This window comes from Vandammella animalimorsus, assembly GCF_002285285.1.
GTDB classification, from domain to species: domain Bacteria; phylum Pseudomonadota; class Gammaproteobacteria; order Burkholderiales; family Burkholderiaceae_C; genus Lampropedia; species Lampropedia animalimorsus.
This window is the reverse complement of the sequence record NZ_NSJF01000004.1, coordinates 170,737-286,079: the sequence shown is the minus strand read 5'-3', so window position 1 is coordinate 286,079 and position 115,343 is coordinate 170,737. Positions and strand designations below refer to the sequence as shown.

The window sequence follows — 115,343 nt, the reverse complement described above, 5'->3', positions numbered from 1 at the left end:
ACAACGAGCGCGCCCTGCCCAGCCTGGGCAATCTGTGGCGTCGGCGCGTGCTGGGGCGTCAGGAGCAGGTGGTGGATTGGGTCAGCGGCGCCTGCATGGTGCTGCGACTGCGCGATTGGCAGCGCCTGGGCGGCTTCGACGAAGGCTTTCACATGTACTGCGAGGATGTGGACCTGAGCCTGCGTGTGCGGCGCGACATTGGCGCCTTGGTGCGCGCCCAGACCCGCATGCAGCATCTGGCGCAGCGCGCCAGCCGCCGCCAGCTGCGGCCGCTGCTGTGGCATGTGCACAGCCTGCTGCGGCTGTGGCGCCTGCCCAGCTTCCGCTGGGCCCGCCACCACCCCAGCGCCCAGCGCCGTGCATTGCAGTGATTTTTTGTACAAGGTCTAAGCGATGCTGTTGCTGTGCGTCTGTGCGTTCTTTGTCACCGCCATCACTGCCGGACTGTTGGTGCGCAGTGCGCGTCGCCATGCCAGGCGCTATCCGGGCGATATGCCGCAGCGCTTCCATATGGGCGATGTGCCGCGCCTGGGCGGCGTGGCGCTGGCCGCAGGCATGGGCGTGGCCATTTGCGTGGGTGTGTTGCAAACCCTGCGGGGTGACGCCGCTGGCCTGCAGCTGGGTTGGTGGGTGCTGTGCTGGGGCCTGTGCATGGTGCCGGCGGTGCTGGGCGGCGTGCTCGAAGATCTGAGCCAGCGCATGGCCGTGCGCTGGCGCTTTGCGCTGACTTTGGCCAGCGCTTTGCTGGCCGTGGCCTGGCTGGGGGTGAGCGTGCCGCGACTGGACATTGCCTGGCTGGATGCCGCCCCCGGGCTGTGGCCCTGGCTGGGCGTGGCCATTGCGCTGCTGGCCATTGCGGGCTTGCCGCACGCCTTCAACATCATCGACGGCTACAACGGCTTGGCCGGCATGGTGGCCATCATCGTGGCGCTGGCGCTGGCGCACGTGAGCATCCAGGTGCAGGACCGCACGCTGGCCGTGGTGTTTCTGGTCACGGCAGCGGCCAGCGGCGGCTTTTTGATCTGGAACTACCCGCGCGGGCTGCTGTTTGCGGGCGACGGCGGCGCCTACCTGTGGGGCAGCGTGCTGTCCATCGGCAGCATTTTGCTGGTGCAGCGCCACCCGATGGTCTCGCCCTGGTTCCCGTTGCTGCTGCTGATCTACCCAGTGTGGGAGACGCTGTTTTCCATGTACCGCAAATGGGTGCGGGGTAGCTCGCCGGGCGTGGCCGATGCACTGCACATCCACCAGCTGATTTACCGCCGCATCGTGCACCGCGTCTTCGATGACGACAACGAGGCGCGCGACATGCTGATGCGCAACAACCGCACCTCGCCCTATTTGTGGGGCTTTACCGTGCTGACGGTGCTGCCGGCCATTCTGTTCTGGCACACCACCTGGGTGCTGTTGGCCTGTTGCGTGCTGTTTGCCGGCCTCTACACCTTTGCCTACATCACCATCGTGCGCTTCAAGGTGCCAGCCTACATGCGCTGGCGCAGCTCGCGCCCGCCGGGCGACGACGACGCTGCGCCGTAATCGCGGCAGAGGCTTAGAACCTGCTCAAAGCCCCTGCAGGGCAGGCAATGGAAGTGGATTGGGGCGGCTTTGGTCTGGCAAAGCCTCGCCATGGCTGGGGGGCCATATGGCGGTGTTTTGCGTTTTGCAGCCCAGTCCAAACCGCTTCTTGCCCACGCGTACCGAGACCGTGAACAGAGGCTCTCAACGATCAAAGCGCGGATCGAAGCGCTCGGCCTGCTCCTGTTCGGTGGGGGGCTTCTGAGCCTGCAGGTACTGGTAGATGTCGCGCACCAGGCGCTCGCAGCCCTCGCGCGCCAGTGCCGAGATCTCGTAGATCGGCCCCTGCCATTGCAGGCCCTGGCGCATTTTGTCGAGCATGGCGCTGCGCGCAGCGTTGTCGAGCATGTCCACCTTGTTGAGCACCAGCCAGCGCGGCTTGTCGTACAGCTGCGGGTCGTATTTGCGCAGCTCCTCGGCAATGGCCTGCACCTGGGCCACGGGATCGACGCTGTCGTCAAACGGCGCCACGTCCACGATGTGCAGCAGCAAGCCGGTGCGCTGCAGGTGGCGCAGGAACTGGTGGCCCAGGCCTGCGCCTTCGGAAGCGCCCTCGATCAGACCGGGGATGTCGGCCACGACGAAGCTTTGCTCCGGCCCTACGCGCACCACGCCCAGGTTGGGGTGCAGCGTCGTGAACGGGTAGTCGGCCACCTTGGGCCGGGCGTTCGAAACCGCCGTGATGAAGGTGGACTTGCCCGCATTGGGCAGGCCCAGCAGCCCGACGTCGGCCAGCACCTTCAGCTCCAGCTTGATGCTTTTGCGCTCGCCTGGCCGGCCCAGGGTCTTCTGGCGCGGGGCGCGATTGGTCGAGCTCTTGTAGTGCAGGTTGCCAAAGCCGCCATCGCCGCCCTTGGCCAGGATGCGCTTTTCGCCTGGCACCAGCAGCTCCATCAGCACGTCGCCGCTGTCGGCATTGCTGACGATGGTGCCCACCGGCACGCGCAGCGTCAGGTCGGCGCCGGCGGCACCGAACATGTCCGAGCCCATGCCGTGCTGGCCGCGCTTGGCCTCATGGCGGCGCGCGTAGCGGAAATCCACCAGCGTGTTGAGGTTGGTGTCGGCCACGATGTAGACATGGCCGCCGCGCCCGCCATCGCCGCCATCGGGCCCGCCAAACTCCTTGAACTTTTCATGGCGGAATGAGGCGCAGCCATTGCCGCCATCGCCTGCCGCCACATCGATATAGGCTTCGTCAACAAATTTCATGATGCGCCCTCTTGAACTGAAGTCATTCACCAACGACAAAAGCCCCGCAGGGCGGGGCTTTTGTCAAAACCACTGCTGCCGCCCGCAGCGTTTGCTACGGGCGCAGACCGATCAGGCCGCAGGGGCGATTTCCACGGTGTGCTTGTTCAGCGCACCCTTGTTGCGGAATACCACGTGCCCATCGACCAGTGCATACAGCGTGTGGTCCTTGCCCATGCCGACATTGGTGCCAGCGTGCATGCGAGTGCCACGCTGACGAACGATGATCGAGCCGGCGCTGACCAGCTCGCCACCATAGGCCTTGACACCCAGCATCTTGGGCTTGGAGTCGCGACCGTTGCGCGTAGAGCCGCCGCCTTTTTTCTGTGCCATGTCTTAATCCTTTCCTGCTGCGTGAGGTGCTGTGTTATGCAGCGATATCGCCAATCTGCAGCTCGGTGTAGCGCTGGCGATGGCCTTGATGCTTCTGGTAGTGCTTGCGACGGCGCAGCTTGAAGATGCGCACTTTGTCGTGCTTGCCCTGCGAGAGCACAGTCGCCTTGACGCTGGCACCGGAAACCAATGGCGTGCCGATTTTCAGATCAGCGCCGTTGCCGATGGCAAGCACTTGATCGAGCACGATTTCCTGGCCCACGTCCGCAGCGATCTGTTCTACCTTGATTTTGTCGCCGGCTGCAACGCGATACTGCTTGCCGCCGGTTTTTATGACTGCGTACATGTGATTCATCCAAAAAACGAGGTTCTTGCCCTGCCTGGCCGCTGCCGGCCAAGAAAGGAAAAAACGCAATGACGGGATTTGCACCTGCCCTACGCGCTGCTGCGTTTGGCCAGCAGCACAATGGCAAAAAGCACCAGGCAGCGCCAAGCCGGGCAAATGAACCGCGCATTGTAGCGGCCTTGGGCCTTTCGTGCAAACCTTTGAAGCATCAATCGCGCGTGACGCGCAGCACTTCCTCGAAGCTGGTGATGCCCGCTTGCACCAGGCGCTGGCCGTCCTCGCGCATCAGTTGCATGCCGTGGGCCAGGGCGTGCTCGCGGATGGCGGCTTCGGCCTGCTCGCCGTGGATGAGGGCGCGGATGGCCTCGTCCACCACCAGCAGTTCGAACAGACCGGTGCGGCCGTGGTAGCCGTTTTGGTTGCAGTGCCCGCAGCCTTTGCCGTGGCAGTGCGTGCAGTATTTGCGCACCAGGCGCTGGGCCAGCACGCCCAGCAGCGAGGAGGAAAGCAAGAACGGCTCCACGCCCATGTCGATCAGGCGCGTGACGGCGCTGGCGGCGTCGTTGGTGTGCAGCGTGGCCAGCACCAGGTGGCCGGTCAGCGAGGCCTGGATGGCGATTTGCGCGGTTTCGAAGTCGCGGATCTCGCCGATCATGATGACGTCCGGGTCCTGGCGCAGGATGGCGCGCAGCGCGGTGGCGAAGGTGAGGTCGATCTTGCTGTTGACCTGGGTCTGGCCCACGCCGGGCAGCTCGTATTCGATGGGGTCTTCCACCGTCATGATGTTTTGCGCGCGCGCGTCCAGCCGGTGCAGCGCGGCGTAAAGCGTGGTGGTCTTGCCCGAGCCGGTGGGGCCGGTGACGAGCAGGATGCCGTGCGGCTGGTGGATGAGGCGCTCGAACTGCGCCAGGGTCTGGCCCTGCATGCCCACGGCTTCCAGGCTCAGGCGGCCTTCGCTTTTGTCCAGCAGGCGCAGCACGGCGCGCTCGCCATGCGCGCTGGGCAGGGTGGAGACGCGCACGTCAATGGCGCGCGTGCCCAGGCGCAGGGCGATGCGGCCGTCCTGCGGCAGGCGTTTTTCGGCGATGTCCAGATCGGCCATGATCTTCAGGCGCGAGATCAGCGCGCCGTGCAGCGCACGGTTGGGCTGCACGATCTCGCGCAGGCTGCCATCGACGCGCAGCCGCACGCTGGAGTGGCGCTCATAAGGCTCGATGTGGATGTCGCTGGCGCCATCGCGCGCGGCCTGGGTCAGCAGGGCGTTGAGCATGCGGATGATGGGCGCGTCGTCGGCGGCTTCGAGCAGGTCTTCCACGGCGGGCAGCTCCTGCATCATGCGGGTCAGGTCGGCCACGCCTTCGACTTCGCTGACCACCAGCGCGGCGTCGGAGTCACCGCCGGAATAGGCGGCGCTGATGCGCTGCGCCAGGGCGGCGGCGTCCAGCGGCTGGGGCTCGAATTGCGGGTAGTTGCGCAGCACTTCGCCCAGCGCGCTGGCATTGGGGCTGGGCCCGTGCCACAGCGTCAGGCGGGTGCCATCGTCCTCCAGCAGCAGCTGGGCGCTGCGGGCAAAGGCATAGGGCAGGGGGTAGTGCAAGGCGGCCATGGGCGACTGAATGGGCGGCGCAGCAGCAATAAGATTGGGCGTTGGCCGCGTCAATCGGCCCAGCCGTCGGATTCGCCGCTGCGCAGCTGGCGCGCATCGACCTGGCGGCCGCCAGCGGGCGGCGCATGCAGGGAGTCGCGCGTCAGGCTGGAGAGCGGCGGCGTGCGCCGCGCCTGACGGGCTTGACGCTCCTTGTCCGACTCCTGCGCCGGGGGCGAGGGCAGTTGCGGCAACTGCGGCAGTTGCGGCGCGGCGTTGATGCTGTCCAGAATCAGATGGCGGCCTGGCTGCACGATGCTTTGGTCGCCTCGGATCATGTCGTAGCGTTCCATGGCCATGGCGTCGCTGCCGGCGCTGTCGTAGATCACGGTGGGGCGCAGGAACACCATCAGGTTGACCTTGTCGCGGGTGCGGCGCTCGCTGCGAAAGGCATTGCCCAGCACGGGGATGTCGCCCAGCAGCGGCACTTTTTCCTGGCGCTGGCCGTAGCGGTCTTCCAGCAGGCCGCCGAGCACGATGATGCCGCCGTCCTCGACCAGGATGTTGGTTTCGATCAGGCGCTTGCTGGTGCTGGGGCCGCTGGCGTTGTTGATGGTGCTGGCCAGCACGTCGGAGATTTCCTGCACCACGGCCAGCTTGACGGTGCCGTTCTCGTTGATCTGCGGCTTGACGCGCAGCGACAGGCCCACGTCCTGGCGCTCGATGGTCTGGAAGGGGTTGACCGAGCCGCTGCCAATGCTGTTGTTGTTGGTGTAGCGGCCGGTGACGAAGGGCACGTTCGAGCCGATCATGATGCGCGCCTCCTCGTTGTCCAGCGTCAGGATGTTGGGCGTGGACAGCACGTTGGCATCGCCCGTGTCTTCCAGAAAGCGCGCCAGCAGGCCCAGCACGTAGGTGCCGCCGTAGTTGTGCGCCAAGCCCAGGTTGATGCCGTTGCCCAGCATGTCCGATGACAAGCTGCCCAGGCCGCCGCGGCCGCGCCGCGCCGCCTCTGCGGCCACGGCCAGGTCGATGATGTTGCCCGTTCCTCGGAAGTTGGTGCCGATGGCGCCCACGTTGGAGTCGCCCTGGCGGCCGATGCCGCCTTGCCACTGGATGCCGAACTCGGCCGCCTTGTCGGCGCGCACCTCCACCACCATGCTCTCGATCAGCACCTGGGCGCGGCGGCTGTCGAGCTTGTCGATCACGGCGCGCAGTTGGCGGTACAGCGGATCGGGCGCGGTGATGATGAGCGAATTGGTGGCCGGGTCGGCCTGGATGATGCCGCCGGTGGAGACGGCCTGGCTCTGACCGAAGTGGGCGCTGCCGCCCTCGCCCAGGGCCGCGCTGCTGCTCAGGCCTGCGCCCGTGGCGCCGGCGGCGGCAGTGCCCTCGCTGCGGCCTGTGCCGGCGCTGCTGCTGCGGCCCTCGTCGGCGCTGCCCTGGCTGCCGCCCAGCCGCCCGGCAGCCAGCGCGGCGCGCAGGGTTTGCGCCAGCTGCTTGGCCTCGGCGTTTTTCAGGAACACCACGTGGATGTTGCCGTGCTCGGCCGAGCTGCCGGGCGCGGGCGGCTGGTCCAGGTGCTGCACCAGCTTGCGGATTTGCGCCAGCCGCGCCGGGTTGGCCGCGCGCACGATGATGCTGTTGCTGCGCATGTCCGAGAGGATGGTGGCGCGAAAGCCCTGCCCGCCGCCCGGCACGGCCGCTGCCGCCTGGCCGCCGCCGTTGGCCACCACGGCCGCGCCCCCGTCGCTGCCCAGCAGGCGCGTGAGCAGTGGCACCATCTCGCTGGCCACCGCGTGCTTGAGGGGGATGACCTCCAGATCCGTGCCCTCGGCCACGTCCAGTGCGGCAATGATCTTGGCGATGCGCGCCAGGTTGTCGGCGTAATCGGTGATCACCAGCGCATTCGTGCCGGGGTTGACGTTGATGGTGTTGTTGGGGCTGATCAGCGGGCGCAGCGTCGGCACCAGATTGGCCGCGCTTTCATAGTTGAGGCGGAAGATCTGTGTGACGATCTGCCCGCCGCGCGGCCCGCGCGCCGGGAAGGCCCCTTGCGAGACGTGCACGCCGCCGCTTTGCAGCTTGGCATCGGCTTCGGGCACCACCTTGTACAGGCCGGCGGCCTCCACCACCGTAAAACCCTGCAGGCGCAGCGCCACCAGGAACTGGTCAAAGGCCGCCTGCGCCGACACCGGGTGCTCGGTGACCAAATTCAGCGTGCCGCGCACGCGCGGATCGACCACCACGTTGCGGCCGGTGATGGTGGCCATGGTGCGCGCCACGGCCTCGATCTCGGCGTTCTCGAAATTCAGCGTCACCGGCTCGCCGCGGCGCACGCTGGGCTGGCCGGCCTGGGCCCAGGCCATGCCCTGGCCAGCCAGCGCCAGGGCCAATGCCAGCGCGCCGCTGGCCAGTGCGGTCTTGGCCTTGGGGAAGGGTGCGGCGCCAGTGCGGTCAGCCGCCTGGGCGGTGTGTAGGAAATCCATGCGGACCATCTAGAAATTCAAAATGGCGCGATCGCCATCGCGGCGACCGAGCAAACTCAGCAGATTGGACAAGGCGGGCAGATGCTCCGGCGTGGCGCTGGCCTGGCCGGCAAAGCGCAGCCGCTGGGCTTGCCAGTGCCCCTGGCCGCTGAGCTGCAGCGGCCCGGCATCGGTCAACAGCTGCAGGCCCAGGGCCTCGCCGCCGTGCATGATAAGGCGATAGCTGCCCAGGGGCCGGATGGTGCTCAGCCGCGACGTGGCGTTTTTCAGCGAGGCCTCCAGCGTGCCTTGCACCAGGCTGCGGCCAGCTGCCCATTGCAGGCGCAAATTCTCTATGTGCAGGCTCAGCTGGCCGTCAAGTTGCAAGGTGTTCCACGGCGCGCCCAGGCCCTGCAGCAGGCTCGACGGCCATTGGCTTTGGTGCGTGGCTATGTGCAGCTCGGCGCGCTGCCAGCCCAGGCGCAGCCGCAGCTGGGCAGGTTCGGCGGCGCAGCAATCGGGCAGCAGCTGCAGCCGGGCGCCCAGCCAGGCCGGGCGCAGCGCCCAGCTCAGGCGGCCGGGCAGGCGCATGCGGTCTTGGCTGCCCGCGCCGCCGGTGAGCACCAGCACGGCCGAGCCATTCCAGAGCGTGCCGCGCGCCTGTTGCAGCTGCACCTGCCCCTGGCTGGCATGCTCCAGCGCCTGGGCCATCCAGCGCGCCGGTGCATACAGGGCCAGCGCCCACAGCATGCCCAGCAGCGCGCCCAGCAGCGCCCAGCGCCCCATGCGGGCCGGTGCGGGCGCTGTACGTGGGTTGCGTTGGCGCTGGCTCATCGCGGTCTGCTCCCGGCCGTGGCGCGGCGCAGCCAGGGCCAGGCCGCAGCAGGTGGCCTGGTGGCGATCATCGGCTGGCTGTGGCAATGCATGACCATGGCCGTGCTGCTCAAGGCTGGGCGCCGCTGGGCAGCGCCAGGACGATGTGCCCGCTCCAGCGTGGCGTGCCATTGCCCGCGTCGCGGCTGAGCTGCACTTGCACGGGCTGGCTGCGCGTGGTCTCGCGCACTTCGCGCAGCCATTGCAGCAGCTGGGCTGCGGGCACGGCGCGCAGGCGCACGGTGGCGCGGTCGCCGGCCACGGTCAGCTGCGGCGCGGCATCGGCGCTCTGGCCGGGCGCGGCCAGCAGGCGTTTGGCGCTGGCCTCCACGGCGGCGGCCAGCGCCGCTGGCGTGCTGCTGGCCGTGGCGCTGCTGGCCAGCTGCTGCTGCAATTGCTGCGCTTGCTGGCGCATGGCCTGCATGTGTTGCAGCTGTTGCTCCAACGCCAGGCGCCGGGGCTCGTAGCCTTGCCAGGTGCGCCAAGCCGGTTGCAGCGCCAGTGCCCACAGCAGCCCGCCAGCCACCACGGCCGCGGCCAGCGCCAGCATGCTGCGCTCGCGCGCCTGCAGGTTGTGCCAGCGTTGGCGCAGCGGCGCCAGCGTCGCGCCGACGCGGCTCGGCCCATGACCGGAGGCTTTGGCGGGGGGCTGTGCAGGGCGGTTCATGGCTGGCCCCTTGTTGGGGTGGTCGGCGCCGGCTCGATCTGCAGGCGGCCTTCGTGCCACTGCGCCAGCAGGCCTTGTGCGGCCAGGCCGTCCTCCCATTGCTGCAGTAATTCGCTGCCATGCGGCAGGCCGCCCAGACGCAACTGGGCGTTTTCATAGTGCAGCTCCTGCGGGCGCATGTCCTCGGGCAGGCCCAGGCCGGCCGCGCCGGCCAACACCTCGAAGGAGCCGGGCGTCAGCGCGCCGCTTTGCTGTTGCAGGCGCTGCAGCTCCTGGCGCATTTGCCGTGGCGCATCGACCACCACCGCCACTTTTGGGAAGGTGCTGCGAAACACCGTATCGACCTGGGCGTGCAGCTGCTGTAAATCGCGGCGCGCCTGCCAGGCCCAGAGTTGGACGCCGGCCAGCTGCACCAGCACCAGCAGGGCTGCGCCCCAGCGTGCCCAGCGCCAGGCCGGGGCGCGCAGAAAATTCTGCAGCCCTTTGTTCAGGTTTTGCCCCAGGCGGTCGCGCCCGCTGTTGGCAAACTGGAACTGCGCCAGGTTCCACGGCGACTGGGCCGCCTGCAGCAGGCGCTGGGGTGGCTCCAGCAACTGCACCGGGCGGCCCAGGCGCTGCTGGGCCAGCTGGTACAGGGCCGGCTCGGCCTGCACGGCTGCGCCGGGTTGGGCCACGCAGTCCAGCGCGGCGGCGCTGGCCGTCAGCGGCAGGGCCAGTACGCCGGCCTGTGGCGTTGGCGCGCTACCGCCCTGGCCGGCGCCTACGGCCACCAGCCAGGGATCGTCCTCGGTGCCGATGGCATACAGGCTGGCGGTCGCCGGCGCGGCGTCGCTGGCATCGGCTGCAGCGGTGGGCTCGTGCGGCGGCGGGGCAAAGGCCGGCACGATGCGTTGTACCTGCAGGCCCTGCTGGGCCAGGGCGGTCACATGGGCTTGCAGGCGCCCGGTCTGGCACACCGCCACCCAGCAAGGTGCGCCAGCGCGCGCCTGTGGCGCCAGCGCAAAGTGCAGTTGCTCGGGCTCGTCGAGCAGCTGGTCTTCCAGCAGGCCCTGCAGCACGGCGCGCAGCCGGGCGCGATCCTTGAGGGCGATCTGCGGCAGCCGCACCCAGTGCCAGGACACATCCTGCACCGGCAGCACCAGCACCACCTCCGTGCCTTTGCCCGGCACAGGCAGCAGGCCCACGGGGCTGTGCCCGCTGTCGCTGATGGTCTGGCCATCGGCGCTGCGCACGAAGGCCCACGGGCTTTGCGCGGGCAGCAGGTGCGAGGGGGCTTCGAGAATCAGGGCGGGCATGTCACTTCCAATCGGCGGGCTATTGTAGTGAGCCCACAGACCATCCCAAGAGCGCATCCGTGGCGGCGGCGCAACCGTTGCGGATCGCGCTGCGTGGGCAGGAGCGGGCTTGAAAAGGCCGCCGACAGCCCCAGATGCCTGCATGGCCAGCGGGCATGGCGCTGGCTGGTCGCGCGGTAGGTAGAATGCGCGGCGGTTTTCACCGCGAGTTCGGCATTGGCTGGCTTGGCTTTTTGGGCTCAGGCGCGTGGCGGACTTTTGATTTGCAATTGATATTTGAAGGCCCCTCGGCCTGGGCTGCGCCCCGGGTGTTGCGAGGTGGTGATTTTTCATGGCCACCAATTTCCTCACCAAGCTGTTTGGCAGCCGCAATGACCGCCTGCTCAAGCAATACCGCAAGACGGTCAACCGCATCAACGCGATGGAGCCCGAGCTGGAAAAGCTCAGCGATGAGGAGTTGGCAGGCAAGACTGCGCAGTTCAAGCAGCGCCTGGCTGCGGGCGAGGGCCTGGATGCACTGCTGCCCGAGGCCTTTGCCGTGGTGCGCGAGGCCTCCAAGCGCGTGATGAAGATGCGCCACTTTGATGTGCAGCTCATCGGCGGCATGGCCTTGCACTACGGCAAGATCGCCGAGATGCGCACTGGCGAGGGCAAGACGCTGACCTCGACGCTGCCGGTGTACCTCAATGCACTGCAGGGCAAGGGCGTGCACGTGGTCACGGTCAACGACTACCTGGCGCGCCGCGATGCGGAGTGGATGGGGCGGCTGTACCGCTTCCTGGGCCTGACGGTGGGCATCAACCTGGCCATGCTGCCCAAGGAGGCCAAGCAGGCCGCCTACAACGCCGACATTACCTACGGCACGAACAACGAATACGGCTTCGACTACCTGCGCGACAACATGGTCTACGAGGCCGGCGAGCGCGTGCAGCGCAGCCTGCACTTTGCCATCGTCGATGAGGTGGACTCCATCCTGATCGACGAGGCGCGCACGCCGCTGATCATCAGCGGCCCGGCCGAGGACAACACCAAGGTCTACCAGGTGATGAACACCATCGCGCCGCAGCTGGTGCGCCAGGAGGGCGAGGCCGACCCGCGCACCGGCGAGGGCGTGATCACCCCGGGCGATTACACGGTGGACGAGAAATCGCGCCAGGTGCACCTGACCGACCAGGGCTATGAGAGCGCCGAGCGCATCCTGGCCGAGCAGGGCCTGCTGGCCGAGGGCGGCTCGCTCTACGACCCCAGCAACATCATGCTGGTGCATCACCTGTACGCTGCGCTGCGCGCGCACACGCTCTTCAACCGCGACGAGCATTACGTGGTGCAGAACGACGAGGTCATCATCGTCGATGAGTTCACCGGCCGCCTGATGGCTGGGCGCCGCTGGAGCGATGGCCTGCACCAGGCCGTCGAGGCCAAGGAAGGCGTGCGCGTGCAGGCCGAGAACACCACCATGGCCTCGATCACCTTCCAGAACTACTTCCGCATGTACGAGAAGCTGGCGGGCATGACGGGCACGGCCGACACCGAGGCCTATGAGTTCCAGGAAATCTACGGGCTGGAGACGGTCATCATCCCGCCCAACCGCAAGAGCCAGCGCGAGGATCAGCTCGACCGCGTCTACAAGACCACCAAGGAAAAATACCAAGCGGCCATTGCCGACATCCGCGAGTGCCACGAGCGCGGCCAGCCGGTGCTGGTGGGCACCAGCTCGATCGAGAACTCCGAAATCATCTCCGGCCTGCTGGAGCAGGCCGGCCTGCCGCACCAGGTGCTCAACGCCAAGCAGCACGAGCGCGAGGCCGACATCATTGCCCAGGCCGGGCGCGAGGGCATGATCACCATCGCCACCAACATGGCCGGGCGCGGCACCGACATCGTGCTGGGCGGCAACATCGAAAAGCAACTGGCCGTGCTGGAGGCTGACGAGGCATTGGACGAGGCCGCGCGTCAGCAGCAAATCGAGGCCCTGCGCGAGCAATGGAAGGCCGACAACGCCAAGATCAAGGGCTTGGGCGGGCTGCGCATCATCGCCACCGAGCGCCATGAATCGCGCCGCATCGACAACCAGCTGCGCGGCCGCTCGGGCCGCCAGGGCGATCCGGGCTCCTCGCGCTTCTACCTGGGGCTGGACGACCCGTTGATGCGCATCTTCGCCGGTGACCGCGTGCGCGCCATCATGGAGCGCCTGAAGATGCCCGAGGGCGAAGCCATCGAGGCGGGCATGGTCACGCGCAGCATCGAATCGGCCCAGCGCAAGGTCGAGGCGCGCAACTTCGACATCCGCAAGCAACTGCTGGACTACGACGACGTCTCCAACGAGCAGCGCAAGGTCATCTACGCGCAGCGCAACGAAATCCTCGACGCCGAGCATGTGAGCGAGTTCATCGCCAACATGCGCCAGGACACCTTCACCGAGCTGGTGCAACGCCATGTGCCGCCCGATTCGATGGAGGAGCAGTGGGATCTGCCCGCGTTGGAGGCCGAGCTGGCCCAGGAATGGGATCTGCACCTGAACCTGGTTGAAAAGGCCCAGGCGGCCGACACCATCGCCGCCGAGGACATCCTGGAGCAGGTGCTGCAGGCGGCCGATGCGGCCTATGCCGAGAAGGTCGAGCGCGTGGGCGCGGCCCAGTTCGGGCACTTCGAGCGTGTGGTGTTGCTGCAAACTTTCGACACCGCCTGGCGCGACCACCTCAGCGCGCTGGACTACCTGCGCCAGGGCATTCACCTGCGCGGCTTTGCGCAAAAGCAGCCCAAGCAGGAATACAAGCGCGAGGCCTTCGAGCTGTTCCGCCTGATGCTGAGCAACTCCAGCGCCGAAGTCACGCGCATCATCATGCGCGTGCGCATCCAGGATCCGGAGCAGGTCGAGCAGGCCGCCGAGAACATGGAGCAAGCCGCAGAGGACATTGCCCAGCGCGCCATCGACCAGACCAACGCCCAGGCCGCTTTTGCCGAGGATGGTCAGCCGTTGCCGCGCGTGGGCCGCAACGACCCCTGCCCCTGCGGCAGCGGCAAGAAGTACAAGCACTGCCACGGCCAGCTGACTTGAGTTGCGCGGTGCGGCGCTGAGGTTCACAGCGCTTGGCGCCGTCGCACTGCCCGGGCCGCTGGCTCTGCATTGGGCCGGCAGGCGCTGTGCCACAATCTCGCGCCATGCGTTTTACCGATCAACTGACGGCTGCATCGCGCAGCCAGCACACCATGCTGTGCGTCGGGCTGGATCCCGAGCCGGCCCGCTTCCCCTCCCACCTGCCCCAGGGCGCGGCAGGCATTTACGATTTTTGCGCGGCCATCGTCGATGCCACGGCCGATCTGGCCTGTGCCTTCAAGCCGCAGATTGCCTACTTTGCCGCGCAAGGCGCGGAGGCGCAGCTCGAGCGCCTGATCGCCCACATCCGCAAAGCCGCGCCCGGCGTGCCGGTCATCCTCGACGCCAAGCGCGGCGACATTGGCGCCACTGCCGTGCAGTACGCGCGCGAAGCCTTTGAGCGCTATGGGGCCGATGCCGTCACGGTCTCGCCCTTCATGGGGCAAGACACGGTGCAGCCCTATCTGCAATATCCGGACAAGGGCGTATTCCTGCTGTGCCGCACATCCAACCCTGGCGGCAATGACTTTCAGGCACAGCGCCTGGCTGACGTGCCGGGTCAGCCGCGTCTGTTCGAGCACCTGGCCGCCCAGGCCCAGGGGGGCTGGAACAGCAATGGCCAGCTGGGCCTGGTGGTGGGCGCGACCTACCCCGAGGACGTGGCGGCCGTGCGCCGCTGCGCCCCCAGCCTGCCGCTGCTGATCCCGGGCGTGGGCGCGCAGGGCGGCGATGCCGTGGCCACGGTGCGCGCCGCTTATACCGGCCCAGGCAGCGTGGCCATCAACTCCTCGCGCGCCATCCTCTACGCCAGCCAGGGGGCCGATTTTGCCCAGGCCGCGCGCGCCCAGGCATTGCGCACGCGCGACGAGCTCAACGCGGCAGTGCCGGCGTAAGAGCCTGTTCCAAATCTTTGCACGGCGGTCAAGAGAGCGGATTTGGGCGCTCTGCTGCGTTGCAAAGCCTCGCCATAGCCCCAGCTATGGCTGCGTTTTGCGCCTTGCCGCCCACCCCAAACTGCTTCTTGCCCACTCGCGCCGAGATTTTGAACAGGCTCTAAGAGCGTTCAAAGTCTTGGTGAGATTGGCTCGGTAGTTGCCGCCCGTGTGGGGGCAGGGGCCGGGATGCTTGGGCCCCTTTGCTGCGCATCGGGGCAACCTGTGCCACTGCTGGCCCAGGGGGGCAGAAAGAGGCATTGCCTGGGCCATTTTGCTTTGCTCAGCCCTTGGTTGAGGACTGTTCTCAGAACGGAATGTCGTCGTCCTCGAACTGGTCGAAGCTCTGTGCCGGCGGCGGCGGGGCAGCGGGGCGCTGGGCTGCGGGGGCGGCTTGGGGCGGGCGCTCGGGCTGCTGGCGGGCCGGGGCGCCGCCGCCATAACCGCCGCTGCTGTAGCCGCCACCGTCGTAGCCGCCGTCCCCACCGCCGCTGCCCCGGCCGCCGAGCATTTGCATGACGTCGGCGCGGATTTCGGTGGTGTAGCGATCCTGGCCGGATTGGTCTTGCCATTTGCGCGTGCGGATGCGCCCTTCGATGTAGACGGACGAGCCTTTGCGCAGGTACTGCGCAGCGATTTCGGCCAGGCGGTCATTGAAGACCACGTTGTGCCATTCGGTCAGCTCGCGCCGCTCGCCGGTTTGCTTGTCGCGCCATTGTTCGGTCGTGGCCACGCTGACGTTGGCCACCTGGCCGCCGCTGGGGAACATGCGCAACTCGGGGTCGCGTCCGAGGTTGCCGACGAGGATGACTTTATTGACTGAGGCCATGGTGCGTTTTCTTTCAAGACGGGACAAATGACTGGCAGCGGTTGTCGGCGCTGGCCCTGTCCGCGTCGTTCGTGGCGGCCCGCGCAAAGCGCGCCTGGGGGTGTGCGGATAAGGCCCGGGCAGCCGTTGGTGCCAGCAAGGGCAGGCTATTGTGCCGCAGCTTGCGCGCTGCCAGTGGCGTTGCCCATGCCGTGATCGGGCGCGCTGGCTGTGGCGGCGCCGCTGGTGGTGAACCCAGCATCTGGCAGGGGGCGTTGCAGGGCCTGCTGGCGCAGCAGCTGCAACGCGGCGCGCCGGGGATCGTTTGAAGCAAGGCGCGCCAACATGCGGTCGAAATGCCCCAGGGCTTCCTGCTGGCGGCCCAGGCGCAGCAGGATGTGCGCGGCGCGGATGTCGGCTTTTTCATGGTGGCGGCGATCGGCCACGTATTGCAGATCGGCCAGCGCGGCCTCCAGCTTGCTGCGGTCCAGGCCTACGCCCAGGGCGTCGGTGTGCAGCTGAGCGTCTTGCGGCAGCTGCTCGGGGTCTTCGCTTTGCTCGATCAGCAAATCAGCGCGGCGCAACCGTGCCTTGAGCAGATCCGGGGACAGAGCGATGCTTTGGTCGAGCAGCTGCAGGGCTTCGCGCTGGTGCTCGGGGCCGCGCTGCAGCAGCGTATCGGCCAGCCAGTACATGGCGCGGGCGCGCTCGGGCTCGAGCAGCAAAATGCGCCGCAGCAGCGGCTCGACGTCGAAGTCCTCCGCATCGTCGCGTGCGAGCTTGACGCGGATCATCAGCGCTGGCACGAAGTTGGGCCGCGCGCGCAGCACAGCCGTCAGCGCAATGCGGGCCTTGTCGCGCTGCCCCAGCCGCACCAGGCAGCGGCTGCGGTACCAATGCAAGGCCACGACGTTGGGGTGCCTGGGCAGCAGGAACTCCAGGATGGCCAACGCCGCCTGGTAATCGCCTGCGCGCATCAGTTGCTCCGCCCGCGCCAGCACTTGCCGGTACTCTTGCATGCTGTGGTTGTTGCATTTGTTGAGACAGCCCTGCCGAGGCTGCTAAGCCTGCCGGGGGATGATCTTCAACCGCCGGCCGTTTGAGCAGGCGGTAAGCGTGTCATTCTGCAACACATTGCAGGCCAATGTGTCGGCTTTTGCGCAGGAGCTGGGCTACTCGGCCAGGATCTTGAGCACGTCGGAGTGGAATTCGCGCGAGTACAGGATGAACACCACCAGTGCCGTGGCGGCCATCAGCGCCAGGGGCGAGAAGAACCAGGCCAGGGCGGCAAAGGAGAAGTAGTAGGCGCGCAGCCCGTCGTTGAATGCCTCGGCGGCGCGGCCCACCAGCTTGCCGGCGCGCTCGGCGTAGTAATTGGGGTCAAAGCGCCCAGCCTTGAACTCATCGACGGGGGGCATGCCGCCAATGGCCAGCGCCACGAAGGTGTACTGCCGCATGGACCACGAGAAGCGGAAGAACGCGTACACGAAGATGGAGATCAGCAGCAGGATCTTCAGCTCGAACACCTCTGGCGGCGCGGGCTGGGCGAAGGGGAAGGCGCGCATCAGCTCGGCGGCCTTGTCCGTGGTGCCCAGCAGCGCAAACAGACCGCCGATGACGATGATGGTGGTCGAGCTGAAGAAGGTGGGCGTGCTGGAGAGGTTTTGCGTGATCAGACCATCGAGCATGCGCGGGTCGCGCATCGTGGCCTGCTTCATCCAGTAGCGGCGGTAGCGGTTGGTGGTGGCCAGCAGCGAGCGGTGGCGCATCCGGCTGTATTTGGTCATGCCCATGTAGCCCCACCATACGCCCAGAAAGCAGGCCAGGGCCAACCAGTCGTAGCCTGACAGCATCGAAAGAGTCTTCATGGCGTGCAATGGTAGCGGCACGCCGCCAGCCTGGCGGGCGCCTGTGCATCTGTTGGGGTTTTGGGCGGCAAGGTGTGCAATGCCTTGGCAATGCCAGGGGCCGCCTGGGGTTGCGCCAGTGTGGCCTGCAACTACGGCAACAGCATGCGACGGAAGCTGGCGTAGTGGTCGGCCGTGTAATAGCAATGCTCGGGCGCAGTGGCTTGCCGGCCGCCACAAACGATGCGCCGCGCGCCGCGGTGGCGCACGCCGGGCGTGGGCACGGTGTATTCGCGGTAGTAGCCGCGCGCCTGCACGGGCAGCAGGCGCTCGCGGTTGCCGAAGACGCTGCCGTCCTTGTCGTAGGGGAAGGGGCCGCCCTGCAAGATCAGCGCATAGGTGTCGCGCGCTTTCTGCGGCAGTTGACGCCAGCCGATGGTGGCCATGCGTGGCGCATCGGCGTCGGCTTTGGCCTGGCGATCGGCGCGGGACGGTGGCTGGGCCGCTTGCGTTTGCTCGGTGGGCGCGGCGTGCGTCGGGGCCGGGTCGGCGGGCGAGAGCATCACGCCCATGGCCATGGCGCAGCCTGCCCAGGCCGTCAGCAAAGCAGCGCTGGTGGCGCGCACCACTGGCCGGGCGCGGTGGCGCAGCCGCTGCATTGTGGCTGCGCCCGATGCCATGGTTGTTGCTGGGGCCGCCGCCAGGGCGCTTGGGGCCTGGCGTGTCTGCTGGCGGCCCAGGCCAGGCGCGGGCCTCATGGCTGCGCGGCCTCGCCGTGCCGGGAGTTGGCATCGACCACGGCCAGCGCCGTCATGTTGACGATGCGGCGCACCGTGGTGCTGGGCGTGAGCACGTGCACCGCCTTGGCCGCGCCCAGCAGCATGGGGCCGATGGCGATGTTGTGGCCGGCAGCGGTCTTGAGCAGGTTGTAGGCGATGTTGGCCGCGTCGATATTGGGCAGCACCAGCAGGTTGGCGTCGCCCTGCAGCGTGGTGCTGGGCATCAGCGCGCGGCGGGCCTGTTCGTCGAGCGCCACGTCGCCGTGCATTTCGCCGTCCACGTCCAGCCAGGGCGCTTGCTCGCGCAGCAGCGCCAGGGTCTGGCGCATCTTCACGGCGCTGGGCGTGTCGCTGCTGCCAAAGCTCGAATGCGACAGCAGCGCCACCTTGGGCTGGATGCCAAAGCGCTGCATCTCGGCGGCGGCGGCGATGGTGATTTCGGCCAGCTGCTCGGCGCTGGGGTCGTAGTTCACGTGCGTGTCCACCAGAAAGACCTGCCGCCCAGGCAGGATCAGCGCGTTCATGGCCGCATAGGTGCGCGCCTGGGGCTGTTTGCCGATGACCTGGTCGATGTAGTGCAGGTGGTTGTGGTAGCCGCCCCAGGTGCCGCAGATCAGCCCCTCGACGTGGCCCTTGTGCAGCAGCATGCTGCCGATCAGCGACAGGCGCCGGCGCATCTCGATCTTGGCCACGGGGGCTGTGACGCCCTTGCGCTCGGTCATGCGGTGGTAGCTGGTCCAGAAGTCCTGGTAGCGCTCGTCCTGCTCGACGTTGACCACATCGTAGTCGCGCCCCTGCTGCAGGCGCAGGCCGAACTTCTCGATGCGCTGGGCGATCACGGCCGGGCGGCCGATCAGCGTCGGGCGGGCGATGCGCTCGTCCACCACGATCTGCGCTGCGCGCAGCACGCGCTCTTCCTCGCCCTCGCTGTAGGCGATGCGCTTTTTCTGCGCCGCCTTGGCCGCCAGGATGATGGGCTTCATCATCGTGCCCGAGGTGTAGACGAAGTTCTGCAGCCGCTGCACGTAGGCGTCCATGTCCTCGATCGGGCGCGAGGCCACGCCGCTGGCCTGGGCCGCGCGCGCCACGGCCGGCGCGATCTTGATCATCAGGCGGGGGTCGAACGGCTTGGGGATGACGTACTCTGGCCCGAACATCAGCTTTTCGCCCACATAGGCGCGCGCCACCTCCTCGCTTTGCTCGGCCTGGGCCAGCTCGGCAATGGCATGTACGGCCGCCACCTCCATCTCATCGGTGATGGCCGTGGCGCCGCAGTCCAGCGCGCCACGGAACAGGTACGGGAAGCACAGCACGTTGTTGACCTGGTTGGGGTAATCGCTGCGCCCCGTGGCAATCACTGCATCGCTGCGCACGGCCTTGACCTCATCGGGCAGGATTTCCGGCGTCGGGTTGGCCAGCGCCAGCACCAGCGGCTTGTCGGCCATGCGCGCCACCATCTCGGGCTTGAGCACGCCGCCGGCCGACAGCCCCAGGAACACGTCCGCGCCCTCGATCGCTTCGGCCAGCGTGCGCTTGTCTGTCTGCTGCGCGTACTGGGCCTTGATCTCGTCCATCAGCGCCGTTCTGCCTTCATAGACCAGGCCTTCAATATCGGTGACCCAGACGTTTTCTTTCTTCAAACCCAGCTTGAGCAGCAGCCCCAGGCAGGCCAGCGCCGCCGCGCCTGCGCCCGAAGTCACCAGCTTGACCTCCTCAATGCGCTTGCCCAGCACCTTCAGCCCGCCGATCACGGCCGCGCCCACCACGATGGCCGTGCCGTGCTGGTCGTCGTGAAACACCGGGATCTTCATGCGCTTGCGCAGCTCGCGCTCGACGAAAAAGCACTCGGGGGCCTTGATGTCCTCCAAATTGATGCCGCCAAAGGTCGGCTCCAGCGCGGCGATGATGTCCACCAGCTTCTGCGGGTCCTTCTCGTCGATCTCGATGTCGAACACGTCGATGCCCGAGAACTTCTTGAACAGCACCCCCTTGCCTTCCATCACCGGCTTGGAGGCCAGCGCGCCAATATCGCCCAGGCCCAGCACCGCCGTGCCATTGCTGATGACGCCCACCAAATTGGCGCGGCTGGTGTAGCGCGCAGCGGCGGCCGGGTCTTTCTGGATCTCCTCACAGGGCGCGGCCACGCCGGGCGAATAGGCCAGCGACAGCTCGTACTGGTTCATCAGCTGCTTGGTCGGCGTGACGGAAATCTTGCCCGGCACGGGCTTCTCGTGGTATTCGAGCGCCGCCTCGCGCAGCAGCGCGCGCTTGTCGGCAGGGGCCCCAGCGGGCGGGGCAACAGGGTGGTCAGGCATCAAAGCTCCAGAAATCCAGCAATCCAACAATTGCGCCGCAGGCAAGCCGCATGGCAGCCATGCGCCTGCGGCGCAGAAACAACGGCCAAGCATTGTAGGTGCAGCCCTGATGCCTTGCTGCTGGCCCCAGGCGCAGCAGGCCGCAGTCTTTTCAATAAACAAATATCATCTAGAATGATTCTCGTCTCGGTTTTGGGCGCGGCATGCAGCCAACCTTTGCCGCTGCCCCGAGCCGCTTTTTCACACCATCAGGAAACACCATGCAAGTACTGTCATCGCTCAAGGAAGCCAAAAAGCGCAGCCGCGACTGTCAGGTCGTGCGCCGCCGTGGCCGCATCTACGTCATCTGCAAGAGCAACCCGCGCTTCAAGGCCCGCCAAGGCGGCGCGAAGAACCGCCGCAAGGGTTGAGCCCAAGCCCCGCGCGGGCGGCTTGAAAACCAACACAGCCCATGGTCTGCAAGGGATGCAGGCCATGGGCTGTTTTTGTGAAGGGGCCGTGGCGCGCACGGCCCTGGGGCTTTACCAGCGGTAATCCACCGTCAGCATCACGCTGCGCGGCGCGCCATAGGTCATGCGGTCGAAAAAGCCCACGTTGGCCCAGTACTTCTTGTCCAACACGTTGTTCACGGCCAGGCGCGCGGCCAGTTGCGGGGTGAACTGGTAGCGCGCGCTCAGGTTCAGCAGTGCGTAGGCGTTCTGGCGCAATTGCTCGGGCGCGCCGGTGACGGGGTTTGGCACGTCCTTGTAGATGCGGCCCTGCCAGTACAGGCCGCCGCCGAGCGTGAGCTTGTTCCACGCGCCGCCCAGGCGGTATTGCGTGTGCAGCTTGAGCATGCGGCCGGGGCGGGTGGTGCCCACGCGCTCGCCGCTCGCGTCCTTGCTGCTGAACTGCGTCCAGCCCAGGCCCACGTCCCAGCCGGGGGCCAGGCGGCCGGCCAGCTCCAGCTCGTAGCCGCGCGTTTTCACGCCTTTGGCGGCGCGCCAGGCTTGCTCGTCGGCGCTGCCGGGCACGCGCAGGTTGCCGTCTTCCACGCCGAAGTTGTCTTGCGTGGTCTGGAACACGGCCAGGCTGCCGTTGAGCTGGCCGTCCAGCCATTCGGCCTTCAGGCCCGCTTCCAGGTTCTGGCCTTTGAGCGGGTCGAGGTAGCCGCCGTGGCGGTCGCGTTTTTTCTGCGGGTTGAAGATGCGCGTGGCGCTGGCGTAGGCCGAGTAGCTGTCATTGATGTCGTACACCGCGCCGATGTAGGGCGTCATCACCGCGCTGTGGCGCTGGCGGAAGGCGGGCTCGAAGGTGGTGTCCTCGCCCTGGCGCTCCCAGCTCGTCAGGCGCGCGCCGACGATGAGCTTGAGCGGCTCGGCCAGGTGCAGGCGCGTGGCGGCGTGGATGGCCCGCTGGCGCGTGGTTGTATGGTGCAGCGGCTCAATGCCCACGGTGGTGTCAGGCTCGGGGTATTGGCCATCGAAATCCCAAATGCTGCCCAGAACGCCGTAACCGGGCTTGAAACGGAATCCCACCAGCTTGTGGCGCGCGCTGGACAGGCCCGCCGTGAGCTCGTGCTGCCGCCCCCAGGCGTCGAAGCCGCCTTGGATGCGCAAGTTGATGTTGCTGTAAGTGTTCGTGGCATCGTACTGGTCACGTTCGGTTTCCAAGCCCAGGCCCGTGGCGCGATCGGGCCAGCCCTCGGGCCATAAAACTTTGACGTCGGCAGTGCTGCGGCTTTTTTGAGCATCTACCTCCAGCTTCCAGCGGCTGTTGAAGTTGTGGCTGAGCTTGGCAAACACCGTGTTTTGCGAGGAATGCCATTGCGACCAGTGGGGTGCCAGACTGTAGCCGCGCTGCCAGTCGATGCGGCTGCCATCGCTGTACCACGGGATCAGCCCGCCCCAAGGAATGCCACGCGGCCGGTTGCGTTTCCAGTCGGCGCCAACGGTCAGGCGGGTGGCGTCGGAGAGATCGGCCTCCACCGTGCCATAGAGCAGGCTGTTGCTGAAATGCTCGCGGTCCCGGAAGGTGTCGCGGCTGCCCGCCTGCGCCACCACGCGGGCGCGCACGCTGCGGCTGGCGTTGAGCGGGGCGGACAGATCCACCATGCCGCTGCGGTTTTTCCAAGAGCCCAGCTCACCTTGCACTTGGCCGGTGAACACGTCCGAATCGGCACGCTTGCGAATCATGTTGACGGAGGCGGACGGTTCACCCGTACCGGTCATCAGGCCACCCGCGCCGCGCACCACTTCCACCCGGTCGTACATGGCCAGGTTGTTGCGGGTTTCACCCGCAGACCAACCACTTTCCCACTCCATGGATACACCGTCCACTTGGATGCTGTGAATGAAAAAGCCGCGCGCGCTGAACTCCTCGCCGCGTCCGTCATACGGCGCGGTATAGACGCCTGGCGTGGCCGCCACGGCATCGCTCAGGCTGCTCATGCCCTGCGCCTCGATGCGCTCGCGCGTGATGACGCTGACCGACTGCGGCGTCTGGCGCGGCGAGAGGGCCAGGCCGGTGGCGCTGGCCATGGCGCGGGTGGTGAAGGAGCGCGTGCCTTCGGTTGTGCCGCTCAAATCGGGCGCGGCGGTGACGGTGACGGCCGGCAGGGTTTGGGCGCTGGCGGGGGCGGCTGGCCGAGCCGGTGCTGCCGGCGCTTGGGCCTGCGCCGATGCGGGCGCGGGCGCAATGGCGTAGCTGCCATCGGCGCGGCGCACGGCATGCAGGCCAGTGCCACGCAACAGCTCGGCCAGGCCGCTGGCGGCATCAAAGCGGCCGTTCAGGCCAGGGCTTTGCCTGCCTTGCACGAGTTGGCCGTCAGCGGCCAGGATCAGCCCGGCCTCGGCCCCGAAGCGCGCCAGCGCCGCGCCCAGCGGCCCGGCCGGTATTTGGTAGTTGCGCGCTGCACTTTGGGCCGTGCCAGGATGGGCTTGCGCCCAGCCCGTTTGCGGCCCGGCGGCCAGCAGCAGGCCGCTGGCCAGTGCGGCGGCCCAGGCCAGTGCATGCACGCGCGCAGCGGGCACAGCGCCCGCGGATAGGTAGGAAAGCGCCCGGCCAGCAGCCTGAGCGCTGTGAGCTGCGAAGGGGCGAGGGTGTCGGTTCATAGGAAAAAGCCTCTTGTTTCGACCAATCAGAACACCGGGCATGCGCATTCGGCATCTGCCCGGACGAAGGGACGAGAGACCGGGTCCTGCCCTTGCGCCACGAGGGCGGCGGACTGGCTGGCTTGGCGGCTGGCTGGGGGAGGCGCGGAACGTGAGCGGCGCGTGTGCATCGCACCGCTGTCGTTGATCTGTCTCTCATTCGGTCAACCACGCCAGAGGGGGAAAACCGGAAGCCTGGGTCGTACTTTGTTTGTAATTTTTTGCAACAAGGCGCCCCTGCATTGCCCAAGAGCGGTGGCGGTTGCTCAGCGGGGCTGGATGCGAATCCACCACGGCAGCGGCTGGCTGACGCGCACGGGCAGGGCTGCCTGCAGCGCGTGCAGCGAGCGTGGCACGTCACGCACATCGAAGCTGCCGAAAACGGTGCGCTGGGCCACGGCCTCATGCACGCTGATGTGGCCGCTCCAGTAGCGGCCCAGCTCATCGGCCAGGGCTTGCAAGGCCATGCCTTGCGCTTGCAGCGTGCCGCTGGCCCAGCTTTGCGCCAGCGGGTCGGCTGTGGCGATGTGCTGCACGCCCTGTGGCCCCAGGCGGGCCTGCTGCCCGGCGCGCAGGATGGGGGCGGGCGCAACGGCGGTGGCATCCGCTGGCGTTGCGCCAGGGGCCAGCAGCTGCACCGCGCCTTCGCTGACGCTGGCCAAAGTCTGAGCGTCGTCATCCAGCAAGCGGGCGGCAAAGCGCGTGCCCAGCGCGTGCAGGCGGCCGTGGGGGGTATCGAGCACAAATGGCCGCGCGCGGGCTGGAGCCTGTGCCGGGGCGGCATCGGGCGCGGTGGCGATCAGCACTTCGCCGCGCAGCAGTTCGACGCGGCGCTCGGCCGGGCCGTAGCGCAGGTTGACGGCGCTGGCGGTGTTGAGCCACAGGCGGGTGCCATCGGGCAAGGTCAGGGCGCGGATTTGGCCGGTGGCCGTGCGTTCGTCGGCCTGCCAGGCCAGTACGGTTTGCGGCAGGCTGGTGTGGCGCCACAGCGCCCAGCCCAGGCTGCCGCTGCCAGCCATCAGGGCCAGGCCCAGCAGAGTGCGGCGGCGCGCCAGGCGGCGTTGGGCGCTCAGCAGGTGCTCGGCCAGCGTGGGCGGGTGGGCGCTGGCGCGCAGCTGGGCCAAGTCTTGCCCCACGGCCTCGGCATAGGCCCAGGCGCGGCGGTGCTCGGCGTTGGCGGCCAGCCAGTCCTGCCAGCGTTGGCGATCCGCTGCGCTGGCCTGGCCCGATTGCAACAGGGCAAACCATTGGGCGGCCTGCTCCATCGCCGCAGGGCAGGGCGGCGCGGCGGCATCGGCAGGGGGCAGGTCGCGAGCGTTCATGGGCTGTGCCAGCGGCGGCGGTGTGGGCGCTCAAACGCCCGGCCACAGCCCCTGGGCGTGGTAGCGGGCCTTGAGTTGCATGCAGGCGAGCACGCCGCGCGCGACGTGCTTGCGCACGGTGCGGGTGGACAGGCCCAGCGCCTGGGCGGCCTCCTGCTCGCTCATGCCGTGCACGCAGGCCAGGATGAAGGCGGGCGCGCCCCGGCCCGGCAGGCTGAGGATGGCGCTGCCGATTTCACGCAAGGTTTCGAGCACGATGGCCTGTTGCTCGGGTGAGGGCGCCAGCGCGGGCGGCTGGGCGGCCAGGGCGTCGAGCCAGGCCTGCTCCAGCGCGCGGCGGCGCCAGAGATTGGCGCACAGGTCGCTGGCAATCTTGCCCAGGTAGGCGCGGGCCTGGGCCGGGCCTTCGAGGGCGGGCGGCTCGCTCTTGCGCAGCAGGCGCACGAACACGTCTTGCGCCAGGTCGGCGGCGTCGCCGTCGTGGCCCAGCCGCAGGCGCAGCCAGTTTTGCAGCCAGCGCTGGTGCTGCTGGTAGAGCAGGGCCACGGCCTGGCCGCCGCAGCCGGGCGGCAGGGGGTAGGCGGTGGCGGGCACAGCAGTCATGCGTGGGCGGGGCTGGAAGTGGGCAGTGCGAACAGCGCGGCCAAGCCATGGGGTGCACGGCTTGGCCGCTTCAAGCTGTGCAGGCTCAGGCCAGCTTCTCCGCCACCCAGCCCTGCACGCTGTGTAGCGCGGCGGGCAGGGCGGCGGCGTCGGTGCCGCCGGCCATGGCCATGTCGGGCTTGCCGCCGCCTTTGCCGCCCACTTGTTGGGCGACGAAGTTGACCAGCTCGCCGGCCTTGAGCTGGCCCACGGCGTCTTTGGTGACGCCTGCGGCCAGTTGCACCTTGTCGCCATCCACCGCGGCGAGCACGATGGCGGCGCTCTTGAGTTTGTCCTTGAGCTTGTCCAGCGTGTCGCGCAGGGTCTTGGCATCGGCGCCGTCGAGCTGGGCGGCCAGCACTTTCAGGCCGCCCACGTCGATGGCCTGGGCGGCCAGCTCGTCGCCTTGGGATGAGGCGAGCTTGCCCTTGAGGGCGGCGATTTCCTTTTCCAGCGCCTTGGCATGCTCGAGCTGCTGCTCCAGCTTGGCTTGCAGCTCATGCACGGGGGCCTTGAGGGTGCGCGCGGCCTGGGCCACGGTGCTTTCGAGCTGCTGCACATAGGCCAGGGCCTTGGCGCCGGTGATGGCCTCCACGCGGCGCACGCCAGCGGCCACGCCGCCTTCCATGACGAGCTTGAACAGGCCGATTTCCCCGGCACGCTGCACGTGCGTGCCGCCGCAGAGTTCGCGGCTCTCGCCAATGTCCACCACGCGCACCACGTCGCCGTATTTCTCGCCAAACAGCATCATGGCGCCGCTGGCTTTGGCGTCCTCGATGCCCATTTCGCGGATGACGGTGGGCGCGTCCTGCACGATTTCGGCGTTGACCAATTGCTCGATGCGGTGCAATTGCTCTTGCGTGACGGGGGCGTTTTGCACGAAGTCGAAGCGGGTCTTGTCCTCATCGACCAGCGAGCCTTTTTGCTGCACGTGCTCGCCCAGGGTTTCGCGCAAGGCCTTGTGCATCAGGTGCGTCACGCTGTGGTTGCGCGTGGTGGCGGCGCGCAGCTCGGCATTGACCGCGGCCTGCACCGCATCGCCCACTTTGAGGCTGCCGCTTTGCAGCACGCCGTGCTGGCCGAACACGTCGGCCTTGATTTTCTGCGTGTCCTGCACCTCAAACACCGCGCCGCTGGCGGTGGTGATTTGGCCGCGATCGCCCACCTGGCCACCGCTTTCGGCGTAGAAGGGCGTGGTGTCGAGCACGACCACACCGTGCTGCCCGGCTTGCAGTTGCTGCACGGGCGCACCGTCGGCATACAGGGCGAGCACGGTAGCCTGCTCTTGCAGGCTGGTGTAGCCGGTGAAGCGGCTGGGCACGCCGTCGTAGGCGAGCTGCTTGTCCATCTTGAACTTGCCGGCGGCGCGGGCCGTGTCTTTCTGGTGCTGCATGGCGGCGTCGAAGCCCGCCACGTCCACCGTCACGCCGAGCTCGCGGCACACGTCTTGCGTGAGGTCAAGCGGGAAGCCATAGGTGTCGTGCAGTTTGAAGGCAATCTCCCCTGGCAACTGTCGCCATGACTCTGTCAGAACATGAACATCACACCCGGGTGCTTTACAAAGATCCAAGAGGTCTCGCGATTTGTATATCTCATCAGGCAATATAACGACCGTTTTCAACGCGCTTGAACATCCCAAAGATGGGCCATCCTTATGGCTAGAAGGAAGATAAGGAACTAGTTGGATTTTTTCGTTATCCAGCGAATCCTTCCCCCACCAAAAAGGTCTGGTGGTTTCCGATGGTATTGTGAATAACAGGCTACGATCTTTCCCAGTTTCCCGGCACCATGCATCCAGCATCAGCTTTCGCAGGTCAAAGACCCAATCCAAAAGAATTTCCATGCCATTGGCCAGCGTTTCGAAGAAGCGTTCTTCCTCGGTCTTGAGCGCTTCGGTGATGCGCGCTTCCTGCTCGGCCAGGCGCGGGTAGGCCGCACCCATTTGCTGCACCAGATCGCGCACCAGCTTGTGGAAGAAGGGCTTTTTCTGCCCCAGCTTGTAGCCGTGGCGAATGGCGCGGCGGATGATGCGGCGCTGCACGTAGCCACGGCCTTCGTTGCTCGGAATCACGCCGTCGCTGACCAAAAATGCGGTGGCGCGGATGTGGTCAGCAATCACCTTGAGTGAGGGATGGTTCAAATCGGTGCAGCCCGTTTCGCGCGCGGCCGCTTGGATGAGCGCCTGAAACAGGTCGATTTCGTAATTGCTGTGCACGCCTTGCAGGATGGCTGCCAGGCGCTCAAGGCCCATGCCGGTATCCACGCAGGGCGCGGGCAGTTTAGTCACGCTGCCGTCTTCATGCATTTCGAACTGCATGAACACGTGGTTCCAGATTTCGATGAAGCGGTCGCCGTCTTCATCGGGGCTGCCCGGGGGGCCGCCGGGGATATGCGGGCCGTGGTCGTAAAAGATTTCCGAGCAGGGGCCGCAGGGGCCGGTGTCGGCCATCATCCAGAAGTTGTCGCTCTTGTACTTGCCGCCCTTGTTGTCGCCAATGCGGATCACGCGCTCGGGCGGCAGGCCGATGACTTGCGTCCAGATGTCGTAGGCCTCGTCGTCCTCGTGATAGACAGTGGCCAGCAGCTTTTCGGGCGGCAGGCCGTAGACCTTGGTCAACAGCTCCCAGCCCCAGAGGATGGATTCCTTCTTGAAATAGTCGCCAAAGCTCCAGTTGCCCAGCATTTCGAAAAAGGTGTGGTGGCGCGCGGTGTAGCCCACGTTTTCCAGATCGTTGTGCTTGCCGCCGGCACGCAGGCTGGCCTGCACGCTGGTGGCGCGCACGTAGGGGCGCTTGTCAGTGCCCAGGAACACGTCCTTGAACTGCACCATGCCGCTGTTGGTGAACATCAGCGTGGGGTCATTGGCAGGCACGAGCGAGGACGAGGGCACGATGGTGTGGCCCTTGGCGGCGAAGAAGTCCAGAAAGCTCTGGCGGATTTCGGCGACGGAGGTGGGGGTGGTGGGTTTGTCGGTGGTCATGGTGTGAAAAGCAAGCGCGGCCCCAGGGCCGGCGCGGTCGGTGTCATGCAAGCCGTTTCATGCAAGCAGTTGATAGCGCAGCCCGCTGAAGCGGGCGAAATCCTTGTCAAAAGTGAGCACCTCGGCCTGGTGCTCGATGGCCAGTGCGGCGATGTGGGCGTCGTTGGTGAGGTTGCCCGCCGTGCCAGCCGAGAGCAGCAGGCGGCCGAAGATGCCCGCGTGCAGCGGCCCAGGCTCCAGCACGCGGGTGCGCGGGTGGGCCAGCCATTCATCGACCACGCCCAGCGCATCGGCCACGTCCAGCGGCGCAGGCAGGATGCCGCGCTTGGTGGACAGGCGCACAAAGCCGATCAGCACCACCCAGGCCAGCGCCATGCCGCGCGTGTCCAGCATCGCGGCCTCCAGCGCCTGCTTGGCCTGTGCGTGCTGGGGGCTGTCGGCATGAACGGCGTTGAGCAGCACATTGGTGTCAGGAAGCAGCATGGCGCTCCTGGTATGCCTGCTCGATGCGGCGCATTTTTTCGATCAGCTCCTCGTCCTCCAGCTCGCCAGCGAGCTGGTTGGCCTTGGTCAGATCCACCAGCGGCACGCCGGTGTGGAAGGTGCGCTGCACGAAGGGTGGCGCCTCGGGCGCGGCAGCCTGCGCCGGGGCGTGCAGCGGCACCAGCTTGGCCACGGGCTTGTTGTGGCGGGTGATGATGACTTCCTCGCCCCGCTCGGCGCGGGCGACGTATTCGCTCAGGTGGGTCTTGGCCTCGAACAGGCCAACGGCGGCGGTCATGGCAAAGCTCCTGAAGACTGGTTGAATCGACCAGATTTTAGCCTGTGGCGCCCAGGGCATGCCTGTACGAGTCCGGTTACCCCAGGCCCACAGTGTGCGTTGCGCGGCCCCATGCAGCCAGCCCCAGCTTGTGCGCAGCGCCTGTGGGCAGGTGCAAGATTGGCCTGCTTTGCCGCGCACTCTATCTATAATGCGCGCCGTGCTGGCCGCTGCCACGGCGGCCAGATCGCTTTGGGCCCAAGGCGGGCCGTAAACCACAAAGCGCAAGTCTTTGCCGCTCGCGCAGGGCGGCCCATGCGGGCGTCGTTCAATGGTAGGACCTGAGCTTCCCAAGCTCAAGACGTGGGTTCGATTCCCATCGCCCGCTCCATTTCCCCATATTTCCCATCGTCCCCCAGGACATTTCGGCTTGGCGGCGCTGTGCCAATGCGCCAGGCTTGGAGGTGGGCGCTGTTCTCTACAAAGCTTTTGCGCGAGAGGGCATTTCGTAACCATGCATGCATGGTCGCCCTCGATAGTGCCATCCTGAGCGAGATGTTGTTTCACGGCCTTTCATCCGTTGCCTGCTCGGGACTCAAACTCAAAGCATTGGCTGCCATGCAGTTGAGCTGAATGATTGAGAGGCAGAGTCCTTATGCCTCTGGACGTTGTTTGCCCTGCCAGGCTTCTTTCTCTGACAGCAGTACCAGCGCTGCTGGCACTGCTGAACTGCATAGTGTTTTCCCCAGCACATCAATCAAGTTCGATCTTTAAAATTAAGTTCGAACTTATTGAGAGCGATGTCTGCTACCAGTTCCGAGCCCCTATATCGTCAAGTCAGCCAAGGTTTGCTGCAACGCATCCAGGCTGGGGAGTGGGCTGTGGGCACTGTGTTGCCCAAAGAGGTGGACTTGGCCAAAGCCTTGGGCATTAGCCGCATGACCTTGCGACAAGCGCTGCACATCCTGGAAAAAAACGGTGTGGTGCAGCGTCAGAAAAAAGTGGGTACCCGGGTCATTTCTGAACGCCCAGTGGTCAGCTTCGTGCAGCACATGGACGGGTTGAGTAGCAGCTTGCGCTTGGCAGGGCAAACAGCCATGCGCATTGACGATGTGCGCACCCTGCAAGACCTTCCTGACCAAGGTTTGCATGGCTTTGTCAGTGTGACGGGGCATTGGCTGGCAGTGGCGGGTGTGCGACGTTTGCAAGGCAGTAGCGAGCCGTGTACCTGCAGCACGGTTTACCTCGATCACAAGTACGCTGGCATTGTCCCGTTGCTGCAGGGCGAAGTCGATTCGGTGTGCGGCCTGGTCGAGCGTGTGTACGCCATGCCTGTGCATAGCATCCGCCATCGCATCAGCGCTTGTGTGTTGCAGCCCGATCAAGCCCGCACACTGTCTTTGCCACTCGGCGCGGCAGGCCTGCAGGTGCAAGCTTGGCTGCATGCCCAGGACGGTAGCCTGATTGAGTACGTACGCTCAGTGCATAACCCAGCTTTGATTTGCATTGAGTTGAGCAGCGATCGCAATACCTGAGCACTTTGTTTTTCAGCCCTTCAGAAAGGAAAAGCGTCATGAATTTCATTACCTTGCAAACCGACGACGGCTTCTCGTTGCCCGCGTTGCATATGCCCAGCGCCCAGGGGCAAGGTACCCCGATGGTCTTGATTCAAGAGATCTTTGGCATCAACGATGCCATGCGCGCTGCCGCCCAGGCCTGGGCGCAGGATGGCTTTGAAGTTCTGTGTCCCGATCTGTTTGCCCGGCAGGAAGCAGGCGTGGTGCTGGAGCCGCGCGTGCCCGAGCAATTTCAGCGTGGCGTGGCCCTCATGCAAGGCATGGACCCTGAGCGTGCCGTGAAAGACCTGAATGTGGCCCGCCAGTGGTTTGTGGACCAGGGCCGGGGCGATAAAGTCACAGCCCTGGGCTATTGTCTGGGTGGGCGGCTGGCCGTGATGATGGCCTTGTCAACTCCCATCAGCGCCACTGTCAGTTATTACGGTGTGGGACTGGAGGATTTGTTGCCCGCCGAACGCATCAACATGGCCCCCTGCCTGTTGCACATTGCCGAGCGTGACACTTTTGTTCCTCCGCCGGCGCGCCAAACCATTCTGGAGCGTGCCGCCTTGCAAGCAAATATGCCGGCTTATGTGTATGAAGGCTGCGACCATGCCTTTGCACGCCCAGACGGTGAGCATTTCGATGCCCAGGCCGCAGATCTGGCGCGTCAGCGCACGTTGGATTTTTTGCGCGGTTGAGCACGTAGCAGCGCAAACGCAGGACGGCACGTGAACATGTTCAAAAACAAAGCCGTCGTCATCACTGGTGCAGCACAAGGAATTGGGCTGGCCGTAGCCCGGCGGTTCGCGCAAGAAGGCGCGCACCTTGCGCTTCTGGATGTGGACGCTACGCGCTTGCGTGCCGCCTGCGAGGCCCTACGCCAGCAAGGTGCGCGCGTCCATGCGTACGAGGCAGATGTCAGCAATGCACAGGCACTGCGGGACGTCGCTTCCCAGGCTGAACAAGAGTTGGGGCCGTGCGATGTGCTGGTCAGCAACGCTGGCGTCTTGTTGCGTGGCCCACTCGATGGGCCTGATGCGCTGACGCAATGGCGTCGCACCCTGGCTGTGAATTTGGATGGCTGCTTTTATGCCGCCCATGCCTGGGCGCCCCAGTTACGCCGTACTCAGGGCTGCATCGTCAACATGGCATCTATCCATGCTTTCGTGGCAGTGCGCAATTCGGCCGCTTACACCGCATCCAAAGGTGGTCTGAAACAACTGACCCAAGCCTTGGCACTGGAGCTGGGGCCGAGCAAGGTGCGCGTCAACGCCGTAGCCCCTGGCTTGACCGCCACCGACATGACCCAGGGCACACGTCAAGCGCCCACTGCGCTGGCGACTTATTTGAGCCGCGTTCCTCTGGGCTGTGCCATACCACCTGAAGCCGTAGCCCACGCTGTGCGCTTCTTGGCATCGCCTGAGGCCGCATGCATCACGGGCATCACCTTGCCAGTCGACGGCGGCTATTGCGCCACGTGAAGCGACCAAAGCGAAAGACACACGCCCGTCACCATCTAAGCTTTCATCACGCACCAAAACCAACAAGGAGACAGCCATGCACACACGTCGCCGCCTGCTGGCCGCCAGCGCCGCTGCCGCTTTTTTGCCGCTCACGCCTTTAGCCTGGGCGCAAAAGCTCAAGACCGTCAAAGTGGTAGTGGGTTTTGCACCAGGCGGCACCACTGATTTGGTTGGCCGCCGTATTGCCGAGCGCATGGGCGGTGACTTTGCCGAAACGGCCATTGTGGATAACCGCTCCGGTGCCAGCGGGCAAATTGCCTGTGTCAACGTCAAAAATGCGCCTCCGGATGGGCAGACCCTGTTATGCACACCCTATTCGTGCATGGTCATCTTCCCCTTTGTCTATAAGAAACTGGGATATGACCCCGTGGCCGATTTCAGCCCTGTAGGAATTGCCGCTACCACTACGCAAGCTATGGCAGTGGGGCCATTGGTGCCCCAGAGTGTTAAAACCGTTGCGGATTATTTGGCTTGGGTACGCGCCAATCCGCAACACAACAGCTACGGCTCGCCTGCAGCCGGTTCCACATCACACTTTCTGGGCGCCTTGCTGGGGCTGGAAAACAATCTGCCCCTGGTGCAGTTGCCCTATCGTGGTGCAGTGCCTGGCATTGCGGATGTCGTGGCAGGGCAAATCCCCGTCATGTTCACCACCACTGGTGATTTGCTGCCCAACTACAAGGCAGGCAAGCTGCGTTTGCTGGCCACCTCTGGCACACAGCGCAGCGTATTCGCGCCTGAGGTCCCCACGTTTGCCGAGCAAGGGTTTCCCACATTGGTCAGCGAAGAGTGGTTTGGCTTTTACGCCCCGGCCAATACCCCCGCGCGTTTGATCCAGTCCGCAAATCAGGCATTGCGTCAAGCGTTGCAAAGTGCCAGCGTTGTGGAGTCACTGGCTGGCATGGGCTTGTTGCCTACGCCCTCATCCCCAGAGGAAATGGCGCAGTCCCAACGCTCTCAAAGTGAACGTTGGGGGCCGCTGGTCAAAAAAATCGGTTTTACCGCCGACTCCTGATGGCATGTTGAGATTTCTGGGCGTGCTTCGCATCGGGCTGTCTATGGCCCGAACCAATCAAGGCTCGCAAATAGGCGTCATGGCAGAACCTCTGTGCGAAGCCGCCTCACCCACTATGGCAGTACAGCACGGGCAGCGGCGTTGCATGGCGGATTGATGGCGGTGGCGTCAGCGCGCCTCAGCCCAGATGCGGCCCCAGCTTGCCGGTGAGCTCGAACATGCCGATGCGGTCCTGGCCGAGCACGGCGCGCAGTTTGTCGTCGGCGACGATGGTGCGCTTGTCCTGCGGGTCTTGCAGGTTGTGGGCCTTGATGTAGTCCCAGAGTTTTTTCAGCGCCTCGGGGCGGGAGACGGGCTCGGGGCCGATGAGGGCGGCCAGGGCGGGGCTGGGGGGCTTGCCTGCGGCGGTTTTGCGCGGGGTTTTGGTGGCCGCTTTTTTCGCCGTGGTTTTTGCTGCAGCGGCCTTGGTCGCGGTTTTCGCGGCGGCTCTTAAGCCCGTTTTGGCCGCTGCGCCGCCGCCTTTGCCGCCTTCGCGCGGCTCGAAGGCGAAGCCGACTTTGCCGGCGGCCCCGTCCCACACCAGGCGGGCTTTGAAGGGGCGGCGCGTGCGGTTGGAGATGAATTTGTCCAGCACGTCGGTTTGGCCTTCATGCAGCAGCTTGCGCATTTGCTCGGGCTCGATGGGCTGTTGCAGGATGATCTTGCCGACTTTGAAGCGGCTGCTGGGCTTTGGGTTTTGCGCCGTGGGCACGGCCAGTTCGCTGACGTATTGGTTGCCCCATTCATAGACTTGGCCTGCGTCGGCGGGGGAGGGGCCCAGGGGCTGCTGGCCGCTGAAGTCGGCCAGTTCGCCGTCGGCTTCGTCCTGGGCGTCGTTGCCGAAGTCGAATTCCAGCTTGAGGGTGTTGCGCTCGGTGTCGGGCACCAGGGCCAGTTCGGCGGTGAAGGGCCAGCCCGCCTTGGAGCGAAAGCCCTCCAGCGGGCCGATGCGGCGCTCGCGCAGCAGTTGCTCGGCTTCGGCCAGCTCGAAGGTGCGCCCGCCGGGCGATTTGCCAAAGGAGAAGCCGCAGCCTTCGCCCTGCCCACCTGCGCCGGTGCAGGCGAAGCGGCGGTAGTTTTCCTTGACCACGCCGCCGCAGTGTGGGCAGGGCGCGCTGAGGGTGGCGTAGTCGCCGGGGATGGTGTCGCGGTCGTATTCCTTGGCTTTTTTGACGATGCGCTCGGTCATGGCGGCGATGTCGGCCATGAATTGGGCGCGCGAGAGTTCGCCTTTTTCGATCTGGCTGAGCTTGTATTCCCAATCGCCGGTGAGTTCGGCGCGCGAGAGCTCCTGCACTTGCAGGCCGCGCAGCAGGGTCATGAGCTGGAAGGCTTTGGCGGTGGGGATGAGCTCGCGCCCTTCGCGCAGCATGTATTTCTCGGTCAGCAGCCCTTCGATGATGGCCGCGCGCGTGGCGGGCGTGCCCAGGCCTTTTTCCTGCATGGCGGCGCGCAGTTCTTCGTCCTCGACTTGCTTGCCCGCGCTTTCCATGGCCGAGAGCAGCGTGGCTTCGCTGTAGCGCGCGGGGGGCTTGGTTTTGAGGGCTTTGATGTCGGCTTCGTCGGCGCGCACGGTCTCGCCCGGTTGCACGGGCACGAGGGATTTGCTCTCGCCGCCTTTGCCTTCGTCCTTGCCGTCTTTTTTGCCTTCTGCGCCCAGCTCGCTGTCGGCCTCTTTACCGTAGATGGCCAGCCAGCCGGGGTTGACCAGCACGCGGCCTTCGGATTTGAAGTGCTGCGCCGGCTCGGGCAGCGCGGGGGTAGCGACAGTGCTGATGCGGGTGGTCACCAGGTATTCGGCGCTGGGGTAGAACACGGCCATGAAGCGGCGCGCCACCAGATCGTAGATTTTCTGCTCGGCTTCGGACAGGCCCGAGGGCGGCTGCGTGGTGGGGATGATGGCGAAGTGGTCGCTGACCTTGCTGTCGTCAAAAATGCGGCGGCTGGGCTTGACGTAGCCCTGCTCCAGCGCGTGCGCGGCGTGCGGCGCCAGGTGCGAGAGGCGACTGCCCGCCAGCGCCTGGAAGGTGTCGCGCGCCACGTTCAGGTAGTCCTGCGGCAGGTAGCGCGAGTCGGTACGCGGGTAGGTCAGCGCCTTGTGGCGCTCGTACAGGGCCTGGGCCAGCGCCAGCGTGGTCTTGGCCGAGAAGCCGAACTTGCCGTTGGCCTCGCGTTGCAGGCTGGTGAGGTCAAACAGCAGCGGGCTGGCCTGGGTGGTGGGCTTGCTTTGCTCCTGCACCGTGGCGTTTTGGCCGCGCACGGCATCGGCGATGGCGCGTGCGCGGGCTTCGTCCCACAGGCGGTCGGCGCGGGCGTGCTCGTCGGCGCTTTTCTTGAATTGCGGGTCGAACCATTTGCCCAGGTAGTGCCCGGCCTGGGCGGCGAAGTCGCCGTGGATTTCCCAATAGTCGCGGCTGATGAATTTGCGGATTTGCTCCTCGCGCTCGACCACCAGCGACAGCGTGGGCGTTTGCACCCGGCCCACGGTGGTGAGGAAGAAGCCGCCATCGCGCGAGTTGAAGGCCGTCATGGCGCGCGTGCCGTTGATGCCCACCAGCCAGTCGGCCTCGGAGCGGCTGCGCGCCGCATCGGCCAGGCCGCGCATTTGCGCGTCGCTGCGCAGGTTCTGAAAGCCCTCGCGGATGGCCTGCGGTGTCATCGATTGCAGCCACAGGCGCTGCACCGGCTTGCCCAGGCTTTGGCGCTGCCCGCCCTTGACGGGGCCGGCGTATTGCTCGATGAGGCGAAAGATCAGCTCGCCCTCGCGGCCCGCGTCGCAGGCGTTGATCAGCTCGCTCACGTCGGCGCGCTTGGCCAGGCGGGTGACGGCGTTCAGGCGCGCCTTGGTCTTTTCCACCGGCTTGAGGTCAAAGTGCGGCGGAATCACCGGCAGGTGGGCAAAGCTCCATTTGCCGCGCTTGACGTCGTACTCCTCGGGCGCCTGGATTTCCACCAGATGGCCCACGGCGCTGGTGACGATGTAGCGATCGTTCTCGAAATAGTCCTCGTGCTTGGCAAAAGCGCCCGCCACCGGGGTGAGGGCGCGCACGATGTCTTGGGCGACGGAAGGTTTCTCGGCAATGACCAGGGATTTGGACATTTGGTCTCTTGTGATCGGTGGGCAGGCGGCAAGGGGCTGGCGGGCGACGGCGCACACGGCGCTCAGGTGCGGCGCCAATGGCGGCATAGAGCTAGGGCTTGGCGGGGCAGGGCCTGTGCCTTGGCTGGCACCAGCCCAGCCCCTCTACAATCGCGCGTCGGAGTCGGCGGGCAATGGCTGCGGCGCAGCGCCCATGGCGGGCAGCCAAGCCGGCAATGCTGCTGCATCGCCCGATCTTTTTTATACGGTAACAGAGTTTTTACGCACCATGGCCCAATCCGCGCCAGGCCCAGCGCCCCATGCACCACAGGCCCGCGCGCCGCGCCGCGCCCGTGCTGGCGCCGCAGCCGCTGCCAGTGCCGAGGCGGCCGCTGACGCGCCCCGCCACAGCGGGCGCAAAACTCAGGTGCGCCGCTCGGGCATTCATGGCAAGGGCGTGTACGCGCTGCGCGATCTGGAGCCGGGCGAGCGCATCCTTGAATACAAAGGCGAGCGCATCAGCTGGCGCGAAGCCCAGCGCCGCCATGCGCGCAAGGATGGCGACCCTTGCCACACTTTTTACTTCCAGACCGAGCAAGGCCCGGTCATCGACGGCGGCGTGCAGGGCAACTCGGCGCGCTGGATCAACCACTCCTGCGAGCCCAACTGCGAGACCGAGGAGGACGAGCAGGGCCGGGTGTTCATCGTCGCCATCGTGCCCATCGAGGCCGGGCAGGAACTGTTCTACGACTACGCGCTGGAGATCGACGAGCCGCTCACGGCCGAGCTGAAGAAAGACTACGCCTGCCTGTGCGGCAGCGCCCAGTGCCGGGGCACGCTGCTCAAGACGCGCCGCGCGCGCGCCAAGGCCAAACCGCAGCCGAAGCGCCAGCGCCGCAGCACGGAGGGGCGCGCATGAGCCAGAGCAGTACCGCCGCATTGCGCGACTGGGACGCCCGCAGCTTGGCCCATGCCCGCAACGTGGCCCAGGCCGCTTGGCCGGGTCTGCAGCTGCAGTGGTTGCCCAGCATCGATTCCACCAACTCCGAATTGATGCGCCGCGCTGCGCAAGGCCAACACACGCCTTGCGTGCTGGTGGCCGGGCAGCAAACTGCTGGGCGCGGTCGCATGGGCAAGCGCTGGCACACCCCGCAGGATGGGGCGCAGGCCGGCGCTGCGCTGACCTTCAGCCTGGGCCTGCCGTTGGCGCCGCGCGATTGGTCGGGCCTGTCGCTGGCCGTGGGCATTGCCGTGGTCTCGGCCTTGAGCGATTGGGCGCGCCAAAACGGCGCGCTGCCAGCGCCACAACTGCGCCTGGGCTTGAAGTGGCCCAACGACGTCTGGCTGCTCGATGCCGCTGGCCAGGGTAGCAAGATGGCAGGCATTCTGATTGAAACCGCCGCCCAGGCTGGCGGCGCTGCGCCTGGCGCGACGACTGTTCCTGGCGCGCGCTACGCCGTGATCGGCATCGGCCTGAATCTGCAGGCGCCGCCTGTGCCTGAGGCCGCCGTGCCCCCCGTGGGCGTGGCGCAATGGCTGCCTGGGCTGGGCCCGATTGCGCATGGCCCGGCGCTGCTGTGCCAGCTGCTGCCGGCGCTGCTGGCGGCGGTGCAGCAATTCCACCAGCAGGGCTTTGGCGCTTTCTGGCAGGCCTTTGCCGCCTGGGACTTGCTGGCCGGGCGGCAGGTGGCGCTCAGCGATGGCCGCAGCGGCACTTGCTTGGGTGTGAGCGCCACCGGCGAACTGCTGCTCGATTGCCAGGGCCAGGTGCTCGAAGTGGGCAGCGGCGAAGTCAGCGTGCGCCCCGTGCCGGCACAGGCTCAAGGCCTGTCTGTGCCCCCCGTTTCCAATCCCACTGACACCCCGGCCCGGCCCTGTGCTGGCCGCTGAGACCATGTTGCGCGCATTGATCGTTTTTTTGCTTGTGGCCAACCTGACCTACTTTGGCTGGGCGCAACTCCATCGGTCCAAGCCTGTGGCAGAGGATGGCGTCGCCGGGCCCGCCGCCACAGTCCGGGCCGATGCGGTGGCGTTGCTGCAGGCGCCGCCGCCGAAGAAGCCTGCCGTTGCACCTCAACCAGCGCCGGCCCTGACCGTGGCCCAGGCTGAGCCGCAGCCCGCCGCTGCCGAGCCTGCAGCGCAGGCAGATGCTCCTGTGCAAACCCCTGAGCCGCCCGCCGAGCCCGCCCAGGAAAAGCCGCCAGAAAAACCACCAGAGCGGCCTCAGGACAAACCAGCCGAGCCCCCGCCGCCCAAGCAATGCATGGCGCTGGGGCCGTTCAGCAGTGAGCAGCTTGAACCCGTGCGCGGCGTGCTGGCGCGCTGGCCGCAAAGTTATTGGCGGCTGACGCAAAGCACGCAAAGCGGGCGCTGGATGGTGTTCTGGGGCGGCGTCAATGATGAGCTGGTGCTCAGCGCGCGCCGCAGTGAGCTGCAGAACAAGGGCGTCTCTTATGAGCGACTGCGCAGCACCTCTGCTGGGCCTGGCTTCTCGCTGGGGCGTTTTTCCACCGAGGGCGCCGCCGAGCAGCAAAAGCGCAATCTGGAGCAGCGCGGCATCGGCGGCACGCAGGTGCTGGTCGAGCGCCAGCCGGCCACGGTCTACACCATCGAGTTCCCGGACTACAACGCCATCCGCGAAGTTGTGCGCCGCGACATGGGGCGTCACATGGGCGGTCGCAGCCTGCAGCCCTGCTGATGGCCGGCGCAGCGGCCGCAGCTGATGACGCAGACGAAAAAAACGGCTGGTGGAGTCACATCCACCAGCCGTTGGCATATGGGCAATTGTGGGCCGATTGCGCTGCCGGGCGACGGGCCGCCGCGAGCGCTGGGCCTTATTTGTGGCCTTGGCCAGCGGCAGGGCTGAGGCCATAGACCGTGATGGCATGGTCGTGGATGGTCCAGCCGCGTTCGGCGGCGATTTTCTTCAGACGCTTTTCGATCTCGGCATCGTAGAACTCTTCCACCTTGCCGGTGGCGGTGCAGACCATGTGGTCGTGCGGCTGGCCTTCATTGAGCTCATAGACGGCCTTGCCACTCTCGAAATTGCGGCGATCGAGAATGCCGGCCTGCTCGAACTGGGTCAGCACGCGGTACACCGTGGCCAGGCCAATGTCCGAGCGTTCGTCCAGCAAGACCCGATATACATCCTCAGCGGTCATGTGACGCTCTTTGGCCTTTTGAAAGATCTCCAAAATCTTCAGGCGTGGCAGGGTGGCCTTGAGGCCTGTGCTTTTGAGTTCTTCGATGTTGTTGGTCATGGTTTGTCCATCCTCAAGAGGGCAGCGGTTGTTGAGCCCGGGTTTGCGAAGCGGTTTTTTCGAGGCAAAAGCCGCAGATGCAAGGCGAAAATGTGCGCAAGGTCGTATGCCTTGCAAGGCATTTTCAACGCAGCGGTTGCTGCAGTTTTGACCGAAAACACCGCCGCAACACTAATCTCAACAACCCCTGGGCAAGGTCTTTATGAATCCACAGACACATACGGCGCTGCGATTCGTGCAGAGCCTTTCCAGGCGGCCCAATCTGGCTGCATGCACTGCCGCTATACAATGCGCCGATCATAACTTTTTATCGCGGCGATGACCCGAGCAATGTACCAAAGTCCCCCCCTCCCGCTGCCGCTGCGCGCCCTGCTGCTGGGTGTGCTGATGGCCGTGGCATTGGGCGGCTGCGGCAGCATCAACCGCACCAGCCACCGCATGGTGGAGGCGATCACACCCTACCGCATCGAGGTGGTTCAGGGCAACTTCGTCTCACGCGAGCAGGTGCAGGCGCTGCGCCCGGGCATGTCGCGCGAGCAGGTGCGCGACATTCTGGGCTCGCCATTGCTGGCCAGTGTGTTCCACGCCGACCGCTGGGATTACGTGTTCAGCATCAAGCGCCGTGGCCTGGCGTTTGAGGAAAAAAAGCTGACGGTGTTCTTCAGCGGTTTTGTGCTCGAGCGCGTCGAGGGCGATGAGATGCCCAGCGAGAACGAGTTTGTTGCCATGCTGGCCCAGGGCAACCGCAAGCCGCGCGTGCCCAAGCTGGAGGCAACGCCCGAGCAACTCGAACGCTATGCCCCCAAGCGCCCGGCAGCCGCTGGGCAGGCCGATGCGGCGCAAAGCGCCGACGATGGAGCACAAGGCGCTGGCGATGCGAAGCCGCAACCCCGGCCGCGCGGCAGCTACCCAGCCTTGGAGCAATAAATACAGAGCAGGGGCCACAGGCGCCGCTGACCCTGGCCTGCCTTTGGCAGGCCGCTTTCATTCCTCTTTGCTGTCCCGACTTTTCAATGTCTGCTGAACAAGCTCTTCACATTGCCGTTGCCGGCGCCGGTGGGCGCATGGGCCAGATGCTGATTGATGCCATCGTGCGCGATGGGCGGCACCGCCTCAGCGGCGCATTCGATCGCCCGGGCAGCGCTGGCATCGGCCAAGATGCAGGCGCGTTTGCAGGCCATGCCACCGGCGTGCGCATCACCGACAGCGTGGCCGAGGGCCTGCAGGGCGCTGATGTGCTGATCGATTTCACCCGTCCAGAGGGCACGCTGGCGCACCTGGCCGAATGCGATGCCCGTGGCGTCAAAACGGTGATCGGCACCACGGGCTTCGATGCGGCGCAGAAGGCCCAGCTGGCGCAGTACGCCAGCCGCCATGCGATGGTGTTCTCGCCCAACATGAGCGTGGGCGTGAACGTGACCTTCAAGCTGCTGGAGATGGCCGCCAGGGCGCTGGCCACGGGCTACGACATCGAGATCATTGAGGCGCACCACCGCCACAAGGTCGATGCTCCCAGCGGCACGGCGCTGAAGATGGGCGAGGTCGTGGCCCAGGCGCTGGGGCGTGAGCTGGCCGATTGCGCCGTCTATGCGCGCGAGGGCCACACCGGCGAGCGCGATCCGTCCAGCATCGGCTTTGCCACGGTGCGCGGCGGCGACATCGTGGGCGAGCACACGGTGCTGTTTGCCGGCACGGGCGAGCGCATCGAGATCAGCCACCGCGCCACCAGCCGCGCCGGCTATGCACAGGGTAGCCTGCGGGCGGCCGAGTTCCTGGCCACCCGACAGACGGGCCTGTTCGACATGTTCGACGTGCTGGGCTTGCGCTGAGCGCAGGCGATCAGCGCAGATCATCAGACGCGCTGCGGCGCTGCATCCAGCAGGGCCTGCGCCATTTCCGCAAAGCCGGCGCCGCGCTCGCGCTCGGCCACGTACTGCGGCAAATGCTTGAGCAGCGGGGCAAAGCGGGCGATGTTGGCCACGCCCACGGAGTGCTTGAAGTGCTCGAACATGCGCTCATCATTGGTGGAGTCGCCCACGTAGACCCATTGATCGAGTTCGTCTTGCAGGCTGCGCTGCAGCAGCGTGTGCACGATCCAGTTGGCCCCTTGCCACTTGTTGTGCTCGCCATACCAGCCATTGATGTGGATGGAGCTGACCGTGGCCTGCATGCCAGCCTGGCGCATGCAGGCCACGACTTGGGCGATTTCGGCCGCATCAAGCTGGTGATGCTCGCTGTGGTCGATGGCAATGTCGCACTCGCGCCCGGCTGAGTCGCTGGCCAGCCGCGCGCGCGGCACCTGCTGCAGGATGTGCTGGGCCACGGCCTGCATCTTCTGGTAGTTGGCCTCGCGCTGTGCCTGCGGCTGCTGGTACAGGCGCGCGGGCGGGGCATCGCCGGCCTGACGCACGAAGGCCATGGCGCCGTTCTCGGCCACGATGGCATCCACTGGCCAGTGCGCCGCGTAAGGCTCGCACCAGCCGGCGGGCCGGCCGGTGATCGCGATGAGGCGGTAGCCGTGGGCGTGCAGCGCATGCAGGGCCTGCAGCGCGGCGGGCACGATGTGGCCATCGGCGGTGAGCGTGTCGTCGATGTCGGTCATGACGCCGCGAATGCCGTGGCGCGCCGGTTGCGGCCAATCGGCCAGCGGGCGCATGGCGGCTGCGCCAGCCGTTGTTGGGTCGCCTTGCATCACGCTTGCCATGGGAAGATCTTGCCGGGGTTGAGGATGTTCTTCGGATCCAGCGCCTGCTTGATGCTGCGCATCACGGCCACGGCGCCGGCGCCAGTCTCCTCGCTCAGAAAGTCCATCTTGTGGATGCCAATGCCGTGCTCGCCGGTGCAGGTGCCGTCCATGGACAGGGCGCGCGCCACCAGCTTGTGGTTCAGGGCTTCGCCACGGGCGCGCTCCTCGGGGTCGTTGGGGTCGATCAGGTAGCCGAAGTGGAAGTTGCCATCGCCCACGTGGCCGACCAGGAAGTAGCGCATGCCCGACTCCTGGGCCTCTTGCACGGAGGCCAGCAGGCAATCGGCCAGGCGGCTGATGGGCACGCAGGCATCGGTGGTGATGACGCGACAGCCAGGGCGCGACTGCACGCCTGCGAAATAGGCGTTGTGCCGCGCAGTCCACAGCCGGGTGCGTTCTTCGGGCGTGTTGGCCCATTCGAAGGCCTGGCCGCCATATTCCTGAGCGATCTCCTGCACCGTCTGCGCCTGCTCCTGCACGCTGCCGGGCGAGCCGTGGAACTCCATCAACAGCATGGGCTCTTCGCGCAATGTCAGCTTGCTGTGCTGGTTGACCAGGGCCACGGTGGGGCCGTCGAGCAGCTCCACGCGCGCGATCGGCACGCCCAGCTGGATGGTGCTGATGACGGTGCGCACGGCCTGCTCGATGCCCGGGAAGGAGCAGATGGCGGCGGAAACCGCCTCGGGCAGTGGGTAGAGCTTGAGCGTGACCTCGGTGAAGATGCCCAGCGTGCCTTCGCTGCCGACGAACAGCCGCGTGAGGTCGTATCCGGCGCTGGACTTCTTGGCGCGCGTGCCGGTGCGGATGATCTCGCCGTTGGCCAGCACCACCTCCAGCGCCAGCACGTTTTCGCGCAGCGTGCCGTAGCGCACCGCATTCGTGCCCGAGGCGCGCGTGGCGGCCATGCCGCCGATGCTGGCATCGGCGCCTGGGTCGATCGGGAAGAACAGCCCGGTGTGCTTGATGGCCTCGTTGAGCTGCTTGCGTGTGATGCCCGGCTGCACGGTGACGGTCAGGTCCTCGGCATCGATCGAGACGATCTGGTTCATGCGGCTGACGTCGATGCTGATGCCGCCTTGTATGGCCAGCAAATGGCCTTCCAGCGAAGAGCCTGCGCCATAGGCGATCACGGGCGTGTCGTGCGCATGGGCCAGACGCACGGCATCGGCCACGTCCTGGCGGCTTTGTGCGAACACCACCGCATCGGGCGGCGGCGCCTGGATCGAGCCTTCGTCACGGCCGTGCTGTTCGCGCACGGCGCTGGCCGTGCTCAATTGCTCGCCAAAGCGCTGGCGCAGGGCATCGAGCAAAGCGGCGCTGGCATTGCGCGCGGCCGGGGTGTCGTGATGGGGTGTCAGGTTGCTGTTCATGGGCGTAGGGGCATGCGCTGGCGGGGGAACGTCGTCTTGTGGACAGTGCGGCCGCTCTGGGTCGCGAGGGCGCGATGGTAAATCAGCCTTCGCCCGTTGCCAGGGCGATGATGGCATTTGGTGGGACAATGGCGCGCCGCTTGGGACGCCTGTGGGAACTTTCGCTGCGCGGTCTGATTCACAGGCATCGCTGATTGATGCATCCCCATGCCGCCCTACCAAGGGCGGTCGATCCCACCCCCGTTTTGATTTGTCCATTGAATGAGGAGCCACAAGGTGTCCATGAATCGCCGTGATTTTTCCCTGACCACCGCACTGCTGGGCACAGCCGGCGCGCTGGGCAGCCTGCCTGCCTGGGCGCAGCAGGCCAAGACGCCGCCCCAGGAGGGCAAGGACTACGTGAAGCTGGGCACGCCGGTGAATCTGGACACCCCCCCGGGCAAGGTGGAAGTGCTGGAGTTCTTCTGGTATTCCTGCCCGCACTGCTTCACCTTCGAGCCCATGTTCGCCAACTGGGTCAAGGCCCAGCCCGAGCACGTATTGGTGCGCCGCGTACCCATTGCCTTCCAGCAAAACGGCAACTTCGTGCCGCAGCAAAAGCTGTTCTACGCCCTGGAGGGCATGAAGCTGCTGGACAAGCTGCATGTGGCGGTGTTTGGCGCCATCCAGAACGAACGCCGCCGCCTGACTTCCGATGAGGCCGTGTTTGAATGGGTCAAAGCGCAATCGGGCGTCGATCTGGAGGAGTTCAAGAAGCTCTACGGCTCCTTCTCGGTGGCCAGCGCCGTGCGCCGCGCCACGCAGCTGCAAAACGACTTTGGCGTGCAAGGTGTGCCCTCGCTGGGCGTGGCTGGCAAGTACTACACCGATGGCACCATGTCCAGCAGCCTGCCGCGCGCGCTGGAAGTGGTCGACTATCTGGTTGAGCAGGAGCGCAAGCAGATGGGCTGATGCCCGACAAAAAAGCGGCTGCCGAATCTGGCCGCCGCCAATGCCAAGAGCCTGTGCGCAATCGCCTTCATGGAGATCGCGCACAGGCTCTTGGTGCTTCGTGGCCCTGAGGGTTTGTCTTTTGATGGAAGTCCTCGCGCCGCGCTGATCTGACTGAGCATCGGATGGGCGGCGGCGATTGCTATTCACGAGAACTTTGCGGGCTGGCTCTGAGCAGCGCGGCGACCTTGGCCTTGGGCTTGATGTTGGCTGAGCGGCGATGGCCGCCAGCGGGCTTGGCGCTGGGCTCCCAGGCTGGGCGCGCATCGCCTTCGGGCGGCAGATAGGGCGTGTCGAACAGCGGATCCTGCGGCGCGGCGGGCCTGCGGGGCGGGCGATCCTCGCGGGCTTCGCGCGCGCTGCGGCGCTCCAGCGCTTCGTCGCGGCGGTTGCGCCGTTCGCTGCGCTCCATGCCGCGCGGCAGCGGCAGCGGCTCGGCGCTGATTTTCTTGCCGATGAGCTTGCCGATCTCGGCCAGCTGGCGATCCTGCTCGGGCGTGACCAGCGTCATGGCCAGGCCCGAGGCGCCGCCGCGGCCCGTGCGGCCGATGCGGTGCACGTAGTCCTCGGCGTGGAAGGGCACGTCGAAGTTGAACACCGCCGGCACGTTCTTGATGTCCAGCCCGCGTGCGGCCACGTCGGTGCAGACCAGCAGATCGACCTCGCCAGCCTTGAAGGCGTCCAGCGCCTTGAGGCGCTCGTCCTGGCTTTTGTCGCCGTGCAGGGCGGCGGTGCGCACGCCGTCTCGCTCCAGTGCGCGCGCCAGGCGGGCGCAGCCCAGGCGGCTGTTGACGAACACGAAGGCCTGCTGCTTGCCGTTCTCACGGAACAGGTGCAGCAGTGCGCGGCGTTTGTCGGCTTCGGCCAGGTGGAAGAATTGCTGTTCGATGCTCGAAGCCGTGGCATTGGGGCGCGCGACCTCAATCAGCACCGGGTTGTGCAGGTAGCTCTCGGCCAGGCGTTTGATTTCTGGTGAGAAAGTGGCCGAGAAGAGCAAGGTGGTGCGCTTGGCCGGCAGGTGCGAGAGGATGCGCTGCAGATCGGGCAGAAAGCCGATGTCCAGCATGCGGTCGGCCTCGTCGAGCACCACGTACTCGACCTGGCCCAGCGAGACCGAGCGCGCCTCCAGATGGTCCAGCAAGCGCCCGGGGGTGGCCACGAGGATTTCCACGCCTTTTTTCAGCTCGGCCACCTGGGGCTTCATGTCCATGCCGCCAAAGACCACGGCGCTGCGCAGCTGGGTGTGCTGGGCAAACTGGGCGATCTGGCTGGCCACCTGATCGGCCAGCTCGCGCGTGGGCAGCAGCACCAGCGCGCGGGTCGGGTGGCGCGCGGGCGAGGCCGAGCTGTTCTCATGCCGCAGCATGCGCTGCAGCAGCGGCAGCGAGAAGGCGGCGGTTTTGCCGGTGCCGGTCTGCGCCGCGCCCATGACATCCTGGCCAGCCAGCACCACGGGGATGGCCTGCTCCTGGATCGGCGTCATGTCCTGGTAGCCCATTTGCGCGATGGCGCGCTGAATCGGCTCGGCCAGCATCAGGGTGGAAAAAGGTTTGCTCATGGGTGCAGTGTCAGAGCGCGGTGGCAGGCCGCGCCGGAATCGAAACGGCCAATTATCGGCCAACTGCCTGCCAGGGCAGGTCTGCGCGAATCCAGAGGCCTTTGCAGCAGCCTTTCAGAGATCCATCCGTGGGCTTATCCCATGGCCCAGCGTGCGCTGGTGGCGTGTGCGTGCCTGCCCCAGCCAGGGGGATCTCACTGCCAGCGCCCGTGCAGGTCCAGCAACTCGTGCCTGGCCAGCACATGCCCCGCTTGTGCGGCCTGCTTGAGCAACTCCATGGCCTGCGGTATGTTCACGCGCACGCCACTGTGGCCATTGATCAGGCGCTGTGCCTGCAGATAGTGCATTTCCACACGGGCATCGGCATCGGTGGCTGCGGCCTGCTCCAGCTCGGCCAGCAGGGCGTCGGCCTCCTCATTGCGGCCCAGCCGGTACAGCGCACGGGCATATAGGCTGCGGGCCATGCCAATGTCCAGCTGCGCGGCCTTGGCCAATGTCTGCAGGTATTTTTCGCCATCCTGGCCCTTGTTGGGCTGCTGGTAGCTGCTGGCCAGGGCCAGCAAAGCCTGGGGCAGGCCCAGGTCGATGGCCTGCTGGTAATGCTGGCGGGACTGGGTCAGGTGCTCCTGGGCTTGCGGCTTGTCCTGCACCTCAAGGAATTGGTGGCTGTGCCAGCGGCCCTGCAGCACATGGGCCAGCGCCGGGGCCTTGGCCTGCAGGGCCTGGTGGTGCTCCTGCAGGGCAGGCCATGGCACTGGCTGCAGCTCGTGGAGCTGCATGAGCGCCAGTCCGTAGTGCCCGGCCAGATAGCCCGCATCGGCGGCGCGGCGGTATTGCTGGCGCGCGCCGCTGGCCAGGGCCTTGAGCTGCCATGCCTTGGCCATGTCACGGCGCGATGCGCCCTGGCCTTTGTGGTTGAACAGGTTTTGCAGCTCGTACTCCTGCAATTGCAGGAAGTAGGCGTTGCCCAGCTGGTAGGCATAGCGCGCCTGCTTCGGGTGCTTTTCGATGGCCTTGAGGCAGGCGGCGATCGTGTCCTGCAGTGCCCGGCCGGCTGTGAACGTCCGGGGCTTGACCTCGGGCGGGCGCTGCGGGTCCAGTGGCGAGGCCACGGTGTCGCACAGCTGCTCCGGGCTGGCCGGGCTGGTCGGGCTCTGGGCCAGGGCCCAGCTGGCAGCGCCCAGCAATGCCCCTGTGGCCAATGCTCGGGTCAATACCTGGGGCCATGCCCTGGTCAGCGTGTGTTGCAGACCAGGCGCTGGGTGAAGAGGGGAATGCGGCATGTGGAAGCTCCTTTGTGCTGGCCCAAGCCAGGTCGGCAGCGGCCCAAGGCCGCAGATGCCGGGGCATTATCGCCATGGCGTGTGCGATGCGCTGCGCGCGGGCAAGGTCTTGGCAAGGGCTGCGCGCATCAAAGCGTTCGCTTTTCGTTGAAGACAACGCCCCTATTGCGGCAGGAAACCGAAAACCGGAAAGGGTATTCGCAATTTGGAAGAATCGCGCCCAGGTAAATCCCAACGGCGGCCATGCGACTGCCATTCAATGATTCAGGAGAAACAATGACCTTGACGATGAAAAAGCTCGGCTCCGTGCTGGCAGCCTTTTTTCTCGCCCTGCTGATGCTGGTGCATGCCGATGCCGAAGCGCGCCGCATGGGCGGCGGCAGCTCCATCGGGCGCCAATCCAGCAATGTGACGCAGCGCCAGGCCACCACGCCGCCAGCGGCGCAGCGTGGCGCTGCAGCCAATGCCCAGGCGCGTCCGCGCAGCCCCATGATGGGCTTGCTTGGCGGTCTGGCCGCTGGCCTGGGTCTGGCCTGGCTGGCCAGCGCCCTGGGCCTGGGTGAGGAATTCGGCACGGTGCTGATGTTGCTGCTGCTGGGCCTGCTGGCCATGGCTGTGATCGGCGCCATCATGCGCTCGCGCAACCGCCCAGCCATGCAGGGCGCGGCCGCCGGCGGCAACCCGTTTGCCGGCATGGCTGGCAATGCCAGCCAGCGCAGCGCCCAGCCTTACAACCCGCGCAACGTCGGCAACGACGCCTCGGCCCGCCCGTTTGAGCAAGGCGGCTCGATGATCGGCTCGGCGCTGGCCGGCTCGCAGACCTGGGGCATTCCGCAAGGTTTTGACACCGAGGGCTTTCTGAGCGCGGCCAAGCGCAATTTCGTCAGCCTGCAAAAGGCCTGGGACGACAGCGACCTGCTGGCGCTGCGCGCCATGATGACCGACGAGATGCTGGCCGAGATCCGCCAGCAACTGGCCGAGCGCGATGCCAACAGCGGTGGCAAGCCCAACCACACCGAGGTCATCACCCTCGACGCCCAGCTGCTGGGCATTGAAGAGCTGGACGATGTCTACATGGCCAGCGTCGAGTTCTCCGGCATGATCCGCGAGGATGCGGCCGCAGGCCCGAATCCGTTCCGTGAGGTCTGGAACATGACCAAGCCCAAGAACGGCGGCTCAGGCTGGCTGGTCGCTGGCCTGCAGGCTCTGCAATAAGGCACCGACTGGCAGCTGCCAGCTCAAATAAGAACGAAGAACGCGGCCATGGGCAAAACCCATGGCCGCGTTTTTTTTGCCCACCGGGCGCAAAGTGCATAACACGCTCTAGTGCAGGCGCGTGGCCTGCGCCTGTGCTTGCTCGTCCGCGCCGAACAGATGCTGCCACAGCGCCAGGCTGGCCTGCTGCATGGCCTGGGCCTGCGGCAGCGGCATGTGGCCGTGTTCTTCGTTGAGACGGGCTATGTGCTGGCTGCGCCGCATGGTGCGGTAGGCATCGGCTGCGGCCTGGCCCATGGGGGCGGGCAGCAGGCCTTGCTCCTGGGCAATTTGCAGCAGGGCGATGTTGCCGGCATTGCGCACCAGCTCGGGGTGCTGGCCGGAATGCGCCAGCACCAGGTACTGGGTGGCGAATTCGATGTCGATCATGCCGCCGGGGCTGTGCTTGAGGTCGAAGCAGTCGTTGGCGATGGGGTGGGCCTGGCGCATTTTCTCGCGCATGGCCAGGATTTGCGCGCGCAGCGCGGCGTGCTCGCGCGGGGCCTGGATGACGGCGCGGCGCACTTCGTCAAAGCGCGCGCGCAGCGCGGGCGAGCCGAGCACGAAGCGCGCGCGCGTCATGGCCTGGTGCTCCCAGGTCCAGGCGGTGTTGCTGCCGCGCTGTTGCTGGTAGTCGGCATAGGCCTGGAAGCTGGTGACCAGCAGGCCGGAGTTGCCGTTGGGGCGCAGCGCGGTGTCGATGGCGTAGAGGTCGCCTTCGGCGGTCTTGCTGCTGAGCCAGGCGATGAGCTTGCGCACCAGGTTGGCGTAGACCAGCGGGGCGTCCTCGTGCTCGTCGTCGTAGACGAAGACGATGTCCAGGTCGCTGCCGTAGCCCAGCTCTTTGCCGCCGAGCTTGCCGTAGCCGATGATGGCAAATTGCGGCGTGTCGCGGTGCTTTTTGCGCAGCCGCTGCCAGCACCAGTCGGTGGTGACTTGCAAGATGGTGTCGGCCAGCGCGCTGAGATCGTCGGCCACGGCCTCGACCGAGATGCGCTGCTCCACGTCGCGCGCCAGCGTTCGGAAGGTTTCGGCGTGCATGCCACGGCGCAGCACGTCCATCAGGGCCTCGTCGTCGTCCTCGCCGGTGCTGCGCAGCGCATCGTGGCGCCATTGCAGCTCCTTGGCGAAGTAGTCTGCGTCGAAGCGTTCGCTGAGCATGGTGCCGCTGGCCAGCTCATCGACCACGCCAGGGTGGCGCAGCATGTAGCGCAATGGCCATTTGGTCGAGCCCAGCAGCTGCAGCAGGCGGTTGTGGATGCCGGGGCATTCCATCAGCAGCGCAAAGTAGCTGTCGCGCCCGAGCAGCGACTCCATCCAGTCGCAAAAGCGCAGCGCCGCATCCTGCGTGATGGCGCCGCTGGCCAATTGTTCGCCGGTGGTGTGCAGCAGTGCCAGCACCCGGGTCATGGAGCCATGGCGCAGTGCCTCAAAGCGCGGCAGCTCTGGCCAGGATGCGAGGTGCTCTGCCATGGCTGGGGGCAGCTGGCGCAGCAGCTGGGGCCAGGAGCTGGGCGCGGCGCTGGCCTGGCTGCCGTGCGGTGGCGGCTGGTCGTTGGCGGCATCGGGGGCGGGCTTGGCCTGCGCGTTGCCCGCAGGGCCGAGCCGCCGGCGCGACTTTTTGTTCGTGCCCAGAAGCGCCTCGAACTCCTGCGCCACGCACTCGCGGTGCGCGGCCAGCGCTTGCAGGTAGCTGTCGCTGCCCTCAAAGCCCATGCTGTGGGCAATCCATTGCAGATCCACCGCATCGGTGGGCAGCACATGGGTCTGCTGATCGTCCAGGTACTGGATGCGGTGCTCGCTCTGGCGCAGGAAGACGTAGGCATCGTGCAGCCGCTGGGCTGTCTGTGGCGCCATCAGCTCGGCGCGGCTGAGGCGATGCAATGCCTCCAGCGTAGGGCGGCAGCGCAGCTCGGGGAAGCTGCCGCCGCGCACCACTTGCAGCAGCTGTACGGTGAATTCGATCTCGCGGATGCCGCCGCGCGCGATCTTGACATCATTGGCGCGCTCGGGGCGGCCTGCGCAGCGCGCATTGGCATGTTCGCGGATCTGGCAATGCAGCTCGCGCAAGGCATCGAACACCGGGTAGTCCAGGTAGCGGCGGAACACGAACGGCAGCACCGCCTCGCGCAGCTTGCGCACGTTGGGCGAGCGCACAGCCGCCGCAGGCGCGACGACGCGGCTTTTGAGCCAGGCAAAGCGCTCCCATTCGCGGCCGTGGGTCAGGAAGTACTGGTGCAGCGCAGGCAGCGAGCTCACCGGCGGGCCGGACTTGCCGTGCGGGCGCAGCGCCAGATCCATGCGAAAAACCAGGCCGTGCTCGGTGGTCTCGCCCACCAGGGTTTGCAGCTGGCGCGCCAGCCGGCTGAAGTACTCGTGGTTGCTGATGACGCCGCGCCCGGCTGCGTCGCCGCTGGTCTCGCCATCGCGCTCGTACACGTAGATCAGGTCGATGTCGCTGGAGACGTTGAGCTCGCGCGCGCCCAGCTTGCCCATGCCCACGATCCAGAACTGCACTGCCTGGCCCTGCGCGTCCAGCGGCTGGCCGTGGCGCTGCTGCAGCTGCGCTTGGGCGTGGCCGAAGGCTTGGTCCAGCGCCAGCTCGGCCAGCTCCGTCATGGCCTGGGTGATCTCCTGCATCGGCGCGGCCTGCTCCACATCGCGCTCGACCAGCCGCAGCAGCACCAACTGGCGCAGGATGCGCAGCGCCGCGCCCAGCGGCTGAGTGTGCAGCAGCGCCTGCAGGGCCTGCTGCATGCCCGCACGCGTGACCTGGCCCGGCGGCAGGCAGGGCAGCTCCTGCGCGTAGCGGCGCCGGATGCGTTGCACGAAGCGCGAATGGCCTGCCCCGCCGGGCAGGCCTTGCCAGGCGGGGCTGCTGGGGTGGGGCGGCGGCGTGGTGCAGAGATTCATGGCGATCGTGCAGATGGGTGCGGAAGATGGCCCGTATTGTCGGCCAGCGCACCGACGCACTGGTGCACTGGCGCGCCCAGGACCTGGGCTGATAATCGCCCCCCATGAATCGTCCCCCCTTGGATGCGACCAGCCCCGGCGCGCCCGGCCCGGCCCAACGGGGCGGGCGTAGGCTCTGGCGCCAGGGCTTGCGCTGGCTGCGGTGGGCCTTGCTGGGGCTGTTATTGAGCCTGACGTTGACATTGGCCTTGCTGCACTGGTGGCTGCTGCCGCGCATCGACCAATGGCGCCCGGCGCTGGAGCGCTACGCCAGCCAGGCCACCGGCCTGCAGCTGCAACTGGGCCGCTTGCAGGCCCAGACCGCCGGGCTGCTGCCCAGCCTGGTGGCGTGGGATGTGCAGGCCCGCGCGCGCGACGGCCGCATGGCGTTGCATGTGCCCCAGGCCAGGGTGGAGCTGTCCTGGCAGATGCTGTGGCGTCAGAGTGTGGCGGCGCTGGTGCTGCACCGCCCGACGCTGTACCTGAGCGCGGCCGCCAGCCCGGCCAGCGCGGCGGCCCCGGCGCTGGCCCCCGATGACGCCGCCCCGGCGGCGCAGCCGGTGTCTGGCTCCACCACCGAAGCAGCCGGGGCGGCCGTATGGCGTTGGCTGCAGCGCCAGCCCGAATTGCGCGTGGAGCAGGGCAGCCTGATCTGGCAGCAGCAACCCGCAGGCCAGGTTGGCCCGGCCCAGGCACTCTGGGCGCTGCACCACATCGACTGGCAGCTGCGTCACACGGCGCTGGGCAGGCACCAGCTGCAACTGTCGCTGGCCCCGCAGCCCGCAGAGCATGACGCTGCCGAAGATGCGCCCGCGGCGGCCGTGCGCATTGAGGGCCAGTGGCGTGGCAGCTGGGGCGGCGCACAGCCCGGCCTGCCCGATGGGCGCTGGCAGCTGCAATTGCAGGCCGTGCCGGTGCAGCAGTTGCAACCCATCTTGCAGACTGCCTTGCAGTGGGCCGAACAATGGGCCCAGCAAACGGGCCGGCCATGGCCGCAGGCCTGGGCGGCCCTGGCGCAGCCGCAGGCCGCCAGCGGTCAGGTCGATGCACAGCTGCAGTTGCGCTTGCGCCAGGGCCAGCTGGCGCGCGCCGATGCCAGCGTACAGCTTGGCCAGTGGCAGTTGCGCGATGCCGACGCGCCGGCCGCGCCGCCGTGGCTGCATTGGGAGCAGGCCCAGGCCAGCTTGACGCTGCTGCGCCAGGAAGGCGGACCGGGCATGCAATGGCATGTGACGCTGGAGCCCATGCAACTGGCGCGCGGCCGCTGGCAGTGGCGCAGCGGCCCCATGCAGCTGTCGCTGCAACTGGCGCCCGGGCAGCACTGGTCGGACTGGCGCAGCGCCCAGGGCCAGCTGCAATGGTCTGAAGTGGATCTGGCGCCGCTGGCGGCCCTGCTGCAGCCGCCGCAGCCCACAGCTGCGCGTACCGCGCCGGCCTGGCGGCAGCGCTGGCAGGCCATGCAGCATGCGCTGGCGCGCTGGCAGCCCGCAGGCCGGCTGCAAGAGCTGGAGCTGAGCTGGCAAGGCAACGCAGCGCAATCCACACCCCAACAGCAGTCCCAACAGCTATCCCCGCCAGCAGCGCCAGCCTGGCTGGCAAATGCGCCCCAGCACTGGCCCCGGCACTGGCAACTGCGCGCGCAATGGCAGCAGCTGCAGCTGGGCATGCAGGACGAGCGCCTGCCGGCCGCAGTGGCCGGCCTGAGCGGCACGCTGCAGGCCGATGCCCGGCAAGGCCAGGCCACCTTGAGCATGGCCTCGGGCGCTGTGCGCCTGCCCAGGCTGTTTGAGCCGCCCCACATCCCCATTGAGCAACTGCAGGCGCAGCTGCACTGGCAGCGCGACGCACAGGGCCTGTGGCAGCTGCAGCTGCAAGCGCCGCAGCTGGCCAATGCCCATGCCCGCGGCCAACTGCACCTGCACTGGCGCAACTCCACGGCGCAGGAGGTGGCACGGATGAAACCGCGCAAAGGCCGCCAGCCGGGGCCCTGGCCTGGGCATCTGGACCTGCGCGCCAGCCTCAGCCAGGCCGATGCCTCCGCCGTGTGGCGCTACCTGCCGCGCAGCATCCCGCAGCCCGTGCGCCACTACGTGCGCGAGGCCGTGCGTCAGGGCCGATCGCGCCAGGTGCAGTTCGAGGTGCGCGGCCCGCTGCACGAATTCCCCTTTGCGGCTGCCGCATCAAGGTCGGTCACCGCCGCCAGGGCCGACAGTGCGCTGTTTCGCATCCAGGCCGAGCTGGAAGACGTGGGTCTGCGCTACCTGCCCCACGCGCTGTTGCCGCCGGGCACGCTGCCGCTGGCCTGGCCGGATTTGCAGGCCCTGGCCGGCACGCTGGTGTTCGAAGGGCAGCAAATGCGACTGCAGGTGCGGCAAGGCCAGCTGCAGGCTGCGCCACAGGTGCGCCTGCTCGAAGGCCAGGCGCGCATCGACGACTTGACGCATGCCCATCTGCAGGTGCAGGCGCGGGCCCAAGGGCCGCTGCAGGCCCAGCTCAACGTGCTGGCCAGCACCCCGGCGGCGCGCATGACCGGCCATGTGCTGGACACGCTGCAAGGCGATGGCGCGGCGCGCCTGGAGCTGCAGCTGGACATCCCGCTGGAGGCCGCGGCCACGCGGGCCGGGGCGCAGCCCAGCGTGCAAGGCCGTGTGCACCTGCAGGGCAACCAGCTGCGCTGGTGGCCCCAGGTGCCGCAGCTGCAACAGGTGCAAGGCAGCGTGCAGTTTTCCCACCAGGGCTTTGCGGCACAGGATTTGCAGGCCCAGGCCTTGGGCGGGCCGCTGCGACTGACGCTGGCCTCACAGCCGCTGCAGCCCGGTCAGCCCTTTCGCACACGCATTGAGGCGCAAGGGCAGCTCAGCGCCGACGGCCTGCGCCAGTACGCCGCCCAGGCGCTGGGCCAGGGCGCCGCCCAGGCCTGGCTGGCGCCGCTGCACGGCCAGAGCAGCTACCAGTTGCAGGTGCAGACCGTGGGCGAGCGCGCCTACATTGACCTGTCCAGCGATCTGCAAGGCCTGGGCAGCCATTTGCCTGCGCCGCTGGACAAGCCCGCCGCCAGCGCCGAGCCGCTGCGCCTGTGGCATGCGCCAGCGGCCCAGGCGCAGGGCGAAGAAAGCCTGCAACTGCAATGGGGCCAGCGCCTGTACGCCCGCTACCGCCTGGCCGCCCCAGCCCATGTGGCCAGCGCAGCCAATGCCGCCAGCGCGCCAGCAGGCAGCAGCGCGTCCCAGCAGGCCAGCGGCCCAGCGGCCAAGGTCGCCAGCCCAGCCAGCGCCTGGCGCGTGCTGGGCGGCGAGGTGCTGATCGGCGCCTTCAGCGCCGATGAACGCCGTCTGGCGGCCTTCATCCCCAACAGCTTTGCGCCCGCACCCATCAGCCCGCGGGTGCGCGCCACCATTGCCTGGCCGCAGTGGAATGCCTCGGCCTGGCTGCCCTGGCTGCATGCGCTGGCGCAGCCGCAGGCCGCGCCTGCCAATGCGCCGCCGCCTGGCCTTGACGCCGTAGCCATGGCGCCATCCGCGCCATCTACGCCATCTACGCCATCTACGCCATCTACGCCATCTACGCCACCAGCCTGGCAGGCATTCGTGCCCGACGTTTGGTATGCCAAGCTGCCACGCCTGCAATTGGGGGCGGTGGGCTTTGACGCCGTGCAGGCGCAGATCTACCGCAGCGATGGCGAGCGCCGCCACTGGGTGGCCAGACTCAAGGCGCGCCAGGCCCAGGGCACGCTGGAATACCACCCGGACTACCTTGAAGGCACCGGCCTGTTGCGCGGCAAAGTGGCCTATCTGGAGCTGCCCGCCACGCTGGCCGAGCAACAGGGCGATGGCAAGCCCGCCACGCTGCAGGCCCCTCAGCCCACGCAGCCCAGCGGCGCAACGCCCAACTGGGCCGATGTGACGCACCTGCCGACCGTGGATTTGGAAATCGAACGCCTGTTGTTTGCCCGGCGCGATTGGGGCCGCGTAGCCCTGCAGGCTGTCAACCAAGTACAGGCCGGAGCGCCCAGTGAATGGCGCATCAACTACCTGACCATGACCACCCCCCAGGCGCGGCTGACCGCCAAGGGCAGCTGGCGCGATGCAACGCGCCAGGGCCAGCCCAGCGCCTTGCTCAGCGGCCGCAAGCAAATGGACATGCGCTTCACGCTGGAGATGTTCGACGCCGGCGGCCTGCTGGCGCGCCTGGGCATGCCTGGCGTGCTGCAGGGCGGACAGGGCCAGCTCGACGGCCGGCTCTCCTGGAGCGGCTCGCCGCTGAAACTGGATCTGCCCAGCCTGGGCGGCGCGCTGCACCTGCAGGTGCGTCGTGGGCAGTTCCTGCAGGCCAGCGCCGGCGCGGCGCGGCTGCTGGGCGTGCTCAGCCTGCAGGCCTTGCCGCGGCGCTTGAGTCTGGACTTCCGAGACGTGTTCAGCAGCGGCTTCGCTTTCGACTTCATACAGGGCGACGTGCGGCTGGAGGGCGGCCAGGCGCGCACCAACAACCTGCAGATGAAGGGCGTCAATGCCGGCGTGCTGCTCGAGGGCGTGGCCGACCTCGTGGCCGAAACGCAGGACATCCAGGTCGTGGTCGTGCCCGAGCTCGACGCCATGACCGCCTCGCTCGTGGCCACGGCCATCAACCCAGCCGTGGGCGCAGGCACCTTCCTGGCGCAGTTCTTCCTGAGCAAGCCGCTGGCCGAATCGGCTGCGCGGCAGTTTCACATCCACGGCACTTGGAGCGAGCCCCAGGTCCAACGCCTGGCCCGCCCGGCTGCTGCGGCGCAACCACAGCCGGAGTCGGGCGATGCGCCTTGAAAGCCTGCGCACAATCTCTACACGGCGGTCAAGAGGGCGGATTTGGGTGGTCTGCGGCGCGTTGCAAAGCCTCGCCATAGCAGGGGGCTGTGGCTGTGTTTTGCGCCTTGCAGCCCTCCCAAAGCGCTTCTTGCCCACTCGCGCCGAGATTGTGCACAGGCTCTGAGGCACAGGTGCTTGTTGTGCGGCTGGCGCGCCGTGCCGCGACCATGAAAAAACCCGCCAGACGGCTCTGGCGGGCTTTGGGGTGGCTGCAGGCCGATCAGCGGCGGTACTGCGGGTACGGCTGTGGTTGGTACTGCGGGTACTGCTGGGGCGGCTGCTGGTATTGCGGCTGTTGCGGGTAGGGCTGCGGCTGGTATTGCGGCTGCTGGTACTGCGGCGGCTGTGGCTGCTGGGGCTGGGCCTGGGCTGGCTCGCCGACGTAGATTTCCACGCGGCGGTTGCGCGAGCGGCCTTCGGCCGTGGCGTTGGTGGCCACTGGCTCGTGCGAGCCGCGGCCATCGATCTGGATGCGCTGGGCCGCCACGCCGCGCGCGATCAGGTATTGCCGGGTGCTTTCGGCGCGGTTGAACGACAGCGGGTTGTTGATGGCGTCGTTGCCGGTGCTGTCGGTGTGGCCGACGATGACGATGTCCGTGCCCGGGTTGTTCTGCAGGCTGAAGGCGAATTGGTCCAGCAGCGGGGCAAACTGCGGTTTGATCTCGGCGCGATTGGTGTCAAACGAGATGTCGCTGGGAATGTTGAGCTTGAGCCGGTTGTCCTGCGTCTGGGTGACGACCACGCCAGAGTCGGCCATGGCACGATCCATTTCGGCGCGCTGGCGCTCCATGCGTTGCGACCAGACATAGCCGCCCAGCCCCCCCAGCGTGGCGCCGATGGCTGCGCCGCGCCCATCGCCCGCAATGCCGCCGACGACGGCGCCCGCAGCGGTGCCGATGCCGACGCTGGTGGCGGTGTAGCGTTGGTTGTCGCTCATGTTGGCGCAGCCAGCCAGCAGCAGGCTAGCGGCTGCGGCGGCAGCCAGCAGGGGGCGGGTGGCGCGCAGTGCGGTGGTGGTTGGGGTCATGTTTTCCCTCCAGAGAAAGTGATGCGGATTGGCGTGTGGTTGGAACAGGTTCTTAGGTGCAGGGGCAACGGCCCGGGGATGGGCTTTGCCCATAAAGCCTTGTTGCCCAGCGCGGCACAAATTTTGGTTTGTGCCGAAATGGCCAGCAGGCTCTTATGGATAATCCGCCTGCTATTTGGTGGCGATCCCAGGCCATGGGCGCTGGGTATGCGCAGCATGCCGTGAACGCGCCAGTGTCGTCAACGGTTGTCAGAGTCTGTGCAAAATCTTTGCCCGGCGGGCAAAAAACTTGCTTTGGGCTGGTGCGCGTTGCGCTGTGGCGCTGCTGGTGCACAGTTCATGCGTTATTTGAGGGCCTTGATGGCCCAGGTTGTTGTTCATGTCCGTACGTTTTTTTTCCGGCATTTTGGCAATGGGCCTGGCTGCCTGGCTGGCTGGCTGCGCCGCCCCCAAGCCGGCGCCGGCGCCGGTGGTGCCGGCCCAATCTGGCGCGCAGGCCCAGCCCAGTGCGCTGCCAGTGCTGATGCCCCACCCCATAGGCCCCAGCGTGCATCGCCCTGGCGCATTGTGGACGCCGGTGCCATGGGGCGATTTGCCCGGTTTTGAGCAGGATGCGCTGGAGCAGGCCTGGGCGGCTTGGCTGCACAGCTGCAGCGTGCCCGCGCCCAGTTGGCGCCAGGCTTGCAGCGAGGTGCAGGCCTTGCGCACGGCCGACGATGCGCTGCGCCGCGCCTGGATGCGGCGCAGCCTGCAGCCCTACTTGGTGCGCACGCCCGATGGCCGCGATCGGGGCATGCTCACGGCTTATTACGAGCCTGTGATGCGCGCGCGGCGCATGGCCGGCGGTGGCTTTGGCGTGCCGCTGTATGCCTTGCCCTCGGGCTATGCCAACCAAGGGCCGTGGTTCAGTCGCCAGCAGATCGAGACGGGCCATCCGGGCGCGGCCACGGCCCTGGCCGGTCGCGAAATCGCCTGGTTGGAAGACCCGGTGGATGCGCTGGTGCTGCACATCCAGGGCTCGGGCCGTTTGATCCTGCAGGAGCCCGATGGCGCCATCCGCCATGTGCGGCTGGCCTATGCGGGCACGAACAACCATCCGTACAAGAGCGTGGGCCGCTGGCTGCTCGAGCGTCGCCTGATCAGCGATGCCAGCTGGCCGGGCATCAAGGCCTGGGTGCAGGCCAACCCGCATCGGGTGCAGGAGATGCTCTGGAGCAACCCGCGCTACGTGTTTTTCAAGGAAGAGCCGCTGCCGCCCGAGGCGCAGGAGCTGGGCCCGCGTGGCGCCCAGGGCGTGCCGTTGACGCCGGGGCGCTCCATCGCTGTGGACAAGCGCAGCATTCCTTATGGCACGCCGGTTTGGCTGATGACGGCCGGGCCGGTGCTCAACGAAAAGCGCCTGGTGCTGGCGCAGGATACGGGCAGCGCCATCGTCGGTGCGGTGCGCGCCGATTATTTCGCTGGCCGGGGCCCCGAGGCCGGTGAGCTGGCCGGGCGCGTCAAGCAGGATCTTTACCTGTGGGCGCTGTGGCCCAAGGGCGTGCCTTTGCCGTGAAGGCCGCTGCGCGCGCCTGTACAGAATCCGCGTGTGGCCGTGCGCTTTCGGTTGGCGCCGGAGCGCGTGAACAGGCGCTCATGTGGGCTGTGGGCAGCAGGCGGCTGCCTCGGACTGCAGCCATTGCCGCAATTGCAGGCAGGCCGTGCTGGCCTCTGCCCAGGGCACGCGGCTGAGCAGGTGGTAGCTGGAGCCATCGCGAACAAACCCTTGCGGTGCATGCAATTGCCCGCTGGCCAGCGCGTCGTGCACCATCAGCACCGAGGCCATGGCCACCCCCAGGCCTGCTGCAGCGGCCTGGATGCTCAGATAAAAGTGTTCATAGTGCTGCGCCTGGCCCGCTTGGTCTGCTGGATTTGAGGCCTGGCGCAGCGCGCGGCGCGTGCTGGGTGTCGTCCCTGATGCTGTTGGTGCTGCCTTTGCCGCGTGGCTGCCGCTGGTGTGCAGACGCTGCCAGGCGGCCCAGGCATCGGGGCGCGTGGCCGTGTGCAGGCGCCGCGCCTGGGCCAGGCCGCCGCGGCAGACCGGGCCAATCCATTCATCGCAGATCTTGCTGGCATGCACGCTGGCGCTGTCCCACGCGAAGTCGTTGCGACGCAGCGCCAGATCGACTCCGCTGCGCTGCAGGTCAATGGGCCCGCCTGCGGCCAGCAAATGCAGCGAGATGTGCGGGTATCGGCGCTGAAACGAGGGCAGCCTGGGGATGAGCCAGTTCATGGCCAGCGTGGGCTCGCAGGAGAGCGCCAGGCGCTGGCTGTCCGGGCGCTGCCGCAGCTGCTGCAAGGCGCCATCCAGTTGCGCGAATGCCGCTGAGGTCGTGGCATGCAACAAGCGCCCCTGGGCGGTGAGAAACACGGCCCGGTTGCGCCGCTCGAACAGTGCCACGCCCAGGGCCTGCTCCAGCTGGCGGATCTGCCGGCTGACGGCGCTGTGGGTGACGTGCAGCCGCTGGGCGGCCTGGGCAAAGCTGCCGGTCTGCGCGGCAGCATCGAAATAGCGCAGCGCCGCCAGAGGGATGCGCGAGAGCGGGGAGTCTGCAGGGCCAAGCACGATGAAAATGCACGGATCAAGGGGCGTAAAAATCGCTTTTCCTCCGCGCTCGGGCTGCAGATACTGCGCGCCTTCGTATCACTGGAGGAATCGCAATGCAGGCAAGCATGAGAGCCTGTTCACAGTCTCGGCCCAATGGGCAAAAAGAGCGGATTGGGGCGCTGCCCGGGCGGCGATTGTGCCAGCCGCCGCACGCCGCGCCGCGCTGCGGCGGGCAGGGGGCGAGCCATGCATGAATGGTTGGCCGTGATTGGCATCACGGTGCTGGCGGTGATCAGCCCGGGGCCGGACTTCGCCATGATTGCGCGCACCAGCTACCTCTTCGGCCCGCGCACTGGCGTGATCGGGGCGCTGGGCATTGGCGCTGGCGTGCAGGTGCACGTGTGTTACACGGTGTTGGGCGTGGCGCTGCTGGTGCTGCGCTCGCCCTGGCTGTTTGCATTGCTGAAGCTGCTGGGCGCGGCCTATCTGGTGTTCATGGGGCTGCAGGCGCTGCGCAGCAGTTGGCGCGCTGCGGCACCAGCACAGGCGGCCGAGGAGCAGCGCCAGGCCCCAGCCGATCAGGCGCTGAGCGCTGTCGCAGCGTGGCGCATGGGCTTTTTCACCAACGCCCTCAACCCCAAGACCATGCTGTTCGTCGTGGCGGTCTATACCCAGGTGGTGCATGCCGATACGCCGCTGGCGCGCAGCCTGGGCTATGGGCTGTTCATGTCGCTGGCGCACATCGTCTGGTTCAGCGTGGTGGCGCTGTTTTTCTCCGCCCCAGCCATGCGCCGCGCGCTGCTGGCGCGCCAGCGCTGGGTCGATGGCGTGATCGGCGCGCTGCTGTTGCTGCTGGGCGTTTCGCTGCTGTTCGTGGCGCGTGGCCAGCCGGGTTAGCGCAGCCAGCCGATCGCTACAGCCGCCCGTAGCTGTGCAGCCCGCCCATGAGCAGGTTTTCACTGGGTCAATACAAGCAGCTGGGCATTGAGTACCGCCTGAGCAGGCCCAGAACGCCTCAGACCAACGGGATGGTGGACGCATCTCGGATGTATTCAGGAGCACCGCTTCACCGATGGACAGGACATGCTCCAGTCGGTTGAGCGCTATGTGCATCGAACAACCACCAGCTGCCGCGTCGGCGTTGCATTCAAGAGCCACCCATGTAGGCCATAAAGGCTTGGTACAGTGAAGAGCCTGAGCTGTTTCACAGGCAACCCAGAGCATCCAAGAGTCCGGGATACGACAACTATCGAGTTTGGGTTAACCCGAGCCTGATTGTGCTGTTTGCAGGCAACACTTTTACCAGTCACGTATGGGATGCATACCACAATCTTTCTCTTGTGGCGCGACGCCAGGCTGACTACATCGAGTCACCGTAACCCTTTCCCATTGGAGCTTGACAAGTTCAAAGAGATGTGCGGATCGACGGATGCGAGAGCTTCAAGCTGGTGGCAGACCGTTAAAAAGCATGCGCTGAGGTGCAAGCAGCGCAGATTGTCAAGGTTGCGTTTCTGTCAAAAGATGACCAAATCAAATTTGCGAATAATTATTTTAGGCCAGGAGAGCTAGGGCTACAGTGGAGAGAAAAAGAATCCCCACAACGAAAAATTTTTGTTTTACATTTTTTTCTCCAATTAGAATTGCGGAAAGCAGAAATCCAATAACTAGGCTGATTCTGCGAAAAACTGATAAATAGGTGACGTTGGAGTTTGGGTCATTAATTGCTAAAAAGTATATCCACTCTGCAGCTACCCATGACAAGCCAACGAGTGGAATCCAAAAAGACCATTTAGGATTATAAATTTCCGGGTTATTATGGCCGGCCCATACAAGAAGCAGTCCCGACAAAAGAAGGCGGTGAATAGCAGACCATGCTTGAACGGTTACTGATGATATTCCAAGTTCATGGATAATAAATTTGTCATATACTGTCGTCATTGCAGAGAGTATTGTGGCCAGAAGCATCATCAACACAGGCCCAGAACGCATTATTCGAATGCCCTCAGCTTGGCCAAGCTGCGAAAGAAAAAAGTAGGCTGCAATAGTAATTGAGATAATAGAAAGCTGAAAAATCGTCAAGAATTCTTGAAAGACGATTGCTCCACCTATCATTGTCCATAAGGGGCCTGAGGCGCGCATCGCTCCTGAAAAAGACATTGGCAGCTCACGTACAGAATAGTAAGCGAGTAGCCAACTACCCGTCATCATGATTCCTTTTAGAAGAATTATTATTTGATCATTTATGCTGGTGTCAGATAATAGGATATGGAATTTTGTTCCTTCAGTAATTGGTAAAAATGCGACTAGCCAAGCTAGCGCGCCGAATAGTGACGACCAAAAAACGATCGTTATTACCATATTTCCGGTCATTGCTTTCTTTGTCCAATAATCGTACAGACCAAGAACCACGCCGGCGAGAATGCCAAAACCTATCCAATTCACGATGTCAAACGAGAAAAAGCATCTATATTTTCTTGTAGATGCATAGGAGATCCTGTTCCTGTTAATATGACGCTTCCTGTAGGGAGGGGTGAATTCAATATGAATGCGAAGGCTCTTTTAATTTGATCGGGGGCGGCTAATTGCCCCATGGCAAGCGGGCGATTTATCAATGCCTTCATATTGTTCTTGGCGAGTTTATGGAAGATGTTTGAGAATATGATATTGTTTGCGTTAAAAGGAAATTGAAGCCATTCGAATAATCCAGTCTGAATGGCTAGTTCTGCAGTTGGCAAATCTGAAACGGAAGCTCCAAACGATGAAATTCCAAGGTCTTTTGCATATTGTATAGATTTTAATAAATCCGTTGAGCGTAGAACTTCAGGATTGGTTTTGTGAATTTGCAGGACGTCAATTTTCGTTAGTCGTTCCAAACTCAAGTCGATGCTGCGGCGCATTTTATCTGCTTTGTGACAGACCTGAGTTGTCCGGTTTTCAGATTGCCATAGTTCACCAACTTTGGTTAAAATGATAATCTGATTACGCTCTTTCTTGGGAAGCTCTGATAGAAATGTGCCGAGAATCTTCTCACTATCTCCATAAGCAGGAGCTGTATCGAAATAGCGAATATTCGATGCTATGGCTCTCTGTAGAAGCCGTAGCGCTACCTCATGTGGTGGTGGAGGTGCATTGCGTACCCCCCAATGACGGCCTATAGAGAGTAACCCAAGCCCTAACTCTATGCTTGTCGGACTCATGCTGTGTTTGGGTGGTAGAAAAGTTGAGATTTCATTGAGGCGGCTTCGAAATCGCCTTGGGCAAAGATTACATGCCCCTTGGGGACGAATAAATTGCGTGCATAACCCTGGCCTTTCAGCACACCAGCACGTTGATCTGGCCTTTTGTCATTAAAAGATCCTCCTGCCTCAAGATAACAGTTGTCGACGGTAATGGCTCCGAGTATTTGTGAACCATTTCCAAGCTGACTCTCTCCAAAGACGGATACACCGCCAAGATAGCGGCCATGGCATCCAATAGTGATATGCGATTTTGCTCGATTCGTTTTAGCAACAAATCCACCTTCACCAAACTGATTGCCGTCCCCAATGATGATGTCGCCATAAGTGGCAGATATTGATGTGCCTGGATAGAATATATTTTTCTCTCCTACTTTAAACACGGCATCCCCTTCGAGTAAGAGGCATGTAGAAGGGTAGATCACATTGCCACTTCCTATGGAAATCCCCTTAGATATCAGGGTGGAGAATGGGTCATAAATTGTGTTATGAGATGATAAGGCTATAATTTCATCAAATGAAAGCAAACCAGAAGCTATCCGCGCCTTATCCAGTATATGGAGATTAATAGCCATCATGAAACTCCTATGCTAGGGTGTGGTTTGGGAGTAATTATCACAAGGCCTCGGAGATATTTGGTTATCATCTATTTCATGATGAATCATAGAAACCAAAACATCAGTTAAATACGGTGTTTCTGTGAGCTTTCCGGGTAATGCGATGATATGACCTGGAATTGGCTCTTGAATCGCTACATTTAAAGATCGAGCGGTATTTTCATGATCGAGAAGGTCAACTTTGACGCAGGATATATCCATTGATGATGGGTCGTTCCAACTTGGGAAAATGCGGCTGATTCCTTGGCGCAAATTTTTTGCCCTACTAAGAATAACATCGTAGCTAGGACTTTCGCAGAGAATTGCGTCCTCGTTGAATCCTATGACGGAAAATTCGCCATGGTGCATCATTGCTGCTTCTTGTGGGTCAAGATAAAAAATGCCCATTGGAGCAAGTCGCCTAGTAACTACTAGATGACTTTTCCAATAACGCATTGGTATCTCGAAATTATGAAGTTTGGAATATATAGACTTGGTTCCTGCGCCTGTTGTATAAATGATACGCTGACCGCTTAAAGATAGGCGTTCTCCGAAGGGGTCTTCTACGTCAAGAGTTAATCCCTCGCTTCGAACTATTGTATGGTTTATAAGAAATTTGCAACCTATGGCCTTAGCCATTGAGAATAGCTTTCTATAAAGAAGTCTGGTATTAATCGAAACATCTTTCACCTCGAATAAGGCAGCGGCTCTGGAAAAGTCTCCGCTTGGTACAAGATGTGTTGCTTTTTCTGAAGATATTTGCTTGAAAGCGACGTCAGCTTCTTCCCAGCGGCTGATTACATCATTTAAGCGATTTCCATCCCTGAGTAAAGCTATAGGATTTTTATCAGCATCTTCAATGGCCTCTGGAGCAAACCTTCTCAATTGCTCGTGTCCGTATATACAGCGCTGAGCAACCTGTAACGCATTTATCCGATCGCGAATTGATATTGCGTGATAAGAGCCTCTATGTAACCATCCTTCATTTCGTGTGGATGGGCCTGATGCAAGTAAAGACTTTTGTTCTAACACAACAACAGAAAGGCCAAGTTGACTCAATTTAAGAGCTGCCATCAACCCAGCCGCTCCAGCCCCTACGATGATGATGTCATATTTTTTGGTCATTTTTCTCAATAAACGCCGTTGAAATAAATGGAGCAATGAGCATGTCATCGCAGAAAGAAAAACTGTTGCGCATAATTGATGTCTAGATAAGTTTTTCTAGGAAATTTATCACTCTGTGTTGACGTGCCCAGACAGGTGGCGAGTGCTTTCTTTATTTTTAATAAAGTCCCGACCGTAGTACATAGGTCAAATATTATGCTGGCAAAAGCACTTGCCCATAAACCAACTCGTTATGTGGCAGATGACCTAGATGGTTCAATGGAGTCAAGATCATATGTCAAAGTCAACAGGAAGCCAAAGACACTTTCTTGTGGATAAGATGCCCAGAACTCGATGAAGAATGAAGGTCTGAGCGAACAACGCTGCAATTATCCACAAATAGGAGTCTCACTGTGACAAATCCCCTTCGATTTATTCACAAAGTCGCTTCCTCTCGTGACAGATGGCCTATGCCTCGGCCTTATTCGCGGGGGCGTGCCCGCCCCCTGTCCGCCGTTACGCGGCTCGAACTCGACCTCCTGGGAGAGAGCAGGCCCTTTCCCCACCGCCTTGGGGGGGCGCCTGGCGGCATTACTTGCTCAGTTAGTGCTGGCCTGGGCAGAGGCCAGCCCAGAAAGAGTTTTGGGTTGCTGGTTGCGGCCCTGGCGGGCCTGAGGCTGCCGCGGTGTCAGTGCATGGCTTACTGTGGTGCCACTTGATAAAGGCTAGCCCTGCCCCGGTTGCTTTCGGGTTTTGTGGAATGTATGACAGCTTCAGTCAGCCCAAAGGGGGTGTCGCCTGTTCGGCGCTCGTCCTGCGGACTGCGCTCCGCGTGTGGTCTCCATGCCGAAAACCCTTTGTGTCGGCTGTCCCCGCCGTCCTGATCGTCCACCCCGAAAGCACTCACCGGAGCAGGTCTCTCAAGGCCCTCAACAAGTACCATCATAGAAAGGAGCTTCCTATGTGGCGCACATCGTCTGGTTCAGCGTGGTGGCGCTGTTTTTCTCCGCCCCAGCCATGCGCCGCGCGCTGCTGGCGCGCCAGCGCTGGGTCGATGGCGTGATCGGCGCACTGCTGTTGCTGCTGGGGGTGTCGCTGCTGTTCGTGGCGCGCGGTCAGCCGGGGTAGCGCCGCCTGCTGATCGCTACAGCCGCCCGTAGCTGTGCAGCCCGCCCATGAGCAGGTTGACGCCCAGAAAGGCAAAGCCCGTCAGCGCCAGGCTCAGCAGCGCCCACCAGGCCAGCCAGGGGCCGCGCCAGCCTTTGAGCATGCGGCTGTGCAGCCAGCTGGCGTAGTTGAGCCAGACAATCAGCGCCCAGGTTTCCTTGGGGTCCCAGCTCCAGTAGCGCCCCCAGGCCTGGTCGGCCCAGATCGCGCCCAGCACAGTGGCCAGCGTGAAGAAAGCAAAGCCCAAGGCAATGCTTTGATAGAGCAAAGTGTCCAGCAAGGCCAGGCTGGGCAGGCGCTGCGCCACGGGGCCGCGCAAGGCCATGATGGCGCTGGCCGGCACGATGGCCAAGCCCAGGCACAGCAGCCAGAAGTGGGGCTGGTCAAAGCCCATGGAGCGCATACTGCCCAGCAGCAGTGGCACCAGGCACAGGGCCATGCCCAGCAGCCACAGCAACGCTTGCGCCGCAGAGCTGGGGCGCTGCTGGGCATGGTGTTTGAGCAGCCAGGCAAAAGCCAGCGCAGCGGCCAGCGTGAAGCAGCCGTAGCCGATGAAGTTGGCGGGCACGTGCAAGGCCATCCAATGGCTTTGCAGGGCCGGCACCAGCGGGCCGATGGCATGGCCTTGGTGGGTCGCTCCATGCCACAACATTAGGCCGGCGGCAGCGCAGACCAGGCTCAGCGCCAGGGCCCCGATTTGGCGCAGGCTGCCATAGCGGCTTTCGCCATAGAGGTACAGCGCCGTGGTCAGCCAGCAAAACAGCAGCAGTACGTCATAGAGGTTGGCGATGGGCAGATGGCCCATGCCGGGGCCCAGCCCGTGGCTTTCATGCCAGCGCAGCAGGCTGGCGCTCATGCCCAGGGCGCACGCCCCCCAGGCCAGGCGCGAGCCCCAGCGCTGCAGGGCGGCGTTGCCGCGCCGCGCCCACAGGGCCAGCCAGTGCAGCAGCGTGGCCAGGCCCAGCAGCAGGCACATGCCGGCCACGTAGCGCTGGTTGCCCGCCAGTTGGTGCAGCAGCGGATCGTCGCTGCCCAGCAAGGCCATGGCTGGCAGAACCAGTACGGCCACGGCCAGCGCCAAGGCCTGCAAGCTGCGCCAGTGCTGGCCCAGGGCAAAGACCAGCACTGCCAGTCCCAGCAGCAGGGCGTGCCCGGCCAGCGCCATCTGGCGGCCGTGCTGCAGCCAGATGACCGCGCAGGCAGCGCCCACGCACAGCGCGAACAGGGCGCTGCGCCAGCGGGCCTGTGCCATCGGCCTGGATGGGCGATTGGGGGTGGGATCGGCAGGGGTCATTCGGGTTCGGTCGTGGTCGGGCCGGCAGAGGCTTGCAGCAGCAGGCGGCGCAGCTGGTCGAAGTCCTGCCCGGTGCGTGGGCCGGCGCGCGGGCAGCTCAGGCCCAGAGTAGCCTGGCTGCGCCCTGCAGGCGCGGCCTGCAGCCAGACCCACAGCCGCCGCTCGTGCACAAACAGCAGCAGCCCCAGGCCCAGCACCAGCAGCAGGCAGCCGGCGTAGACCAGGCCGCGGCCTGGCGCCTGGCTCACCTGCAGGATGGTGGCGTATTGGGGCGTGAAATCCTCCAGCATGAAAAACAGCGGCGCGGGGTAGTCCTGAGCGGCGTCCAAAGCCAGTATGGCGCTGCGCAGAAAGGCGTCGGTATAGGCGCTGTCAGGCGGCATGGGCGGCAGCCCTGCGGCCTGGCGTTGCTGCTGCAGCATGCTCAACAGCAGTTGCGACAGCAGTTGCAGCAGGCCCTGGCTGGCAGCCTCTTGCTGCGCTGGCCCAGTCTGGCGCTGCGTCAGCTGGGCCAGTGCGGTCAGGCCGGCCACGCTGGCCGCGCCGTCAGCGCTTTGCCCGGCAAACAAGGCCAGCACATGACTGGCTGAGCGCTGCAGCTCAGCGCGCGTCTGGGCGTTGGCCTGTTGGGGCAGGTGGTGCTGGGCATGGCGCTGCGCGGCGCGCTGGCGCTGCTCGGGATCGTGCAGGCCGTGCAACAGACCCAGGATGCTGTCCAGGCCGCCCAGCTCGTCCTGTGGCAGGCGCAGGTAGGCAAAGGGCTGATCTGGAGCGCGGCGCACGCCCAGCAGATACACCGGCACGCCATCGTCCAGCTCAAGGGCCTGCATGGTGTTGCGGCCTTCAATGGCCTGACCTGCCGCATTGCGCAGGCGGTATTGGATGGCCGGGCCGGGTGGCGGCGTCTGGGGCTGGTTCGGCTCGTCCTCCAGGCCAGTGTGCAGCCGCAGTTGCTCCAGGCGGTGGCCAGCCAGCCCAGGCCAGGCTGGCAGCGCCAGGGCATCGCCGCTGTGGGCGCTGAGCGGGGCGGCGGGCACGGGCCGTTGCAGGCCCAGCGGGCGCAGGCGCAGCTCGGAGCGGTGTTCTTCAAAGCCGGTCTGGTAGACGTCGATGCCTTGCAGGCGCAAGGGCTGGTTCACGGCAATGCGATGTTGGCTGCTGGCCGCGCTGCCTGGCCGGTGGATGCGCACCAGGCTGCTGAACATGCTCGGCTGGCCGTTGGCATGGCGTGCGATCTCGAAATGCTCCAGCTCAATGGCAAAGGGCAGTTGCTGCACGAAATAACCGGCGGCCTGCCTTTCGAGCAGGGCCAGCGCGCTGCGCTCGCCCTCGGCCAGGCGCAGATGGCCGCGAAACGCATGGCTGGCGGCGGGCAGGCGGTGCGGGCTGGCAATGGCCTGCAGCTGCTCGGGCTGCAGGCCTACCGGGCCGGGCCAAGGGCTTTGGCCTTGCCGCCAGGCGTGGGTGCGCAGCGCCAGGCTGCTGTCCTGCAGCGCGCCCAGGCAGATCAGCACGATGGCGCAATGTGTGGCCAGGTAACCCAACCGGTGGCCTGCAGCGCCCTGCTTGGCTGCCAGCAGCCAGTAGTCGGTTTCGGCCGGGGCCTCGGCCTGATGTGGGTGTGGCTGGGCTGGGCGCTGTTGCACTTGCACCTGCCAGCCGCGCTGGCGCAGGCTGTTGCGCATGTGCTGTGCCAGATCGCTGGGATGGCCGGCGCACATGGCTTGGGCGCTCCAGGGCAGGCTGCGCAGTTGTTGCGGACGCAGCGGCAATCGGTAGTCGCCCATGGCGGCCAGGTAAGGGCGGGCATTGCGCAGCACGCAGGCGCTGGTGCTGAGCAGCAGCAGGCCCAGCAAGCCCATGAACCACCAGGCGCCGTACACGTCGTGCAATTGCAGGCGCATCAGCAGCGTCCCCCAGAAGGGGCCCCAGCTGTGCAGGTAGTGTTCTGCCGATTCGCGTTGCGGCAGCAGCGTGCCCAGCAGTGCGGCCAGGCCGATGAAGGGCAGCAGTGCAACGGCAAAGCGCATCGAGGTCAGCTCGGCCCAAAGACGTTGGCGCAGCGTGCGCAGGCGCTGTGGCAGCCACCTGTCCAGCAAGGCAGCGATGCCGATCAATGGCAGCAGCACCGCGCCCAGCAGCAGCCAGGCCAGCACTTGCAGCAGCGGCGCAAGCCTGGGACGTGGCGTGGCGGGAGGCGGGGAAGGCAGGGGGGCAGGGAGCGTTGGCATGGCTGGCCAGTCAGAGCGCGCGATGCAGTCTGCGCCCTTGCCGGGGAGCAGACTGCATACACAATTAATAGTGTATCGGCGCGCTGCTGGCAGGGCATACTGCGCCACCATGACTTCTGATTCCATGCATTCTTCTGATTGCAGCGCGCGGCCTTCCAGCGAGGGCGAAGCCGCTGCCCAGCAGGCTTTGCGCTGGTGGCATACGGCGCGTTTTCTGAGCACGGCCGCGCAGCTCAATCAGCTGCCGCAAACGGGCTTGCCGGAGGTGGCCTTCGTTGGGCGCTCCAATGCGGGCAAGTCCACCTGCATCAATACCTTGACGCAGCAGCGTCAATTGGCGTTTGCCTCCAAGACGCCGGGCCGTACCCAGCACATCAACTTGTTCGTGCTGGGCCCCAAGCAAAGCCCGCAGGCGGTGCTGGCCGATTTGCCCGGCTATGGCTATGCCGCTGTGCCGCAGCAGGACAAGCTGCGCTGGCAGCGCGTCATGGCCAATTACCTGCTCAGCCGCGATACGTTGCGCGCGGTGGTGCTGTTATGCGATGCGCGCCTGGGCCTGACGGAGCTCGACGAGGCATTGCTGGAGATGCTGCGCCCGCGCGTAGAGCAAGGTCTGGACTTTCTCATCTTGCTGACCAAGGCCGACAAGCTCAACCGCGCCGAGCAGCAAAAAGCCCTGCAAATCATGCGGCTGAATGCGGGCGGCGGGCAGGTGCAGCTGTTTTCGGCCTTGAAAAAGCAAGGCGTTGGAGCCACGGCGGCGCTGTTAAAGCAATGGCTGTTGGCCGGGCCAGCATCGCCTGGGCAGGAGGCGCCGCCATCGCCTTGATGCGCTGGGGGCAGGAATGCTGCGCACATTCGCAGCGCAATGCTGGGCGCAGGCGCGCCCAAGCCTTGGATGGCTGTTCTTCCTTTATCCTTGCGGGCTCTCTAGATTCTTTTTGTGATGGCAGCGTATATGTTGTTTGCTTCCCCTTTGAAGGCGGGTGCGGCTCGGCGCCCGTGCCGTGTTGTGTGGCTGGGCGCCCTATGCCTGGGCGCTGGTCTGGCGCATGCACAGCAGCAATCGGCCCCGGCGGGTGCGCCTGCTTTGCAGGATGGGCGCCGCATTGCCTGGTTGGATGGCGCGCGCGATTACACCTATCGCGCCTCGCACTGGCTGGCGCACACCGTCGATGGCTGGTTTGGCGACGAGCCGTTTGAAAACAGCGGCAAGGTCTCGGGCTACGTGCGCATCAATACATTGTGGGAGCAACACGCTGGCACGCAGGCCAATGTGCGTTTTCGGCTGCGCGCCGATCTGCCCAATCTGGAGCGGCGCGCCTACGCCTTCTTCGGCCAGGACAACCGTGATGAAGTGGTGAGCGACGTGCCTGCGGGCTTCACGCGCGAGGAGTTGCTGCTGCGTGAAAACCGCCGCGATGACCAGTCGTTCTTCGCCGGCCTGGGCTATGGCTTCATGGACGATGTGGACTTCCGCATTGGCTTTCGTGGCGGCCTGAATCCCTATGCCCAGGTGCGCTACAAGACGCAATGGGCCTTGTCGCCGCGCGATGTGGTGTATTTCCGCGAAAGCCTGTACTGGTCTTCCGAGGACAGCCTGGGCTCGACCACCGTGCTCGATTATGAGCACGCCTTGAGCCCTAGCCTGATGCTGCGCTGGGGCAATGTGGGCAAGATCACGCGCCGCAGCGATGGTTTTGAGTGGCAAAGCTCCGTGGGCTTGATCAAGGAGTTGCCCGGCATTCGCACCGCCAGTGTCGAGGCTTTGCTGCAAGGGCGCACCAGCTCGGTCAAGCTCTCGAACTATGGTGTCAGAACATCATGGCGCCAGCCCATCTACAAGGATTGGCTGTTTGGCAAGGTCACGCTGGGGCATTTCTGGCCCAAGGAGGAAAAACACTCGCGCGAGCGCTCCTGGGCGATTGGCGCCAGCGTGGAAATGCATTTTTGATGCGCACTTCGGGCACTGCGCATGGCCGCATGCCTGAAAACGAAAAACGCTGCCCAATGGCAGCGTTTTTCGTTGGGCAGCGCCCTATGGGATGCCTTTGGATGCCGGGCGTGGCCTTCAGGACGATGCGGCGATGGACTGGATCTCGCCGCTGATGTTGGCGCCTTCCTCGACCACCAGCTTGCCGTAGCGGATCTTGCCGGTGACCTTGCCCGTGGCGAAGACCGTGAGCTTGTTGCGCACAGTCAGGTCGCCGTCGAAGGTGCCGCGGATTTCGGCCACGTCGATGTTGGCTGTGCCATTGAAGGAGCCCTGCTCGGAGATCTGGATGAGCTTGGAGTCCAGCGTGGCTTCGACCACGCCGTCGATGAACAGCACATCACAGTCGGTGATTTCCACACCCTTGAGCTTGATGTTGGGGCCCACCGTCAGCTTGCTTTCCTTGGCATCGCCTGCGCTGTCCTGGTTTTCGCTGCTGGCAAAGGACGGGGGCGCCCCCACGGCTGGGCTGGCGCCGCCAGGAGCGCTGCCGAAAAAGCCTGCCGGGCGCGCGGCCGGTGTTGCTGCAGGGGCGCTGGCAGCTGGCGCTGCAGGCGTGCTGGCGGGGGTTTCGGTCTTGCTGGAGTCGCTGTTGCGTTTGCCGAAGAAGCTCGATTGGGCCATGGTGGAATTCCTGTCAGTGGTGAAAAAGTGGCTACGATGCAGAATTTACGTGAAATCCGAAATACAACTTGTTGGCATTGAGGGCGCACGGGGCCATTTTTCGTTTTTTTTCACGATTTTCACGTGGCAACACCTGTCGTGCATTGCAGTGGGGGACTCTCGCGGGGGGGGGGCGAGAAGTGCATAACACGCCCTAAGGGTTCAGGCCGCGCTCTGTGTTGGGCGCAGCAAAAAAGGCACACCCGGCGATGTGGACGAAACAAAAAGGGCTCTGCGTCTGTTGCCCCTGATACAAATGAATACAATCGGGCCCAACGACGAGGCGGCCCATCATGGGTCGCCAGCGCCTGTGCTCGTGCCGCAGCGGAATGTTGTGGCCTGTGCCGGCCTTTTCTAAAAGACGCAGGGCGCCTCGGAAAAAGGGTGTGCGGCCCCATGTGGGAAGGCGCTTGGACGCAGGCCCGCGAACATGTATTTGAGGCCGGCCAGACGACATACCGCGCGAATCAAGCAGGTATGCGTGCTACGTGCCACAGGCAACAGACAAAACAATGGTGAACCTATGAGCGATCAAGCAAGTGTGACCAAAGTGCTGGTGGTCGATGACAGCAACACGATTCGACGCAGCGCCGAGATTTTCCTCAAGCAGGGCGGCCATGAAGTGCTGTTGGCCGAAGATGGCTTTGATGCGCTCGCAAAGGTCAACGATTACGAGCCGGATCTGATTTTCTGCGACATCATGATGCCCAAGCTCGACGGCTACCAAACATGCGCCATCATCAAGCGCAACCCCAAATTCACGGCCACGCCCGTCATCATGCTCTCTTCCAAGGACGGCTTTTTCGACAAGGCGCGCGGGCGCATGGTAGGCAGTGAGGACTATCTGACCAAGCCATTCACGAAGGACCAGTTGCTCAAGGCAGTGCGAGATTTCAGCGCCGCAAATTAATCAAAACAAAACAAACAGAACAAGAGGAAGCGATCATGTTGATTCAAAAAGTGCTGGTGGTGGACGACTCGCGCACGGAGCAAGCTTATTTGTCTGATCTGCTGCAAAAGCAGGGCATTGCTGTGCGTACCGCCAGCAATGCCGATGAAGCATTGCAGAAAATGGCCGAGGAGCGTCCCGACCTGATCCTGATGGATGTGGTCATGCCCGGCAAGAACGGCTTTCAACTCACCCGCAGCATCACCAAGGATCCAGCCTACGCCAACTTGCCCATCATTTTGTGCACCAGCAAGGGTCAGAGCACCGACAAGGTCTGGGGCTTGCGCCAGGGTGCGCGGGCCTATCTGGTCAAGCCAGTCGATCCCAAGGAACTGGAAGAGGCCATCGATGCCTTGCGCAAGGAGGTTTCATGAGCGCCGCACAAGAGCAGGTCGGCCAGGATGACTTGCAGGCTCGCTTGGCGCGGCGCTTGCGCCAGGTGGATGCGGGCGAGCGCGCAGTATCGGCTTGGATGGCCGTGCAGATCGGCGGGCGCTTCTTTCTGATTCCGCTCAGCCACGCGTTCGAGATTCTGCCTTGGCAAAGGCCGGCCCCAGTGCCCTATACCAAGCCCTGGTTTCTCGGGGTGATCAACTGGCGCGGCTCCCTGTCCGGGGTGGTGGATGTGGCCTCTTATCTGGACGCCAATGCGGCGCCGCGCAGCGAGCAGGCGCTGGCGGAGTGCATGCTGTTGACACTCAACCCGGTGCTGGAAGTCAACACCGCTTTATTGATTGATCACATGGCTGGTTTGAAAAGCCTGACGGACTTCACATCGGCCTATGCGCCGGCGCCGGGCAGTACCGCTGCCGCCCCATTCCTGGGCAATATTTATGCCGATGCAGAAGGCAGGCATTGGCAGGAGCTGAATCTGCAGCGCCTGGCCCAGGACAGCCAGTTTCTTGCCATTGGCCTTTGAATGAGAGCCTTTGAATCAGGGCCTTTGACCGAGTGCACAGTACAACGACACCATGACCAAACAAACAACGAGCGAGCCTGCCGAGCAGCACACCGCCAATGCGCCCTCAACCGCGTGGAGCTCCACCGTGATGGAAGCGGTCCCCAGCAGTGAGGAGCAGGCTACCAAGGCCCCTGGCAGCGAGGCCGGCGCCGATGGTGCCGCCAAGGGCAAAGACCAGGCCAAGAAAAAGAAATTCACCAGCCCATTGGGCAACCCAACGATTGAGTTGCCTTTGCTGGGCAAGGGCAAGCTTGCGCGCCATCTGCTGTATTCGCGCCTGCTGCTGGGCCTTGGGCTCCTGCTCTTCACGCTGGGCGTTGTGCAAGGGGTCTGGCATTCGCAGCGCGCCGGTTCTTTGTATAGCGCCAGCAGTGACGCCACGGAGCTGACCAGACGCCTGGGCATGGTGTCGTCGCTGGCGCTGACGGGCGAGGCATCGGCCTTGCAAGATGCAGTCAGCAGTGCGCAATCGCTGGCTGACCAGATCAGCACCATGGGCGGTAGCCGGGTTGCCAACAAATACGCTTTTTTCCCGGCCATTGCCCAGCGTGGTGAGCAAATTCGTGCTTCGGCGGAGCTGCTGCAGGAAGGGCGGCCTGTGCTGCGCGCGCGCGATACGGCATTCAACTCGATGGTGAAGCTATCGACCAGCAACCAGGGGGTGCTGCTGCCCGTTGCCCAATCTGGACAAGCGCCGCTGCGCGAGCGTGAATTGGCGCAGCAACTGATGCTGGCGTTGCAGGCGATTTCCGGTACGGCGCATGACGTGCAGGATACCGATGTGCTCGATGCTGGGAATTTTGCCCTGTTGAGCCATAGCCTGATGATGGCCGAGGGCTATGCACAGCAGCTGCGCGCCGTCACAGGCAATGCGCAGCTGGGCAATATCCTGCAGACGCTCAATTACCAGCTGCAAGACAGCCAGACTGCGCTGCAGTCCTTGCAGGAGGCTCTACCGGCGGTGAACTCGGCACGCGATTCGCTGCGCAAGCTTTATCACCAGTCCAACGCGGTGTTGCAACCGCTGGAGATCATCAAGAACAGCCTGGCGGCTGAGGTGGGCTGGCAGTGGTGGCAGATTGCGCTGATCCTGCTTGGGGGGCTGTTGACAGCCCTGGGCGGCTGGACCATGGCCTTGGCCTACATTCGCGCAGGCCGGCGGCGCTTGCTGGATGCGGCCCGTGTGCACGAGGCCACCTTGTTGAGCGAGCAGGATGCCAAGCGTCTGAACGATGCCAACCAGGCGGCGATTTTGCGCCTGATGAATGAGCTGCTGTTGGTGGCCGAGGGCGACTTGACTCAGGAAGCCACAGTGACCGAGGATATCACCGGGGCCATTGCCGACTCGGTGAACTACACCATTGAGGAGCTGCGCCACCTGGTGCAGAACGTGCACCAGTCGGCCGACAAGGTGACCAAGACGACGCTGTCGGTGGATGCCACATCGACCGAGCTGCTGGCCGCTTCCACCGAGCAGCTGCGCGAGATCCGCGAGACTGGGCGCGCCGTGCTGGAGATGGCCCAGCGTATCAACACCATCTCGGGCAATGCGCAAGACTCGGCGCAGGTGGCGTTGCAGTCGCGCAATGCGGCCGAATCGGGCCTGCGCGCCGTGCAGGATTCGATCACTGGCATGAATGCCATCCGGGCGCAGATTCAGGAATCCTCCAAACGCATCAAGCGTCTGGGCGAGTCCTCGCAAGAGATCAGCGAGATCATTGAGCTGATTTCCGACATTACCGAGCAGACCAACGTGCTGGCGCTCAATGCGGCTATTCAGGCGGCCTCGGCCGGAGAGGCCGGGCGCGGCTTCTCGATCGTGGCCGAGGAGGTGCAGCGCCTGGCCGAGCGCTCTGCCGATGCAACGCGCAAGATTGCCGAGCTGGTGCACGCCATCCAGAGCGATACTCAGGATGCGGTGGCGGCCATGGAACGCTCCACGCAAGGGGTGGTCGAGGGGGCCATGCTGGCCGACCGCGCCGGCACCCAGCTGACGGCCATCGACGAGGTTTCGCGCCAGCTCTCCATGAAGGTGGAGGAAATCTCCAGCGCGGCCTTGCAAGAAGCGGCGCTGGCCAACCAGGTGACTGAAAACATCCAGCACATTCTGGCCGTGACGGAGCAGACCAGTGACGGTACGCGCTCCACGGCCCAGCAGGTGCGGGCATTGGCGCATACGGCGCAGGAGCTGCTGCAGTCCATTGCGCGCTTCAAAATTCAATAAACCTTTGCCATATCAGCATGGATGCTGTGCACAGGCTACATCCATGTTGACGCTGTATCAGCCGCAGCGGACTGGGGGGAGGCGGAACACCACCGCAGGGTAGTGGCTCCGGGCTGATGCGTCGCAGGCCGCATAGCAGATCAGTATTTAGGGACAGACCATGAACACGACAACGCAACACACCGATACCGCCATCAAAGGGCAGGATCTGGGACCATTGGCGTGGGTGCTGACGGAGCTGCGTCAAACATATGGGCAGGCCATTGAATACCTGCAGGGCTTTGCAACGCGCGTGGGTGACCCGGCGCAGAGCGAGGCCTTGGCCGAGCAGGTGGGCGATCTGGCGCAGGCCAAGAATCTGATCCACCAGACCTGTGGCGCCCTGGAAATGGTGGGCGCCTTTATCCCCGCCTTCGTGTTGCGCCAGTGCGAATATGCCGTGGCCAAAATGGTGCAGCGCCCTGAATCGTGCTCGCCGCAGGCCGTGGCCGCACTGCATCGCGCAGGCATGGCCGTGGGCGAGTATCTGGAAAGCCTGCTGCTCGATGCCAGTCTTTCCCCTGTGCTGCTGTTTCCAGCCTATCGCGATGTGCATGCACTCACCGGCGCCACGCCGCCGGCCAGCCCGGCCGATCTGTGGCATCTGGAAGGCGACTTGCGCGAGCCAGAGCTGCCCTTGCCAGCCAAGGCAATTGAGCCCAGCGCGCAGGTGCGCCAGCGCTTGGACCGCGCCATCTTGTCGCTGGTGCAGAACCAGCGCCTGCGGCAAAGCGGCCATGATCTGGTGCAGCTGTGCCTGGGGCTGGCGGCGAACAATCACGATTTTCGCGAGCGCACCTTCTGGAAGGTGGCTGCAGGCTTTTTCGAGGGGCTGGAGCAGCGCCTGATCAACAACGACGTCTACGTGCGTCGTGCAGCCACCCGGGTGCTGGTGCAGTACGCCTCGCTGGCCAGCAAGAGCGATACCCAGATCACGGCGCGCTGGATGCAGGATCTGCTGTTCTTCTGCGCCCAGGCGCAGAACGTGCAGCAAGACAAATCTCCGGTACTGTATGCCGTGCGCGAGGCCTTTGGGCTGGCCGAGCAAGCGCATGTGGATTACGCCAACAATGTCTTCAGCCTGCTGTCGCCGCAACAGAAAAAAGAGCTGGTGCAGCAACTCAAGGCGCTGGCCGAGGACTGGAGCGCAGTGGTCGAGGGTGGGGACAATCCTTTGCAGGCCACCGCAGCCCATTTGCAGGCCTTCAGTCAGCAAATGCTGGAGTATTTGCCGGAGATGTCGGGCCTGTTGCAGACGCTGCAGCAAATCGTTGCAGCGCTGATTGCCAAGCAGCGCAAGCCGGCGCCGGAGCTGGCCATGGAGGTGGCCACCACCATCCTCTACCTGCAGGCCATGCTGGAGGATGTGCGCATTCGCGCCACGCAATTGCCCGAGCGCATGCAGGAGCTGACGCAGCGGCTGCGCAATGCGGCCAGCCAGGGTCACAGTGAGCCGCTGCCGGCGTGGATGGAAGACTTGTACACGCGCGTCAGCGATGGCGAAACCATCGGTAGCGTCGTAGGCGAGCTGCGCGCGCACTTGACGGAAGCTGAAAATTACATTGACCAATTCTTCCGTGATCCCAGCAACACCACCCCGCTCAAAGATGCGCCGGGCATTCTCTCGCGCGCCCGCGGGGTGCTGGCTGTGCTGGGGCTGACGCCAGCGACCAAGGCCATCCAGCAAATCAACAAGGACATCCAGCAATTGATGGAGGCATCCGAGCAAGACGGTGTGCTTGCGTCGAATGCATCTGATGAACGCTTTGAAAAGATCGGTAGCAACCTGGGGGCCTTGAGTCTGCAGGTGGACATGCTGGCCTACCAGCCCACGCTGGCCAAGGAATTGTTCGTCTTCGACGAGAAGGCCCAGCGCCTACAACCGCTCATGGGGCGCCTCAAGGTGTACGAAATCGGCGGGCGCGACATTTTCGAGCATGTGCAGGAATCGGCCCGAGCCGCCGCCGCTGCGGGCACCGTGGCCACCGAGGGCGATGCACCGCAGGAGGAGCAGGTGCAAGGCCCCTCGTCCGGCCCTGACACCGAGCTGGATCTGCGCGACGCCTTTGCCAGCCCCACTGAACTGGCCTCGGCCATGCCCGAGGCAGCACCAGAAGCGACCACCGCGCCCCAGCAGCCCGGGCCGCTGACGGATGCCCCGCTGGAGGGGCTGGGCGCCACCCAGGCGGCCCCGGCCCAGTCACAGCCGGACAACGCCATTGACGACGAGCTGCTGGACGTGTTCCTGGAAGAAGCGCACGAGGTGCTGGACAACGGCCGTCAATCGTTGGCGCAGCTGGCCAATGCTCCGCAGGACGTGGAGCAGCAAACCATTTTGCGTCGCGCCTTCCACACCCTCAAGGGCAGCTCGCGCATGGTCGGGCTGGAGACATTTGGCGAAGCCGCCTGGGCCATGGAACAGGTCATGAACGGCTGGCTGGCCGAGCAGAAGCCCTTCAATCCGGAGCTGCACCAGCTTTGTTCTGAAGCGTTGGAGGTCATGGCCCAGTGGGTGCAGGCCATTGCTGCGCGCGCCGATACCTCGGCATGGCATTCGACGGCGTTCGAGCAATCGGCCCAGGCCATGCGCAGCACCGGCGCTTACGTCCCATTGCAGCCGGCCGGCCTGGCGCAGGAAGGCGCCACACAAGCCCAAGCGCTGCCTGCTGCCGATTCGAGCACGGCTGAAGCGCCGCAGGCGCAGCCAGACATGGGCCTGGCCGAAGCCCTGGATATGGCCGACCAGCCAGAGGCTGTGGCCGAGCAGCTTGAGCCAGCCCAGCAGGCTGTTTCCGAGGACGCTCAAGCGCCTGCCAAGACCATGGAATGGGACATGGATGCGTTGGCCCTGGATCTGCAGCCTTTCGATGATGCGGCCGCTAGTGCCGTTGACAGCGCCCAGGGAGATGCCAAAACCCCAGCGTTTGCAGAGGTGGGTGCCGAAGAGAGCGACTGGACATCGGGCCTGCAATCAGAGCTGCAGCCCATCGAGGCCAGCCCGATGGCAGACGATGCGCAGGCGCCCCAAGCTCAGGCAGGTGAAGACGCTGCTGTGGCCCAGGAAATCAGTGATTCCCGCTTGGCTGAGGCCTTCATGGAGCTGGACAAGGATTGGGCTTCGCTGGAGCCCAAGGCCGAGCCTGAGGCCGAAGCTGTGCAAGCCAGCGCCGCACCGGACTTCAGCGCCGAGGACGACAATCACCTGGTCAACGCCATCCTGGCCCTGGATGGCGTGGAGCCGTCGCAGTCGGAAGAACTCTCGTGGGATGTTGACGAGGCATCACTAGACCAGGTCGGCAGCGAAACATGCCGGCAAGGTTTGCCAGAACTCGAAGAAGAGAAAATCGAGCAGCCACTGCAACAACCGGAGCAAGTGGCGCAGGAGTCGCTGGCCCAGGACGATGAAGCCTTGCTCGCGGCCCTGGTGCAGCAGGATGCGCCGCTTGAGGCGCAGCGGGCGGTAGACGCGCCGCCAGAGCTTGACATCCCCGATGAGGCACAGGCCGAATCGTTGGCCAGCATGGTGTTCGATGCGCCGCTGGATTGGCAAGCCCCTGCTGCCGAGCCCTCCGCCGAGCCCGTGGCCGATAGCAGCGCCGCCGGCGAGGAGGACATCGAAGCCACCGAGGCGCCAACGCAACAGCCCGGTGACTTGCAGGCTACGGAAACCCTGCTCGATGAGCTCGACAGCAGCATATCCGTCTCGCAGGAGGATGCCGAGCGCTGGGGCATCGGCTTCAAGGACACAGAAATCGTCGATCCCGCCCAGAACGCGCGCAACCTGGCCGACGAAAAGGCCGATGAGCACGTGCAGCACATTGACTTCAGCGGCGATGCCGCACTGCTGAGCGATCTGGATGCCCTGGTTACCTCCATGCAAGAGCTGCCGCAGTTGGAGCCAGTGCAGCCGATGCTGCAGCAGCCTGGCGAGTCGAGCGTACCCGAGCAAAGCCAGGAGGCGGCCCTGCCCGCCGCAGCGCCTGCAGCCTCGGTGCAGCAAATGGCCCGTACCGCCAAGGAATACATCGATTTGGGCCAGCAGAATGAGGCCACGCACTGGATGCTGCAGGCCCTGCAGCTGACCCAGGAACTGGATGCGGAGTTGGCCGCTTGGGCAAGCCATCCAGGGGGGCACCTGTTGTCTCCGCGCGTGGTGGGCAAAGGCAACCGCCTGGCGGCCACGGGCTCCCTGTTCAAGACCGATGCCAGCTTCGGTCAGCTGCTGCAGCAGATTGCAACGCATCTGGCCCAGTTGAGTGTGCATGGCGCCCCCAACCGGGAATGGGTGCGCAGTGTGCTTTCCAATAGCTTGCAGGCCGTGCAGGTTGCACTGGATGAAATTGCCGCAGGCGTGGGCAATGGCACGATAGCGCCGCAAGAGTTTGAGCGCCTCGATGAACTGGAGTGGGGCGGTGACACTGCGCGGAGCGCGCCGGCCGCAGCCCCGACTTCCGAGCCTGCCGCCATGCAGCCTGCGCCTCAGCCGGTCGAAACGCCAGCGCCAATGGCTGACCGCGTGGATCCGGATCTTTTCCCGATCTTCGAGGAAGAAGCCATCGAATTGCTGCCGCGCCTGATTGGCGCACTGCGCCGTTGGTCGGGCGAGCCGCAATCGTTCGAGGCGCGCAGTGAGGCCTTGCGCGTGCTGCACACCCTCAAAGGCAGCTCACGCCTGGCCGGGGCGCGCCAGATCGGTGAAATGGCGCACCGCTTCGAGTCGGAAATCGAAGTGCTGGAAGCCCGCGCTGAGAGCGCTGAGGCCATCGTCGCGCTGCTGGCGCGCTACGATGAATTGCAGGACGCGTTCGATGTGCTGCGCCAGTCGGCCATGGGCCAGTTGCATGGGACTGGCACGCCCGCTGCGGTGGTGGCCCAGCCGGTGCAGCCGGCAGCGGGCAAGGTCGAGGATGTGACCGGACCAGAGCACCGCATTGCCGATCCCCAAAGCCCGGCAATCCCCTCTTGGCAGGCCTCGGAGCATGGCGCGCTGCCCGCAAGCGCGCAGGACAAGGCGGCGGCCCAAGGGCAGCCATCAGCGGGCCGGCCCGCTGCCAGCGAACGCCTGGCGGCACCCTATGCGCTGACGCTGGGCGCCTCCTTCGGTGATCGCCTGCCTGGGCCCACGCCGCTGGTCATTCAGCCCAACACCAAGCGCCATCAGTTGGTGCGCGTGCGCAGCACGCACATCGACCGGCTCATCAACCAAGCCGGTGAAATCCAGATCTCGCGCAGCCGGGCCGAATCGCGCCTGCGCCAACTCAACGCAGCGCTGGAAGGCATGACGGTGGATCTCGATCGCCTGCGCCAGCAGTTGCGTGAGCTTGAGGGCCAGACCGAGTCGCAAATGCAATCGCGCCTGGCGCTGGGCAAGGAAAGCGCCAACTTTGACCCGCTGGAGCTTGACCGCTTCACCCGCGTGCAGGAGCTCACGCGCATGATGGCTGAAACCGTCAACGACGTGGCCACCGTGCAGCGCACTTTGCAGGCGGCCATGGTCGGCACCGAGGACGACCTGGTGGCGCAAGAGCGCAAGGGCCGCGAGCTGCAGCGCGACTTGCTGCACACGCGCATGGTGGAGTTCGACAGCGTGGCCGAACGCCTGCACGCCGTGGTGCGCCAGGCCAGCGCCGATACCGGAAAACAGGCCGAGCTGGTGATTGAAAACGGCTCCATTGAAATGGACCGCGTGCTGCTCGAGCGCATGATGGGCAGCTTCGAGCACATTCTGCGCAACTGCGTGGACCACGGCATTGAGGCGCCGGCCGAGCGTGAGCAGCGCGGCAAGGCGCGCATGGGGCGAGTGACCCTGACGGTCAGCCACGAAGGCAACGACGTGGCGATCACCTTCAAGGACGATGGCGCGGGTCTGGATCTGAAAGCCATTCAGCGCAAGGCCATTGAACGCGGCCTGCTGGGCCAGGGCCAAATCATCTCGGACAAGGAAATTGCCGGCCTGATCTTCATGCCCGGCCTGACCACGGCGCAAGGGCTGACGGGCATTTCCGGCCGGGGCATCGGCATGGACGTGGTGCGTGTGGATGTCAGCTCCCTGGGGGGGCGCATCGAAACCAGCACCGAGCAAGGCCAGGGCACGACCTTCCGCCTGATCATGCCGCTGACGACCGCCGTTACCCAGGTCATGCTGGTACGCGCTGGCACGATGACGGTGGGCATGCCCGCCAACCTGGTGGATGGCATCGAGCGCGTGCGCCACGACGAACTGATGCGCGGCTACCAGCGCGGCAAGATCGAGATTGATGGCAAGCGCGTGCAGTTCTACTGGTCTGGCGCCATGCTGCATTACAGCCCACGCTCCAAGGAGCTGGACAACAAGGTCTACCCCGTGGTGCTGGTGCGCAGCGCCGCGCAGGTGGTGGCCGTGCACGTGGACGAGGTGCTGGGCAACCAGGAAGTGGTGGTGAAGAACTTGGGGCCGCAGCTCTCGGCCCTGCCGGGCTTGGCGGGCATGTCGGTGCTGGCCTCGGGCGCCGTGCTGCTGATCTACAACTTCATCGCCTTGGCCAGCGTATACGGCGCGGCTGCGCAAGCGCTGCAGCGTGAGGATGCGCAAGCTGCCGAGCAGCAACTGGCAGGCGCAGGCCTGTTGCACAGCGAGCAAGATGGTGAGGCGCAAACCCCGCTGGTGCTGGTGGTGGACGACTCCATCACAGTGCGCCGCGTCACCCAGCGCCTGCTCAAGCGCGAAGGCTACCGCGTGGCCCTGGCCGCCAATGGTGCGCAGGCACTGGAAATGCTGCAAGGCGAGCGGCCCATCGTCGTGCTGTCGGACATTGAAATGCCACAGATGGACGGCTTCGAGCTGCTGGAGCACATCCGTGCCGATGCCCGCATTGCCGATCTGCCAGTCATCATCATCACTTCGCGTACGGCACAAAAACACCGCGAACATGCCATTGAATTGGGCGCCAACCACTACCTGGGCAAGCCCTATTCGGATGCCGAACTGCTCGCCCTGGTGGGCCAGTATGCGGATGCCATGCAAATGCAAAGCTGAGCACCGCCATGCTGTTCAATCCCACGCAGGAGCAGGTGCGCCGCTTTTTCTGCGGCGTGTACGCCAAAAGCCAGGCTGGTGAGCCCCTGGAGGCCATCGAAACCCTGGCTGCCCTGTGGATTGCCGAGCATCCCGAGTACCACGCAGACCTGGCCGATGTCGAGGTCGCCATCGCGCGCAGCTACGACGTGGCCCGCGACGGGCGCAGCAACCCCTTTCTGCACCTGTCCATGCACCTGTCCATCAGCGAGCAATGCAGCATCGACCAGCCCGCAGGCATTCGCCAGGCTGTAGAGCTGCTGGCCAGCCGCATGGACTCCTTGCACGAGGCCCATCACGAAGTCATGGATTGCTTGCAGGACATGCTGTGGCAAAGCCAAGTCAGTCGCCTACCTCCAGACGCCGCAGCCTATGTACAAGCCGTTCAGCGGCGCGCGACGCGCCGGCTCGGGCAGAATCTTCCACGTTAGAACAAGGGCCTTAGCCGACAGCCAATGGCTGTGCATCACCTTAAATTGCCAGTGCCAAATGCCATCGTGCGCTGCCAGGCTGAGAGCCCACCCATACAAAAGCCGCATTGCACATCGGTTGGCGGCGGCATGAACCAAGCAGCGGCCCCTGCCGGCCCGGCCAGCGTTCAGGCGCAGCAAAAGCAATGGCGGAATGTTCAACACGATGCATTTATCCTCATACAAAAAAAGGATTTTGTTGAACAGTTGACAATTTGTTGTTGTTCTGCAAGAATCACTCGAACGGGTTTGAAGTGTGTTCCCTTAGCTAAGAAGGCGCTTCGATACGAATCGACAAGGCTTGTCTGCTCTGCCCTCATCGGTAGCGGAACTTTAAGTTCTGTACGGAGTCGATGGAAAGCGGCAGGCTTTCGATGATTGTTTTTGGCTGCGAGGCTTCCAGGCAACGCCTGGCTGACGACTCCCTTGGTGCTTCTCCTCCCTCACTCTCTATCTTCACCCTGGGTAGCCTCGCAGCCTTTTCTTTTCCGTTGAGCGCGCTTTCGAGCGCGCTTTTTTGTGCCTGCGCTGTCTGTGGCAAGGGTTTGCACGCACTACCATTGCATCTCTCAATCAAAGCATTGCGACCGTCATACATGCCGGCCTTGGCAGCCGATGTCTGTGTTCACTGCGTCTGCCATTTTTGTTGAAAAACTGAGGTCACAAGCCCTGAAATGGTCTTCACGCGGCGCACAGCCTGAAATCAGTCGCATGCGCCTCGCTTGAATTGGGCGCTTTGAGTACAGCTTTCATTCTTGGCACACGACGTGTAGGGCTTGCGTATGAATCTCCACCAATTTCGTTTTGTTCAAGAAGCGGTTCGGCGCAATTTGAATCTGACTGAAGCGGCCAAGGCTTTGCACACTTCGCAGCCCGGTGTTTCCAAGGCCATCATCGAGTTGGAAGATGAACTTGGGATTGAGATATTCGCGCGCCATGGCAAGCGACTCAAGCGTGTGACTGAGCCTGGCCGGCATGTGCTTGCCAGCATCGAGATCATTTTGCGTGAGGTGGGCAATCTCAAACGTATCGGTAAGGATTTCAGCACGCAAGACTCGGGCACGCTGCGCATTGCCACCACCCATACGCAGGCGCGCTACGTTTTGCCTGAGCCAGTGGCGCGCTTCCGTGCGCAATTTCCCAAAGTCAACATCAGTCTGCACCAGGCTACGCCGCACGAAGTGGCCAGCCTGATCTTGAATGAAGCGGTGGACATCGGCATGGCAACCGAATCGCTGGCCGATTATGAAGATTTGGTCACTATGCCCTGTTATGAGTGGCAGCATGTGCTGATTTTTCCGCCCCAGCACCCGTTGGCGCATAAGCCGCGCATCACGCTGGAAGATATTGCCAGTGAACCATTGATTACCTATCACCCATCATTTACCGGTCGTGGTCGCATTGACCGCGCATTTGCGCGCCGCAATCTCAAGCCCAACATTGTGTTAGAGGCCATTGATTCGGATGTGATTCGCACCTATGTTAGCCTGGGTTTGGGCGTGGGCATCGTGGCAGAAATGGCCGTACAGGGTGAGTTGCTGGGACACCTGCAAGCCCGGCCGATGGGGGATTTGCTTGGCATGAACATGGCGCGGGTGGCATTCAAAAAGGGGGCATACTTGCGCCAATTCGTTTATCGCTTTGCCGAGCTCATCAGCCCACGCTTGAGTCGTGAGCAGGTCCAGCTGGCCATGAGTGGGCGCGAGAGCGATTACGAGCTGTAGTCAAAGGGCGCTCTTTGGGGCGTAGCTCTTGTCCTGATCGGTTGTGGCTTGCCATGCTTGGCGGGCCCACACGCTCGCTATTCAAAGAGCGGCAGGCTGGCCGATGCTGGCGGCCGAGACTTGCTTTTTGCCCAGATAGGCTTCGATGACTTGCGGGTGGTTGGCCACTTCCTGCGCCGGGCCGTGCAGGGTGATGGCGCCCAGCTCCAGCACGTAGGCGTAGCGGGCGGCGCGCAGGGCGGCGCGGGAGTTTTGTTCCACCAGCAAGATGCCCAGGCCCTGGGCGCGCAGGTCTTCGATGATGGCAAAGACTTCGTTCATGATTTTGGGCGCCAGGCCCAGCGATGGCTCGTCGAGCATGAGCGCGCGCGGGCGGCTCATGAGCGCGCGGCCGATGACGAGCATTTGCCGCTCGCCGCCGGACATGGTGCCCGCAGGCTGCTTGCGCCGCTCTTTCAGGCGCGGGAACAGGGCAAAGATCTCTTGCAGCAGGGCTTGGCGCTGGGCCGCGCCCTGGTGGCGCAGCAGGTAGCTGCCGAGGATGAGGTTGTCCTCCACGCTCATGCTGGCAAACAGCTCGCGCGTCTCGGGCACCAGCGCCAGGCCGCGTTTGACGCGCTGCTCCAGCGGCAGGGCCGAGACATCCTGCCCGGCAATGCGCACCGTGCCGCTGGCGTTGCCGTTGGCGGGCAGGCAGCCCATGAGGGCGTTGAGCAGCGAGGATTTGCCCGCGCCGTTGGGGCCGATGACACACACCAGCTCGCCCTGGCCCAGTTGCAGCTGGGCGCCCAACAAGGCGGCGCTTTTGCCGTAGCGCACGTGCAGGTTCTCCACGGCCAGCAACGGCGCGGCGGATACGGCTGGCGCGGCGGGTGTGGGGGCTTGGTGGGCGTGGCTCATGCGCTGGCTCCTTCTGGGCGGCTGGCGGTTGGGGTGGCGGTGGCTGCTGCGTCGGCTTGGGGGCTTTCCGGGGCGGTTTCCCCGTCGATCTCCACGCCGCCGAGGTAGGCGCGCAGCACGGCGGGGTCGTTGCGGATCTCCTCGGGCTTGCCTTGGGCGATGCGGCTGCCGAATTCCATGACGACGATGCGGTCCATCAGGCCCATGATGAAGTCCATGTCGTGCTCGACGATGAGCACGGCCATGCCTTCGCTGCGCAACTGCGTCAGCAGCCGCGCCAGGGCTTGCTTTTCTTGCAGGCGCAGGCCGGCGGCAGGCTCGTCCAGCAGCAACAGCATGGGGTCGGTGCACAGGGCGCGGGCGATTTCCACAATGCGTTGCTGGCCCAGGGCCAGGCTGCCCGCGCTTTGGTGCATCACGTCTTGCAGGCCCACGCGCTGGATTTGCCAGGCGGCCAGGCCCAGCAGGGCAGCTTCCTACAGCTATATCCTGGCCGAGTCGAATGTGGGCGCAAATCTTCCGGAAAGCGTGCGGGCCGAGCGGCGCAGCGCGGTAGAGCGGATTTTGCTGGTGCCGCCAGCGGCGTGACATACCAGCCTGCTGGGCGCAAACTGCAACGCAAGCCTGCTGCTACGGCGCCGGCTGGCGCGGGCGCAGCACCATGGTGCTGCCCTCCATGGTGACGTGGAAATGCCGCAGCGCGTTCTGGCCGAGCAGGGCCGCCTCGCCCCGGCCCATGTTCAGGCCGGTGCCGATTTCGACGTTTTCCAGCGTGAAGTGGCCCAGGCGCAGGCTGGCGGCGCGCACCACGCGCCCTTGCCGGGTGCCGTTGGCGGTGCTGAAGGTGGTCTGGCGCCCGCCGTGCAGTTGGGCGGCTTCGGCCAGCGCGTCGCTGACTGAGACCAGGCTGGCGCCGGTGTCGACCATGAATTGGACTGGCGCGCCGTTGATGGAGCCTTGTATGTAGAAGTGGCCATCGCGGTGCCGGGGCAGCTGCAGGGCAGCGCCGCCATCGGCGCTTGTGATCTGGACGGACGGGGCTGGCGCCAGCAGCCTGTCCATCAGCAGGTACATGGCGCCGATGACGAGCATCCACGCCAGCCAGATCATCCAGGGCCGTAGCCGCGCCGGGGCGCTGCGCGGCGGCCTGCCGAGCTCAGGTGGAGGGTTTTGGGTGGGCATGCGGGCCATGGCTTTGCGGGTGCGTGGCGGCGTTGCAGGTGTTCAGCTGGTTTCTTGCGCCAGCGCATCGAGCACCGGATAGGCGCCGGGCAGGATGGGCGCAACGCTGGGCGGCAGCGATTGCCAGGCAATTTGCTGGCCTTCGCGCATCTGGAATTGGCCGCGCCATTGGCGCACTTTGCACCAGTGCAGGCGCACCTGCGCGTGTTCGTAGTCGTGCTCCGTGGTGCGCCAGATTTGCACTGGGCCGATGTGGATGCCCAGCTCTTCCTCGAATTCGCGCCGCAATGCCTGTTCGACGCTTTCGCCAGGTTCGATTTTTCCGCCAGGGAATTCCCAATATCCGGCATAGGGCTTGCCGGCCGGGCGGGTGCCGAGCAAAAAGCGTTGGTTGGCGCCCTGGCCTTGCAGCAGGATGCCGACGGCCACTTCGACGCGGGCGGCAGGTTGGGGCGCAGGCGCAGGGTTGTGTGTTGGGCGGTTGTCGTGCATCAGCGTGGCTTTTGGCTGCTGGCGCGCCGGGCCGGCTTGGCGCTTGGCGCGCTCTGGGTGTTCGAGGCGCTGCGCCCGACTTTGGCGCTCTGGCTTTTGGGGGCGGCTTTGCGCTTGGGCTTGGCCAGGCCGTGGCGGCCAACGTAGTCGCGGGCGAATTGCCAGGCCACGCGGCCGCTGCGCGAGCCGCGCTCCAGCGCCCAGACCAGGGCCTGCTGGCGCGCCTGGGGCAATTGTTTGGCCGGGCAACCCAGTTGGCGCAGCCACAGCTCGGCAATGGCCAGGTATTCGTCCTGGCTGAAGGGGTAGAAGCTCAGCCACAGGCCAAAGCGCTCGGAGAGGGATATTTTTTCCTCCACGGCCTCGCCGGGGTGGATTTCGCCGTCCTCGCTGCGTTGGCCGCGCAGGTTGTCGGCCATGGTTTCGGGCAGCAGGTGTCGGCGGTTGCTGGTGGCGTAGACCAGCACATTGGGCGTGGCTGCGGCGATGGAGCCGTCCAGGATGGACTTGAGCTCCTTGTAGCCGCGCTCGCCTTCGTCGAAGCTCAGGTCGTCGCAATAGACGATGAAGCGCCAGGGCGCTGCAGCCAGGATGGCCACGATGTCGGGCAGATCGACCAGATCGCTTTTGTCCACCTCGACCAGGCGCAGCCCCTGCTGGGCAAATTGCGCCAGGCAGGCGCGCACCAGCGAGGATTTGCCGGTGCCGCGCGCGCCGGTGAGCAAGACATTGTTGGCCGGCTGGCCGGCCATGAACTGGCGCGTGTTGGCCAGCAGGCGCTCTTTCTGATCGCCCACTTCCAACAGATCGTCAAAGCGCATCAGCGCCAGGTGCTGCACGGCCTCGAGCACGCCGCCGCCGCTGGCCTGACGGCGGTAGCGCCAGGCCAGGGCGCTGCCCCAATCCTCGGGCGCTTGCAGCGGGCGGGGCAGGATGGCGTCGAGCCGGTCGAGCAAGCGCTCGGCCTTTTGCAGCACGTGCAGGAATTGTTCGTTCATGAGCGGTAGTCGGCGTTGATGCTGACGTAGTCGTGACTGAAGTCGCAGGTCCAGACCGTGTCTTCGGCCTGGCCGCGGCCCAGATCCACGTGCACGGTGATGTCGCTTTGCTGCATGACGCGCTGGCCATCTTCCTCGCGGTATTCGGCGCGGCGCCCGCCGTCCTGCACCACGTGCACATCGCCCAGGTGCATGGCGATGCGGTTTTGATCCAGGTCGGCAATGCCGGCGTAGCCCACTGCCGCCAGGATGCGACCCAGGTTCGGGTCGCTGGCGAAGAAGGCCGTCTTCACCAGGGGCGAATGGGCAATGGCATAGGCCACCTGTGCGCACTCGGCGCGGGTCTTGCCGCCGCTCACGCGCACGGTGATGAACTTGGTGGCGCCCTCGCCATCGCGCACGATGGCTTGCGCCAGCTGCTGGGCTACGCTGCGCAGCGCTGCATACAGGGCCTGGCCGTCGGCGTCGTCCAGCGTCTGCACCGGCGTGTTGTCCGCCTGGTGCGTGGCCACCAGCATCATGCTGTCGTTGGTGGAGGTGTCGCCATCGACGGTGATGCGGTTGAATGACTCGTCGGCCAGCTGCCGCGCCAGCGGCTGCAGCAGCGCCGGGGCGATGGCGGCATCGGTGGCGATGAAGCCCAGCATGGTGGCCATGTTCGGGCGGATCATGCCCGCGCCCTTGCTGATGCCGGTGACGTGGATGGTCTTGCCACCCACCACGGCCTTGGCGCTGGCGGCCTTGGGCACGGTGTCGGTGGTCATGATGCCTTGCGCCGCCTCCAGCCAGGCCGCGGGGCTGGCAGCCTCGGGCTGGCGGGTTTTTTCCAGCAGCGCTGGCAGCGCGGCCTCAATGCGCGGCAGCGGCAGCGGCTCCATGATGACGCCGGTGGAAAACGGCAGCACCTGCTCGGGCGCGACGCCCAGCAATTGCGCCGCCGCCGCCGCCGTGGCCTGCGCCGCTGCGAGGCCGGGCGCGCCCGTGCCGGCGTTGGCATTGCCGGTGTTGATGATGAAGGCGCGAATCGGCTGGCCCGCCGCCAGGTGCTGCTGGCAGACCTGCACCGGCGCGGCGCAGTAGCGGTTCTGCGTGAACACGCCGGCCACGCTGCTGGCCTCGTGCAGCACAAAGGCCGTCAAATCCTTGCGCTGCGCCTTGCGGATGCCAGCCTCGGTCACGGCAATGCGCACGCCGGCAATGGCCAGCAGATCATCGGCCTGGGGGACATTCAAATTCACGGGCACAGGGCTTACCTCATCAAGAAAAACCGCCATTGATCTGGCAAAGTGGCCATTATCTGGCAGAAGCGCTGCCCGGCTGGCCCGAGTGGCGAGCCAGAGTCCACCAAGCCGCCGCCGCTGGCGCCATGGCCTGTGCATCCATGGCTTACCCCTCAAGATTGCTGCTGGAGAGCGCCTGCACCAGAAAATCCGCCACGGCGCGCACCTTGGGCGAGCGGCGCACATCCTCATGCATGACGAGGTACAGGGCTTGTTCATACCTTTCCGGCTGCGCGGCATGCAGGGCGACGGCGGTCAGATCCCGATCTTCGGCCACGCTGTCCACGGGCAGCAGGCCAACGCCCAGACCGGCGGCAATGCCTTGCCCAATCAGTTCGAAATCATTGCAGGCCAGCAGCACCTGGCCGTTGCCGATGGTGTCCTGCGCCCAACGGCTCAGGCGGTTGTGGGTGGAGAGCGTGAGAAAGCGCCAATCGCCTCGCGCCGTGCGGTGCAGATAGGCGGCGCTGGCATAAAAGCCGAAATGCAACTGACGCAGGCGGCGCACCACCAGGTCAGGGGCTTCGGGGCGTTGCAGGCGCAGCGCGATATCGGCCTGGCGCTGGTGCAGATCGTGCAGCTCGGCGCTGCTTTGCAGCTGCAGGGCAATGCCTGGCTGCGTGGCGTAAAAGCGCGCCAGCCTTGGCAGCAGCAGCCAGCGCAGCACCACCGGCGGCGCCGTCACGGTCACTTTGGTGATGGCTTGCCGCTGCCCATGCGCCAGGCGCTGCAAGGCCCGCATGTCCTTGGCCAGCTCCCGCGCATGGGCGTACAGGCGCTGGCCTTCTTCGGTGAGCCAATAGCGCTTGCCGATGCGGTCGAACAAGCGCAGGCCCAGGCAGGCCTCCAGCTGCGCCACCCGGCGCGACACCGTGCTGTGCTGCACATCCAAGGCCTCTGCGGCGGCCGTGAGGGTTTCCTGCTCCACCAGGGTGACGAAATGCCGGACATCGTTCCAGTCCAGCCCAGTGGTGGGCAAATCGGCGGGCATGTGGTTCACTGCGAAAAAATCATCAACGATTGCCAATTTAACTTGTTTTATTTGAAAAACGATCACTGCACACTGCCCTGCGTGTTTCATGACTGCGGAGGCTGAACGATGAAAAAACCTTGGTTTTGTTGGGCGGCGGGCCTGTGCCTGGCCTGCCAAGTGGCGGCAGATGCGCCCGCAAGCCCCGTGGCTTGCGGCCTGCATGCCGTGCCCGATGCCTACACACCGGCCATGCAAGGATTTGTGGCGTCCTTTGTGCCTGAGGGCCATCACGAAGTGCTGCGGCGCTGCGTGTCGGTCGATGGTGAAAGCGCCGAGCTGATTCGCTGGCAGGCACAGCCGTCCCTTGCACTGGGCGGCGAGCATGTCAGCCTGCTGTGGTCGCCCAAGGGCCATCTGCAAGGCTTTGCCGACATGCGCCTGCCAGACGCCGATGCCCCATTGCCCGGCAGGGCTCAGGCCCAGGCGGTGGCCGAGGCTTTTTTGCAGGCCCATGCCCCTGATTTACTGGGCAAGCGCGAGCTGCACTGGATCAGGCCGCACGATGAAACCGTGCTCAAGGGCGGCCAGCCGCACAAGCTGCGCGGCATGAAGGTGAAGATGCGCAACCGCAGCGATGGGCGCTGGTTCTGGGTCATCGTCGGTGCGCAGGGCCGGCCCATTGTGTTCGAGCGCGACATCGTGTGGCTGAATTTCCCCGGCAAGCGACAAACGGAAAAATGGCTGCATGACGATTGGCTGTCGCAGCGGGGGCAGCCATGAAGAAGTTGCCGAAGAATTACGCAGGCATTGCCTTTTCCTTCTACGCCTCGGCCATCATGGTGCTGATCGTCAGCGGCGTGCTGGTGGCGCTCAACACCGGCGTGGATGCGGCCTATCTGGCGCGCCTGGGCCGCTCCTACCTCATCACCTGGCCGATTGCCTTCATCAGCCTGCTGGCGGTGCGCCCGCTGGTGGTGAAGCTGGTGGCCTGGACGACCGGCAGCGGGCCATGAAAAGCCGGCATGGCGCCTGGCGGCGAGCAGCGCCACGGCCTGGTGCCTGGGCGAAATTTCGCTCCCTCGCCAGGCGCGGCAACGCGGGCGCCGTCCCTACAATCGGCGCCTATGAACACATCCACTACCCCTGAAAGCGCTGCGCCCGTGCAGAACGAGGGCGCAGAGGCCAAACCCAGCAACTTTCTGCGCCAGGCCATTGAGCACGATCTGGCGCAAGGCACCTACGCCCAGCGCCGCTGGGGCGGCAGCCCGGGCGATGGCGCGCACCATGCGGCAGGCATGGCCGATCCAGCGCCGGTGCGCATGCGCTTTCCGCCCGAGCCCAACGGCTATTTGCACCTGGGCCATGCCAAAAGCATCTGGCTGAACTTCTCGCTGGCACAGGCCTACGGCGGCGCTTGCCACCTGCGCTTTGACGACACCAACCCCGAGAAGGAAGAGCAGGAATACGTCGATTCCATCCGCGAGCTGGTGCAGTGGCTGGGCTACGACACCGGCTATGCCGACGTGCCCGGCCAGCCCGGCGTGGTGCAGCCGCATGTGTATTACGCCAGCGATTATTTCGACTTCATGTACCGTGCCGCCGAGTACCTGATCGAAGCCGGGCACGCCTACGTGGACGAGCAAACGCCCGAGCAAATGCGCGCCAACCGCGGCGACTTTGGCACGCCTGGCGTCAACAGCCCCTGGCGCGACCGCAGCCCGGCCGAGAACCTGGCGCGCTTTCGCGAGATGCGCAATGGCCAGCACCCCGATGGCAGCATGGTGCTGCGCGCCAAGATCGACATGGCCAGCCCCAACATCAACATGCGCGACCCGGCCATCTACCGCATCCGCCGCGCCACCCACCACAACACGGGCGACAAATGGTGCATTTACCCCATGTACACCTTTGCCCACCCCATCGAGGACGCGCTGGAGCAAATCACCCACAGCTTTTGCACGCTGGAGTTTGAAGACCAGCGCCCGTTCTACGACTGGCTGCTTGAGCGCCTCTGTGAAGGCGGCCTGCTGCAAAGTCCCCCGCCGCGCCAGTACGAATTTGCGCGCCTGAACCTCACCCACGTCATCACCAGCAAGCGCCGCCTGCGCCAGTTGGTGGAAGAAGGCCACGTGGACGGCTGGGACGACCCGCGCATGCCCACCCTGGCCGGGCTGCGCCGGCGCGGCTACACGCCCGAGGCGCTCAAGCTCTTTTGCGAGCGCTCGGGCATCTCCAAGGCCGGCGGCTGGATCGACTACTCCGCGCTGGAAGGCGCGCTGCGCGATGTGCTCGACCCCATCGCCCCGCGCGCCCTGGCCGTGCTCGATCCGCTCAAGCTCGAACTCACCAACTGGGACGCCCTCTTTGGCGCGGGCCACCTGGAGCCTTGCCAGGCCCCGCTGAACCCGCACGACGAGGCCGCTGGCCAGCGCCAGTTCACCCTCGGGCGCGAGAGCTGGATCGAGCGCGAAGACTTCATGGCCGTGCCCAGCAAAGGCTTTCGCCGCCTGTACCCGCCGCACACCGGCGGCGACGGCCAGCCCAAGGAAGGCAACAAAGTGCGCCTCAAATACGGCTACGTCGTGCAATGCACCGGCTTTGAGCAAGACGCCAATGGCCGCGTCACCAAAGTGCTGGCCGAAGTCATCCCCGACACCAAGAGCGGCACGCCCGGCGCGGACAGCGTCAAGGTCAAGGGCGTGATCGGCTGGGTGGGTGCGCACGACGGCGCAGCGGCCGAGTTCCGCCTGTACGAGCGCCTGTTCCAGGCCGAGCACCCCGGCCAGGCCGAGCTGGCCGAGGAGCTCAACCCGCACAGCCTGCACGTGGCCCACGGCTACGTGGAAGCCGGGTTGCGCCAGGCCCTGCAGGCCGAAGGCGCCGAGCCCCGGCCCTGGCAGTTCGAGCGCCTGGGCTACTTCGTGCGCGATCGCCACAGCCCGGCCGATGCGCCCGTGCTGGTGCTCAACCGCGCCTGCGGCCTCAAGGACGGCTGGAAGGCCTGAGAACCTGTTCAAAATCTCTGCGCGGTGTGCAATCAAGCGGATTTGGGCGGTCTGCCGCGTTGCAAAGCCTCGCCATAGCCCCAGCTATGGCTGCGTTTTGCGCCTTGCAGCCCATCCCAAACCGCTTCTTGCCCACTCGCACTGAGACTTTGAACAGGTTCTGAGGGCCTGATCTGCCCAATCAATAAGGACACGAGCCCATGGCGATTTATTGCATCGGTGACATCCAGGGCTGCGACAGCGCCCTGCAGCGGCTGCTGGATCAGGCCGGCTTTTCCCCCAGCCGCGACCATGCCTATCTGCTGGGCGATCTGGTCAACCGTGGCCCCGAATCGGCCGCCGTGCTGCGCCGCTGCATGGCCGCCGATGGGGCCATCTCGGCCATCCTCGGCAACCACGACCTGCACCTGCTGGCGCGGCACTACAAGGCGCGCAAGAAAAACAAGCGCGACACCCTGGGCCAGGTGCTCAAGGCCCCCGATGCCCAGGCCATGCTGCACTGGCTGCGCCACCAGCCGCTGGCGCGCTGGGTGGACAGCCTGGACGAGCCGTTGCTGCTGGTGCACGCCGGCGTGCTGCCGCAGTGGACGGCCCGGCAGGCGCTGGCGCTGGCCGCCGAGGTCGAGGCCGTGCTGCGCGACGAGCCCCGCTGCATCGACTTCATGCACAGCATGTATGGCAACACCCCCGATGTGTGGGACGATGCCCTGCAAGGCGCCGACCGGCTGCGCGCCATCGTCAATGCGCTGACGCGGTTGCGCTTTTGCACGCTGCGCGAGGGGCGCATGGACTTCAGCAGCAGCGAAAGCGCCGCCCACGCGCCCGAGGACTGCGTGCCCTGGTTCGACGTGCCCTGGCGCGCCAGCGCCGATACCATGATCGCCTTTGGCCACTGGTCCACGCTGGGCCTGCAGGACCGCGACAAGGTGCTGGCGCTGGATACCGGCTGCGTCTGGGGCGGCTGCCTGAGCGCCATGCGCTTTGGCTGCGCCAGCCTGGCGCAGCGCGAGCTGCTGCAGGTGCGCTGCGAGGCCGCGCAGACCCCAGGCTGAACCGACCGGGCCAGCCGCCGCAAAGCGCTTGAAACAGGCCACAATGCCCTTATGTGCAGCCCACTTGCCCTTTGGGCTGCGTGAAGGAATGCCATGACCGACCAAACCAATCCCCTGTCCGTTGACGACCAGACCCCTGGTGAAGACACCCTGCCGCTGCTGCCGCTGCGGGATGTGGTCGTGTTCCCCGGCATGGTGGTGCCGCTGTTCGTTGGCCGGGCCAAGAGCATCAAGGCGCTGGAGCTGGCCATGGGCCAGCAGCGGCGCATCGTGCTGGTGTCGCAGAAATCGGCCTCGCTGGATGAGCCCAAGGCCGAAGACCTGTTCGAGATTGGCTGCACTGCGGGCATCGTGCAAATGCTCAAGCTGCCCGATGGCACCGTGAAGGTGCTGGTCGAGGGGCAGGAGCGCGTGCGCCTGCACGACGTGACCGAGCTCGAATCGCACTTCCAGGCCCAGGCCAGCGTGCTGCGCGCCGATGCGCCCCAGGCGCCGCAGCAGGAGCTCGAAGCCCTGCGCCGCGCCGTGATGCAGCAGTTCGAGCAGTACGCCAAGCTCAACAAGAAAATCCCGCAGGACATTGCCGCCTCCATCGCCGGAATCGACGACGCCAGCCGCCTGGCCGACACCATCATGGCGCACCTGCCGGCCAAGCTCGAAGCCAAGCAGGCCCTGCTCGAAACCCTGGACGTGGGCCAGCGCCTGGAGGCGCTGCTGCAGCAGCTCAATGCCGAAGTGGACATCCTGCAGATCGACAAGCGCATCCGCAGCCGCGTCAAGCGCCAGATGGAGAAGAACCAGCGCGACTTCTACCTCAACGAGCAGGTCAAGGCCATCCAGAAGGAGCTGGGCGAGGGCGAGGACGGAGCCGACATCGAGGAGCTGGAGAAGAAACTCGACAGCGCCAAGATGAGCGCCGAGGCGCGCAAGAAGGCCGAGGCCGAGCTGAAAAAGCTCAAGCTCATGTCGCCCATGTCGGCCGAGGCCTCGGTGGTGCGCAATTACCTGGACGTGCTCGCTGGCCTGCCCTGGTCCAAGAAGACCAAGATCAAGAAAAACCTGCAGCTGGCCGAGAAGATCCTCAACGAGGACCACTACGGCCTGGAGAAGGTCAAGGAGCGCATCCTGGAGCACCTGGCCGTGCAGCAGCGCGTGGACAAGGTCAAGTCGCCCATTCTCTGCCTGGTGGGCCCGCCCGGCGTGGGCAAAACCTCGCTGGGCCAGTCCATCGCCAAGGCCACGGGCCGCAAGTACGTGCGCATGGCCCTGGGCGGCATGCGCGACGAGGCCGAAATCCGCGGCCACCGCCGCACCTACATCGGCGCCATGCCCGGCAAGATCCTGCAAAACCTCAGCAAGGTCGGCACGCGCAACCCGCTGTTTTTGCTCGACGAGATCGACAAGCTCGGCGCCGACTTCCGCGGCGATCCCTCCAGCGCGCTGCTGGAAGTGCTCGATCCGGAGCAGAACAACAGCTTCTCCGACCACTACGCCGAGGTCGATTTCGACCTCTCGGACGTGATGTTCGTGGCCACCTCCAACAGCATGAACATCCCGCCGGCGCTGCTCGACCGCATGGAAGTCATCCGCCTCTCGGGCTACACCGAGGACGAGAAATTCCACATCGCCCAGCGCTACCTGCTGCCCAAGCAGGTCAAGAACAACGGCATCCAGCCCGGCGAGCTGGAGGTGAGCGAAGCCGCCATCCGCGACATCGTGCGCTACTACACGCGCGAGGCCGGCGTGCGTTCGCTCGAACGCGAAATCTCGCGCATTTGCCGCAAGGCCGTCAAAGGCATCCAGCTCAAGCAGATGCAAGCGCCCGTGCAGGTCACGGCACAGAACCTGGCCGAGTTCCTGGGCGTGCGCAAGTTCACCTACGGCCGCGCCGAGAAGGACGACCAGATCGGCCAGGTCGTCGGTCTGGCCTGGACCGAAGTCGGCGGCGACTTGCTGACCATCGAGGCCCAGACCATGCCCGGCAAGGGCAACGTCACGCGCACCGGTTCACTGGGCGACGTGATGAAGGAATCGGTCGAGGCCGCGCGCACCGTGGTGCGCAGCCGCGCGCTGCAGCTGGGCATTGCGCCGCAGGTGTTCGAGAAAAAGGACATCCACATCCACGTGCCCGATGGCGCCACGCCCAAGGATGGCCCCAGCGCTGGCGCGGCCATGGCCACGGCCTTCGTCTCGGCGCTGACGGGCATCCCGGTGCGCGCCGACGTGGCCATGACCGGTGAGATCACGCTGCGCGGCGAGGTCACCATCATCGGCGGCTTGAAGGAAAAGCTGCTGGCTGCGCTGCGCGGCGGCATCAAGACGGTGCTGATCCCCGAGGAGAACGTCAAGGATTTGCAGGAAATCCCCGAGAACGTGAAGAACGGCCTGGAGATCATCCCGGTCAAGTGGTTCGATCAGGTGTTGCAGCACGCCCTGGTGCGCCAGCCCACGCCGCTGTCCGAGGACGAGGTGGCCGCCGCCGCCGCATTGCCAGCCACGGCCAGCGCGGCGGCCGAGCAGGGCGCGGCCGGCGGCGGGATGATCGACATCGTCTCGCACTGAGTGTCGATTCTGGTTGCTTGCACAGGCCCGCATGGCAAGCCCTGCGGGCCTTTTGCTTTGGGTGTTTTGGGTCGGTGCGCAGGCCCAGCGCCGGCACAGGCAGAAGGGGGGGGCTCTGTCCGGCGGGCCATCGCTGCGATGGCTGCCTGGCTGGCTTTCAAGGCGTGTGCCTTGCCTTGTCCCATTGGCACAGTGCGAGCCCGGCCAGAATGCACAGTGCGGCGGCCAGGTGGTAGTGCATGAAGGGCTCGTTCAGGAGGGCGATGCCCATCAGCCCGCCGCTCAGGGGGATGAGGTGCGTGAACACGTCGGCGCGCGCTGCGCCCACGGCGGCCACGCCCCGGCTCCAGAACACATAGGCCAGCCAGGAGGGGAAGATCACCAGATAGGCCAGGCCCAGCGCCTGCGCCGCGCCCCAGGGCCAGCCGCCGCCGGGCTGCCAGGCCGCCAGCAGCGCCGGCCAGGCGGCGGGCAGCAGCGCCAGCGCCCCCAGCCAGGATGAGAGGGTGACGAAGCTCTCGCTGGACAGCGCCTTGGGCCGGATGCGCAAAAAGGTGCAGTACACCGCCCAGCTCAGCACCGCCGCCATGGCCCACAGGTCGCCGCGCGCCAGCGCCCCTTGCGCCAGCAGGCTGGGCAGATGGCCTTTGGAGAGAATCAGCAGCACGCCCAGCGTGCTCACGGCAATGCCCAGCAGCGCGCGCGGGCGCAACGCATCGCCGAAGAACAGCCGGCCCAGCAGCATCACGATGCAGGGCGAGGCGGCCATGTAGATGGCGCTGCGCACGGAGGTCACAGTCTGCAAGGCCAGGTACAGCGTGACCGGAAAGGCGATCTGCCCCAGCGCCGCCAGAAAGGCCAGACGCCCCCAATCGCTGGCGCTGCGCGGCCACTCGGCCAGCACGCGCCGCCCGAACACCAGGCTGAGCAGCAGCGCCGTGCCAGCCCAGCGCAGGGCCGAGAGCAGCATGGGGTCGATGCCCGCCACCAGCACCCGGCCCACGACGTAGTTGCCGCCCCAGAACACGGCGGCCAGTGACAGCAAAAGGTAGTAGGGCATGGGCAGGATTTCTCTGTGGGTTTCATACGGCAAGGCTGCCACCATGCCGCCGTCTGTGCTGCGCTGCCAATGCCGAAAACCCGCAGGCCAGCGCACAGCCACAGCCCCTGTGGAAGGCGCCAAAGCGCCGAAAGGGCGCAGCTACAATCGCGCCCTTTCGGAGGGGCTGCACGAATCGCCGCGTGGTTTCGTGTCGGCCTTGTCTTGCCATTTTTGAAGGGGTGTGCAGATGGCTGAGCAAGCGCCAAACCCAGCTGCGTCTGGGTCTGTTTTTCACTTTTCCGCAACCCGTGCCGGCCTGGCGCGTCGCGCCAGTCGTGCGCTGGGTGGCTGGGTGCGTGGCCTGGGCCTGGCGGCCGTGCTGGGCTTGGCGGCAGTGGGCGCACATGCGCAGCAGGTGTTGCGCGTGACGGCCATTCCCGACGAGTCGCCCACCGAGCTGGCGCGCAAGTTCGAGCCCCTGGGCCAATACCTGCAGCAGGAGCTGGGCATGGCGGTGCAGTGGACGCCGGTGACCGATTACGCCGCCGCCGTGGAGACCCTGGCCAATCGCAAGGTGGATCTGGCCTGGTTTGGCGGCTTTACCTTCGTGCAAGCGCAGCAGCGCTCGCAGGGCAAGGCCGTGCCGCTGGTGCAGCGCCAGGAGGACGCGCAGTTCCGCTCGGTGTTCATCACGCGCGCGGGCAGCGGCATCGAGTCGCTGGCCGATCTCAAGGGCCGCACGCTGGCCTTTGGCTCGCAAAGCTCCACCTCCGGCCATCTGATGCCGCGCCACTACCTGCTGGCGCAGGGCATCAACCCCGATGCCGATCTCAAGCGCGTGAGCTTCTCCGGCGCGCACGACGCCACCATCGCCGCCGTGGCCAGCGGCAAGGTCGATGCCGGGGCGCTGAACATCTCGGTGTGGGAGAAATTCGTGGCCGAGGGCCGGGTCGATGCCAAACAGGTGCGCGTCCTCTACACCACGCCCGCCTACCACGACTACAACTGGACGGTGCACGCCGAAATGCCGGCCGAGCTGCAGGAAAAAATCCGCCAGGCCTTTCTCAAGCTCGATGCGGCCGAGCCGGCGGGCAAGGCCATCTTGCAGCTGCAGCGCGCCACGCGCTTCATCCCCACCGAGGCGGCCAATTACGACGGCATCCGCGCCGCAGCGCAAAGCGCCGGCCTGCTGCGCTGAGCTGTGCACGACGCCACTGCCGCTGCCATGACCGCCGCCCCACAGGCACCAGCAGCACAGGCACAGGCCCCGGCCCTGGCCCTGGCCTTGCGCGATGCCAGCATTGCGCCCGCTGGCGCGGCCCAGCCCTTGCTGTGCGGCCTGCGGCTGCAGATCGCGCCTGGCGAGCAGGTGGCCCTGATTGGCGCCAGCGGCTCGGGCAAGAGCACGCTGATGCTGGCGCTGGCAGGGGCTTGGCCACTGCAGGCCGGTGCGCTGCACTGGCATGGGCAAGACCCCTGGCAGCTGCCGCGCAGCCAGCGCCAGCGGCTGCGGCGCGAGATGTTTTATGCCCCCCAGGTGCCGCCGCTACCGCCGCGCCAGCGGGTGGTTGCAGCGGTGCTGGCCGGGCGCCTGCCGCACATGGGGCTGGTGGCCAGCTTGCGCACGCTGTGGCACCCGCGCCGGGCCGATGCGCAATGGGCGCAGCAGGCGCTGCTGGCGTTGGATCTGCCCGACAAGCTCTGGCAGCGCGTGGACCGGCTCTCCGGCGGCGAGCGCCAGCGCGTCGGGCTGGCGCGGCTGCTGGCATCGCAGGCGCGCTGCTGGCTGGTCGATGAGCCGCTCTCCGCGCTTGACCCCAGCCGCGCGCAGCAGGTCATGCAGGTGCTGCGGCAGACGGCCCGCCAGCGCGGCAATACGCTGCTGTGCAGCCTGCACCAGGTGGACGCGGCGCGGCGCTTTGCGCGCGTGTTGGCCCTCAAGGACGGGGCCATTGCCTACGATGGCCCAGGCAGCGGCCTGAGCGATGCGCTGCTGCTGCAACTCTATGGCAGCACGGCGCTGGACGATGCCCCGGCCGATGTGCAGGCCGCCGTACAGGCCCAAGCCGCGCCCTCGCCCGCATCCGTCTGGGCCGGCCCTGCGCCCTGTGGTTGAGCCAGCAAAGCCCGTGATGACTGAGCAGGCCCACACTGCCCGCACGGCCCGCGCTGCCCAGGCCGCGCCCCGTGGCGCATCCCCGGCAGCTGCCGATGCCGGGCGCGACCCGGCCTGGCTGCGGCGCTGGGCTGCGCTGCTGCTGGCGCTGGCCGTGCTCTGGCCCGTGCTGCGGCTGACGGAATTTCGACCCTGGCAGATGCTGGATGCGCACAGCCTGCAGGCCACGGCCAGCTTTTTGGCCAGCTTCGTGCCGCCGCGCCACGATTGGGCGTTTGTCTGGCTGCTGGCCAAGGAGGCCTGGCGCACCATCGCCATCGCCACGGCGGGCCTGGCGCTGGCCTGGCTCATCGGCGCGCCGCTGGCGCTGATGGCCAGCGCCAGCCTGTCCATCAGCGCCAGCGAGGGCGCGGGCCGCATGGCCGCGCTGCCGCGGTTGCTGCGCCAGCTGCTGCGCTGGCTGCTGGTGGCCCTGCGCTCCATCCCCGAGCTGGTCTATGCCTTGCTGCTGGTGCGCGTGACCGGGCTGGGGCCTACGGCCGGCGTGCTGGCCATCGCCATTGCCTACGGCGGCATGCTGGGCAAGGTCTATGCGGAAATCCTGGAAAGCGCCGATCCGGCCCCGACCCAGGCGCTGCTGCGCGCCGGCTGCGGGCGTCTGCAGGCGTTTTTCTGCGGCACGCTGCCGCAATGCGCGCAGGAGCTGGCCGGCTACACCGTCTACCGCTGGGAGTGCGCCGTGCGCTCGTCCGTGGTGCTGGGCTTTGTCGGCGCCGGGGGCCTGGGCCAGTTGCTCGACAGCGCCGCCAAGATGTTTGCCGGCAACGAGGTCAGCGCCACGCTGTTGGTGTTCATTGGGCTGGTCTGGCTCAGCGACGGCCTGAGCGCCTGGCTGCGCCGGCGGCTGGCTTGAATCGAGGCAGGCGCATGGGCTTTGCATCCAGACCGCATGACGCAGCCGCGCCGGGCCAGACTGGCGTCGAGCTGCCGCTGCCGCCCCGGCCGCGGCGCAGCCTATGGACGATCCTGGCGCTGCTGGCCCTGGCGGCCCTGGTCGTGGCCAGCTTTGTGACGTTGGACTTGCAGTGGCGCGATCTGTTTTCGGCGCAGGGCCTGGGCGCGATGGCGCAATTCGTGCGCGGCTTCTTCCCGCCCGAGACTGGGCCGGGCTTTTTGCAGGCCACGGCGCGCGCGGCGCTGGAGACGTTGGCCATGTCCCTCTTGGGCACGGCCCTGGCCGCAGTGGGCGGTCTGGCGCTGGCCTTGCTCGCCAGCGCTGCGCCCATGCAGGCGCACCGCCAGCGTGCGTGGCGCACGGCCTTGCGCGGCCTGGCGCTTGCCATCTTGAACCTATTGCGCGCCGTGCCCGAGCTGATCTGGGCCGTGCTGCTGCTCATCGCCGCCGGCCTGGGGCCCATGGCCGGCACGCTGGCGCTGGCACTGCACACCAGCGGCGTGCTCGGGCGGCTGTTTGCGCAAAGCCTGGAGAGCGCCGCCCCGGAAGTGGCGCAGGCCTTGCGCCTGCGCGGCGCGGGCGCGCTGCAGACCTTCGCCTGGGCGACCTGGCCGCAGATCGCGCCGCAGCTGCTGTCCTACACCCTGTACCGCTGGGAGAACAACATCCGCGCCGCTACCGTGCTGGGCATCGTCGGCGCGGGCGGCCTGGGGCAGATGCTCAGCTACCACCTGGGGCTGTTTCACATGCGCGAGACCGGCACCGTGCTGCTGGCCATGCTGCTGCTGGTGGCCGTGGTCGATGGCAGCTCCTTTGCTATCCGCCGCGTGATGGCGCGCTGAAATGCCCCAACAGGCCTTCCAACAGGCCGTTCAGGTCTGCGTCAGGTGCCGCGCCAGGGCCTTGCGAAATGGCTGCACGGCCTGGGCCATGCGCAGCGCGCCGCCGCGCAGCCACTGGGCCGGTGCGGCATCGTTGGTGTAGAGCCGGGCGATGGCATTGGTGGCCTGGTACAGCGGCCAGGTGGCGGCCAGGTGGCGGCGCTCGTAGGCCTGCAGAAACTCCTGATCGGCCAGATCGCGGTTGCGGCGCTTGGCCAGCCACAGCTGCTCGGCCAGGCGCTGCTGGCTTTGCAGGCCGAAGTTGAAGCCGTGCGCGGTGATGGGGTGCATGCCCACGGCCGCATCGCCAATCAGCGCAAAACGCGGCGCCACGAAGCGCTGCGCGTACACGCCCACCAGCGGGTAGGTGTGGGGCTCGCCCTCCTTGTGCATTGCGCCCAGGCGGTGCGCAAAGCGCCGCGTGATGCTGGCGGAGAAGGCTGCATCGTCCAGCGCCAGCTCGGCCTGCATGGCCTCGGGCTTGAGCGTGAGCACCACATTGCTGCGCTGGCCGTTGAGCGGCAGCAGCGCCAGCGTCTGGCCCTGGTCGAACCATTGCCAGGCCACGTGCTGGTGCGGCAGCTCGTGGCTGAAGCGGCACACCATCATGGTGCGCGCGAAATCGTGCGTGGCCGCGGCAATGCCCATCATGCGGCGGGTTTGCGAAAAGCGGCTGTCAGCGGCCACCACCAGGCGCGCCGTCAGGCTGCGGCCATCGTCGAGCTGCAGTGTGTGGCGCTCGGCCCCGCAGTGCAGGCCGCTGACGCCCACGCCGCCGATGAGCTGCACCTCGCTGCGCGCCTGCACGGCCTCGAACAAGGCCTTGCGGATCAGGTGGTTGGGCACGAAATAGCCCAGCTGCGCCACGCCCGCGACCTGCGCGTCGATGCGCAGCGCAAACAGCGATGGGCCGTTGAACACCTGGGCATCGCGCAGGGCGCTGATCTGCGCCGGGTCGATGCGCTGCCAGGCGCCCAGATCCTGCAGGATGCGCTGCGAGGCGTGGGTCAGGGCGATCTCGCGGCCATCGAAGGCCGGCTCGGCCAGGGCCGTCAGCGGCTGGCGGTCGAGCACGGCCAGGCGCAGGCCGCTGCCTTGCATGGATTGGGCGAATGCCAGGCCCACCGGGCCGGCCCCTACGATGGCAATGTCAACGTGCATGGGCAAGTGCGGGTGTGAGAACAGAATGCTTGAGCGTGCGGCCAGCGCGGGCCGCTGCGCATGATAGCGGCGCGGCGGCCATGCAAAAGCCCCGGGCCGCCGTGCAGGGGGTGCAGGCAGGCCAGGGGCCGGGTGCGCCGCAGAGCGGCTGCGCTCAGTTGTACCAGCGCTGCGGGTCGCGCGTGTAGTGCTGGCTGCTGGGCGGGGCGGGCATGCGCTCGTAGGTGGTCAGCACGCCGCGCTGTTGCCAGGTCATCAGCACCGGCTTGCCGCGCTGCGCCATGGCCGCGCCGAGCAGGTTTTCACGGAACAGGCCGCCGCCACGCACGCTGCCGGTGATGCGCACACCGTTGCCGCCGCGCACGCGCGCCTCGCAAAAGCGCGGGTCGGTGTGGGCGTCGCAGCGCTGCAGCGCGTTGGCCTGCAGCTGGCTGTCCGAAGGCGTGCGCGCCAGCGCGGGCTGGCTCCAGGCTGCGCACAGCAGCGTGCCCAGCAACAGGCCGGCGGCCGAGCGGGTCAGGCGATGCGATGGTGTTTTTGACATAGATGTTCCTCCTTGGGTGCGGGATTGCTCTCATGCTCGTGCTGGGCATTCTAGTGGCGCAGCCCTGCGCTGGCGATACAAATTCAAACAATTGTCTTGTGCTGGCATCAAGGTCTTTGAATTGGCCCTGGTGTCACCGGGCCTGGCTCCCGCCTTGAAAAGCCTGCGCTTGGCCTCAGATGGCCACGGTCGTGGCGTGCGCTGCGCGCTGCCGCCCATTTCCCCATTTCTTCCCCCATCGATTCCTTGTGACGCCATGAGCACGAAAAAACATGCTTTCCAGGCCGAGGTGGCCCAGGTGCTGCACCTGGTGACGCACTCGCTGTACTCGAACCCTGAAATCTTCCTGCGCGAGCTGATCTCCAACGCCGCCGATGCCTGCGACAAGCTGCGCTTTGAGGCGCTGAACGACAGCGCGCTGTACGAGGGCGACGCCGAGCTGCGCGTGCGCATCCACTTCGATGAGCAGGCCAAGACCCTGACCATCGAGGACAACGGCATCGGCATGAGCCTGCAGGAGGCCATCGACAACCTGGGCACCATCGCCAAGAGCGGCACGCGCGACTTTGCCAGCCGCCTCAGCGGCGATGCGCAGGCCGACGCGCAGCTCATCGGCCAGTTTGGCGTGGGCTTTTACTCGGCCTTCATCGTGGCCGAGCAGGTGGTGGTGCAAACGCGCCGCGCCGGCCTGCCCGCCAGCGAGGGCGTGCGCTGGAGCAGCCAGGGCACGGGCGATTTCGAGGTCGAGACCATCGAGCGCGCCCAGCGCGGCACCAGCATCACCTTGCACCTGCGCGACAGCGCCAGCGAGTTCCTCAACGGCTGGAAGCTGCGCTCGCTCATCAACAAATACTCCGACCACATCAGCCTGCCCGTGCAAATGCAGCAGGAGCAATGGCAGGAGGCCGAGCAGGAAGGCCAGCCCGGCGCCATGGTCAAGACCGGCGAATGGGAGACCGTCAACCAGGCCAGCGCGCTGTGGGCGCGGCCCAAGAAGGACATCAGCGCCGAGCAGTACATCGAGTTCTACAAAAACCTCAGCCACGACTTCGAGGCGCCGCTGGCCTGGAGCCACAACAAGGTTGAAGGCGCGACCGAATACACCCAGCTGCTGTACCTGCCGGCCAAGGCCCCGCACGACCTGTGGAACCGCGACAAGCAGGCCGGCCTGAAGCTCTACGTCAAGCGCGTCTTCATCATGAACGAGGCCGATGCGCTGCTGCCCTCTTACCTGCGCTTTGTCAGCGGCGTGATCGACGCGGCCGATCTGCCGCTGAACGTCAGCCGTGAAATCCTGCAGGAAAGCCGCGACGTGCGCGCCATCCGCGACGGCAACACGCGCCGCGTGCTGGGCATGCTCGAAAGCCTGGCCGAGGAGGATGCAGCCGCAGCGCCCGCGCAGCCCGCCGCCGATCAGGCCGAGCAGGCCGGCGACGTGACCGACGTGGTCGATAAGAACGCCCCGGCCGCCGATGCTGCCCAGCCCCAGGGCGAAGGCAAATACGCGCGCTTTTACGCCCAGTTTGGCGCCGTGCTCAAGGAGGGCCTGGGCGAAGACTTCGCGCACCGCGAACGCATTGCCCGCCTGCTGCGCTACGCCTCGACCCACAGCGACAGCCCCAGCGTCGGCCTGGCCGACTACAAGGCGCGCATGAAGGACGGGCAAAAGGCCATCTACTACATCACCGCCGACAGCCTGGCCGCCGCCAAGAGCAGCCCGCAGCTGGAGCTGTTCCGCAAAAAAGGCATTGAAGTGCTGTTCATGACCGACCGCGTGGACGAATGGGCCATGGGCTTTGTGCACGAGTTCGACGGCACGCCGCTGCAATCCATTGCCAAAGGCGCGGTGGATCTGGGCGAGCTGCAGGACGAAGCCGAACGCCAGGCCGCCCAGGCCGCGGCCGAGCAGTACCAGCCCCTGGTCGAGCGTCTCAAGACCGTGCTCAAGGGCAAGGCCGAAGACGTGCGCGTGACCACCCGCCTGGTCGATTCGCCCGCCTGCCTGGTCGTGCAGGACGGCCAGATCAGCAACCAGTTCGCGCGCCTGCTCAAGCAGGCCGGCCAGGCCCTGCCCGAGACCCTGCCGGTGCTGGAAGTCAACCCCAGCCACGCGCTGGTGCAGCGCCTGCAGGCTGCGCAGGACGCCCAGGCCGAAGGCGGCGACTTCGAAGACCTGGCGCACGTGCTGTTCGACCAGGCCCTGCTGGCCGAAGGCGGCCTGCCAGACGACCCGGCCGCCTACGTGCAGCGCATCCACCGCCTGCTGCTGGCCCCTGCGGGCTGAGTAGAGCCCCCTACTGCCTGCTGTCCCGGCACGTAGGCAGCAGGGTCGCCTTCTTTTGTCTCCTTTTCTTGGCCAGACAAGAAAAGGAGGTGCGCCGCCGGGCGCATATCCCGGCCTCGACGCTCCAAGCCTGCACAGTCGGCTGTGCCAAGCGCGCGACCAGCCCCCTGCCAGCCCCACTCAGCCCTTGGCGCCACAGCCATCGTGTGACAATCGCGCCCCATGAGTCCACAGCAGTACGTCGCGCACAAGGCCGCCGCATCGGGCAGCAGCTTTTATTACGCGTTCCGTTTTCTCCCGGCACCGCGCCGCGCGGCCATCACGGCCTTCTATGCGTTCTGCCGCGAAGTGGACGACGTGGTCGATGAAGTCAGCGACGCCGGCGTGGCCGCCAGCAAGCTGGCCTGGTGGCGCTCCGAAGTGGCCAATGCCTACGCCGGCCGGCCCAGCCACCCGGTCATGCAGGCGCTGATGCCCGCCGCGCAGGACTGGGGCATTGAGGCCGCACACCTGCTGGCCATCATCGAAGGCTGCGAGATGGACCTGCAGCAAACCCGTTACCTGGACTTTGCCGGCCTGCAGCGCTACTGCCACCTGGTGGCCGGCGTGGTGGGCGAGGTCGCCGCGCGCATCTTCGGCCAGACCCAGGCGCAGACCACGCAGTATGCGCACACCCTGGGCCTGGCCTTTCAGCTGACCAACATCATCCGCGACGTGGGCGAGGACGCCATGCGCGGGCGCATCTACCTGCCCGTGGCCGAGCTGCAGCAGTTCGAGGTGCGCGCGCACGAAATCACCCAGCGCAGCTACTCGGAGCGCTTTGCCGCGCTGATGCGCTTTCAGGCCGAGCGCGCGCACCGCCTCTACGACCAGGCGCTGGCGCTGCTGCCCGAGCAGGACCGGCGCAGCCAAAAGCCCGGGCTGATGATGGCGCACATCTACCGCACCTTGCTGCGCGAGATCGAGCGCGACCAATTCCAGGTGCTGCACCAGCGCATCCAGCTCACGCCGCTGCGCAAGCTCTGGCTGGCCTGGCAGGTGCAGGCGCTGGGGCGCATGCCGCGCTGAGCCGCGCGGCGCAAGGCGCAAGCAAGGCAGGCCAATGGCGGGGGCAGCAACAGCGCAGGCCGGGACGTTGGCAGGGCTGCGCCTGGCCGTGGTCGGCGCGGGCTGGGCCGGCCTGGCCGCCGCCGTGGCGGCCAGCCAGGCCGGCGCGCAGCTGACGCTGTTCGAAGCCAGCCGCCAGCCTGGCGGGCGGGCGCGCAATGTGGCGCTGGCTGGCGCGGGCGGGCAGCCCGCCTTGCGGCTGGACAACGGCCAGCACATTCTGATCGGCGCCTACCGCGCCAGCCTGAGCCTGATGCGCACCCTGGGGCTGGACGCCGCGCGCTGCCTGCAACGCCTGCCGCTGGATTTGCGCGATGCCCAGGGCCAGGGCCTGGCCCTGCCCGCCTGGCCCAGCCGGTTGCCTGCGGCGCTGCAGGCGTCGGCCCAGGCCTTGGGTACGGCCTGGGCGCTGCTGCGCGCGCAAGGCTGGAGCTGGGGCGAGCGCCTGGCCCTATTGCGCCGCCTGCAGGCCTGGCAGCGCGCCGGCTTTGCCTGTGCGCCCACGGCCAGCGTGGCCCAGCTGTGCGCCGGCCTGCCGCAGGCGGTGGTGCAGCAGCTCATCGAACCGCTGTGCACCGCCGCGCTGAACACGCCACTGGCCCAGGCCAGCGGCGCGGTGTTCTTGCGCGTGCTGCAAGACAGCGTGGCCGGCGGGCCAGGCAGCGCCGATCTGCTGCTGCCCACAGTGCCGCTGGGCGACTTGCTGGCCGAGCCTGCATGGCGCTGGCTGCAGGCGCAGGGCGCGCAGCTGCGCCTGGGCCAGCGCATCAACCAGTTGCAGCCTGTGGCAGACGGTCAAACAGGCGCAGGCTGGCTGCTGGACGGCCAGCATTTCGACGCCGTGCTGCTGGCCACCCCGGCGGGCGAGGCCCTGCGCCTGCTGCGCCCGCTGGCCGCCGAAATCGAAACTGCGGCCGGGGCCGGGGCTGCGGCCAGCGCCGATTTGCGCAGCTGGCTGCAACAGGCCGAGGCGCTGCGCCACGAGGCCATTGGCACGGTGTTCCTGCGCGCAGCAGATGTGGATACGACCCCGCCATCGCCCAGCGTGCTGACGCGGCCCATGCTGGCGCTGGCGCCTGGCGGCGTGGCGCAGTATGTGTTCGACCGCCAGCAATTGACGGGCGAGCCCGGCCTGCTGGCCTGGGTGGCCAGCACCCTGGATGCGGCGCTGGACAAGGCCGCGCTGACGCAGCGCGTGCTGGCCCAGGCCCAGGCCCTGCCCGGCCTGGCGGGGCGCCGTTGGCAGCCCGTGGCCAGCATCATCGAAAAGCGCGCCACTTTCGCCTGCACGGCAGGCCTGCAGCGCCCCGGTCAGCAGCCTTGCAGCGCCTGGCCCCGGCTGCTGGTCTGCGGCGACTACGTGCACGGCCCCTACCCAGCCACGCTGGAAGGCGCAGTGCGCAGCGGCCAGCAGGCCGTGGCCGCGCTGTGCCGTGCAGTGGCTGGCAACCATCGGGTGCGGTGATCGACAGCCTGTTTTTGGGGCCGGCAAATGGGGGCAAGCAGCCCAGCCAAGGGCCGAGCGCAGCGATGGCCCGAACAGAGCCCCCTTCTGCCAGCGCCTGGGCCGTTGGCCTGACAGGGCGGGCAGGCCCACACACAGTGGGCCTGCTTTGTTCATCATGCTTTGCTGCGGCTGTTTGAGCGTAGCGGCGCAGCCGCGCAGCGAGTTTCCGCAGCATCCGCCCTGGCAGGTCATCGGCACAGGTTGCCCCGGCGCGCAGCGCCGGGGTCGCGGGCAGTGGGGTCGCCTTCTTTTGCCTCCTTTTCTTGGCGAGACAAGAAAAGGAGGTGCGCCGCCGGGCGCACATCCCGGCCTCGGCACGCAACACTGGCGCAGGCGGTGGCTACGAGAGCCAATACTGTTTTGCCCTGCTGACTGCTGAAACTGTGACCTCTTTAAACGCGCTACAAGCGATCTTTTGGCCCGGGGTAGGGGTTGGGCGTCCCTTGATAGGGGGTGAGGACCTCTTTGCGGAGGTATTTCGGCAGCCTGCTGAAAATGTGAACAAGGCGCGGGTCGGCCAGTGACCCATGGCGCGCAGCGGGCTGGCGTGTGCATCACTGCGCCGCACGGCGTTTGCTGGATGGGGCGGGCGGCGGCGCAGCCACGGCCGAGCAGCCTGGGCCGCTGAGGCGGCTGTGGCCGCCGGGCAGGGGCGTGAGCACGATTTGCGTGGCGATGCGCTCCTTGAGGGCCGGCACGTGCGAGATCACGCCGATGAGCTTGCCCTCCAGGCGCAGGCTGGCCAGCGTGTCCAGCGCCGTCTCCAGCGCCTCGTCGTCCAGCGTGCCAAAGCCTTCGTCGAGAAACAGCGCGTCCACGCGCACGTTCTGGCTGGCCATGTGCGACAGGCCCAGCGCCAGCGCCAGGCTGACGATGAAGCTCTCGCCGCCCGAGAGGTTCTTGGTCGTGCGCACCAGGCCAGCCTGGTCGTTGTCGATCACGTTCAGCTCCAGCGGCTGCGCCGGGTCGCACACCAGCAGGTAGCGCCCGCTCATTTTCTGCAGCTGGCGATTGGCCTGGGCCACCACCATGGCCAGGCTCAGGCCCTGCACGAAGTGGCGGTACTTCTTGCCATCGGCAGAGCCAATCAGCGCGTGCAGCGCCTCCCAGCGCTGGCATTCGCGCTGCTGCGCCTCGATGGCCTGGCGCTGCGCCTGCTGCTGATCGGCCAGGCGTTGCTGCTCGGCCAGGCGGGATTTGAGCGTGCCCAGCGCCTCCAGCGCCTGGCGCTGCTGCGCGGCCAGCTCGGCCTGGGCCTGCTGCAGGCTGGGCAGCGGCGGGGGCTCGTCGGGGCGCTCGGCCTGCAGGGCGCTGCGCTGCGCTTGCAGCGCCTGCTGCTGGCTGTGCAGGCGGGCCTGTTCGATGCGCAGCCGCTCGGCCTGCTGGGCCAGCTGCTGGCGCTGGGCGGGCGGCAGCGTGGCGGCGCGGTAGGCGGCCTCATCGGCAAAGCCGCGCGCCTGCAGCTGCGCGGCGAACTCGGCCGCCTGTGCGAGCAGCTGCGGTGCGCGATCGGCCTGGGCCTGCTGCAGCGCCTGGCAGCGGCTTTGGTGTTCGAGCTGTGCGGCCTGGGCCTGCTGCCAGTGCCGCTGGGCCTGTTGCAGCGCCTGGGCGGCGGCTTGGCAATCGGCCTGCAAACGCTCGGCCTGGGCCGTTGGATCCTGCGTGCCGAACAAGGCCTGACGCTGCGCCTGCAGTTGCTCGGTGGCCTGTTGCAGAGCCTGGCACTGGTTGCGCTGCTCGGCCCATTGCGCCTGCAATTGCTCGGCATGCTGGGCCTGCTGCGCAATGCGCTGGTCCAGGGCGGCGAGCTGCTGCTGCAGCGCGCCATGTTGTTGTTGCAGCAGCAGCCATTGCGCGCGGCGCTGCTCCAGCGCCTGCAACAGTGCCTGCAGGTTTTGTTGATCGACTTCGTCCGCGTCGGCCAAGGCCTCGGTGTGGTCTTGGGCCGCAGGGTGGGGTGCGGCGGCCCAGCAGGGCAGGGCGTGTTGGTCTGGCAGGCCCTGCAGAGCCTGCCGCAATGCCTGCTGCTGCGCGGCCTGCGCCGCCTGCAGGGTGTGCAGGGCCTGCTGCCGTTGTTGCAAGGCGTGCTGGGCCTTGGCCAGCTGCTCGGCTGCGGCATGGCTGGCCTGCATGGCCAGATCGGCGGCCTGGCGCTGCTGCTCCAGCTGGGCGTGGCTTTGGGCGATGGCCTGCGCCAGTTCTTCGGCTTCGGCCAGACGCTGTGCGCTGGCCTGGTATTGCGCGGCCTGCTCGGTCTGCGCGGCGTGCAGGGCCTGGGCCAGGGCATCGAGTGCGGCGCTGTGCTCCGGCCCCTGGGCGTCGGCCGGCCATTGGGCCAGGCGCTGCAGCAGGGCGGTGGCGGCCTGCTGCACCTCGCAGGTTGGCGGCGGCAGTGCGGCAGGCGCGGCAGCGGGCGCTGGGGCGGGCGGCTGGGCCAGGGCCTCGTGCAATGCCTGCAGCCTGGCCAGCGCAGCCTGGGCGCGCTGCTGCTGCTGGCTGTGCTGCCGGGCCTGCTGGGCCTGTTCATGGCTTTGGCTGTGCCGCAGTTGCTGCTGGGTGTGCTCGGCGCGGCATTGCTGCAGTTGCGCGCGCGCGGCCTGGATGCGCTGGGCCGTGGCCTGTGGCTTGGGCTGCGGCTGGCTCTGGGCGAAGGGGTGTTCGAGCGCGCCGCACAGCGGGCAGGGCTGACCGTCCTGCAAGGTGTGGCGCGCTTGCTCCAGGCTTTGGATGCGCAGCTCCAGCTGGTGTTGCTGCTCCAGCAGCTGGTGCTCGCGCTCCAGCGCCTGCAGCTGTTGGGCCAGTTGCTGCTGGCGCTGTTGCGCCTCATGGGCCTGGGCCTGGCAGTGCTGTGCTTGGGTCAGCCCGTTGGCGGCGGCCTGCTGGGCCTGGCGGGCTTCGTTGGCAGCGGCCTGGGCTTGGGCCAGTTGCTCCAGGCGGGCTTGCAGGGCGCTGTGGTGGGTGCGCCAGTGGCCCAGCGATTGCTGGCCCAGCAGCTGGGCCAGCTGTGCCTGCTGCCGGGCCAGTTGCTGCTGCTGCGCCTGCAGCCCAGCCTGGCAGGCCTGCGCTTGCTGCTGTTTCGCTTGCCGGTGCGCTTCGGCCTGGGCCTGGGCCTGTTCAGCCTGGGTCAGATCGTGGCGCAGGGCGGCGGCCTGCTGCGCGCCTTGCTGCAGCGCGGCAATACGCTCGCGCAGGGCGGAGAGCTCCTCGACGAGCCGGGCATCGCCGGCGCGCCGCTGCTGTTGCGCCTGCAGGGCCTGCAGCTGCTGCTCGGCCTGGGCTTGCTCTTGCAGGCTGTGCCGGTGTTGCGCCTGTTGTTGCTGCAGGCGTTCATGCAGCGCTTGCAGGGCTTGTTGCCGCTCGCTGAGCTGGAGCTGCTGCTGCTGGCGCTGCCAGTCCAGCGCTTGCACTTGTTGCAGCAGTTCCTGGCTTTGGGCTTGGGTCTGTTGGGCCTGCTGCAGGCGTTGCTCGGCGGCCTGTTGATCGGCCTGGGCCTGCGCCAGTGCCTGCTGCTGCGCGGCGCTGTGCGCCTGCAGGCTCTGCAGCTGCCGGGCATCGCTGGCTTGGGCCTGGCGCAGCGCCTGCAGCGCGGCGTCGGCGGCGGCCAGCTCCAGCGCGCGCTGCGCGGCGTCGAGCCGGGCCTGCTCGGGCGCAAAGCGCGCCTGCTCGGCCTCCAGGGCTTGCTGGGCGGCCAGCCATTGCGCGTGTTGTTGCTGCAGCTGCTGCAGGCGCTCGCGCCAGGCAATGGCCTGGGCCTGCTCGGCCAGCTGGGCCTGCAGCTGGGCTTCATGGGCCTGTTGGGCGACCAGTTCCTGTTGCAGCTGGGCCAGCTCCTGGGCCGGCAGCGGCTGCACGCCCTGCAGCGCGGCGCGCAAGGCCTGCAGTTGCTGCTGCTCTTGGCTGTGGCGCGCGTGCACGTGCATGGAGATCTGGCTGTAGATGCCGCTGCCGGTGAGGTGTTCGAGCAGCGGCGCGCGCTCCTCGGGCCCGGCTTGCAAAAAGGCGGCAAAACCGCCCTGGGCCAGCAGCATGGAGCGGGTAAAGCGCATGAAGTCCAGCCCGGTGAGGGCTTCGACACGCTCGGCCACGCCGCGCAGGCTGCTTTGCAGAATTTGCCCGGTGTCGGCGTTGGCGATTTCGTGGCGCGGCGCTTGCAGCTCGCCCTCGGGCTGCTTGCGGGCGCGGCGCTGGCTCCAGTGGCAGCGCCAGCGCCCGGCCGGGGTTTCGAAGACGACTTCGGCAAAGCATTCGCCGCTTTGGCGCGACATGATGTCGTTGCCGCTCTTGCCGATTTTGGCCAGGCGCGGCGTGCGGCCGTACAGCGCCAGGCAGATGGCGTCCAGCAGCGTGCTCTTGCCCGAGCCGGTCGGGCCGGTGATGGCAAACAGGCCCTCACTGGCGTAGGCCGGGTGCGTGAGGTCGATGTGCCACTGGCCGCTCAAGGCGTTGAGGTTGCTCAGGCGGATGTGCAGGATGCGCATGGGGGCGGTGTGGCAAGGCTGCGGGCGCTCATTGCGCCTGCGGGTCGGCCTGCTGCAGTTCGTGCAGGGCCTGGGCATAGGTCTGGCGCAGTGCCGCGCGCTGCGCATCGGGGATTTGGTGCGCGGCCAGGCAGCGCTCGAACACCTCGTGCACGTCCAGCGTCTGCAGGCTCTCGTCGGCCTGGCTGTGCGCCAGCAGCTGCGCGCTCAGGCGCGGCTGGGCGATGCGCAGCACGTCGATGGCCGCGTCGGCGGTGGCGGCGGCCACGCGCTGGCGCAGGTCGGGCAGCAGCTCCTGGCCTTCGTAGAGCACTTCCAGCCACAGGCGCGCGCCGGGCGGTGCTTCGGCGTCGGCGGTGGTATCGGCGGCCTGCTGCGCCGGGGCTGGCCGTGGGGCTGGCAGGGGATGTTGCGCGCCCAGCGCCTGCAGTTGCTGGGCGATGGCAGGCCAGTCGCCGCGCACGCGCGCTAGCGGCTGAAAGCGCGGCACGGGCAGCAGCGTGATGGCGCTGGGCGCGGTGCTGGGTGGCGCATCACCACCGGCGCTGGCCCATTGCACCAGGCAGACGCTTTTGCTGTGCGCGGCCTCGCCAAAGCCCATGGCCAGCGGCGCGCCGCTGTAGCGGATGTGGGCCTGGCCGCCCACGGTCTGCGGCACGTGCAAATGGCCCAGCGCCACGTAGTCGAAGGCGGGCGAGAACAGGTCTGCGTCAACTTGGGCCAGGCTGCCAACGTACAGATCGCGCACGCCGTCGCCGTCCAAAGTCTGGCCGCCGCTGGCAAACAGGTGGCCCATGGCGACGATGGGCACGGGCCGGCCCAGCGCGGCGCGGCGCGCCAGCGCGGCCTGGGCCACGGCGGCGTAGTGCTCGGCCAGGCCCTGCAGCAGCTTGCGTTCCTTGTCCTGCGGGCTTTCGCCTGGCTCGGCGCTGCGCAGATCACGCTCGCGCAGATAGGGCACGGCGCAGACGATCAGCTGCGCCTGGCCCTGCGCGTCGTGCAGCGTGAGCACTTCCTGCTCGGCGCTGGCGCG

87 protein-coding genes, 1 tRNA gene and 2 pseudogenes (2 of these 90 only partly in view) are annotated in these 115,343 nt (G+C 65.9%); 43 read left to right on the top strand and 47 right to left on the bottom strand.

Translation table 11 applies throughout. From position 1 onward, the window contains the following. Nucleotides 1–371, top strand: the final stretch of a protein-coding gene (locus CK620_RS09525; RefSeq protein WP_143326035.1) for a glycosyltransferase. It extends 475 nt beyond the left edge of the window; only the last 371 of its 846 coding nucleotides appear in the window; the start codon falls outside the window, past its left edge; its stop codon occupies nucleotides 369–371. Nucleotides 372–393: 22 nt separating this feature from the next. Continuing rightward, nucleotides 394–1,536 carry a glycosyltransferase family 4 protein gene (locus CK620_RS09520; RefSeq protein ID WP_095550087.1) on the top strand — a complete coding sequence of 381 codons (1,143 nt, stop codon included), beginning with the start codon at nucleotides 394–396 and terminating at the stop codon, nucleotides 1,534–1,536. A 183-nt stretch (nucleotides 1,537–1,719) separates the two neighbouring features. Here CK620_RS09520 and cgtA read toward each other — a convergent pair whose 3' ends face one another. The 8 genes from cgtA to gspL form a co-directional block, all read right to left on the bottom strand. Next, nucleotides 1,720–2,784: an Obg family GTPase CgtA gene (cgtA, locus tag CK620_RS09515; RefSeq protein WP_095550086.1), complete on the bottom strand. Its 1,065-nt coding sequence runs from the start codon at nucleotides 2,782–2,784 to the stop codon at nucleotides 1,720–1,722. 111 nt (nucleotides 2,785–2,895) lie between these two features. Next, a complete protein-coding gene (gene rpmA / locus CK620_RS09510; protein ID WP_095542078.1) occupies nucleotides 2,896–3,156 on the bottom strand; it encodes a 50S ribosomal protein L27 in 261 nt (86 codons plus the stop codon). A gap of 34 nt (nucleotides 3,157–3,190) precedes the next feature. Next, a complete protein-coding gene (rplU, locus tag CK620_RS09505; RefSeq protein WP_095540063.1) occupies nucleotides 3,191–3,502 on the bottom strand; it encodes a 50S ribosomal protein L21 in 312 nt (103 codons plus the stop codon). A 208-nt stretch (nucleotides 3,503–3,710) separates the two neighbouring features. Beyond that, the gene (locus tag CK620_RS09500; RefSeq protein WP_095550139.1) at nucleotides 3,711–5,099 is read right to left on the bottom strand and encodes a GspE/PulE family protein; all 1,389 of its coding nucleotides are present in this window, start codon (nucleotides 5,097–5,099) and stop codon (nucleotides 3,711–3,713) included. Between the two features lie 59 nt (nucleotides 5,100–5,158). Then, on the bottom strand, nucleotides 5,159–7,576 hold the full coding sequence (gspD, locus tag CK620_RS09495) for a type II secretion system secretin GspD (protein ID WP_095550138.1): 2,418 nt from the start codon (nucleotides 7,574–7,576) through the stop codon (nucleotides 5,159–5,161). A 9-nt stretch (nucleotides 7,577–7,585) separates the two neighbouring features. Continuing rightward, entirely contained in the window at nucleotides 7,586–8,389 is an 804-nt protein-coding gene (gene gspN, locus CK620_RS09490) for a type II secretion system protein N (RefSeq protein ID WP_095550137.1), read from the bottom strand. 109 nt (nucleotides 8,390–8,498) lie between these two features. Continuing rightward, nucleotides 8,499–9,095, bottom strand: coding sequence for a type II secretion system protein GspM (gene gspM, locus CK620_RS09485; protein ID WP_179290619.1), 597 nt, complete (start codon nucleotides 9,093–9,095; stop codon nucleotides 8,499–8,501). Further along, nucleotides 9,092–10,390 (bottom strand): type II secretion system protein GspL, encoded by a 1,299-nt coding sequence (gene gspL, locus CK620_RS09480; protein ID WP_172424526.1) that lies wholly within the window; start codon nucleotides 10,388–10,390, stop codon nucleotides 9,092–9,094. The genes gspM and gspL overlap by 4 nt, the downstream gene beginning before the upstream one ends. 331 nt (nucleotides 10,391–10,721) lie before the next feature. Between gspL and secA the strand changes: the two genes are divergently transcribed. Next, nucleotides 10,722–13,448 (top strand): preprotein translocase subunit SecA, encoded by a 2,727-nt coding sequence (gene secA / locus CK620_RS09475; RefSeq protein WP_095550083.1) that lies wholly within the window; start codon nucleotides 10,722–10,724, stop codon nucleotides 13,446–13,448. A gap of 104 nt (nucleotides 13,449–13,552) precedes the next feature. Then, nucleotides 13,553–14,380 (top strand): orotidine-5'-phosphate decarboxylase, encoded by an 828-nt coding sequence (gene pyrF, locus CK620_RS09470; protein WP_095550082.1) that lies wholly within the window; start codon nucleotides 13,553–13,555, stop codon nucleotides 14,378–14,380. Between the two features lie 346 nt (nucleotides 14,381–14,726). On the opposite strand, the gene ssb is transcribed toward pyrF, so the two are convergent. The 5 genes from ssb to CK620_RS09445 all read right to left on the bottom strand — a co-directional run bounded on the left by ssb (nucleotide 14,727) and on the right by CK620_RS09445 (nucleotide 20,168). Continuing rightward, complete coding sequence (gene ssb, locus CK620_RS09465) at nucleotides 14,727–15,248, bottom strand: single-stranded DNA-binding protein (RefSeq protein WP_095550081.1); 522 nt, start codon at nucleotides 15,246–15,248, stop codon at nucleotides 14,727–14,729. Nucleotides 15,249–15,394: 146 nt separating this feature from the next. Beyond that, on the bottom strand, nucleotides 15,395–16,246 hold the full coding sequence (locus CK620_RS09460; protein WP_095550080.1) for a tetratricopeptide repeat protein: 852 nt from the start codon (nucleotides 16,244–16,246) through the stop codon (nucleotides 15,395–15,397). A 153-nt stretch (nucleotides 16,247–16,399) separates the two neighbouring features. Next, nucleotides 16,400–17,095 carry a DUF599 domain-containing protein gene (locus CK620_RS09455; protein ID WP_095540039.1) on the bottom strand — a complete coding sequence of 232 codons (696 nt, stop codon included), beginning with the start codon at nucleotides 17,093–17,095 and terminating at the stop codon, nucleotides 16,400–16,402. Between the two features lie 131 nt (nucleotides 17,096–17,226). Beyond that, nucleotides 17,227–17,652 carry a guanyl-specific ribonuclease gene (locus CK620_RS09450; RefSeq protein ID WP_420894220.1) on the bottom strand — a complete coding sequence of 142 codons (426 nt, stop codon included), beginning with the start codon at nucleotides 17,650–17,652 and terminating at the stop codon, nucleotides 17,227–17,229. A 176-nt stretch (nucleotides 17,653–17,828) separates the two neighbouring features. Beyond that, nucleotides 17,829–20,168 (bottom strand): NADP-dependent malic enzyme, encoded by a 2,340-nt coding sequence (locus tag CK620_RS09445; RefSeq protein WP_095550079.1) that lies wholly within the window; start codon nucleotides 20,166–20,168, stop codon nucleotides 17,829–17,831. Between the two features lie 260 nt (nucleotides 20,169–20,428). Here CK620_RS09445 and ykgO point away from each other — a divergent pair, with 260 nt between their 5' ends. After that, the gene (ykgO, locus tag CK620_RS09440; protein WP_095540037.1) at nucleotides 20,429–20,578 is read left to right on the top strand and encodes a type B 50S ribosomal protein L36; all 150 of its coding nucleotides are present in this window, start codon (nucleotides 20,429–20,431) and stop codon (nucleotides 20,576–20,578) included. 111 nt (nucleotides 20,579–20,689) lie between these two features. On the opposite strand, the gene CK620_RS09435 is transcribed toward ykgO, so the two are convergent. The 6 genes from CK620_RS09435 to CK620_RS09410 all read right to left on the bottom strand — a co-directional run bounded on the left by CK620_RS09435 (nucleotide 20,690) and on the right by CK620_RS09410 (nucleotide 29,024). Then, nucleotides 20,690–23,260, bottom strand: coding sequence for a TonB-dependent siderophore receptor (locus CK620_RS09435; RefSeq protein WP_179290618.1), 2,571 nt, complete (start codon nucleotides 23,258–23,260; stop codon nucleotides 20,690–20,692). 305 nt (nucleotides 23,261–23,565) lie between these two features. Beyond that, on the bottom strand, nucleotides 23,566–24,621 hold the full coding sequence (locus CK620_RS09430) for a FecR domain-containing protein (protein ID WP_095550077.1): 1,056 nt from the start codon (nucleotides 24,619–24,621) through the stop codon (nucleotides 23,566–23,568). A 30-nt stretch (nucleotides 24,622–24,651) separates the two neighbouring features. Further along, entirely contained in the window at nucleotides 24,652–25,224 is a 573-nt protein-coding gene (locus tag CK620_RS09425) for a sigma-70 family RNA polymerase sigma factor (RefSeq protein WP_095550076.1), read from the bottom strand. Nucleotides 25,225–25,309: 85 nt separating this feature from the next. Then, the gene (gene alaS, locus CK620_RS09420) at nucleotides 25,310–28,243 is read right to left on the bottom strand and encodes an alanine--tRNA ligase (RefSeq protein WP_095550135.1); all 2,934 of its coding nucleotides are present in this window, start codon (nucleotides 28,241–28,243) and stop codon (nucleotides 25,310–25,312) included. Between the two features lie 57 nt (nucleotides 28,244–28,300). Further along, entirely contained in the window at nucleotides 28,301–28,726 is a 426-nt protein-coding gene (locus tag CK620_RS09415) for a TA system VapC family ribonuclease toxin (RefSeq protein ID WP_095550075.1), read from the bottom strand. Beyond that, nucleotides 28,713–29,024 (bottom strand): type II toxin-antitoxin system Phd/YefM family antitoxin, encoded by a 312-nt coding sequence (locus CK620_RS09410; RefSeq protein ID WP_095542090.1) that lies wholly within the window; start codon nucleotides 29,022–29,024, stop codon nucleotides 28,713–28,715. The genes CK620_RS09415 and CK620_RS09410 overlap by 14 nt, the downstream gene beginning before the upstream one ends. A gap of 296 nt (nucleotides 29,025–29,320) precedes the next feature. Here CK620_RS09410 and CK620_RS09405 point away from each other — a divergent pair. The 5 genes from CK620_RS09405 (at nucleotide 29,321) to CK620_RS09385 (ending at nucleotide 33,100) form a co-directional block, all read left to right on the top strand. Continuing rightward, nucleotides 29,321–29,394, top strand: a tRNA-Gly gene (locus CK620_RS09405). Between the two features lie 409 nt (nucleotides 29,395–29,803). Further along, nucleotides 29,804–30,538 (top strand): GntR family transcriptional regulator, encoded by a 735-nt coding sequence (locus CK620_RS09400; protein ID WP_095550074.1) that lies wholly within the window; start codon nucleotides 29,804–29,806, stop codon nucleotides 30,536–30,538. A gap of 38 nt (nucleotides 30,539–30,576) precedes the next feature. Further along, nucleotides 30,577–31,260: a dienelactone hydrolase family protein gene (locus tag CK620_RS09395; RefSeq protein ID WP_095550073.1), complete on the top strand. Its 684-nt coding sequence runs from the start codon at nucleotides 30,577–30,579 to the stop codon at nucleotides 31,258–31,260. 36 nt (nucleotides 31,261–31,296) lie between these two features. Then, nucleotides 31,297–32,043 carry an SDR family NAD(P)-dependent oxidoreductase gene (locus CK620_RS09390; protein ID WP_095550072.1) on the top strand — a complete coding sequence of 249 codons (747 nt, stop codon included), beginning with the start codon at nucleotides 31,297–31,299 and terminating at the stop codon, nucleotides 32,041–32,043. A 76-nt stretch (nucleotides 32,044–32,119) separates the two neighbouring features. Continuing rightward, a complete protein-coding gene (locus CK620_RS09385) occupies nucleotides 32,120–33,100 on the top strand; it encodes a Bug family tripartite tricarboxylate transporter substrate binding protein (RefSeq protein WP_095550071.1) in 981 nt (326 codons plus the stop codon). Nucleotides 33,101–33,278: 178 nt separating this feature from the next. Here CK620_RS09385 and CK620_RS09380 read toward each other — a convergent pair whose 3' ends face one another. After that, complete coding sequence (locus CK620_RS09380) at nucleotides 33,279–36,239, bottom strand: DNA topoisomerase III (protein WP_095550070.1); 2,961 nt, start codon at nucleotides 36,237–36,239, stop codon at nucleotides 33,279–33,281. Nucleotides 36,240–36,507: 268 nt separating this feature from the next. On the opposite strand from CK620_RS09380, the gene CK620_RS09375 reads away from it, so the two are divergent. From CK620_RS09375 to CK620_RS09365, 3 genes are read left to right on the top strand one after another with little or no spacing between them, the layout of a single operon-like run. Then, nucleotides 36,508–37,137 (top strand): SET domain-containing protein, encoded by a 630-nt coding sequence (locus CK620_RS09375; protein WP_095550069.1) that lies wholly within the window; start codon nucleotides 36,508–36,510, stop codon nucleotides 37,135–37,137. Further along, nucleotides 37,134–38,108 (top strand): biotin--[acetyl-CoA-carboxylase] ligase, encoded by a 975-nt coding sequence (locus tag CK620_RS09370; protein ID WP_095550068.1) that lies wholly within the window; start codon nucleotides 37,134–37,136, stop codon nucleotides 38,106–38,108. Before CK620_RS09375 ends, CK620_RS09370 begins: the two co-directional genes overlap by 4 nt. Nucleotides 38,109–38,112: 4 nt before the next feature. Next, nucleotides 38,113–38,916: a hypothetical protein gene (locus CK620_RS09365; protein WP_143326033.1), complete on the top strand. Its 804-nt coding sequence runs from the start codon at nucleotides 38,113–38,115 to the stop codon at nucleotides 38,914–38,916. Nucleotides 38,917–39,052: 136 nt separating this feature from the next. On the opposite strand, the gene fur is transcribed toward CK620_RS09365, so the two are convergent. Next, a complete protein-coding gene (gene fur / locus CK620_RS09360) occupies nucleotides 39,053–39,478 on the bottom strand; it encodes a ferric iron uptake transcriptional regulator (protein ID WP_095540029.1) in 426 nt (141 codons plus the stop codon). Between the two features lie 330 nt (nucleotides 39,479–39,808). Here fur and CK620_RS09355 point away from each other — a divergent pair, with 330 nt between their 5' ends. Both CK620_RS09355 and dapB read left to right on the top strand, forming a co-directional pair. Next, nucleotides 39,809–40,405 carry an outer membrane protein assembly factor BamE gene (locus tag CK620_RS09355; RefSeq protein WP_179290617.1) on the top strand — a complete coding sequence of 199 codons (597 nt, stop codon included), beginning with the start codon at nucleotides 39,809–39,811 and terminating at the stop codon, nucleotides 40,403–40,405. Between the two features lie 86 nt (nucleotides 40,406–40,491). Beyond that, on the top strand, nucleotides 40,492–41,307 hold the full coding sequence (gene dapB / locus CK620_RS09350) for a 4-hydroxy-tetrahydrodipicolinate reductase (protein WP_095550066.1): 816 nt from the start codon (nucleotides 40,492–40,494) through the stop codon (nucleotides 41,305–41,307). 23 nt (nucleotides 41,308–41,330) lie between these two features. Here the strand turns inward: dapB and CK620_RS09345 are convergent, their stop codons facing one another. Continuing rightward, nucleotides 41,331–42,134, bottom strand: a complete 804-nt coding sequence (locus CK620_RS09345; RefSeq protein ID WP_095550133.1) for an HAD family hydrolase — start codon at nucleotides 42,132–42,134, stop codon at nucleotides 41,331–41,333. 35 nt (nucleotides 42,135–42,169) lie between these two features. After that, a complete protein-coding gene (locus CK620_RS09340; protein ID WP_095550065.1) occupies nucleotides 42,170–43,594 on the bottom strand; it encodes an FAD-binding oxidoreductase in 1,425 nt (474 codons plus the stop codon). 282 nt (nucleotides 43,595–43,876) lie between these two features. Here CK620_RS09340 and CK620_RS09335 point away from each other — a divergent pair, with 282 nt between their 5' ends. Next, on the top strand, nucleotides 43,877–44,545 hold the full coding sequence (locus CK620_RS09335) for a thiol:disulfide interchange protein DsbA/DsbL (RefSeq protein WP_095542096.1): 669 nt from the start codon (nucleotides 43,877–43,879) through the stop codon (nucleotides 44,543–44,545). Nucleotides 44,546–44,726: 181 nt separating this feature from the next. Here CK620_RS09335 and CK620_RS09330 read toward each other — a convergent pair whose 3' ends face one another. Both CK620_RS09330 and CK620_RS09325 read right to left on the bottom strand, forming a co-directional pair. Next, the gene (locus CK620_RS09330; protein ID WP_095550064.1) at nucleotides 44,727–46,142 is read right to left on the bottom strand and encodes a DEAD/DEAH box helicase; all 1,416 of its coding nucleotides are present in this window, start codon (nucleotides 46,140–46,142) and stop codon (nucleotides 44,727–44,729) included. 194 nt (nucleotides 46,143–46,336) lie between these two features. Beyond that, nucleotides 46,337–47,425, bottom strand: a complete 1,089-nt coding sequence (locus CK620_RS09325) for a tetratricopeptide repeat protein (RefSeq protein ID WP_143326031.1) — start codon at nucleotides 47,423–47,425, stop codon at nucleotides 46,337–46,339. Nucleotides 47,426–47,713: 288 nt separating this feature from the next. Between CK620_RS09325 and CK620_RS09320 the strand changes: the two genes are divergently transcribed. Beyond that, complete coding sequence (locus tag CK620_RS09320) at nucleotides 47,714–48,640, top strand: Tim44 domain-containing protein (protein ID WP_095542099.1); 927 nt, start codon at nucleotides 47,714–47,716, stop codon at nucleotides 48,638–48,640. A gap of 108 nt (nucleotides 48,641–48,748) precedes the next feature. On the opposite strand, the gene glnE is transcribed toward CK620_RS09320, so the two are convergent. Then, nucleotides 48,749–51,592 carry a bifunctional [glutamate--ammonia ligase]-adenylyl-L-tyrosine phosphorylase/[glutamate--ammonia-ligase] adenylyltransferase gene (gene glnE, locus CK620_RS09315; RefSeq protein ID WP_095550062.1) on the bottom strand — a complete coding sequence of 948 codons (2,844 nt, stop codon included), beginning with the start codon at nucleotides 51,590–51,592 and terminating at the stop codon, nucleotides 48,749–48,751. A 104-nt stretch (nucleotides 51,593–51,696) separates the two neighbouring features. On the opposite strand from glnE, the gene CK620_RS09310 reads away from it, so the two are divergent. Beyond that, nucleotides 51,697–56,430, top strand: coding sequence for a YhdP family phospholipid transporter (locus tag CK620_RS09310; RefSeq protein ID WP_095550061.1), 4,734 nt, complete (start codon nucleotides 51,697–51,699; stop codon nucleotides 56,428–56,430). 262 nt (nucleotides 56,431–56,692) lie between these two features. Here CK620_RS09310 and CK620_RS09305 read toward each other — a convergent pair whose 3' ends face one another. Continuing rightward, nucleotides 56,693–57,499, bottom strand: coding sequence for a YiaD family glycine zipper/OmpA-like lipoprotein (locus tag CK620_RS09305; RefSeq protein ID WP_095550060.1), 807 nt, complete (start codon nucleotides 57,497–57,499; stop codon nucleotides 56,693–56,695). A 379-nt stretch (nucleotides 57,500–57,878) separates the two neighbouring features. Here CK620_RS09305 and mltA point away from each other — a divergent pair, with 379 nt between their 5' ends. Beyond that, nucleotides 57,879–59,054 carry a murein transglycosylase A gene (gene mltA / locus CK620_RS09295; RefSeq protein ID WP_095550058.1) on the top strand — a complete coding sequence of 392 codons (1,176 nt, stop codon included), beginning with the start codon at nucleotides 57,879–57,881 and terminating at the stop codon, nucleotides 59,052–59,054. A gap of 78 nt (nucleotides 59,055–59,132) precedes the next feature. Here mltA and CK620_RS09290 read toward each other — a convergent pair whose 3' ends face one another. Then, the gene (locus tag CK620_RS09290) at nucleotides 59,133–60,104 is read right to left on the bottom strand and encodes a LysR family transcriptional regulator (RefSeq protein ID WP_095550057.1); all 972 of its coding nucleotides are present in this window, start codon (nucleotides 60,102–60,104) and stop codon (nucleotides 59,133–59,135) included. A 228-nt stretch (nucleotides 60,105–60,332) separates the two neighbouring features. On the opposite strand from CK620_RS09290, the gene CK620_RS09285 reads away from it, so the two are divergent. Together CK620_RS09285 and trfA are read left to right on the top strand one after the other, a co-directional pair. Then, the gene (locus tag CK620_RS09285) at nucleotides 60,333–60,983 is read left to right on the top strand and encodes a LysE family translocator (RefSeq protein ID WP_095542107.1); all 651 of its coding nucleotides are present in this window, start codon (nucleotides 60,333–60,335) and stop codon (nucleotides 60,981–60,983) included. 380 nt (nucleotides 60,984–61,363) lie between these two features. After that, nucleotides 61,364–61,655: pseudogene (gene trfA, locus CK620_RS14470) on the top strand (plasmid replication initiator TrfA). Here the strand turns inward: trfA and CK620_RS09280 are convergent. The 4 genes from CK620_RS09280 to CK620_RS09265 are packed head-to-tail and all read right to left on the bottom strand — an operon-like array spanning nucleotide 61,638 to nucleotide 65,043. Beyond that, nucleotides 61,638–62,528 (bottom strand): EamA family transporter, encoded by an 891-nt coding sequence (locus tag CK620_RS09280; RefSeq protein WP_143326029.1) that lies wholly within the window; start codon nucleotides 62,526–62,528, stop codon nucleotides 61,638–61,640. The pseudogene trfA and the gene CK620_RS09280 overlap by 18 nt on opposite strands. Continuing rightward, entirely contained in the window at nucleotides 62,525–63,283 is a 759-nt protein-coding gene (locus CK620_RS09275; protein ID WP_095542109.1) for an aldo/keto reductase, read from the bottom strand. The genes CK620_RS09280 and CK620_RS09275 overlap by 4 nt, the downstream gene beginning before the upstream one ends. Next, entirely contained in the window at nucleotides 63,280–63,900 is a 621-nt protein-coding gene (locus tag CK620_RS13850; protein ID WP_143326027.1) for a hypothetical protein, read from the bottom strand. Before CK620_RS13850 ends, CK620_RS09275 begins: the two co-directional genes overlap by 4 nt. Before the next feature lie 12 nt (nucleotides 63,901–63,912). Continuing rightward, on the bottom strand, nucleotides 63,913–65,043 hold the full coding sequence (locus CK620_RS09265; RefSeq protein ID WP_172425532.1) for an FAD-dependent oxidoreductase: 1,131 nt from the start codon (nucleotides 65,041–65,043) through the stop codon (nucleotides 63,913–63,915). Between the two features lie 942 nt (nucleotides 65,044–65,985). Here CK620_RS09265 and CK620_RS09260 point away from each other — a divergent pair. Further along, the gene (locus CK620_RS09260) at nucleotides 65,986–66,150 is read left to right on the top strand and encodes a LysE family transporter (RefSeq protein ID WP_095542112.1); all 165 of its coding nucleotides are present in this window, start codon (nucleotides 65,986–65,988) and stop codon (nucleotides 66,148–66,150) included. Nucleotides 66,151–66,166: 16 nt separating this feature from the next. Here the strand turns inward: CK620_RS09260 and ccsB are convergent, their stop codons facing one another. Together ccsB and CK620_RS09250 are read right to left on the bottom strand one after the other, a co-directional pair. Beyond that, entirely contained in the window at nucleotides 66,167–67,483 is a 1,317-nt protein-coding gene (ccsB, locus tag CK620_RS09255) for a c-type cytochrome biogenesis protein CcsB (protein WP_095550055.1), read from the bottom strand. Continuing rightward, on the bottom strand, nucleotides 67,480–69,714 hold the full coding sequence (locus CK620_RS09250; RefSeq protein ID WP_179290616.1) for a cytochrome c biogenesis ResB family protein: 2,235 nt from the start codon (nucleotides 69,712–69,714) through the stop codon (nucleotides 67,480–67,482). The genes ccsB and CK620_RS09250 overlap by 4 nt, the downstream gene beginning before the upstream one ends. Before the next feature lie 124 nt (nucleotides 69,715–69,838). On the opposite strand from CK620_RS09250, the gene yihA reads away from it, so the two are divergent. Both yihA and CK620_RS09240 read left to right on the top strand, forming a co-directional pair. After that, a complete protein-coding gene (gene yihA / locus CK620_RS09245; RefSeq protein WP_238944930.1) occupies nucleotides 69,839–70,543 on the top strand; it encodes a ribosome biogenesis GTP-binding protein YihA/YsxC in 705 nt (234 codons plus the stop codon). Nucleotides 70,544–70,726: 183 nt separating this feature from the next. Beyond that, on the top strand, nucleotides 70,727–71,668 hold the full coding sequence (locus CK620_RS09240) for a hypothetical protein (protein WP_095550053.1): 942 nt from the start codon (nucleotides 70,727–70,729) through the stop codon (nucleotides 71,666–71,668). 117 nt (nucleotides 71,669–71,785) lie between these two features. On the opposite strand, the gene CK620_RS09235 is transcribed toward CK620_RS09240, so the two are convergent. Beyond that, nucleotides 71,786–72,331: a bactofilin family protein gene (locus CK620_RS09235; RefSeq protein WP_095550052.1), complete on the bottom strand. Its 546-nt coding sequence runs from the start codon at nucleotides 72,329–72,331 to the stop codon at nucleotides 71,786–71,788. A gap of 562 nt (nucleotides 72,332–72,893) precedes the next feature. Here CK620_RS09235 and CK620_RS09230 point away from each other — a divergent pair. The 7 genes from CK620_RS09230 to CK620_RS09200 all read left to right on the top strand — a co-directional run bounded on the left by CK620_RS09230 (nucleotide 72,894) and on the right by CK620_RS09200 (nucleotide 85,791). After that, nucleotides 72,894–73,280, top strand: coding sequence for a response regulator (locus CK620_RS09230; protein WP_095540012.1), 387 nt, complete (start codon nucleotides 72,894–72,896; stop codon nucleotides 73,278–73,280). Nucleotides 73,281–73,315: 35 nt separating this feature from the next. Next, nucleotides 73,316–73,693 (top strand): response regulator, encoded by a 378-nt coding sequence (locus CK620_RS09225; protein ID WP_095542118.1) that lies wholly within the window; start codon nucleotides 73,316–73,318, stop codon nucleotides 73,691–73,693. Then, complete coding sequence (locus CK620_RS09220) at nucleotides 73,690–74,238, top strand: chemotaxis protein CheW (protein WP_095550051.1); 549 nt, start codon at nucleotides 73,690–73,692, stop codon at nucleotides 74,236–74,238. The genes CK620_RS09225 and CK620_RS09220 overlap by 4 nt, the downstream gene beginning before the upstream one ends. A gap of 52 nt (nucleotides 74,239–74,290) precedes the next feature. After that, nucleotides 74,291–76,504, top strand: a complete 2,214-nt coding sequence (locus CK620_RS09215; RefSeq protein ID WP_095550050.1) for a methyl-accepting chemotaxis protein — start codon at nucleotides 74,291–74,293, stop codon at nucleotides 76,502–76,504. Between the two features lie 160 nt (nucleotides 76,505–76,664). Then, nucleotides 76,665–83,558, top strand: coding sequence for a response regulator (locus CK620_RS09210; protein WP_238946083.1), 6,894 nt, complete (start codon nucleotides 76,665–76,667; stop codon nucleotides 83,556–83,558). Nucleotides 83,559–83,569: 11 nt separating this feature from the next. Beyond that, complete coding sequence (locus tag CK620_RS09205; RefSeq protein ID WP_095550130.1) at nucleotides 83,570–84,028, top strand: DUF1841 family protein; 459 nt, start codon at nucleotides 83,570–83,572, stop codon at nucleotides 84,026–84,028. 821 nt (nucleotides 84,029–84,849) lie between these two features. Further along, a complete protein-coding gene (locus CK620_RS09200; RefSeq protein ID WP_095550049.1) occupies nucleotides 84,850–85,791 on the top strand; it encodes a CysB family HTH-type transcriptional regulator in 942 nt (313 codons plus the stop codon). An 81-nt stretch (nucleotides 85,792–85,872) separates the two neighbouring features. On the opposite strand, the gene CK620_RS09195 is transcribed toward CK620_RS09200, so the two are convergent. The 7 genes and pseudogenes from CK620_RS09195 to CK620_RS09165 form a co-directional block, all read right to left on the bottom strand. Then, nucleotides 85,873–86,691: an ABC transporter ATP-binding protein gene (locus CK620_RS09195; RefSeq protein ID WP_095550048.1), complete on the bottom strand. Its 819-nt coding sequence runs from the start codon at nucleotides 86,689–86,691 to the stop codon at nucleotides 85,873–85,875. A gap of 89 nt (nucleotides 86,692–86,780) precedes the next feature. Further along, nucleotides 86,781–87,167 (bottom strand): annotated as a pseudogene (locus tag CK620_RS09190) (ABC transporter ATP-binding protein C-terminal domain-containing protein); the annotation flags it as partial. A 154-nt stretch (nucleotides 87,168–87,321) separates the two neighbouring features. Further along, nucleotides 87,322–87,873 (bottom strand): retropepsin-like aspartic protease family protein, encoded by a 552-nt coding sequence (locus CK620_RS09185; protein ID WP_179290615.1) that lies wholly within the window; start codon nucleotides 87,871–87,873, stop codon nucleotides 87,322–87,324. Nucleotides 87,874–87,915: 42 nt separating this feature from the next. Further along, nucleotides 87,916–88,365, bottom strand: a complete 450-nt coding sequence (locus CK620_RS09180; RefSeq protein WP_095550046.1) for an NUDIX domain-containing protein — start codon at nucleotides 88,363–88,365, stop codon at nucleotides 87,916–87,918. Beyond that, a complete protein-coding gene (locus tag CK620_RS09175) occupies nucleotides 88,365–89,363 on the bottom strand; it encodes an ATP-binding protein (protein WP_095550045.1) in 999 nt (332 codons plus the stop codon). Before CK620_RS09175 ends, CK620_RS09180 begins: the two co-directional genes overlap by 1 nt. Continuing rightward, entirely contained in the window at nucleotides 89,360–90,607 is a 1,248-nt protein-coding gene (gene argJ / locus CK620_RS09170; protein ID WP_095550044.1) for a bifunctional glutamate N-acetyltransferase/amino-acid acetyltransferase ArgJ, read from the bottom strand. The genes CK620_RS09175 and argJ overlap by 4 nt, the downstream gene beginning before the upstream one ends. A 142-nt stretch (nucleotides 90,608–90,749) precedes the next feature. Then, on the bottom strand, nucleotides 90,750–91,634 hold the full coding sequence (locus CK620_RS09165) for a LysR family transcriptional regulator (RefSeq protein ID WP_095550128.1): 885 nt from the start codon (nucleotides 91,632–91,634) through the stop codon (nucleotides 90,750–90,752). Nucleotides 91,635–91,742: 108 nt separating this feature from the next. On the opposite strand from CK620_RS09165, the gene CK620_RS14330 reads away from it, so the two are divergent. The 5 genes from CK620_RS14330 to lon all read left to right on the top strand — a co-directional run bounded on the left by CK620_RS14330 (nucleotide 91,743) and on the right by lon (nucleotide 98,235). Next, entirely contained in the window at nucleotides 91,743–92,396 is a 654-nt protein-coding gene (locus CK620_RS14330; RefSeq protein ID WP_238946082.1) for a hypothetical protein, read from the top strand. Then, nucleotides 92,393–92,629, top strand: coding sequence for a DUF2798 domain-containing protein (locus CK620_RS09155; protein ID WP_095542143.1), 237 nt, complete (start codon nucleotides 92,393–92,395; stop codon nucleotides 92,627–92,629). Before CK620_RS14330 ends, CK620_RS09155 begins: the two co-directional genes overlap by 4 nt. A 111-nt stretch (nucleotides 92,630–92,740) precedes the next feature. After that, on the top strand, nucleotides 92,741–94,621 hold the full coding sequence (locus tag CK620_RS09150; protein ID WP_095550043.1) for a glutamine--tRNA ligase/YqeY domain fusion protein: 1,881 nt from the start codon (nucleotides 92,741–92,743) through the stop codon (nucleotides 94,619–94,621). 200 nt (nucleotides 94,622–94,821) lie between these two features. Beyond that, the gene (locus tag CK620_RS09145; RefSeq protein WP_095550042.1) at nucleotides 94,822–95,673 is read left to right on the top strand and encodes a symmetrical bis(5'-nucleosyl)-tetraphosphatase; all 852 of its coding nucleotides are present in this window, start codon (nucleotides 94,822–94,824) and stop codon (nucleotides 95,671–95,673) included. A 93-nt stretch (nucleotides 95,674–95,766) separates the two neighbouring features. Beyond that, on the top strand, nucleotides 95,767–98,235 hold the full coding sequence (lon, locus tag CK620_RS09140) for an endopeptidase La (RefSeq protein ID WP_095550041.1): 2,469 nt from the start codon (nucleotides 95,767–95,769) through the stop codon (nucleotides 98,233–98,235). Nucleotides 98,236–98,392: 157 nt separating this feature from the next. Here the strand turns inward: lon and CK620_RS09135 are convergent, their stop codons facing one another. Then, nucleotides 98,393–99,295: a DMT family transporter gene (locus tag CK620_RS09135; protein WP_179290614.1), complete on the bottom strand. Its 903-nt coding sequence runs from the start codon at nucleotides 99,293–99,295 to the stop codon at nucleotides 98,393–98,395. Between the two features lie 229 nt (nucleotides 99,296–99,524). On the opposite strand from CK620_RS09135, the gene CK620_RS09130 reads away from it, so the two are divergent. Genes CK620_RS09130 through phnE form a run of 4 tightly spaced genes read left to right on the top strand, consistent with a single transcriptional unit; the run spans nucleotide 99,525 to nucleotide 103,190 of the window. Beyond that, on the top strand, nucleotides 99,525–100,475 hold the full coding sequence (locus CK620_RS09130; protein ID WP_095550039.1) for a putative selenate ABC transporter substrate-binding protein: 951 nt from the start codon (nucleotides 99,525–99,527) through the stop codon (nucleotides 100,473–100,475). Between the two features lie 27 nt (nucleotides 100,476–100,502). Beyond that, on the top strand, nucleotides 100,503–101,393 hold the full coding sequence (locus tag CK620_RS09125; protein WP_095550038.1) for a phosphonate ABC transporter ATP-binding protein: 891 nt from the start codon (nucleotides 100,503–100,505) through the stop codon (nucleotides 101,391–101,393). 16 nt (nucleotides 101,394–101,409) lie between these two features. After that, complete coding sequence (locus tag CK620_RS09120) at nucleotides 101,410–102,306, top strand: PhnE/PtxC family ABC transporter permease (protein WP_095542153.1); 897 nt, start codon at nucleotides 101,410–101,412, stop codon at nucleotides 102,304–102,306. Between the two features lie 14 nt (nucleotides 102,307–102,320). Further along, nucleotides 102,321–103,190, top strand: coding sequence for a phosphonate ABC transporter, permease protein PhnE (gene phnE, locus CK620_RS09115; RefSeq protein ID WP_095550037.1), 870 nt, complete (start codon nucleotides 102,321–102,323; stop codon nucleotides 103,188–103,190). Between the two features lie 30 nt (nucleotides 103,191–103,220). Here the strand turns inward: phnE and ubiM are convergent, their stop codons facing one another. Both ubiM and CK620_RS09105 read right to left on the bottom strand, forming a co-directional pair. Further along, a complete protein-coding gene (ubiM, locus tag CK620_RS09110) occupies nucleotides 103,221–104,390 on the bottom strand; it encodes a 5-demethoxyubiquinol-8 5-hydroxylase UbiM (RefSeq protein WP_095550036.1) in 1,170 nt (389 codons plus the stop codon). A 154-nt stretch (nucleotides 104,391–104,544) separates the two neighbouring features. Beyond that, a complete protein-coding gene (locus CK620_RS09105; protein WP_095550035.1) occupies nucleotides 104,545–104,934 on the bottom strand; it encodes a hypothetical protein in 390 nt (129 codons plus the stop codon). A gap of 256 nt (nucleotides 104,935–105,190) precedes the next feature. Here CK620_RS09105 and htpG point away from each other — a divergent pair, with 256 nt between their 5' ends. The 3 genes from htpG (at nucleotide 105,191) to hpnE (ending at nucleotide 109,790) form a co-directional block, all read left to right on the top strand. After that, a complete protein-coding gene (gene htpG, locus CK620_RS09100; protein ID WP_095550034.1) occupies nucleotides 105,191–107,218 on the top strand; it encodes a molecular chaperone HtpG in 2,028 nt (675 codons plus the stop codon). Between the two features lie 222 nt (nucleotides 107,219–107,440). After that, nucleotides 107,441–108,286, top strand: a complete 846-nt coding sequence (gene hpnD / locus CK620_RS09095; RefSeq protein ID WP_095542158.1) for a presqualene diphosphate synthase HpnD — start codon at nucleotides 107,441–107,443, stop codon at nucleotides 108,284–108,286. Between the two features lie 34 nt (nucleotides 108,287–108,320). After that, nucleotides 108,321–109,790: a hydroxysqualene dehydroxylase HpnE gene (gene hpnE / locus CK620_RS09090; protein WP_238946080.1), complete on the top strand. Its 1,470-nt coding sequence runs from the start codon at nucleotides 108,321–108,323 to the stop codon at nucleotides 109,788–109,790. Nucleotides 109,791–110,386: 596 nt separating this feature from the next. Here the strand turns inward: hpnE and CK620_RS09085 are convergent. Further along, the gene (locus CK620_RS09085; protein WP_179290613.1) at nucleotides 110,387–114,310 is read right to left on the bottom strand and encodes an AAA family ATPase; all 3,924 of its coding nucleotides are present in this window, start codon (nucleotides 114,308–114,310) and stop codon (nucleotides 110,387–110,389) included. A 28-nt stretch (nucleotides 114,311–114,338) separates the two neighbouring features. Next, nucleotides 114,339–115,343: the 3' portion of an exonuclease SbcCD subunit D C-terminal domain-containing protein gene (locus CK620_RS09080; RefSeq protein ID WP_095550032.1), read on the bottom strand. It continues 327 nt past the right edge of the window; 1,005 of the gene's 1,332 nt are visible here — the last part of the coding sequence; its start codon lies beyond the right edge, outside the window; the stop codon is at nucleotides 114,339–114,341.

Coding starts and splice junctions, on each gene's coding strand:
- CK620_RS09520 (WP_095550087.1), top strand. CDS start 394: ATGCTGTTGCTGTGCGTCTGTGCGTTCTTTGTCACCGCCATCACTGCC.
- cgtA (WP_095550086.1), bottom strand. CDS start 2,784: ATGAAATTTGTTGACGAAGCCTATATCGATGTGGCGGCAGGCGATGGC.
- rpmA (WP_095542078.1), bottom strand. CDS start 3,156: ATGGCACAGAAAAAAGGCGGCGGCTCTACGCGCAACGGTCGCGACTCC.
- rplU (WP_095540063.1), bottom strand. CDS start 3,502: ATGTACGCAGTCATAAAAACCGGCGGCAAGCAGTATCGCGTTGCAGCC.
- gspD (WP_095550138.1), bottom strand. CDS start 7,576: ATGGATTTCCTACACACCGCCCAGGCGGCTGACCGCACTGGCGCCGCA.
- gspN (WP_095550137.1), bottom strand. CDS start 8,389: ATGAGCCAGCGCCAACGCAACCCACGTACAGCGCCCGCACCGGCCCGC.
- gspM (WP_179290619.1), bottom strand. CDS start 9,095: ATGAACCGCCCTGCACAGCCCCCCGCCAAAGCCTCCGGTCATGGGCCG.
- gspL (WP_172424526.1), bottom strand. CDS start 10,390: ATGCCCGCCCTGATTCTCGAAGCCCCCTCGCACCTGCTGCCCGCGCAA.
- secA (WP_095550083.1), top strand. CDS start 10,722: ATGGCCACCAATTTCCTCACCAAGCTGTTTGGCAGCCGCAATGACCGC.
- pyrF (WP_095550082.1), top strand. CDS start 13,553: ATGCGTTTTACCGATCAACTGACGGCTGCATCGCGCAGCCAGCACACC.
- ssb (WP_095550081.1), bottom strand. CDS start 15,248: ATGGCCTCAGTCAATAAAGTCATCCTCGTCGGCAACCTCGGACGCGAC.
- CK620_RS09460 (WP_095550080.1), bottom strand. CDS start 16,246: ATGCAAGAGTACCGGCAAGTGCTGGCGCGGGCGGAGCAACTGATGCGC.
- CK620_RS09455 (WP_095540039.1), bottom strand. CDS start 17,095: ATGAAGACTCTTTCGATGCTGTCAGGCTACGACTGGTTGGCCCTGGCC.
- CK620_RS09450 (WP_420894220.1), bottom strand. CDS start 17,652: ATGGCCATGGGCGTGATGCTCTCGCCCGCCGACCCGGCCCCGACGCAC.
- CK620_RS09445 (WP_095550079.1), bottom strand. CDS start 20,168: ATGCCTGACCACCCTGTTGCCCCGCCCGCTGGGGCCCCTGCCGACAAG.
- ykgO (WP_095540037.1), top strand. CDS start 20,429: ATGCAAGTACTGTCATCGCTCAAGGAAGCCAAAAAGCGCAGCCGCGAC.
- CK620_RS09435 (WP_179290618.1), bottom strand. CDS start 23,260: ATGAACCGACACCCTCGCCCCTTCGCAGCTCACAGCGCTCAGGCTGCT.
- CK620_RS09430 (WP_095550077.1), bottom strand. CDS start 24,621: ATGAACGCTCGCGACCTGCCCCCTGCCGATGCCGCCGCGCCGCCCTGC.
- CK620_RS09425 (WP_095550076.1), bottom strand. CDS start 25,224: ATGACTGCTGTGCCCGCCACCGCCTACCCCCTGCCGCCCGGCTGCGGC.
- alaS (WP_095550135.1), bottom strand. CDS start 28,243: ATGACCACCGACAAACCCACCACCCCCACCTCCGTCGCCGAAATCCGC.
- CK620_RS09415 (WP_095550075.1), bottom strand. CDS start 28,726: ATGCTGCTTCCTGACACCAATGTGCTGCTCAACGCCGTTCATGCCGAC.
- CK620_RS09410 (WP_095542090.1), bottom strand. CDS start 29,024: ATGACCGCCGCCGTTGGCCTGTTCGAGGCCAAGACCCACCTGAGCGAA.
- CK620_RS09400 (WP_095550074.1), top strand. CDS start 29,804: ATGTCTGCTACCAGTTCCGAGCCCCTATATCGTCAAGTCAGCCAAGGT.
- CK620_RS09395 (WP_095550073.1), top strand. CDS start 30,577: ATGAATTTCATTACCTTGCAAACCGACGACGGCTTCTCGTTGCCCGCG.
- CK620_RS09390 (WP_095550072.1), top strand. CDS start 31,297: ATGTTCAAAAACAAAGCCGTCGTCATCACTGGTGCAGCACAAGGAATT.
- CK620_RS09385 (WP_095550071.1), top strand. CDS start 32,120: ATGCACACACGTCGCCGCCTGCTGGCCGCCAGCGCCGCTGCCGCTTTT.
- CK620_RS09380 (WP_095550070.1), bottom strand. CDS start 36,239: ATGTCCAAATCCCTGGTCATTGCCGAGAAACCTTCCGTCGCCCAAGAC.
- CK620_RS09375 (WP_095550069.1), top strand. CDS start 36,508: ATGGCCCAATCCGCGCCAGGCCCAGCGCCCCATGCACCACAGGCCCGC.
- CK620_RS09370 (WP_095550068.1), top strand. CDS start 37,134: ATGAGCCAGAGCAGTACCGCCGCATTGCGCGACTGGGACGCCCGCAGC.
- CK620_RS09365 (WP_143326033.1), top strand. CDS start 38,113: ATGTTGCGCGCATTGATCGTTTTTTTGCTTGTGGCCAACCTGACCTAC.
- fur (WP_095540029.1), bottom strand. CDS start 39,478: ATGACCAACAACATCGAAGAACTCAAAAGCACAGGCCTCAAGGCCACC.
- CK620_RS09355 (WP_179290617.1), top strand. CDS start 39,809: ATGTACCAAAGTCCCCCCCTCCCGCTGCCGCTGCGCGCCCTGCTGCTG.
- dapB (WP_095550066.1), top strand. CDS start 40,492: ATGTCTGCTGAACAAGCTCTTCACATTGCCGTTGCCGGCGCCGGTGGG.
- CK620_RS09345 (WP_095550133.1), bottom strand. CDS start 42,134: ATGCGCCCGCTGGCCGATTGGCCGCAACCGGCGCGCCACGGCATTCGC.
- CK620_RS09340 (WP_095550065.1), bottom strand. CDS start 43,594: ATGAACAGCAACCTGACACCCCATCACGACACCCCGGCCGCGCGCAAT.
- CK620_RS09335 (WP_095542096.1), top strand. CDS start 43,877: ATGAATCGCCGTGATTTTTCCCTGACCACCGCACTGCTGGGCACAGCC.
- CK620_RS09330 (WP_095550064.1), bottom strand. CDS start 46,142: ATGAGCAAACCTTTTTCCACCCTGATGCTGGCCGAGCCGATTCAGCGC.
- CK620_RS09325 (WP_143326031.1), bottom strand. CDS start 47,425: ATGCCGCATTCCCCTCTTCACCCAGCGCCTGGTCTGCAACACACGCTG.
- CK620_RS09320 (WP_095542099.1), top strand. CDS start 47,714: ATGAAAAAGCTCGGCTCCGTGCTGGCAGCCTTTTTTCTCGCCCTGCTG.
- glnE (WP_095550062.1), bottom strand. CDS start 51,592: ATGAATCTCTGCACCACGCCGCCGCCCCACCCCAGCAGCCCCGCCTGG.
- CK620_RS09310 (WP_095550061.1), top strand. CDS start 51,697: ATGAATCGTCCCCCCTTGGATGCGACCAGCCCCGGCGCGCCCGGCCCG.
- CK620_RS09305 (WP_095550060.1), bottom strand. CDS start 57,499: ATGACCCCAACCACCACCGCACTGCGCGCCACCCGCCCCCTGCTGGCT.
- mltA (WP_095550058.1), top strand. CDS start 57,879: ATGTCCGTACGTTTTTTTTCCGGCATTTTGGCAATGGGCCTGGCTGCC.
- CK620_RS09285 (WP_095542107.1), top strand. CDS start 60,333: ATGCATGAATGGTTGGCCGTGATTGGCATCACGGTGCTGGCGGTGATC.
- CK620_RS09275 (WP_095542109.1), bottom strand. CDS start 63,283: ATGAGTCCGACAAGCATAGAGTTAGGGCTTGGGTTACTCTCTATAGGC.
- CK620_RS13850 (WP_143326027.1), bottom strand. CDS start 63,900: ATGATGGCTATTAATCTCCATATACTGGATAAGGCGCGGATAGCTTCT.
- CK620_RS09265 (WP_172425532.1), bottom strand. CDS start 65,043: ATGACCAAAAAATATGACATCATCATCGTAGGGGCTGGAGCGGCTGGG.
- ccsB (WP_095550055.1), bottom strand. CDS start 67,483: ATGACCCCTGCCGATCCCACCCCCAATCGCCCATCCAGGCCGATGGCA.
- CK620_RS09250 (WP_179290616.1), bottom strand. CDS start 69,714: ATGCCAACGCTCCCTGCCCCCCTGCCTTCCCCGCCTCCCGCCACGCCA.
- yihA (WP_238944930.1), top strand. CDS start 69,839: ATGCATTCTTCTGATTGCAGCGCGCGGCCTTCCAGCGAGGGCGAAGCC.
- CK620_RS09235 (WP_095550052.1), bottom strand. CDS start 72,331: ATGGCCCAATCGAGCTTCTTCGGCAAACGCAACAGCGACTCCAGCAAG.
- CK620_RS09230 (WP_095540012.1), top strand. CDS start 72,894: ATGAGCGATCAAGCAAGTGTGACCAAAGTGCTGGTGGTCGATGACAGC.
- CK620_RS09225 (WP_095542118.1), top strand. CDS start 73,316: ATGTTGATTCAAAAAGTGCTGGTGGTGGACGACTCGCGCACGGAGCAA.
- CK620_RS09220 (WP_095550051.1), top strand. CDS start 73,690: ATGAGCGCCGCACAAGAGCAGGTCGGCCAGGATGACTTGCAGGCTCGC.
- CK620_RS09215 (WP_095550050.1), top strand. CDS start 74,291: ATGACCAAACAAACAACGAGCGAGCCTGCCGAGCAGCACACCGCCAAT.
- CK620_RS09210 (WP_238946083.1), top strand. CDS start 76,665: ATGAACACGACAACGCAACACACCGATACCGCCATCAAAGGGCAGGAT.
- CK620_RS09200 (WP_095550049.1), top strand. CDS start 84,850: ATGAATCTCCACCAATTTCGTTTTGTTCAAGAAGCGGTTCGGCGCAAT.
- CK620_RS09195 (WP_095550048.1), bottom strand. CDS start 86,691: ATGAGCCACGCCCACCAAGCCCCCACACCCGCCGCGCCAGCCGTATCC.
- CK620_RS09185 (WP_179290615.1), bottom strand. CDS start 87,873: ATGCCCACCCAAAACCCTCCACCTGAGCTCGGCAGGCCGCCGCGCAGC.
- CK620_RS09180 (WP_095550046.1), bottom strand. CDS start 88,365: ATGCACGACAACCGCCCAACACACAACCCTGCGCCTGCGCCCCAACCT.
- CK620_RS09175 (WP_095550045.1), bottom strand. CDS start 89,363: ATGAACGAACAATTCCTGCACGTGCTGCAAAAGGCCGAGCGCTTGCTC.
- CK620_RS09165 (WP_095550128.1), bottom strand. CDS start 91,634: ATGCCCGCCGATTTGCCCACCACTGGGCTGGACTGGAACGATGTCCGG.
- CK620_RS14330 (WP_238946082.1), top strand. CDS start 91,743: ATGAAAAAACCTTGGTTTTGTTGGGCGGCGGGCCTGTGCCTGGCCTGC.
- CK620_RS09155 (WP_095542143.1), top strand. CDS start 92,393: ATGAAGAAGTTGCCGAAGAATTACGCAGGCATTGCCTTTTCCTTCTAC.
- CK620_RS09150 (WP_095550043.1), top strand. CDS start 92,741: ATGAACACATCCACTACCCCTGAAAGCGCTGCGCCCGTGCAGAACGAG.
- CK620_RS09145 (WP_095550042.1), top strand. CDS start 94,822: ATGGCGATTTATTGCATCGGTGACATCCAGGGCTGCGACAGCGCCCTG.
- lon (WP_095550041.1), top strand. CDS start 95,767: ATGACCGACCAAACCAATCCCCTGTCCGTTGACGACCAGACCCCTGGT.
- CK620_RS09135 (WP_179290614.1), bottom strand. CDS start 99,295: ATGCCCTACTACCTTTTGCTGTCACTGGCCGCCGTGTTCTGGGGCGGC.
- CK620_RS09130 (WP_095550039.1), top strand. CDS start 99,525: ATGGCTGAGCAAGCGCCAAACCCAGCTGCGTCTGGGTCTGTTTTTCAC.
- CK620_RS09125 (WP_095550038.1), top strand. CDS start 100,503: ATGACCGCCGCCCCACAGGCACCAGCAGCACAGGCACAGGCCCCGGCC.
- CK620_RS09120 (WP_095542153.1), top strand. CDS start 101,410: ATGACTGAGCAGGCCCACACTGCCCGCACGGCCCGCGCTGCCCAGGCC.
- phnE (WP_095550037.1), top strand. CDS start 102,321: ATGGGCTTTGCATCCAGACCGCATGACGCAGCCGCGCCGGGCCAGACT.
- ubiM (WP_095550036.1), bottom strand. CDS start 104,390: ATGCACGTTGACATTGCCATCGTAGGGGCCGGCCCGGTGGGCCTGGCA.
- CK620_RS09105 (WP_095550035.1), bottom strand. CDS start 104,934: ATGTCAAAAACACCATCGCATCGCCTGACCCGCTCGGCCGCCGGCCTG.
- htpG (WP_095550034.1), top strand. CDS start 105,191: ATGAGCACGAAAAAACATGCTTTCCAGGCCGAGGTGGCCCAGGTGCTG.
- hpnD (WP_095542158.1), top strand. CDS start 107,441: ATGAGTCCACAGCAGTACGTCGCGCACAAGGCCGCCGCATCGGGCAGC.
- hpnE (WP_238946080.1), top strand. CDS start 108,321: ATGGCGGGGGCAGCAACAGCGCAGGCCGGGACGTTGGCAGGGCTGCGC.
- CK620_RS09085 (WP_179290613.1), bottom strand. CDS start 114,310: ATGCGCATCCTGCACATCCGCCTGAGCAACCTCAACGCCTTGAGCGGC.